General features: G+C 72.7%; 93 protein-coding genes, 3 tRNA genes and 3 pseudogenes (1 of these 99 only partly in view). 53 read left to right on the top strand and 46 right to left on the bottom strand.

What is annotated here, in order from left to right; translation table 11 throughout:
* Positions 1–76 precede the first annotated feature (76 nt).
* On the top strand, positions 77–1,075 hold the full coding sequence (locus ACZ7MF_RS25495) for a PhnD/SsuA/transferrin family substrate-binding protein (RefSeq protein ID WP_471480021.1): 999 nt from the start codon (positions 77–79) through the stop codon (positions 1,073–1,075).
* Positions 1,076–1,139: 64 nt separating this feature from the next.
* On the top strand, positions 1,140–2,009 hold the full coding sequence (locus ACZ7MF_RS25490; RefSeq protein ID WP_471480020.1) for a GNAT family N-acetyltransferase: 870 nt from the start codon (positions 1,140–1,142) through the stop codon (positions 2,007–2,009).
* A gap of 9 nt (positions 2,010–2,018) precedes the next feature.
* Here the strand turns inward: ACZ7MF_RS25490 and ACZ7MF_RS25485 are convergent, their stop codons facing one another.
* Complete coding sequence (locus tag ACZ7MF_RS25485) at positions 2,019–2,762, bottom strand: SCO2400 family protein (protein WP_471480018.1); 744 nt, start codon at positions 2,760–2,762, stop codon at positions 2,019–2,021.
* A gap of 215 nt (positions 2,763–2,977) precedes the next feature.
* Between ACZ7MF_RS25485 and ACZ7MF_RS25480 the strand changes: the two genes are divergently transcribed.
* The 8 genes from ACZ7MF_RS25480 to ACZ7MF_RS25445 all read left to right on the top strand — a co-directional run bounded on the left by ACZ7MF_RS25480 (position 2,978) and on the right by ACZ7MF_RS25445 (position 13,291).
* Positions 2,978–4,144, top strand: a complete 1,167-nt coding sequence (locus ACZ7MF_RS25480) for a mandelate racemase/muconate lactonizing enzyme family protein (protein ID WP_471480017.1) — start codon at positions 2,978–2,980, stop codon at positions 4,142–4,144.
* Positions 4,141–5,157, top strand: a complete 1,017-nt coding sequence (locus ACZ7MF_RS25475; RefSeq protein WP_471480016.1) for a zinc-dependent alcohol dehydrogenase — start codon at positions 4,141–4,143, stop codon at positions 5,155–5,157. Before ACZ7MF_RS25480 ends, ACZ7MF_RS25475 begins: the two co-directional genes overlap by 4 nt.
* A 134-nt stretch (positions 5,158–5,291) precedes the next feature.
* Positions 5,292–6,263: a hypothetical protein gene (locus ACZ7MF_RS25470; protein WP_385356282.1), complete on the top strand. Its 972-nt coding sequence runs from the start codon at positions 5,292–5,294 to the stop codon at positions 6,261–6,263.
* A gap of 95 nt (positions 6,264–6,358) precedes the next feature.
* The gene (chvE, locus tag ACZ7MF_RS25465; protein WP_471480014.1) at positions 6,359–7,468 is read left to right on the top strand and encodes a multiple monosaccharide ABC transporter substrate-binding protein; all 1,110 of its coding nucleotides are present in this window, start codon (positions 6,359–6,361) and stop codon (positions 7,466–7,468) included.
* 32 nt (positions 7,469–7,500) lie between these two features.
* Positions 7,501–9,078 carry a multiple monosaccharide ABC transporter ATP-binding protein gene (gene mmsA / locus ACZ7MF_RS25460; RefSeq protein ID WP_471480013.1) on the top strand — a complete coding sequence of 526 codons (1,578 nt, stop codon included), beginning with the start codon at positions 7,501–7,503 and terminating at the stop codon, positions 9,076–9,078.
* The gene (gene mmsB, locus ACZ7MF_RS25455) at positions 9,075–10,319 is read left to right on the top strand and encodes a multiple monosaccharide ABC transporter permease (protein ID WP_471480012.1); all 1,245 of its coding nucleotides are present in this window, start codon (positions 9,075–9,077) and stop codon (positions 10,317–10,319) included. Before mmsA ends, mmsB begins: the two co-directional genes overlap by 4 nt.
* A gap of 67 nt (positions 10,320–10,386) precedes the next feature.
* Complete coding sequence (locus ACZ7MF_RS25450; RefSeq protein WP_471480010.1) at positions 10,387–11,535, top strand: aldose epimerase family protein; 1,149 nt, start codon at positions 10,387–10,389, stop codon at positions 11,533–11,535.
* Positions 11,536–11,650: 115 nt separating this feature from the next.
* Positions 11,651–13,291: a pyridoxal phosphate-dependent aminotransferase gene (locus ACZ7MF_RS25445; protein WP_471480009.1), complete on the top strand. Its 1,641-nt coding sequence runs from the start codon at positions 11,651–11,653 to the stop codon at positions 13,289–13,291.
* 16 nt (positions 13,292–13,307) lie between these two features.
* On the opposite strand, the gene ACZ7MF_RS25440 is transcribed toward ACZ7MF_RS25445, so the two are convergent.
* From ACZ7MF_RS25440 to ACZ7MF_RS25375, 14 genes and pseudogenes are all read right to left on the bottom strand, one after another.
* Entirely contained in the window at positions 13,308–14,570 is a 1,263-nt protein-coding gene (locus tag ACZ7MF_RS25440) for a lytic transglycosylase domain-containing protein (RefSeq protein ID WP_471480008.1), read from the bottom strand.
* A gap of 88 nt (positions 14,571–14,658) precedes the next feature.
* Positions 14,659–15,426, bottom strand: a complete 768-nt coding sequence (locus ACZ7MF_RS25435; protein ID WP_471480006.1) for a hypothetical protein — start codon at positions 15,424–15,426, stop codon at positions 14,659–14,661.
* Between the two features lie 49 nt (positions 15,427–15,475).
* Complete coding sequence (locus tag ACZ7MF_RS25430; protein ID WP_471480005.1) at positions 15,476–16,030, bottom strand: nuclear transport factor 2 family protein; 555 nt, start codon at positions 16,028–16,030, stop codon at positions 15,476–15,478.
* 26 nt (positions 16,031–16,056) lie between these two features.
* A complete protein-coding gene (locus ACZ7MF_RS25425; RefSeq protein WP_471480003.1) occupies positions 16,057–16,770 on the bottom strand; it encodes a hypothetical protein in 714 nt (237 codons plus the stop codon).
* On the bottom strand, positions 16,770–17,279 hold the full coding sequence (locus tag ACZ7MF_RS25420; protein ID WP_471480001.1) for a hypothetical protein: 510 nt from the start codon (positions 17,277–17,279) through the stop codon (positions 16,770–16,772). The genes ACZ7MF_RS25425 and ACZ7MF_RS25420 overlap by 1 nt, the downstream gene beginning before the upstream one ends.
* A complete protein-coding gene (locus tag ACZ7MF_RS25415) occupies positions 17,276–18,559 on the bottom strand; it encodes an MlaD family protein (protein WP_471479999.1) in 1,284 nt (427 codons plus the stop codon). The genes ACZ7MF_RS25420 and ACZ7MF_RS25415 overlap by 4 nt, the downstream gene beginning before the upstream one ends.
* Positions 18,556–19,776: an MCE family protein gene (locus tag ACZ7MF_RS25410; protein WP_471479997.1), complete on the bottom strand. Its 1,221-nt coding sequence runs from the start codon at positions 19,774–19,776 to the stop codon at positions 18,556–18,558. The genes ACZ7MF_RS25415 and ACZ7MF_RS25410 overlap by 4 nt, the downstream gene beginning before the upstream one ends.
* Positions 19,773–20,786, bottom strand: a complete 1,014-nt coding sequence (locus tag ACZ7MF_RS25405) for an MCE family protein (RefSeq protein ID WP_471479996.1) — start codon at positions 20,784–20,786, stop codon at positions 19,773–19,775. The genes ACZ7MF_RS25410 and ACZ7MF_RS25405 overlap by 4 nt, the downstream gene beginning before the upstream one ends.
* Complete coding sequence (locus tag ACZ7MF_RS25400; protein WP_471479994.1) at positions 20,786–21,838, bottom strand: MCE family protein; 1,053 nt, start codon at positions 21,836–21,838, stop codon at positions 20,786–20,788. The genes ACZ7MF_RS25405 and ACZ7MF_RS25400 overlap by 1 nt, the downstream gene beginning before the upstream one ends.
* Complete coding sequence (locus ACZ7MF_RS25395; RefSeq protein WP_471479992.1) at positions 21,835–22,899, bottom strand: MCE family protein; 1,065 nt, start codon at positions 22,897–22,899, stop codon at positions 21,835–21,837. The genes ACZ7MF_RS25400 and ACZ7MF_RS25395 overlap by 4 nt, the downstream gene beginning before the upstream one ends.
* Complete coding sequence (locus ACZ7MF_RS25390) at positions 22,896–24,152, bottom strand: MCE family protein (RefSeq protein ID WP_471479991.1); 1,257 nt, start codon at positions 24,150–24,152, stop codon at positions 22,896–22,898. The genes ACZ7MF_RS25395 and ACZ7MF_RS25390 overlap by 4 nt, the downstream gene beginning before the upstream one ends.
* Before the next feature lies 1 nt (position 24,153).
* A complete protein-coding gene (locus ACZ7MF_RS25385; protein WP_115741938.1) occupies positions 24,154–24,960 on the bottom strand; it encodes an MlaE family ABC transporter permease in 807 nt (268 codons plus the stop codon).
* A 6-nt stretch (positions 24,961–24,966) separates the two neighbouring features.
* A pseudogene (locus tag ACZ7MF_RS25380) lies at positions 24,967–25,716 on the bottom strand (MlaE family ABC transporter permease); the annotation flags it as partial.
* Positions 25,717–25,727: 11 nt separating this feature from the next.
* Positions 25,728–26,738, bottom strand: a complete 1,011-nt coding sequence (locus ACZ7MF_RS25375; RefSeq protein ID WP_471479989.1) for an ABC transporter ATP-binding protein — start codon at positions 26,736–26,738, stop codon at positions 25,728–25,730.
* A 652-nt stretch (positions 26,739–27,390) separates the two neighbouring features.
* On the opposite strand from ACZ7MF_RS25375, the gene ACZ7MF_RS25370 reads away from it, so the two are divergent.
* From ACZ7MF_RS25370 to ACZ7MF_RS25355, 4 genes are all read left to right on the top strand, one after another.
* On the top strand, positions 27,391–28,029 hold the full coding sequence (locus ACZ7MF_RS25370) for a hypothetical protein (protein WP_471479987.1): 639 nt from the start codon (positions 27,391–27,393) through the stop codon (positions 28,027–28,029).
* 111 nt (positions 28,030–28,140) lie between these two features.
* The gene (locus ACZ7MF_RS25365; RefSeq protein WP_471479985.1) at positions 28,141–29,739 is read left to right on the top strand and encodes a DUF6801 domain-containing protein; all 1,599 of its coding nucleotides are present in this window, start codon (positions 28,141–28,143) and stop codon (positions 29,737–29,739) included.
* Positions 29,740–29,774: 35 nt separating this feature from the next.
* A complete protein-coding gene (locus ACZ7MF_RS25360; protein ID WP_471479983.1) occupies positions 29,775–30,716 on the top strand; it encodes a hypothetical protein in 942 nt (313 codons plus the stop codon).
* A 184-nt stretch (positions 30,717–30,900) separates the two neighbouring features.
* Entirely contained in the window at positions 30,901–32,112 is a 1,212-nt protein-coding gene (locus ACZ7MF_RS25355) for a PucR-like N-terminal domain-containing protein (RefSeq protein WP_471479981.1), read from the top strand.
* A 39-nt stretch (positions 32,113–32,151) separates the two neighbouring features.
* On the opposite strand, the gene ACZ7MF_RS25350 is transcribed toward ACZ7MF_RS25355, so the two are convergent.
* Positions 32,152–33,120 (bottom strand): arabinan endo-1,5-alpha-L-arabinosidase, encoded by a 969-nt coding sequence (locus ACZ7MF_RS25350; protein ID WP_471479980.1) that lies wholly within the window; start codon positions 33,118–33,120, stop codon positions 32,152–32,154.
* A gap of 263 nt (positions 33,121–33,383) precedes the next feature.
* Here ACZ7MF_RS25350 and ACZ7MF_RS25345 point away from each other — a divergent pair, with 263 nt between their 5' ends.
* On the top strand, positions 33,384–34,952 hold the full coding sequence (locus tag ACZ7MF_RS25345; RefSeq protein ID WP_471479978.1) for a substrate-binding domain-containing protein: 1,569 nt from the start codon (positions 33,384–33,386) through the stop codon (positions 34,950–34,952).
* Between the two features lie 30 nt (positions 34,953–34,982).
* Here ACZ7MF_RS25345 and ACZ7MF_RS25340 read toward each other — a convergent pair whose 3' ends face one another.
* Together ACZ7MF_RS25340 and ACZ7MF_RS25335 are read right to left on the bottom strand one after the other, a co-directional pair.
* Positions 34,983–35,639, bottom strand: a complete 657-nt coding sequence (locus ACZ7MF_RS25340) for a DUF4360 domain-containing protein (RefSeq protein ID WP_471479976.1) — start codon at positions 35,637–35,639, stop codon at positions 34,983–34,985.
* A 203-nt stretch (positions 35,640–35,842) separates the two neighbouring features.
* A complete protein-coding gene (locus ACZ7MF_RS25335) occupies positions 35,843–36,301 on the bottom strand; it encodes an RrF2 family transcriptional regulator (protein ID WP_471479974.1) in 459 nt (152 codons plus the stop codon).
* A 97-nt stretch (positions 36,302–36,398) separates the two neighbouring features.
* Between ACZ7MF_RS25335 and ACZ7MF_RS25330 the strand changes: the two genes are divergently transcribed.
* The gene (locus ACZ7MF_RS25330) at positions 36,399–39,137 is read left to right on the top strand and encodes a beta-galactosidase (protein WP_471479972.1); all 2,739 of its coding nucleotides are present in this window, start codon (positions 36,399–36,401) and stop codon (positions 39,135–39,137) included.
* 23 nt (positions 39,138–39,160) lie between these two features.
* On the opposite strand, the gene arfA is transcribed toward ACZ7MF_RS25330, so the two are convergent.
* The 4 genes from arfA to ACZ7MF_RS25310 form a co-directional block, all read right to left on the bottom strand.
* Positions 39,161–40,666: an arabinosylfuranosidase ArfA gene (gene arfA, locus ACZ7MF_RS25325; protein WP_471479971.1), complete on the bottom strand. Its 1,506-nt coding sequence runs from the start codon at positions 40,664–40,666 to the stop codon at positions 39,161–39,163.
* 80 nt (positions 40,667–40,746) lie between these two features.
* Positions 40,747–41,610, bottom strand: coding sequence for a carbohydrate ABC transporter permease (locus ACZ7MF_RS25320; protein ID WP_471479970.1), 864 nt, complete (start codon positions 41,608–41,610; stop codon positions 40,747–40,749).
* Positions 41,607–42,548: a carbohydrate ABC transporter permease gene (locus ACZ7MF_RS25315; RefSeq protein ID WP_471479968.1), complete on the bottom strand. Its 942-nt coding sequence runs from the start codon at positions 42,546–42,548 to the stop codon at positions 41,607–41,609. Before ACZ7MF_RS25315 ends, ACZ7MF_RS25320 begins: the two co-directional genes overlap by 4 nt.
* Positions 42,545–43,903 (bottom strand): extracellular solute-binding protein, encoded by a 1,359-nt coding sequence (locus ACZ7MF_RS25310; RefSeq protein ID WP_471479966.1) that lies wholly within the window; start codon positions 43,901–43,903, stop codon positions 42,545–42,547. The genes ACZ7MF_RS25315 and ACZ7MF_RS25310 overlap by 4 nt, the downstream gene beginning before the upstream one ends.
* Positions 43,904–44,172: 269 nt before the next feature.
* Here ACZ7MF_RS25310 and ACZ7MF_RS25305 point away from each other — a divergent pair, with 269 nt between their 5' ends.
* The 4 genes from ACZ7MF_RS25305 (at position 44,173) to ACZ7MF_RS25290 (ending at position 48,583) form a co-directional block, all read left to right on the top strand.
* The gene (locus ACZ7MF_RS25305) at positions 44,173–44,700 is read left to right on the top strand and encodes a toxin (protein ID WP_471479964.1); all 528 of its coding nucleotides are present in this window, start codon (positions 44,173–44,175) and stop codon (positions 44,698–44,700) included.
* Positions 44,697–45,881 (top strand): MAB_1171c family putative transporter, encoded by a 1,185-nt coding sequence (locus ACZ7MF_RS25300; RefSeq protein ID WP_471479963.1) that lies wholly within the window; start codon positions 44,697–44,699, stop codon positions 45,879–45,881. The genes ACZ7MF_RS25305 and ACZ7MF_RS25300 overlap by 4 nt, the downstream gene beginning before the upstream one ends.
* Positions 45,882–45,975: 94 nt before the next feature.
* A complete protein-coding gene (locus ACZ7MF_RS25295; protein ID WP_471479961.1) occupies positions 45,976–47,187 on the top strand; it encodes an MAB_1171c family putative transporter in 1,212 nt (403 codons plus the stop codon).
* Positions 47,177–48,583 (top strand): NAD(P)/FAD-dependent oxidoreductase, encoded by a 1,407-nt coding sequence (locus ACZ7MF_RS25290; protein ID WP_471479959.1) that lies wholly within the window; start codon positions 47,177–47,179, stop codon positions 48,581–48,583. The genes ACZ7MF_RS25295 and ACZ7MF_RS25290 overlap by 11 nt, the downstream gene beginning before the upstream one ends.
* 18 nt (positions 48,584–48,601) lie before the next feature.
* Here the strand turns inward: ACZ7MF_RS25290 and ACZ7MF_RS25285 are convergent, their stop codons facing one another.
* Together ACZ7MF_RS25285 and ACZ7MF_RS25280 are read right to left on the bottom strand one after the other, a co-directional pair.
* On the bottom strand, positions 48,602–49,462 hold the full coding sequence (locus tag ACZ7MF_RS25285) for an SMP-30/gluconolactonase/LRE family protein (RefSeq protein WP_471479957.1): 861 nt from the start codon (positions 49,460–49,462) through the stop codon (positions 48,602–48,604).
* Entirely contained in the window at positions 49,459–50,232 is a 774-nt protein-coding gene (locus ACZ7MF_RS25280) for an IclR family transcriptional regulator (protein ID WP_007449320.1), read from the bottom strand. The genes ACZ7MF_RS25285 and ACZ7MF_RS25280 overlap by 4 nt, the downstream gene beginning before the upstream one ends.
* Positions 50,233–50,331: 99 nt before the next feature.
* Here ACZ7MF_RS25280 and ACZ7MF_RS25275 point away from each other — a divergent pair, with 99 nt between their 5' ends.
* Complete coding sequence (locus ACZ7MF_RS25275; RefSeq protein ID WP_471479956.1) at positions 50,332–50,934, top strand: hypothetical protein; 603 nt, start codon at positions 50,332–50,334, stop codon at positions 50,932–50,934.
* A gap of 24 nt (positions 50,935–50,958) precedes the next feature.
* Here the strand turns inward: ACZ7MF_RS25275 and ACZ7MF_RS25270 are convergent, their stop codons facing one another.
* Positions 50,959–51,666 (bottom strand): FadR/GntR family transcriptional regulator, encoded by a 708-nt coding sequence (locus tag ACZ7MF_RS25270; protein ID WP_471479954.1) that lies wholly within the window; start codon positions 51,664–51,666, stop codon positions 50,959–50,961.
* A gap of 199 nt (positions 51,667–51,865) precedes the next feature.
* Between ACZ7MF_RS25270 and ACZ7MF_RS25265 the strand changes: the two genes are divergently transcribed.
* The 3 genes from ACZ7MF_RS25265 (at position 51,866) to ACZ7MF_RS25255 (ending at position 56,172) form a co-directional block, all read left to right on the top strand.
* Positions 51,866–53,242, top strand: coding sequence for an SLC13 family permease (locus ACZ7MF_RS25265; protein WP_471479952.1), 1,377 nt, complete (start codon positions 51,866–51,868; stop codon positions 53,240–53,242).
* A 103-nt stretch (positions 53,243–53,345) separates the two neighbouring features.
* Complete coding sequence (locus tag ACZ7MF_RS25260; RefSeq protein ID WP_471479951.1) at positions 53,346–54,803, top strand: acyl-CoA synthetase; 1,458 nt, start codon at positions 53,346–53,348, stop codon at positions 54,801–54,803.
* Positions 54,796–56,172, top strand: coding sequence for a carboxyl transferase domain-containing protein (locus tag ACZ7MF_RS25255; protein ID WP_471479949.1), 1,377 nt, complete (start codon positions 54,796–54,798; stop codon positions 56,170–56,172). Before ACZ7MF_RS25260 ends, ACZ7MF_RS25255 begins: the two co-directional genes overlap by 8 nt.
* A 281-nt stretch (positions 56,173–56,453) precedes the next feature.
* Here ACZ7MF_RS25255 and ACZ7MF_RS25250 read toward each other — a convergent pair whose 3' ends face one another.
* Positions 56,454–60,119 (bottom strand): S8 family serine peptidase, encoded by a 3,666-nt coding sequence (locus ACZ7MF_RS25250; RefSeq protein ID WP_471479948.1) that lies wholly within the window; start codon positions 60,117–60,119, stop codon positions 56,454–56,456.
* Positions 60,120–60,297: 178 nt separating this feature from the next.
* Here ACZ7MF_RS25250 and ACZ7MF_RS25245 point away from each other — a divergent pair, with 178 nt between their 5' ends.
* The 11 genes from ACZ7MF_RS25245 (at position 60,298) to ACZ7MF_RS25195 (ending at position 75,107) form a co-directional block, all read left to right on the top strand.
* On the top strand, positions 60,298–60,759 hold the full coding sequence (locus ACZ7MF_RS25245; protein WP_471479946.1) for a CU044_2847 family protein: 462 nt from the start codon (positions 60,298–60,300) through the stop codon (positions 60,757–60,759).
* On the top strand, positions 60,756–62,420 hold the full coding sequence (locus tag ACZ7MF_RS25240) for a VMAP-C domain-containing protein (protein ID WP_471479945.1): 1,665 nt from the start codon (positions 60,756–60,758) through the stop codon (positions 62,418–62,420). Before ACZ7MF_RS25245 ends, ACZ7MF_RS25240 begins: the two co-directional genes overlap by 4 nt.
* Positions 62,421–62,603: 183 nt before the next feature.
* On the top strand, positions 62,604–63,629 hold the full coding sequence (locus tag ACZ7MF_RS25235; RefSeq protein WP_471479943.1) for an AAA family ATPase: 1,026 nt from the start codon (positions 62,604–62,606) through the stop codon (positions 63,627–63,629).
* A complete protein-coding gene (locus tag ACZ7MF_RS25230; protein ID WP_471479941.1) occupies positions 63,629–67,726 on the top strand; it encodes an SAV_2336 N-terminal domain-related protein in 4,098 nt (1,365 codons plus the stop codon). The genes ACZ7MF_RS25235 and ACZ7MF_RS25230 overlap by 1 nt, the downstream gene beginning before the upstream one ends.
* A gap of 169 nt (positions 67,727–67,895) precedes the next feature.
* Positions 67,896–68,990, top strand: a complete 1,095-nt coding sequence (locus tag ACZ7MF_RS25225) for a rod shape-determining protein (protein ID WP_471479939.1) — start codon at positions 67,896–67,898, stop codon at positions 68,988–68,990.
* 43 nt (positions 68,991–69,033) lie between these two features.
* Positions 69,034–70,695, top strand: a complete 1,662-nt coding sequence (locus ACZ7MF_RS25220; RefSeq protein WP_471479938.1) for a GAF domain-containing sensor histidine kinase — start codon at positions 69,034–69,036, stop codon at positions 70,693–70,695.
* Between the two features lie 229 nt (positions 70,696–70,924).
* Positions 70,925–71,728 carry a hypothetical protein gene (locus tag ACZ7MF_RS25215; RefSeq protein WP_471479936.1) on the top strand — a complete coding sequence of 268 codons (804 nt, stop codon included), beginning with the start codon at positions 70,925–70,927 and terminating at the stop codon, positions 71,726–71,728.
* Entirely contained in the window at positions 71,725–72,768 is a 1,044-nt protein-coding gene (locus tag ACZ7MF_RS25210) for a serine/threonine protein phosphatase (protein ID WP_471479935.1), read from the top strand. The genes ACZ7MF_RS25215 and ACZ7MF_RS25210 overlap by 4 nt, the downstream gene beginning before the upstream one ends.
* Positions 72,765–73,880: a protein kinase domain-containing protein gene (locus ACZ7MF_RS25205; protein WP_471479933.1), complete on the top strand. Its 1,116-nt coding sequence runs from the start codon at positions 72,765–72,767 to the stop codon at positions 73,878–73,880. Before ACZ7MF_RS25210 ends, ACZ7MF_RS25205 begins: the two co-directional genes overlap by 4 nt.
* Before the next feature lie 64 nt (positions 73,881–73,944).
* Complete coding sequence (locus tag ACZ7MF_RS25200; RefSeq protein ID WP_356859024.1) at positions 73,945–74,655, top strand: vWA domain-containing protein; 711 nt, start codon at positions 73,945–73,947, stop codon at positions 74,653–74,655.
* Positions 74,652–75,107, top strand: coding sequence for a hypothetical protein (locus ACZ7MF_RS25195; protein ID WP_471479931.1), 456 nt, complete (start codon positions 74,652–74,654; stop codon positions 75,105–75,107). The genes ACZ7MF_RS25200 and ACZ7MF_RS25195 overlap by 4 nt, the downstream gene beginning before the upstream one ends.
* 2 nt (positions 75,108–75,109) lie before the next feature.
* Here the strand turns inward: ACZ7MF_RS25195 and ACZ7MF_RS25190 are convergent, their stop codons facing one another.
* A complete protein-coding gene (locus ACZ7MF_RS25190; protein ID WP_471479929.1) occupies positions 75,110–75,376 on the bottom strand; it encodes a hypothetical protein in 267 nt (88 codons plus the stop codon).
* Between the two features lie 259 nt (positions 75,377–75,635).
* Here ACZ7MF_RS25190 and ACZ7MF_RS25185 point away from each other — a divergent pair, with 259 nt between their 5' ends.
* Both ACZ7MF_RS25185 and ACZ7MF_RS25180 read left to right on the top strand, forming a co-directional pair.
* Complete coding sequence (locus tag ACZ7MF_RS25185) at positions 75,636–76,100, top strand: hypothetical protein (protein WP_471479927.1); 465 nt, start codon at positions 75,636–75,638, stop codon at positions 76,098–76,100.
* A 166-nt stretch (positions 76,101–76,266) separates the two neighbouring features.
* Complete coding sequence (locus ACZ7MF_RS25180; RefSeq protein WP_471479925.1) at positions 76,267–78,498, top strand: MMPL family transporter; 2,232 nt, start codon at positions 76,267–76,269, stop codon at positions 78,496–78,498.
* Positions 78,499–78,571: 73 nt separating this feature from the next.
* Here ACZ7MF_RS25180 and ACZ7MF_RS25175 read toward each other — a convergent pair whose 3' ends face one another.
* The 5 genes from ACZ7MF_RS25175 to ACZ7MF_RS25155 form a co-directional block, all read right to left on the bottom strand.
* Complete coding sequence (locus ACZ7MF_RS25175; RefSeq protein WP_471479923.1) at positions 78,572–80,167, bottom strand: polyamine aminopropyltransferase; 1,596 nt, start codon at positions 80,165–80,167, stop codon at positions 78,572–78,574.
* A gap of 49 nt (positions 80,168–80,216) precedes the next feature.
* Positions 80,217–80,657, bottom strand: coding sequence for a DUF350 domain-containing protein (locus tag ACZ7MF_RS25170; RefSeq protein ID WP_471479922.1), 441 nt, complete (start codon positions 80,655–80,657; stop codon positions 80,217–80,219).
* Positions 80,658–80,705: 48 nt separating this feature from the next.
* Positions 80,706–81,101 carry a DUF4247 domain-containing protein gene (locus ACZ7MF_RS25165; protein WP_471479920.1) on the bottom strand — a complete coding sequence of 132 codons (396 nt, stop codon included), beginning with the start codon at positions 81,099–81,101 and terminating at the stop codon, positions 80,706–80,708.
* On the bottom strand, positions 81,098–81,604 hold the full coding sequence (locus tag ACZ7MF_RS25160) for a DUF2617 family protein (protein ID WP_471479919.1): 507 nt from the start codon (positions 81,602–81,604) through the stop codon (positions 81,098–81,100). The genes ACZ7MF_RS25165 and ACZ7MF_RS25160 overlap by 4 nt, the downstream gene beginning before the upstream one ends.
* A gap of 434 nt (positions 81,605–82,038) precedes the next feature.
* Positions 82,039–82,983 (bottom strand): erythromycin esterase family protein, encoded by a 945-nt coding sequence (locus ACZ7MF_RS25155; protein ID WP_471479917.1) that lies wholly within the window; start codon positions 82,981–82,983, stop codon positions 82,039–82,041.
* A gap of 125 nt (positions 82,984–83,108) precedes the next feature.
* Between ACZ7MF_RS25155 and ACZ7MF_RS25150 the strand changes: the two genes are divergently transcribed.
* The gene (locus ACZ7MF_RS25150) at positions 83,109–83,774 is read left to right on the top strand and encodes a hypothetical protein (protein ID WP_471479915.1); all 666 of its coding nucleotides are present in this window, start codon (positions 83,109–83,111) and stop codon (positions 83,772–83,774) included.
* Positions 83,761–84,065, top strand: a pseudogene (locus ACZ7MF_RS25145) (NUDIX hydrolase); the annotation flags it as partial. The gene ACZ7MF_RS25150 and the pseudogene ACZ7MF_RS25145, both read left to right, overlap by 14 nt.
* 221 nt (positions 84,066–84,286) lie before the next feature.
* On the opposite strand, the gene ACZ7MF_RS25140 reads toward ACZ7MF_RS25145, so the two are convergent.
* The 3 genes from ACZ7MF_RS25140 to ACZ7MF_RS25130 all read right to left on the bottom strand — a co-directional run bounded on the left by ACZ7MF_RS25140 (position 84,287) and on the right by ACZ7MF_RS25130 (position 84,709).
* A tRNA-Ile gene (locus ACZ7MF_RS25140) sits at positions 84,287–84,360 on the bottom strand.
* Positions 84,361–84,558: 198 nt separating this feature from the next.
* A tRNA-Asn gene (locus tag ACZ7MF_RS25135) sits at positions 84,559–84,631 on the bottom strand.
* A gap of 5 nt (positions 84,632–84,636) precedes the next feature.
* A tRNA-Asn gene (locus ACZ7MF_RS25130) sits at positions 84,637–84,709 on the bottom strand.
* A 149-nt stretch (positions 84,710–84,858) separates the two neighbouring features.
* Here ACZ7MF_RS25130 and ACZ7MF_RS25125 point away from each other — a divergent pair.
* The 4 genes from ACZ7MF_RS25125 (at position 84,859) to ACZ7MF_RS25110 (ending at position 90,458) form a co-directional block, all read left to right on the top strand.
* Positions 84,859–85,164: a YtxH domain-containing protein gene (locus ACZ7MF_RS25125; RefSeq protein WP_356860561.1), complete on the top strand. Its 306-nt coding sequence runs from the start codon at positions 84,859–84,861 to the stop codon at positions 85,162–85,164.
* A 44-nt stretch (positions 85,165–85,208) separates the two neighbouring features.
* Positions 85,209–86,657, top strand: a complete 1,449-nt coding sequence (locus ACZ7MF_RS25120; RefSeq protein ID WP_471479914.1) for a xylulokinase — start codon at positions 85,209–85,211, stop codon at positions 86,655–86,657.
* 139 nt (positions 86,658–86,796) lie between these two features.
* The gene (locus ACZ7MF_RS25115) at positions 86,797–88,530 is read left to right on the top strand and encodes an ABC transporter ATP-binding protein (protein ID WP_471479912.1); all 1,734 of its coding nucleotides are present in this window, start codon (positions 86,797–86,799) and stop codon (positions 88,528–88,530) included.
* On the top strand, positions 88,530–90,458 hold the full coding sequence (locus ACZ7MF_RS25110; RefSeq protein WP_471479911.1) for an ABC transporter ATP-binding protein: 1,929 nt from the start codon (positions 88,530–88,532) through the stop codon (positions 90,456–90,458). The genes ACZ7MF_RS25115 and ACZ7MF_RS25110 overlap by 1 nt, the downstream gene beginning before the upstream one ends.
* 20 nt (positions 90,459–90,478) lie before the next feature.
* On the opposite strand, the pseudogene ACZ7MF_RS25105 reads toward ACZ7MF_RS25110, so the two are convergent.
* From ACZ7MF_RS25105 to ACZ7MF_RS25085, 5 genes and pseudogenes are all read right to left on the bottom strand, one after another.
* Positions 90,479–91,668 (bottom strand): annotated as a pseudogene (locus ACZ7MF_RS25105) (RNA polymerase sigma factor).
* A gap of 124 nt (positions 91,669–91,792) precedes the next feature.
* On the bottom strand, positions 91,793–93,718 hold the full coding sequence (gene dnaG / locus ACZ7MF_RS25100; protein ID WP_471479909.1) for a DNA primase: 1,926 nt from the start codon (positions 93,716–93,718) through the stop codon (positions 91,793–91,795).
* Positions 93,719–93,883: 165 nt separating this feature from the next.
* Positions 93,884–95,149, bottom strand: a complete 1,266-nt coding sequence (locus ACZ7MF_RS25095) for an NAD(P)/FAD-dependent oxidoreductase (protein ID WP_356860571.1) — start codon at positions 95,147–95,149, stop codon at positions 93,884–93,886.
* Between the two features lie 140 nt (positions 95,150–95,289).
* Positions 95,290–96,564, bottom strand: coding sequence for a deoxyguanosinetriphosphate triphosphohydrolase (locus tag ACZ7MF_RS25090; RefSeq protein ID WP_471479907.1), 1,275 nt, complete (start codon positions 96,562–96,564; stop codon positions 95,290–95,292).
* Positions 96,565–96,623: 59 nt separating this feature from the next.
* Positions 96,624–97,463, bottom strand: coding sequence for a sirohydrochlorin chelatase (locus ACZ7MF_RS25085; RefSeq protein ID WP_471479905.1), 840 nt, complete (start codon positions 97,461–97,463; stop codon positions 96,624–96,626).
* 165 nt (positions 97,464–97,628) lie between these two features.
* Between ACZ7MF_RS25085 and ACZ7MF_RS25080 the strand changes: the two genes are divergently transcribed.
* From ACZ7MF_RS25080 to ACZ7MF_RS25065, 4 genes are all read left to right on the top strand, one after another.
* Complete coding sequence (locus ACZ7MF_RS25080; RefSeq protein WP_471479903.1) at positions 97,629–98,315, top strand: SanA/YdcF family protein; 687 nt, start codon at positions 97,629–97,631, stop codon at positions 98,313–98,315.
* Between the two features lie 103 nt (positions 98,316–98,418).
* Positions 98,419–100,647: a molybdopterin oxidoreductase family protein gene (locus tag ACZ7MF_RS25075; protein ID WP_471479901.1), complete on the top strand. Its 2,229-nt coding sequence runs from the start codon at positions 98,419–98,421 to the stop codon at positions 100,645–100,647.
* A 133-nt stretch (positions 100,648–100,780) separates the two neighbouring features.
* Positions 100,781–102,424, top strand: a complete 1,644-nt coding sequence (locus ACZ7MF_RS25070; RefSeq protein WP_471479899.1) for a M4 family metallopeptidase — start codon at positions 100,781–100,783, stop codon at positions 102,422–102,424.
* A 78-nt stretch (positions 102,425–102,502) separates the two neighbouring features.
* On the top strand, positions 102,503–103,432 hold the full coding sequence (locus ACZ7MF_RS25065) for a LysR family transcriptional regulator (protein ID WP_471479897.1): 930 nt from the start codon (positions 102,503–102,505) through the stop codon (positions 103,430–103,432).
* Here ACZ7MF_RS25065 and ACZ7MF_RS25060 read toward each other — a convergent pair.
* From ACZ7MF_RS25060 to ACZ7MF_RS25050, 3 genes are all read right to left on the bottom strand, one after another.
* A complete protein-coding gene (locus ACZ7MF_RS25060) occupies positions 103,381–104,124 on the bottom strand; it encodes an SDR family oxidoreductase (protein WP_471479895.1) in 744 nt (247 codons plus the stop codon). The genes ACZ7MF_RS25065 and ACZ7MF_RS25060 overlap by 52 nt on opposite strands.
* Positions 104,125–104,201: 77 nt before the next feature.
* A complete protein-coding gene (locus ACZ7MF_RS25055; protein WP_471479893.1) occupies positions 104,202–104,969 on the bottom strand; it encodes an SDR family oxidoreductase in 768 nt (255 codons plus the stop codon).
* 133 nt (positions 104,970–105,102) lie between these two features.
* Positions 105,103–105,708: an NADPH-dependent FMN reductase gene (locus tag ACZ7MF_RS25050; RefSeq protein ID WP_471480124.1), complete on the bottom strand. Its 606-nt coding sequence runs from the start codon at positions 105,706–105,708 to the stop codon at positions 105,103–105,105.
* 173 nt (positions 105,709–105,881) lie between these two features.
* Between ACZ7MF_RS25050 and ACZ7MF_RS25045 the strand changes: the two genes are divergently transcribed.
* Entirely contained in the window at positions 105,882–106,424 is a 543-nt protein-coding gene (locus ACZ7MF_RS25045; protein ID WP_471479891.1) for a hypothetical protein, read from the top strand.
* A 118-nt stretch (positions 106,425–106,542) separates the two neighbouring features.
* A complete protein-coding gene (locus ACZ7MF_RS25040) occupies positions 106,543–107,175 on the top strand; it encodes a class F sortase (RefSeq protein ID WP_356860593.1) in 633 nt (210 codons plus the stop codon).
* On the opposite strand, the gene ACZ7MF_RS25035 is transcribed toward ACZ7MF_RS25040, so the two are convergent.
* Positions 107,113–107,502 (bottom strand): winged helix-turn-helix transcriptional regulator, encoded by a 390-nt coding sequence (locus ACZ7MF_RS25035; RefSeq protein ID WP_356860595.1) that lies wholly within the window; start codon positions 107,500–107,502, stop codon positions 107,113–107,115. The two genes, ACZ7MF_RS25040 and ACZ7MF_RS25035, sit on opposite strands and share 63 nt — an antisense overlap.
* 107 nt (positions 107,503–107,609) lie before the next feature.
* Here ACZ7MF_RS25035 and ACZ7MF_RS25030 point away from each other — a divergent pair, with 107 nt between their 5' ends.
* The gene (locus tag ACZ7MF_RS25030; RefSeq protein WP_471479888.1) at positions 107,610–108,518 is read left to right on the top strand and encodes an NAD(P)-dependent oxidoreductase; all 909 of its coding nucleotides are present in this window, start codon (positions 107,610–107,612) and stop codon (positions 108,516–108,518) included.
* On the opposite strand, the gene ACZ7MF_RS25025 is transcribed toward ACZ7MF_RS25030, so the two are convergent.
* Together ACZ7MF_RS25025 and ACZ7MF_RS25020 are read right to left on the bottom strand one after the other, a co-directional pair.
* Positions 108,519–109,301, bottom strand: a complete 783-nt coding sequence (locus ACZ7MF_RS25025) for a sulfite exporter TauE/SafE family protein (RefSeq protein ID WP_398318003.1) — start codon at positions 109,299–109,301, stop codon at positions 108,519–108,521.
* Between the two features lie 60 nt (positions 109,302–109,361).
* Positions 109,362–109,919, bottom strand: a complete 558-nt coding sequence (locus tag ACZ7MF_RS25020; protein WP_471479886.1) for a TetR/AcrR family transcriptional regulator — start codon at positions 109,917–109,919, stop codon at positions 109,362–109,364.
* Between the two features lie 133 nt (positions 109,920–110,052).
* On the opposite strand from ACZ7MF_RS25020, the gene ACZ7MF_RS25015 reads away from it, so the two are divergent.
* The 3 genes from ACZ7MF_RS25015 to nirB form a co-directional block, all read left to right on the top strand.
* Entirely contained in the window at positions 110,053–111,336 is a 1,284-nt protein-coding gene (locus ACZ7MF_RS25015) for an MFS transporter (protein ID WP_471479884.1), read from the top strand.
* A gap of 141 nt (positions 111,337–111,477) precedes the next feature.
* Entirely contained in the window at positions 111,478–112,710 is a 1,233-nt protein-coding gene (locus tag ACZ7MF_RS25010; protein WP_471479882.1) for an NAD(P)/FAD-dependent oxidoreductase, read from the top strand.
* On the top strand, positions 112,710–114,630 hold the 5' portion of the coding sequence (nirB, locus tag ACZ7MF_RS25005) for a nitrite reductase large subunit NirB (protein WP_471479880.1). It continues 692 nt past the right edge of the window; the window shows 1,921 of its 2,613 coding nt (coding positions 1–1,921); its start codon is at positions 112,710–112,712; its stop codon lies beyond the right edge, outside the window. Before ACZ7MF_RS25010 ends, nirB begins: the two co-directional genes overlap by 1 nt.

Here is a 114,630-nt window from a genome sequence, read left to right as displayed (position 1 = left end):
ATTCGCCTTGACATTGACGTGTCGCGGTTCCAGTCTAAAAGTGAAAGCTCATTCGCGTAAACAGAAGGGGCCTGCCATGGCCGATCGAAGCCTCTCCGTGGGTGTCTACCGGTACGAGCACACCGAACCCCTCCTCGACGGGAGAGTCACGATCGAGGGCGTGAGCGCGAGGTTCGAGACCTCGCCGCTCGTCTCCGACCTCTTCCAGCGCATGGCCGAGGGCGATCTGGACATCGCCGAGTTCGGGCTGACCTATTTCCTGCGCGCCTTCGACCTGGACGACTCGCCGTTCCTGGCTCTGCCGATCTTCCCGAACCGCAACTTCCGCCACTCGGCGTGGTTCGTGAACACCGACAGCGGGATCGAGCGGCCGGAGGACCTGGCGGGCCGGACGGTCGGCGAGTTCGCGCTGTACGGCCACGACCCGGGCGTCTGGAACAAGGGTGTCCTGGCCGACGACTTCGGGGTGACGCCGGACCGGATGAACTGGGTGATCGGTGGCACCGACCACCCCATCCCCTCCTTCGACTGGATCCCCCAGCCCGTCCCGGACGGGGTGCAGGTCCGCCACACCGAGGGCGAGCAGACTCTGGGCGCCATGCTCGAAAGCGGGGAGATAGACGCCCTGCTCTCCGTCGACGTGCCGCAGGGGCTGCTCGACGGTTCGACGCGGAAGGTCCGCCGGCTCTTCCCCGACTACGAGGCCGTCGAGCGCGACTACTACCGTCGTACCGGCATCTTCCCGATGATGCACGTCGTCGCGATCCGCCGCGAGCCGGCCGCCGAGCCCGGCCTGGTGGAATCGGTCTACCGCGCCTTCAACCGGGCCAAGGAGATCGTGCAGGACCGGTACCGGGCCGGCGCCGCGAAGCAGCACATGTCCGTGATCACCCCCTGGTTCAGTGAACTCTTCGCCGAGAACCGCGCGCTGCTGGGCGAGGACTGGTGGCCCTACGGCGTCGGCGCCAACCGCAAGGCCGTCGACACCTTCCTGCGCTACCACTACGAACAGGGCCTGTCCAAAAGGCTGTTGACCTCCGAGGACATCTTTGTCCCTGGCCTGCTCGACACCTGATACCCGGCCTTCGATTCGAACCGCCCCTGCGTCGCCGTCCGCGGGCGACCTGGGACCATGCGGCATGCTCCCGGACGACTGGTACCTCACTCACGACGTCGACGACTTCCTCGGCCGAGCCGGCGGTCTTCTGTCCTCGCGTCCCGCCCTGCACAACACGGCACTGACGGACATCGAGAAGCTGCGGATACGCGGGGCGGCCGAACAGGGCGCCGCAGCCGCCGTCTTCGGCCGGCTCGAGGCACGTGGCGAGGTATCTGCGGTCTTCTATCTCACTCCGCAGGGCCGTCTGGGCCTCACGCCCCTCTCCGTCGAGCAGACCGACACCCTCGCCGCCCGCCTGGCGGGCCTCGGCCACTCCCCCGCCAACGTCGTCGCGGACCGTGACAGCGCCGGCGCCTTCGCCGAGTCGTGGCGGCGGCACACGGGCGCGGCTCCGGAGCTCTTCTGGCGGACGCATCTCTACCGTCTCGGCACGCTCACCGCACCGCAGCCGTCTCCCGAAGGCCGAGGGCGCCCCACGAGCGGCAAGGACCGTGCGCAAGTCGTCTGCTGGTGCCGTGAGTTCTGCGTCGACGTCGGGGAGCAGCGCTCCATCGACCTGATCGACGCCGGCTCCTGGGACGACTCGCGTTTCGGCGACCGGCACTTCACGTGGTGGGAGACCCCGGAGGGCGCCCCCGTGGCGATGGCGGCCGCGACCTCGGTCGTCGGCGGCATGGTCCGGGTGGACCCCGTCTACACCCCGGCCCGCTTCCGCGGCCGTGGCTACGCCGGAGCCGTGACGGTCGAGGTGAGCAGGTCCGCGCTGGCCGCGGGGGCCACGGACGTCGTCCTGTTCACGGACCCGGACAATCCCACCAGCAACGCTCTCTACCGGCGCATCGGGTATCGCCGCGTCGCGGACTTCGCCGGGTACAGGTTCTCCGCGTGAGCGGAACTCCTACGTGCACCACCACAGGAAGCGGTCGCAGGTCTCCGTGGGGGTCGGGTCCGGGGACTCCGGCGGGGTGGGGGTCGTCGTCGGGGGCGGATCGTCGTCGGACTCGGGGGACGACGGGTCCGGGTTCGCGGGGCCGGTGGGGTCCGGGGACGGAGGGCGGGAGGCCGACGGGGAGTCGGGTCCGGTCGCCGTGGGGGACTTCGTGGCCTCCGGGGACGCCGACGGGGACGCCGACACCGTTGTCGACGCCGATGCGTCGGGGGACGCGGAGCCCGAGGCCGTGGTCGTCCGCGCGGTGTCGTCGACCGGGACCGCCGACGCCTCGCCCACCTCCCTCGTCGCCTCGCCGTCCGTCGTCTCGCCGCCCGCCGCGGCCGGTTTCTCCGGGGAGTGCGGGGCGTCCATGCCGAGTTCGGCCAGGCTCAGTCCTCCGGCCGCCAGGACGAAGCCCGCGACGACGAGCAGGGTCCGGCGGCGGCGCCTGCGGTGCGCGGCGGCCTTGCGGTCACGGCGGCTGGACCGGGCGCCGGGAGCGGCGTCGTCCGCACCCTCGTCGGGGGTCTCGTCCGATGTCTCGTCGCGGATCTCGTCGACCGCCGTCGCCTTGTCGGCGAGCCTCGGTGGGGATTTCTCACCCGCCGTCAGGTGGTCCTCCGGCGATCGGAGTTCGTGGCAGGGCGTGCCGCAGCCCGGGCAGGCGAGGGCGCCGTTGAGGTGCCGTCGGCACGGGTGGCAGTAGTCCATGACGCGGGAAGGTTAAGTTCCGGGACGGGCGCGTTCCTAGAGGTCACTGTGAAAGTTGTGTGGGGAAGCACGCGGGGACCGCCTCTCCCCCGCTTGCGAAACTGCCGAAACCGTTATGTGTCCGACCCATTGACACTCCGAGCACCCCGTCCTTACTGTCACGCCAGCATTTCGAACGAGTGACGAAATATCGAACACAGCGAAGGGCAGCCGCCGTGCGCATCACCGGAATCAGCACACACGTGGTCGGGACGCCGTGGCGCAACCTGACCTACGTCCAGGTGCACACCGACGAGGGCATCACCGGAGTCGGCGAGACCCGGATGCTGGGGCACACCGACGCTCTCCTCGGCTACCTGAAGGAGGCCGAGGCCAACCACATTCTCGGTTCCGACCCGTTCGCTGTCGAGGACCTGGTCCGCCGCATGAAGTACGGCGACTACGGCCGCGCGGGCGAGATCGTGATGTCCGGCATCGCGGTCGTCGAGATGGCGTGCTGGGACATCAAGGGCAAGGCTCTCGGCGTCCCGGTGTGGCAGCTGCTGGGCGGGAAGGTCACCGACAAGGTCAAGGCCTACGCCAACGGGTGGTACACCACCGAGCGGACGCCTGAGGCGTACCACAAGGCGGCGCAGGGAGTCATGGAGCGCGGGTACCGGGCGCTGAAGATCGACCCGTTCGGCACCGGGCACTTCGAGCTGGACCAGCAGCAGACCAACTACGCCGTGTCGCTGATCGAGGCCGTGCGGGACGCCATCGGGCCGGACGCCGAGCTGATGCTGGAGATGCACGGCCGGTTCTCGCCGTCCACCGCCGTCCGGCTCGCGCGGGAACTCGCGCCGTTCAAGCCGGCCTGGCTGGAGGAGCCGGTCCCGCCGGAGAACCTCAAGGCGTTGAGGAAGGTCGCCGAGAAGGTCGACATCCCGGTCGCCACGGGTGAGCGCATCCACGACCGGATCGAGTTCCGCGAGCTGTTCGAGGACCAGTCGGTGGACGTCATCCAGCCCGACGTCGGTCACATCGGCGGCATCTGGGAGACCCGGAAGCTGGCCGCGACCGCCGAGACCCACTACACGCTGGTCGCCCCGCACAACGTGGGCGGACCGGTGCTGACCGCCGCCAGCCTCCAGGTCGGCTTCACCTCGCCGAACTTCAAGATCCTGGAGCACTTCAACGACTTCGCGGACGCGGAGATCAAGAAGGTCGTGAAGGGCGCCCCGCAGGTGGACCCGGAGGACGGGTGCTTCCACCTCTCCGACGCGCCCGGTCTCGGGGTCGAGCTGGACACCGACGCGGCGGCGGAGTTCCCGCAGCAGCAGGCGCGGTTCGACCTGTGGGCCGAGGGCTGGGAGAAGCGCGCCCCCAAGGGGGCCGGGGCATGAGTGACGCGGTCCTCGTCGAGGCGCCGGGGGTGCACCGGCTCGTGCCGCACGAGCCGCGTGAACCGGGGCCCGGCGAGGCGCTGGTGCGGGTGCACGCCGCGGGGATCTGCGGCAGCGACCGCGAGGTCTACCAGGGCAACCGGCCCGAGGGGTACGTGCGTTACCCGCTCACCCCGGGGCACGAGTGGTCCGGGACCGTGGAGGGGGTCGGCGCCGGGGTGCCGGGCGCGCTCGTCGGCCGGAAGGTCGTGGGTGAGGGCTTCCGCAACTGCCAGGTGTGCGACCGCTGCCACGCGGGCGAGACGACGCTGTGCACGGCCGGGTACGAGGAGACCGGGTTCACCCGGCCGGGCGCCATGGCCCCGACGCTGACCCTGCCCGCCCGGCTGCTGCACGCCCTGCCCGACGACGCCGATCTCACCGCGGCCGCCCTGCTGGAGCCCGCGGCCTGCATCGCCGCCGCCGCGCTGAAGGCGAACGCCCGGCCCGGCGAGCGCGTCGCCGTCGTCGGCACGGGCACGCTCGGCATGTTCGCCGTGCAGTTCCTGCGCGCCGCCTCCCCGGCCGAACTGCTGGTCGTCGGCACGCGCGGGGACCGGGAGGCGCTGTCGCGGCGGTTCGGCGCGACCGACTTCCGGACCAAGGACCGGCCGCTGACGGACGACTTCGACGTCGTGATCGAGACCGCCGGGTCCGCGGACGCCGCGCGTACGGCCGCCGCGCTGCTGCGCCGGGGCGGGCGCCTGGTGCTGACCGGCATCCCGGCGCCGGGCGCCGACGGCCTCGACCCGACCGACCTGGTCGTACGGCAGCTGGAGGTGCACACCGTCTTCGGGGCGCCGCCGGACGCCTGGGCGCACACGGTGCGGGTCTTCGCGGCCGGTCTGCTCGATCCGCGGCCGCTGGTGACGCACGAGCTGCCGCTCGCGGAGTTCTCCGAGGCCATCGAGCTGGTGGGCTCCGGCGACCCGAAGGTCGGCAAGGTGCTGCTGCACCCCGACGCCCTCCCCTGAGCCGTACGCCGGTGCGGGGGCGACCTGACGGCCCCCGCACCGGCGTACACCACCGGAACGGACGTCGCGCACCGACGCCACCCACGCCTACGGCCGCGAACTTCGTCCGACATATCGAACACTAAGGAACGCTTGTGACCGACGCTTCCGCCACGGCCGCCGCACGCAGGCCCGGTGAGCAGGCCCTCACCGCCCTCGGCCTGGCCGCGCCCGCCCCCGACCCCGCCGACGCCTCGCCGCACTCCTTCCCGGGCGGCGGCCGCTGGCGCACCGAGATCCCGTCCTGCGAGGGTCCGGAGGCGCTGGGGGTGGTGCTCAAGGAGTCCTCGCGCCTTGACGTGCCGATCCACCGGATCAGCCAGGGCAGCGGCGTGTGGATGCTGACCGACGCCGAGATCACCGAGATGGTCGAGGCCACCGCCGAACGCGACATCGAGCTCTGCCTGTTCACCGGCCCCCGCGGCACCTGGGACATCGGCGGCTCCACCCGGACCGACTCGGGCGGCGCGGGCCTTCGGGCACGCGGTCACGCCGCGGTCGCCGGGTGCGTCGAGGACGCCGTGCGGGCGAGCGAGCTGGGCGTCAAGTGCCTGCTCGTCGCCGACGAGGGCGTGCTGTGGACGCTGCACCGGGCCCGCGCGGCCGGCATCCTCCCCGCCGACACCACGCTCAAGCTCTCCGCCCTCGTCGGTCCGGTCAACCCGGCCTCGTACGCGGTGTACGAGCGGCTCGGCGCCGACTCCATCAACGTCCCCAGCGACCTGACGCCGGATCACCTGACCGAAATACGGCGGGTTTCGGCCGCGCCGATGGACATGTACATCGAGGCTCCCGACGACCTCGGCGGCTACGTCCGCATGTACGAGGTCGCCGAGCTGATCCGGCGCGGCGCCCCGCTGTACCTGAAGTTCGGCCTGTCCAAGGCGCCCGGGATCTATCCGTACGGCCACCACCTGCGGGAACTCACGCTGGCCACCGCGAAGGAGCGGGTGCGCCGCGGTCGGCTCGCCCTCGATCTGCTTGCCCGGCACGGGGCGGACGGCGACATGGCGCCGCTCGGCACCCGGCTGCCGGGACCGCTCAACCGGTTCGAGATCTCGTCATAACGTTCCGGAAACTCCCTTCTCAAAAGACGACACGACCGCGCACAATCCCACACACCTGCCTCGCCGATCCAGCCCTCACCTCAAGGATGATGACCATGCGCAACCGCAGAGCCGCACTCGCCGCGATAGCCTCCGCCGCCTCGCTCGCCCTCACCCTGACCGCCTGCGGCCAGAGCAGCGAGGGTGGCAGCGAGGAGGACAAGTCGGGCAGCGACGGCGCCACCGTCGGCATCGCGATGCCGACCAAGTCCTCCGAGCGCTGGATCACCGACGGCGCCAACGTCGAGAAGGAACTGAAGTCCAAGGGGTTCAAGACCAAGCTGGTCTTCGGTGAGGACGACCCGGACCAGCAGGTCTCGCAGATCGAGAACATGATCACGCAGGGCGTGGACGCCCTGATCGTGGCCGCGATCGACAACAAGTCCCTCGGCAACGTCATGCAGCAGGCCAAGGACGCCGACATCCCGGTCATCTCCTACGACCGGCTGATCCTCGGCACGGAGAACGTCGACTACTACGCCTCCTTCGACAACCAGAAGGTCGGCGAGCTGCAGGGCGGCTACATCGTCGACAAGCTGGGTCTGAAGGCCGGCAAGAAGGGCCCCTTCAACATCGAGCTGTTCGCCGGCTCCAACGACGACAACAACACCCGGTACTTCTTCAACGGCGCGATGAGCGTCCTGAAGCCGTACATGGACAAGGGCCAGCTGGTCGTCCGTTCCAAGCAGACCGACCTCAACCAGGTCACCACGCTGCGCTGGGACGGCGGCACCGCGCAGAAGCGCATGGACGACCTGCTCACCTCCAGCTACCGCAGCGCCCGGGTCGACGCGGTGCTCTCGCCGTACGACGGCATCTCCATCGGCATCCTGTCCGCCCTGAAGTCGGACGGCTACGGCTCCGGCAGCAAGGCCATGCCGGTCGTCACCGGCCAGGACGCCGAGATCGCCTCGGTGAAGTCGATCAAGGCGGGCCAGCAGACCCAGACCGTCTTCAAGGACCTGCGCGAGCTCGCCAAGGTCGCCGCGAACATGGTCGACGCGGTCCTGAACGACAAGAAGCCCGAGGTCAACGACACCAAGTCGTACGACAACGGTGCCAAGGTCGTCCCCGCCTACCTGCTGCAGCCGGTCAGCGTCGACAAGAGCAACTGGGAGAAGATCCTCGTCGACGGCGGCTACTACTCCGCGGACAAGCTCAACTAACCGGGCCCCAACAAGGATTGGAAGGCACGACCATGGCGGGACCCGTCCTGGAAATGCGCTCGATCGTCAAGACCTTTCCCGGTGTCAAAGCGCTGTCGGACGTCACGCTCACCGTTCGCCAGGGCGAGGTCCACGCCATCTGCGGGGAGAACGGCGCCGGCAAGTCCACCCTGATGAAGGTGCTCTCCGGAGTCCATCCGCACGGCAGTTACGAGGGGGACGTCCTCTTCGAGGGCGAGACCTGCCGGTTCAAGGACATCCGGGCGAGCGAGCAGCACGGCATCGTGATCATCCACCAGGAGCTGGCCCTGGTGCCGTACCTGTCGATCGCGGAGAACATCTTCCTCGGCAACGAGCATGCCAAGCGCGGACTGATCAACTGGAACGACACCCTCAGGCACGCCACCGAACTGCTGCGCCGGGTCGGTCTCGACGAGCACCCGGAGACCCGCGTCGCCGACATCGGCGTGGGCAAGCAGCAGCTGGTGGAGATCGCCAAGGCGCTGTCGAAGAAGGTGAAGCTGCTCATCCTCGACGAGCCGACGGCGGCGCTCAACGACGAGGACAGCGGCAAACTCCTCGACCTGATCCTTCAGTTGAAGGATCAGGGCATCACCTCGATCATCATCTCGCACAAGCTGAACGAGATCCGTCGGGTCGCCGACTCGGTCACGATCATCCGCGACGGGCGCTCCATCGAGACGCTCGACGTGAAGGCGGCGGAGACCACCGAGGACCGGATCATCAGCGGGATGGTCGGCCGCGACCTGGAGAACCGCTTCCCCGACCGGACCCCGCACCAGCCCGAGGAGGGCACGGCCCCGGCCCTGGAGATCCGCAACTGGACCGTGCACCACCCCATCGACCAGCAGCGCAAGGTCGTCGACGACGTCTCGATCGAGGTGCGGCGCGGCGAGATCGTCGGCATCGCCGGGCTCATGGGCGCGGGCCGCACCGAGCTGGCGATGAGCGTCTTCGGCCGCACCTACGGCCGGCACGCGGGCGGCACGGTCCTCAGGGACGGCCACGAGATCCGTACGAAGACCGTCCCGGAGGCGGTCAAGCACGGGATCGCCTACGTCACGGAGGACCGCAAGCACTACGGCCTCAACCTCATCGACACCATCAACCGGAACATCTCGCTGACCGCGCTGGAGAAGGTCTCCAAGCGGGGCGTGGTCGACGAGCACGGTGAGCAGCAGGTCGCCGAGGACTACCGCAAGTCGATGAACATCAAGGCGCCGACCGTCTTCGAGCCGGTCGGCAAGCTGTCCGGCGGCAACCAGCAGAAGGTCGTCCTCAGCAAGTGGATCTTCGCGGGTCCCGAGGTGCTGATCCTGGACGAGCCCACGCGCGGCATCGACGTGGGCGCCAAGTACGAGATCTACACGGTCATCGACCGCCTGGCGGCCGAGGGCAAGGCGGTCGTGTTCATCTCCTCCGAACTGCCGGAGCTGCTGGGCATGTGCGACCGCATCTACACGATGGCCGCGGGACGGCTGACGGGTGAGTTCTCGCGGGCCGAGGCTTCGCAGGAAGCACTGATGCGGCAGATGACGAAGGACAAGCAGGACCAGAAGTCCCGGAAGGACGAAGAGGTAAGCCGATGAGCACGGACGTGACCGCCAAGACCCCGGCACCGGCGCCGCCCGGCAGAGAGGGCTCGGCCTCCGGCGGCGGCCTGCTGCAGCTGATGCTCGACGGCATGCGCCGCAACATGCGCCAGTACGGCATGCTGATGGCCCTCGGTCTGATCGTGGTGCTGTTCGCGGTGTGGTCGGACGGCGACCTGCTGCTGCCGCGCAACGTCTCCAACCTGGTGCTGCAGAACAGCTACATCCTGATCCTCGCGATCGGCATGATGCTCGTCATCATCGCGGGCCACATCGACCTGTCGGTGGGTTCACTGACCGCCTTCGTCGGCGCGACGGCCGCCGTCCTGATGGTCAACCACGACCTGCCCTGGCCGGTGGCGGTGATCCTCTGCCTGGCCATCGGCGCCGCCGCCGGCGCCGTGCAGGGCTTCTTCATCGCCTATCTCGGCATACCGTCGTTCATCGTGACCCTCGCGGGCATGCTGCTCTTCCGCGGTCTGACGGAGATCTTCCTCAAGGGCCAGACCCTCGGCCCGTTCCCCAAGGACCTGCAGAAGATCGCCAACGGCTTCCTGCCCGAGGTCGGCCCGAACACCAACTACCACAACCTCACCCTGCTGCTGGGCTTCGCCCTGATCGCCTTCGTGGTGTACCAGGAAGTCCGCGACCGCAAGCGGCAGCTGGAGTTCTCCCTCGACGTGCCGCCGGTCAAGCTGTTCCTGCTCAAGCTGGTCGCGCTGGTCGCCGCGGTCCTCGTGGTCACGCTGCTGCTGGCCAGCTACAAGGGCGCGCCGATCGTGCTGCTCATCCTGGGCGTGCTGGTGGTCGGCTTCGGCTATCTGATGCGCAACGCGATCATCGGCCGCCACATCTACGCCATCGGCGGCAACCTGCCCGCGGCCAAGCTGTCGGGCGTGAAGGACAAGAAGGTCACCTTCCTGGTCTTCCTGAACATGGGCATGCTCGCGGCCCTGGCGGGTCTGGTCTTCGCCGCCCGCTTCAACGCGGCCTCGCCCAAGGCGGGCCTCAACTTCGAGCTGGAGGCCATCGCCGCCTCGTTCATCGGCGGCGCGTCGATGAGCGGCGGCGTCGGCACGGTCCTCGGCGCGATCATCGGTGGTCTGGTCCTGGGCGTGCTGAACAACGGCATGAACCTCGTCGGCATCGGCACCGACTGGCAGCAGGTCATCAAGGGCGCGGTGCTGCTGGCGGCGGTCGGGTTCGACGTGTGGAACAAGCGCAGGGTGGGTTCGTAACGGATCTCGGGCCCCGCCACTCACGGCGGGGCCCGCTTCTTCTCACGGAAGTACAGGAGCCGCACGTATGGAACTGAGCAGACGAACGGTCATCGCGTCGGCGGCAGCGGCCGGAGTGGCCGCCACCGCGGTCGGCGGCACGGCGCACGCCTCGGGAGGCAGGAAACCGGTGAAGGAGCTCTTCGGCAAGCTGGCCGACGGGACGAAGGTGTACCGCTGGTCGCTGGAGAACGGCGGCACGCGCATGAAGGTGCTGTCGTACGGCGGCGTCGTGCAGTCCCTGGAGATCCCGGACCGCCGGGGCCGCTACGCGAACGTGTCGCTGGGCTTCGACAACATCGAGGACTACGTCGCCCGCAGCCCGCACTTCGGCGCCCTGATCGGGCGGTACGGCAACCGCATCGCCAAGGGCCGCTTCACCCTGGACGGCAAGGAGTACCAGCTCTCCGTCAACGACGGGGAGAACTCCCTGCACGGCGGCGCCCTGGGCTTCGACTACCGGGTGTGGGACGTCGAGCCGTTCACCGAGGGCTCCGACACCGGCCTGGTGCTGCACTACACCAGCGTCGACGGCGAGATGGGCTACCCGGGCACGCTGAAGGCGAAGGTGACGTACACCCTCACCCGGCGCGGCGACTGGCGCATCGACTACGAGGCCACCACCGACAAGGCCACCGTCGTCAACCTCACCAGCCACGTCTACTGGAACCTGGCCGGCGAGGGCAGCGGCACGATCGAGGACCACGAGCTGTCGATCGCCGCGTCCCGCTTCACACCCACCGACGCGGGTCTCATCCCCACCGGCGAACTGGCCCGGGTGTCCGGCACGCCCTTCGACTTCCGCCGGTCCAAGCCGATCGGCCGGGACATCCGGGACGCCCACCCGCAGCTGGTCACCGCCAAGGGCTTCGACCACAACTGGGTGCTGGACAAGGGCATCACCGACCGCCCCGAGCACATCGCCACCCTGCGCGACCACACCTCCGGCCGCACCCTGCGCATCGCCACCGACCAGCCCGGGCTCCAGTTCTACTCGGGCAACTTCCTCGACGGCACCCTCACCGGCACCGACGGCTCCCTCTACCGCCAGGGCGACGCCCTGTGCCTGGAGACGCAGCACTTCCCGGACTCGCCGAACCACCCGTCGTTCCCGTCGACCGTGCTGCGGCCCGGCGAGACGTACCGGACGTCCACGGTGCACTCGTTCGACGCGTAGGCGAGGGCGGGGCGCGGGCACACTTTCTTCACACCCGTTGAACGGTGCCCCGTCCGTCTCCGTATACAGGGGCGGCCCGTGTCCCCGCGCGGGCCGCCCACTTACGGAGGTCCACTTGTCCGGCAACGTCACCTCGTTGTTCCGCAGCACCGCGGCGCACAGCCCCTCGATGGCGGCGCTGGCGCGGGAGAGCGGCGAGGCGGCGGGCGCCGGTCCGGTGGACTTCTGCATCCCCTGCAACCCGTACTTCCCCACCCCGGAGATGTTCGAGGAGATGGCCGGCCGGCTGCGCGACATCGTCACGTACTACCCGAGCAGCGCCGACACCATCACCGCCGAACTGTGCAGTCTGCTCCAACTCCCGCCGCAGTGCGTGGCGATGGGCAACGGCTCCACGGAGCTGATCACCTGGATCGACCACCTGCTGGTCCGGGAGTCCCTCGCCGTCCCCGTCCCCACCTTCGGCCGCTGGACCGACCAGCCCATGGAGACCGGCAAGCGGGTCGACATGTTCCCGCTCCAGGAGGCCGGCGGCTTCGCCCTCGACCTCGCCCGGTACGGCGAGTTCGTCCGCGCCCGGGGCACCCGGGCCGTGGTGATCTGCAACCCCAACAACCCCGACGGCGGCTATCTGCACAAGCAGGCGCTGGTGCAGTTCATGGACGCGATGGCCGACCGGGACCTGGTCGTGATCGACGAGTCCTTCCTGGAGTTCGCCGACGCGGAGGCCGAACCCAGCGTGGTCCAGGAGGCGATGCTGCGCCCCAACGTCGTCGTACTGCGCAGCCTCGGCAAGAACTTCGGGCTGCACGGCATCCGCTTCGGCTACCTCGTCGCCAACCCGGCGCTCGCGGGCCGGGTGCGCGCCATGCTCCCCAAGTGGAACCTCAACTCCTTCGCCGAGCACGTGGTGTTCATGCTGCGCGACCACGGTCCCGAGTACGCGCGGAGCCTGCACCAGGTGCGCCGCGACCGCCTGGAGATGGCCGCCCAGCTGTCCGCGCTGCCCGGCCTGACCGTCTACCCCTCCCAGGGCAACTTCCTCTTCGTCCGCCTCCCCGTGGGCGCGGAGGGCACCGCCGTGCGGGACCGGATGCTCACCGAGCACCGGGTGCTGGTCCGGGAGTGCGGCAACAAGATCGGCTCGTCCAGCCGCTTCCTGCGTCTCGTGGTGCGCCCCCAGGCCGACGTGCGTCGCCTGGTGTCCGGTCTGGAACAGGTGCTCTACGGGGCCGGGAGGGGAGCCGCCGTGCCCGGGCCGGCCACCGGGACCGGCTACAGCTCGGGCACGGCGGCGGTGGACCGCCTGATGTACGAGACCAACGGCTCCGGCATGCGCGCGATCACCGCTCAGACCGCCGGTGCCGGTGCCCCGGGGCTCGCCGCCGCTCCGGCCCCCGCCGCCGGCACCGGCATCGGCACCGGCATGCCGCTCCCCGCGGCGGTGCCGGTGGCTCCGGCGGCGGCCGCCGTGCCCGGCCCCGCGCCGGCGCCCCAGCCGGTGCCGGTCCCGCAGCCGGTGCCGTATCCCGGGCCGGTGCCGGTCCCCCACCCGGCACCGGCCCCGCAGCCCCTGCCGGCCCCGGCGCCCGCGCCCGCACCGGCCGCCGCGTACCCACCGCCGTTCGGGCCCACCCCGCCCGGCGTCCCGGCCCGCGGCGGTCTCACGGCCGCCCAGGTCAGGGGCACCAACGGCCTGGAGTCGGTCCCCGCGACGGGCTGGCCGAACGCGGCCGGGATGGGCCAGACGGGCTGACCCCCGGCGGCCGCCCCTACCCGGCCGGGGTGTCCGGCGTCGGCGAGGTGTCCGACGGGCTCGGGCAGGGTGCGCCGGTCGGGGAGGCCGTGGGGTCGGGGGACGCGGTTCCCGGTTCCGCCGAGCAGTCGTCCGTAGGAGTGGGCGAAGGGCTCGGACCGGTCGGGTCCGGCGAGGGTGCCGGGCTGTCGGTGGGGGTTCCGCCGGGGGACCCGGTGGGCGTTTCGGTGGGGGTGTCGGTGGGCGGCTGGGAGGGGTCCTGGCTCGGCGACGGCACCGTCGAGGGGGACGGCCCGGGGCTGCCCGGCGTGGTACCCGGGTCCGGGCCGATGACGATGCCGCCGTCCCCGCCGCCACCGCCGTCCCCGGGGCCACCGCCGCCCTCGCCGTCGACGGGCTCGGTCGCCGGGGTGTCGCCGCCCGCCCCTGGACTCTTCGGGACGACGCCCTTGCCGTCGGGGACGGTGTGGACGCCGCGGCTGTAGAACTCCAGCCAGTACCTGACCAGGCGGAGATAGGTGCGGGAGTTGTTGTAGCTGAGGACCGCCCGGTCGAGGTCCGCCGCCCGGCCCAGGTCCCGGTCGCCGACGCACAGGTAGTGTCCGGCCGCCAGCGCCGCGTCGAAGATGTTGTTCGGGTCGGCGCGGCCGTCGCCGTTGCCGTCCGCACCCCAGCGGGCCCAGGTCGACGGCAGGAACTGCATCGGGCCCACCGCCCGGTCGTAGACCGTGTCGCCGTCGTGGGCGCCGCCGTCGGTGTCCCGGATCAGGGCGAAGCCCCGGCCGTCGAGGGGCGGCCCGGTGATGCGGCGCAGGGTCGTGCCGTTGCCGTCGACCGCGCCCCCGCGTGCCTGTCCGGACTCGACCTTGCCGATCGCCGCGAGCAGTTCCCAGGGCAGCCGGCAGCCGGGGTCCGTCCTGCCGACGGCCGTCTCGGCGGCGCGGTAGGCGCGCAGCACGGTGGCCGGGATGCCCGACTGGGCGCGGATCTCCGGCCCGAGTGCGGGCGGGACCGGTCCGCCCTTCCGCGTCCTCAGGGGCGGGAGTTCGGTGTGGTAGGAGCCGTCGCCCGGTGGCGCGAGCGCGGCGAACGGGCCGTCCGCGGTCGGCAGGCCCAGGTCGTCGGCGGCCGGTCCGGCGTGGCTGTCCTCGGCGTCCCGGGTGAGGCCGGGGGCCTGGGAGGCGGTGAGGGCCGCCATGGCCGCCACCGCGAGCGCGGTCGTGCGCAGTCCCTTGCGGGCCCGGCCGGAGTACAGGCGTCGGGCACGGCGTACGGACATGGTCGTCACTCCTGTCGGATCCGGAGGTGATGCGGGCGAGGTGACGCGGGCGAGGTGACGCGGTCGGGGGTGCGGTCGGCCGGGCGGTTCACCGGCCGAAGGTGTCGAGGGCGGAGACCAGCCAGCGTCCGTCGCGGTGCACGACGTCGACGGCGAGCATGGCCGCCGCGTACACGCCCTCGTCCCGCGCGGCGGCGTCGCCCTCTCCCGCCTTGCTCTTGTTGTCGGTCGCGGCCTTCTTGCCGGTGGTGGCGACGCTGCTCTGGTCGGCGTAGACGAGGACCCGGGCCCGGTCGCCGTCGATGCGTTCGACCGCGCTCTCGGTGACCGTCGTGGTGATCACCGCCTTCTGCTCGTCGGCACGCGTGCGGACGTCGGCGAGCAGGTCGCGGTGCTGGTCGACGGCCTTGCCCGTCAGGAGGTCCCGCGCCGCCCTGTCGAGGGCGGCGGGGTCGGCGTGGTCGTAGGAGAAGAGGCGGTCGACGGCCTTGGCCACCTGGCCCTTGATCTCGCTGGTGCGGGCGAGGTCGGTCAGTGCGGTGTTGCCGCGGGCGGGTTCGGACCTGAGCCCCTCGGCCTCCGCGTGCGCCCAGCCCGCGAAGCCGCCGAGGAGGACCGTCAGCGCGCAGAGCAGCCCGAGGACCGCGGGGCGGCGCGACCGGGCCGGGGTGGCCTTCTCGTCCCCGGCCGTGGGCGGGTCGGCGGTGACGGCGTCGGCGGGCGTCAGGACGGCCGTGGCACCGCGCCCGCCGGTCCGGACCGGCGGGCGTTCCGGGCGCCCGGCGGGGGCGGCGGGGGCGGTCTCGCGGGCCTGGCGGCGCCGCTGGCGGTTGATGTGGTGACGGGTCGTCGACATGGTGCGGTGTCCTCCTCGCTGCGGCCGGCTCTCGCGGTACGGGACCGGCTCAGCCGGTCGACGTCCCGCCGACGGGCGCCTGGCCCAGGGCGCTCAGCTTCCACCGGCCGTCGGTCCGGGTGAGTTCGCCGAGCATGCGGCTGTCCTTGTCGGTCTTCGCTCCGTCGGCCGCCTTGACGGTGACGCGCAGGGCGACCAGCACCCGGGCGCGTCCGGCGCGGTCGTCGAGTTCGGTGACGGCGCCGGACAGCACCCGGGCCGTGCTGACCGTCTTCGCCTCCTTCACCTGGGCGGCGAACTCGTCGCGCCCGGAGGCGAGTTGGTCGTGCAGTTCGCCGGTGGTCGACGACTCCCACAGGTCCAGGCCGTGGTTCAGCTCGCGGTGGTCGAGCGTGTTCAGGTTCTGCACGGCCTGCTCCCCGGCGGAGAGTGCCGCGTCCCGCTGCGCGGCGTACGCGGCCTGCTCGTCGTGGGCCGCCCGGTACCAGTCCTGACCGGCCCAGGCGGCGAAGCCGCCCGCGACGAGGGTGAGGACGAGGGCCAGGGCCAGGGTGGGCAGCGGCCGGGAGCGACCGACGCCGAGGAGGCGGACCGCGCCTTTCATGGGGTGCTCCAGTCTCCCGCGCATGGTCAGCGGGCCTTGATGTCGACGATCCGCCAACGGTCGTCGTCGAGCCGTGCGGTGACGGTGAGCTGGGCCGCCGCGGTGGTGGCCCCGGCGTCGCCCTTGCCCTTGCCCTTGCCCGTGTCTCGGTGGGCGGTCTGGTCGAGGAAGACCAGCAGGCGGGCCCGGTCGCCGTCGAGTTCGATCACTCCGGTGCGCACGGCCCGGGTGCTCAGGGTGACGCGCTGCTCGGTGAGGTCGTCGCGGACCCGGGCGAAGAGGGTCTCGTACTGGCGGGCGGCGCGGCCGTCGAGGACGGTCCTCGCGGAGCGTTCGGCGGCCGCGGTGCCGTCCGGGGTGTAGGAGAAGATCCGGGCGAGGGCGTTGCCGACCTCGCCCGCGACGCGGGAGGTGGCCTCGGTGTCGGTGAGCGCCTGGTTCCGGGCGGGTGCGGCGGACCGCAGCTGGTGGGCCGCGTAGAAGAATCCGCAGCCGCCGAGGACGAGGACCGCGGCAGTCCCGGCCAGCGCCGCCCTCCGCAGACGCCCGTTGCGCCCGCGCTTCTCGACCGTCGCGTCTCCGGCGGGCGCGTCGGCCGAGGCGGTCTCGGCGGGCGCGTCCGTCTCGGCGGGCGCGTCCGCGGGGCCGGTGTCCGTGTCCGGGGCCGGGGCCGTGTCCGGGGCCGTCTCCGTGCCGGGCTCCGGCGGAGCGGTCCTGCGCAGCAACCACGTCGGTGTCATCACTCCTCCCCCTTCTCCTGCGCCACCGGTACGGCGCTCAGTGCCCGTACCTTCCACTCCCCCTCGCCCGTGCGGGCCAGCACCGCCTCCAGGCGCTTGCGGTCGGTGGACGGCTTCTTCGCCCCGCCGGGGGTGACCTCGACGCGCACGGTGGCGATGAGCTTGGCCGTGCCCGACCGTGTGTCGAGCGCGGTGACGGCGGCCTCGGTGACGGTGCCGCGCGCCGAGGTCCCGGCCGCCGCCTCGGTGTCGCCGAGTTCCTTGCGCAACGGCCCCGTGGAGACCGCGCGCCAGTCCCCGATGCTCCGCTCCGCCCGCTGCCGGGTGGACGCGTCGAGCGTGGTGAGTACGGCGATGCCCTCGCGCCCGTCGGCGAGCGCCTCGTCCCGCTCCCGCCCGTACGCGAGCCCGTCGTCGGTGCGGGCCTGCGCGTACGTCCACGCGCCGGTGCCGCACAGGCCGAGGGCCAGCGCGAGCCCCGCTCCGGCGAGGATCCGGGGCCGCCTCATCGCGCACTCCCGGCGGCCGGGGCGAGCAGGTCCGTCAGGTCGGCCGGTGCCTCACCGCTCTGTCCCGGCAGGGCGAGCGCGCCGGGGAGCGCCGGGGGGCCGCCCCCGGCCGGGGTGGTCCGGCCGCTGCCCGAGGGCAGGGAGCCGGGTGTGGCCGGGTCGGGGACCGCGCCGCCCTTCGGGGCGTTGGCCGAGCCGCGCACGTTCTTCCCGCCCGACGCCGGGGCGGTGCAGGCGGCGTCGGTGTTGAGGGCGGGCGCGGTGCCGAGGTCGAGGCCGTTGCGGTAGCGGGTGGTGCCGTAGCCGTCGGTGCAGGGCAGGGGGCTGAAGAAGGTGACGGCCAGGCCGAGGTCCAGCTTGCCGCCGTCGACGGCGGTGGCACCGGCGGAGACGGCCGCCGGGTACTTCACGAGGAGTTCCTCGATGCCGCGCTGCCGGGTGACGGCGACCTCGGAGGTGGTCAGGAGGTTGGCGAGGACGACGCCGAGGCTCGGGTCGAGGTCCCGCAGCAGGCCGCTGACCTGGGTGGCGGCCTCGGGGGTGACGGCGAGCAGGCGGCGCAGGTCGGCGTCGGAGCCCTTGAGCGCGGCGGCCAGGTCCTTCGCGCCGACGGCGAAGTCGCGGATGGCCCGCGCCTCCTGGGCCTGGGTGCGCAGGACGGTCTCGCCGTCGTTGATGAGCAGGGTGGTGGACGGCAGGGCGCGGTCGGCGGCCTCGACGAAGTCGCTGCCGCTGTCGAGCAGCACCTGGAGGTCGTCGCCGTGTCCTTCGAAGGCCTTGCCGAACTCGTCGACGACCGTGCGCAGGTCCTCCAGCGGGACCGAGCTCACGAGGTCGTCGACGCTGGTGAGGACGTCGGTAACGGGGGCGGGCACCTCGGTGTCGGTCTGTTCGATGCGGGTGCCGTCGGCGAGGTAGGGGGAGCCGTCGCTCTCGGGCCGCAGGTCGATGTACTGCTCGCCGACGGCGGAGAGCCCGGCGACCACGGCCTTGGTGTCGGCGGGGATGCGGGGCGCGGACTTCTTGATGCGGAGTTCGGCGACGACGCCCTCGGCGGTGAGGTCGATCGGGCCGACGCGGCCCACCGAGACGCCCCGGTAGGTCACGTCGGAGTGGGTGAACAGTCCGCCGGTGCGCGGGAGTTGTACGTCCACGGTGTAGTAGTCGGCGACGCCCACATAGCGGCCCAGGTCGGCGTAGCGGATGCCGAGGAAGGAGAGGGCGAGGACGGCGATGAGGAGGAAGGCGAGGTTCTTCAGCCGTACGGCGAGGGTGATCACCCGTGTTCACCTCCGGACGCGGACACGGAGGGCAGCGGCAGCGGCGAGGCGGAGCCCGGCTTCCCCGAGGACCGCTTCCCCGAGGACCGCTGCTTCGCGGCCGCGCCCGCCCCGTCGTCCTCCATCAGGGTCGTGGACGGGGACGGGCCGGGCGTGCCCCCGTCCACCAGCGGCGGGATCACCTCGGTCCCGGGCACGGCGACCATGCTCAGATAGGTGTTGAGGTAGTCGCCCTTCACCCCGCGCAGCACCTCGTCGGTGAACGGGTACGTCAGCAGCACCTGGAGCGAGTCGGGCAGGTCCGTGCCCGCGTCGGCCAGGGCCCTCAGCGTCGGTGCGACGGCCTTGAGGTCGGCGATCATGTCGTCCTTGCTCGCGTTGATGGTGGAGACGGCGACGCCGGACAGCGTGTCGAGGGAGCGCAGCATGGTCAGCAGGGAACCGCGCTGCTTCTCCAGCGTCTTCAGCCCGGGCGAGAGGTCGGTGAGGACGGTGCCGACGTCGTCCTTGCGGGTGGCGAGGGTGGAGGAGAGCCGGTTGACGGCGTCGAGGGCGTCGGTGATGTCTCCGCGATGGTCGTCGAGGTCGCCCACCAGGGTGTTGACCCGTTTCAGCATCGAGCGGACCTCGGGTTCACGGCCGCCGAGCGCGGCGTTGAGCTCCCGGGTGATGGTCTTGAGCTGGTTGACGCCGCCGCCGTTGAGCAGCAGGGACAGCGCGCCGAACACCTCCTCGACCTCGGTGTTGCGGCTGGTGCGGGCCAGCGGGATGACGCTCCCGTCGGTCAGCCGGCCGGTTCCGGTCTCCTTGGCGGGCGCGACCAGCTGGACGTACTTCTCGCCCAGCAGGCTGGACTGTTCGAGCCGCGCGGTGGCGTCGGCGGGCAGCCGCACCTCGCCGTTGATCTCCATGGTGACGCGGGCCGACCAGTCGTCCTCGCCGAGCTCGATGCCGGTGATCCGGCCGACGGCGACGTCGTTGACCCGTACCGCGGAGTGCGGGACGAGGCTGAGCACGTCCTGGAGTTCCGCGGTGACGGTGTAGGGGTGGTCGCCGAGGTCCGCGCCGCCGGGCAGCGGCAGGTCCTCGATGCCGTCGAAGCCGCTCGGTACGACGGTGACCCCGCCGACGGTCAGGGCGAGGGCGAGTCCGACGGCGACCAGTCCGCCGGCGGTGAGTCCGGCCACCCGGCCCCTGGGCAGCGTTGCGCGCCTCATCGCCCGTCCCCCTTCTCCGTCCCGGCCACGGGCAGCGGCAGCAGCGGGCCGCCGCTGCTGATCTCGTTGAGGTTGGCGCGGCCGTCGAGGGTGCGGGTGTCGGGGTTGTAGGCGTTCACGACGTTGTCTGCGGCCAGCGGTGCCACGTCCAGCGCCTCGGCCAGCGAGGCGCGTTGCTCGACCAGGGTCCGCGTGATGGGGACGAGCCGGTCGACGTTCTTCTTCAGCTCGCCCCGGTTGTCCTCGATGAAGGTCTTGACCTGGCCGAGGGCCTTGCCGAGCTCCTCCAGGGCCCCGGTGAGGTCGTCCTTGTTGTCGGCGAAGAAGCTGACGACCTCGTCCAGGCGTTCCTGGGCGGTGCGCACGCCGGTGTCCTTGTTCTTCAGCATGGTGGTGAAGGTCTGGAGGCTGCTGAGCGTCTTGAACAGATCGCCGCTGCTGCCGTCGAGGGTCTTGGCGGCCTTGCCGAACTCCTCGACGCTGTCGCCGATGGCCTCGCCGTTGCCGTCGAGGTTGTCGGCGCCGGTCTTCAGCAGTTCGGACAGGGCGCCGTCGGAGTTGGCGCCGTCCGGGCCGAGGGCTTCGCCGAGGTCGGTGATGGAGTCGTAGATCTGGTCGATCTCGACGGGGACGTGGTTGCGGGAGGCGGGCAGTACGGCGCCGTCGGCGAGGGCGGGGCCCTTGCGGTAGGCGGGGGTGAGCTGCACGTAGCGGTCGGCGACGACGCTCGGCGCGACGACGACGGCCCGCGCGTCCCTGGGGACCTTGATCCCGTCGTCCAGGCGGAGGCCGACGCGGACCCTGGTGCCCTCGGGGTCCACCGACTCCACCTCGCCGACGCGCACCCCGAGGATGCGCAGGTCGGACCCGGCGTAGACGCCGATGGCGCGGTCGAAGTACGCGGTGACGCGGGTGCCGTCGGCTTCGAGGACCCGGGCGGCGACCAGGCCGCCGGCGGCGAGCACCACGAGGGCGAGCACCCCGGTGAGGATCTTTCGGCGTCGGGTCATCACGCACCGCTCCCCTGGGCCGCCGCGGGCTGTTTCGGCGGCAGGCATCCGGTCGAGGGCTGGGAGGTCTCGGGCAGGTAGTCGCGGGGCACGACGCCGCACAGGTAGCTGTCGAACCAGCGGCCGTTGCCCAGGGTGTTGCCGACCAGGCGGTAGTACGGGCCGACCAGCGCGAGGGTCTCGCCGAGCTGGGTGTTGTTCTTCTCCAGGACGCTGGTGACCCGGCCGAGCGCCTTGAGGGTGGGGCCGAGCTGCTTCTCGTTGTCCTTGACGAGGCCGCCGAGTTCGGTGCCGAGGTCCTGGCTGCCCTTGAGCAGGGCACTGATGGCGGTGCGCCGGTCGCGGAGTTCGCCGAGCAGCGGGCCGCCGTCCTCGATGAGGGTCTCGAAGCTGGACTTGTTGTTCTCCAGCGTCTTGGTGAACCGCGCGCTGCCCTTGAGGAGTTCGGAGAGCTTCGCGTCGCGCTTCGAGATCGACTTCGACAGGTCGGACAGGCCGGTGGCCGCCTTGCGCACGTGCGGCGGGGAGTCCTTGAAGGTGTCGGAGATGGTCGCGAAACTCTCCGCGAGCCGTCCGGTGTCGATGTCGTCGACGGTGCCGCTGAGGTCCTGGAAGGCCTGGGTCACGTCGTAGGGGGAGGTGGTGCGGGCGAGCGGGATGCGGGCGCCGGGGTCCTGGCGGCCGGAGCCGAGCGGGTCGAGCGCCAGGTACTTGTCGCCGAGGACGGTCTTGATGGCGATGGCGGCGGTCGTCCGGTCGCCGAGCCAGGCGTCCTCGACCTCGAAGGTGACCTTGACCTTGGCGCCGTCGAGCGCGACGCCGGTGACCTGGCCGACCTTGACGCCGGCGATGCGCACCTCGTCGCCCTCGTCGAGACCGGCGGACTCGGAGAAGTCGGCGCTGTAGGTGGTGCCGCCGCCGAACGGCAGCCGGTCGACGTTGTAGACGAGGAGGGCGATCAGGGTGAGGACGAGCAGTCCGGCGACGCCGACGGCGACCGGGTTGCGCTCCTTGACCGGCTTGACCAGCGGCTTCCCGCGTGAGCGCGTCATCCGCGGCACCTCGATTCGGTGATCGCGATGCCGGTCGGCGGCTTCGAGCCGTCGGAGGTGGTCACTCCGCTCACGCGCGCCTCGCAGAGGTAGAGGTTGAACCACGAGCCGTAGGAGGACAGGCGGGCCAGGGCGGACATCTTGGCGGGGCTCTTCTCCAGGAAGTCCTCGATCTGCGGGGTGTGTTCGCCGAGGCCCGCCGAGAGCCGGCCCAGTTCGCGGATGTCCTTCTTGAGGGGGGCGCGTCCGTCCTCGAGGAGTCCCGCGGTGACGGTGGTCAGGTCGCCCATGGCGGCGACGGCCTCGCCGAGGGGTTTGCGGTCCTGGTTGAAGCCGGTGACGAGCTTCTGGAGGGTGACCACGAGGTCGTCGAAGCCGTCCTCGCGGTCGTTGAGGGTGTCCAGGACGGTGGTGAGGTTCTCGACGACCTCGCCGATCACCTTGTCCTTGGCGGCGACGGTCGTGCCGAGCGAGCCGACGTGGCGGATCAGGCTGTCGACGGTGGCGCCCTCGCCCTGGAGCACCTGCACGATCGACCCGGCGAGTTCGTTGACGTCCTTCGGGGAGAGGCCCTCGAACAGCGGCTTGAAGCCGTTGAAGAGCAGGGTCAGGTCGAGCGCGGGCGTGGTGCGCTCCAGCGGGACGGTGCCGCCGTCCGGGAGGGTGCCGGTGAGGTCGCCGCTGCCGCGGCCGAGCGAGACGTAGCGCTGGCCGACCATGTTGAGGTACTTCACGGCGGCGGTGGTCGAGCGGGGCAGCGTGCGGTCGTCGCGGACGGTGAAGGTGACCTGCGCGGTGCGCCGGTCGACGACGCGTACGTCGGTCACCTCGCCGACCGTCACCCCGGAGATCCGCACGCTGTCTCCGTCGACGAGCCCGGTGACGTCGGTGAACAGGGCCTTGTAGGTGCCGGTGCCGGTGCCGGAGTCGACACTGGTGCCGGCCACGCTCAGGCCGAGCACGGTGGTGGCGAGGGCGGTGACCACCACGAAGACGAGGGACTTGACCAGCGGTCCGGTCAGCGGACGGCGCCGGGTGTGCGCGTGGTCGGCGCCGGTCATCCGAGGGTCACCTCCGTACCGCGGTAGACGGGGCCGACGAGCAGGCTGCTCCAGTCGGGCAGGTCGCCGGGGCTCTTCCCGGCGGCGGGGGCGAGGAGTTCGTTGACGAGGTCGTTCTCCTGCGGGGAGTTGGCGGGCCCGAGGTCCTGCTCGGCCGCCGGGGAGGCGGCCCGGGCGGTGGGCCGGGGCAGGGCGCCGAGATAGGGCACGGAGGGGCAGCGGGGCCCGCCGCCGGAGTCGTACACCGGGGTGTCGCGGCCGGGCCGGTAGGCGCCGCGCGAGGCGACGCTGGTGACGTCGACGTGGATGCCGGGCCGGTCGGTGCCCTTGCCGAGCGCCTTGTCCATGGCCGGCACGAACTCGGCGAGGGTGCGCAGGGTGCAGGGGAAGGCCGGGGAGTACTCGGCGAGCAGTTCCAGGGTGGGGCGGCTGGTGTCGCCGAGCCGGATGATGTTGTCCTTGTTCTTGTGCAGGAAGGCCGTCACGTCCTCGGCCGTCCGGGTGGTGGCCCCGAGGGTGGCGGCGAGTTCCGCCTCCTGCTCGGCGAGGGTGCCGCTGGTGGTGGTGAAGTCGGTGAGCGCCGTGATGATGTCGGGCGCGGCGTCCGCGTAGACATGGCTGACCTTCACGAGTTCCTTGAGGTCACGGTTGAGGGCGGGCAGGTTGGGGTTGAACTCCGCCAGGTGCTCGTCCAGCAGGGTGAGCGTGTCGCCGAGCCGCTCCCCGCGGCCTTCGAGGGCCTGCGAGACGGCGGACAGGGTCGCGGAGAGCTTCTGCGGCTGGACGGCGGTGAGCATCGGCAGGACGTCGTCGAGCACCTGCTGGAGCTCGATGGCGTTCGCGGACCGGTCCTGGGGGACGACGGCCCCGGCCGCCAGGGGCTCGGGCGAGGGGTTCGCGGGCGGTACGAGGGCGACGAACCGCTCGCCGAACAGGGTGGTGGGCAGCATCTGCGCGCGGACGTCGGACGGTACGTCGTCCAGCGCGCCGGGCTTCAGAGCGAGGGTGAGCCGGGCTCCTTCGCCGGTGGCGTCGATGGCGCGGACCTCGCCGACGACGACGCCGCGCAGCTTCACCTCGGCGCCGGGGTGCATCTGGTTGCCGGCGCTGCCGGTCTCGACGACCACCGGGTCGGAGTCGGTGAACTTCTTGTCGTAGACGGCGACGGCCAGCCAGATCAGCAGGGCGGGCACCAGCACGAACACGACCCCGGCGAGCCGGCGGCGCAGTGTGTGTCCTTCCGGTCCGCTCATCTCACCCCGCCACCTTCACGGTCGTGGTCGCGCCCCACAGGGCCAGCGACAGGAAGAAGTCGGTGACGCTGATCAGCACGATGGCGTTGCGCACCGACCGGCCGACGGCGACGCCGACACCGGCCGGGCCGCCGGAGGCGCGGTAGCCGTAGTAGCAGTGGGCGACGATCACCATCACGCTGAAGATCAGCACCTTCAGGACGGAGAGCAGCACGTCCGTCGGGGAGAGGAAGAGGTTGAAGTAGTGGTCGTAGGTCCCCCGGGACTGCCCGTTGAACAGGACGGTCACGTAGCGGGAGGCCAGGAAGGAGGAGAGCAGCCCGATCGCGTAGAGCGGGATGATGGCGACGACGCCGGCGATGATGCGGGTGGTGACGAGGTAGGGCATGGAGCGGATGCCCATGCCCTCCAGCGCGTCGACCTCCTCGTTGATGCGCATCGCGCCGAGCTGGGCGGTGAAGCCGGCCCCGACGGTCGCGGAGAGGGCGAGTCCGGCGACGAGGGGCGCGATCTCGCGGGTGTTGAAGTAGGCGGAGACGAAGCCGGTGAACGCGGCCGTGCCGATCTGGTCGAGGGCCGCGTAGCCCTGGATTCCGACGACGGTCCCGGTGAAGAGCGTCATCGCGATCATCACGCCGATGGTGCCGCCGATGACGCCGAGGCCGCCGGAGCCGAAGGCCACCTCCGCGAGGAGGCGCTGCACCTCCTTGAGGTAGCGGCGCAGGGTCCGCGGGACCCACAGCAGGGCCCGGACGTAGAAGAGCAGTTGGTCGCCGGAGCGGTCGAGCCAGACGAGCGGGGAGGCCATCGGACCTCAGCCTCCCTTCGGCGGGACGATCTGGAGGTAGACGGCCGTCATCACCATGTTGACGAAGAAGAGCAGCAGGAACGTGATGACGACGGACTGGTTGACGGCGTCGCCGACGCCCTTGGGGCCGCCGCGCGGGTTGAGGCCCCGGTAGGCGGCGACGATGCCCGCGATGAACCCGAAGATCAGCGCCTTGAGTTCGCTGATGTACAGGTCGGGCAGCTGGGCGAGGGCGGAGAAGCTGGAGAGGTACGCGCCGGGAGTGCCGCCCTGCATGATGACGTTGAAGAAGTAGCCGCCGAGGATGCCGACGACCGAGACCAGCCCGTTGAGCAGGACCGCGACGCCCATCGCGGCCAGCACCCGGGGCACGACCAGCCGCTGCACGGGGGAGACGCCCATGACCTCCATGGCGTCGAGTTCCTCGCGGATCTTGCGGGAGCCGAGGTCGGCGCAGATCGCCGAGCCACCGGCGCCCGCGATGAGCAGCGCGACGATGAGCGGGCTGGCCTGCTGGACGACGGCGAGGACGCTGGCGCCGCCGGTGAACGACTGGGCGCCGAGCTGCTCGGTCAGGGAGCCGACCTGGAGCGCGATGACGGCTCCGAAGGGGATCGAGACCAGGGCGGCGGGCAGGATGGTCACGCTGGCGACGAACCAGAACTGCTCGACGAACTCGCGGAACTGGAAGGGTCTTCGGAAGACGGCCCGGACGACTTCCGCCGCGAGCGCGAAGAGCCGCCCGGTCTGCCGCAGCGCGCCGGTGATCACGCGCCGCTCCCGGCGGCGGGCATCGGCAGGGTGGCCGCCTCGGAACTCTTCGCGTAGGTGTCCCGGATGGCGGACCGCGCGGCGGGCGGCAACGAGTCGATCATGCCCATGACACGCTTGCGCCGGCGGGCGACGGCCTGCCGCGGCGGCAGGCCCGGCGACGGCTCCAGCTGCGGCACGATCTCCCGGGGTGCGGCGGGGGCCGCGGGGGCGGCGTCCGCCTCGGCGGCGAGGGTGGCCGCGTCCTTCTCCTCGGACATCCCGATGGGGCCCTCGCGCCGGCCGCCCAGGAACTGGGATACGACCGGCTCCTCGCTGGTGAGCAGCACCTCGCGCGGGCCGAAGGTGACGAGTTCGCGCAGGAAGAGCATCCCCATGTTGTCCGGCACCGTGGCGGCGATGTCGAGGTTGTGGGTGACGATCAGCATCGTCGCGTCGAGCTGCGCGTTCAGGTCGATCAGCAGCTGGGAGATGTAGGCGGTGCGGACCGGGTCGAGGCCGGAGTCCGGTTCGTCGCACAGGATGATCTGCGGGTCGAGGACGAGCGCGCGGGCCAGTCCCGCCCGCTTGCGCATGCCTCCGCTGATCTCTCCGGGAAGCTTTCCCTCCGCGCCCAGCAGCCCGACGACCTCGATCCGCTCCATGACGATGCGGCGGATCTCGGACTCCTTCTTGCGGGTGTGCTCGCGCAGCGGGAAGGCGATGTTGTCGAAAAGGGACATGGACCCGAAGAGGGCGCCGTCCTGGAACATGAGGCCGAAGAGTTTCCGGGTCTCGTAGATGTCTCTTTCCGGACTGTTCACCATGTCCACCCCGTTGATGAGGACACGGCCCTTCTCGGGTTTGAGCAGCCCGATGAGCGACTTGAGGAAAACGGTCTTACCGGTTCCGGACGGGCCCAGCATCACGCTGACCTCTCCCGCCGGAAGAGTGAGTGACACGTCCCGCCAGATGCTCTGCTTACCGAAGGACTTGGTCAGGCCCTCGACCACTACTTCGATTCCCATATCACCTCCAGCGGACGCCAATCGGATACGCGCTGCGGGCCCGCACGTTAAGTCGCCCCGAAGCGCACTGACAACGGGTGCGGCACGGATCTCCGGCGCCCCCGCGGAACTTGTCACCGCGCTGACAACCTCCCCGCCCCGCACTTGTCTCCGGGGAGACAGGGCAGGGTCTCGCGGTTCCGGGGGGTGTGGATCCCGCGGGACCCCGCCGGCGGACACCCCGGCCCGATGGAGGGTGGGCCAAAACGCGTCCGCCATGGCTCCGGCCGACGGGGGCCACCGACCTGGAACCGAGCACCGCACCGGCACGTTACGGCCGAGTAACCTCGGCGGGCAACACCGGTTCCGGAGTTTTCCGGGATACCGACTTCGGCCATCCGGAACCTGTCAGGGAAGTCACAAGAACCCATCGGCAACTTGTCATCGGATGAGTAACGGAACCCCCTTGCGTGCGACGGTGACGGGGCGGGAGCACCGCGAGCCGAACGGTTCGACCTTGGCATCGGATGACTAAGCCGAATCGCGTTTCACTCACCCCGGAAACAGCTTGTTCCACTTTTCAAAGAATCATGGACGGCCGCATTGTTCGGCTATGTTTCCGACGAGTAACGTCACGGCCCAATCCGGTCAACCCTCAAGGAGAGTCCGAGTCATGAAGAAGAGCATGAGAAGGTCGGCCCTCGTGGTGTGTGCGGCCGCGTCGGCGCTGGGTCTTGCCGCCGCCCCGTCCTCGGCGGTGCCCTCCACGGTGTGGACCGTCAACCCGTCGCCGGCCGACTTCGAGGCCGTGAACGTCGGCAACATCGTGCTGACCGCGACCATCCCGATGACCTGCACGGTCTCGACCGCGGACGGGAGCATGGAGAGCACCACCGGCAACCCCGGGAACGTCGCCGACATCGACACGATGAACTTCGGCGCGTCCGGCGCGCCGTGCACCAGTGTCCTGGGCAACGTCACCACCACGTCGGTCACCCCCTGGGACGTCGTCGCGGTGGACTACGACGCCTCCACCGGTGTCACCACGGGCTACGTCGGCAGCGTGGTGGCCAACGTGACCGCCGGCGCCTGCAAGTTCACGGTGTCGGGCCAGGCCTCGGCCACCTACACCAACTCCACCGGTGTCCTGGCGGTCAACAGCACCGCCGGCGAACTGACGGTCAGCAACCCGGTCAACTGCGGTGCGATCGTCACCCCCACCACCAAGCCCACCTTCAAGGGCAACTACGCCGTCACCGAGACGGGCACCGGCGTCATTCCGACCATCGTCGGCTCGAACCCGCCCGCCTAGGCGTCCGACGGCTCGCCTCCGCCCGGCCGGCACCCCGGCCGGGCGTTCGCGGGCCGGACGCCGGGCCCCGGGAAGACCGGCCACCCGTCCGAGCCATCCGAGCGGAGTCGCATGAAAGCCACGTCAGCCGCCGCCCCGCGGCCGTCCCGGGCCCGTGCCCGGACCACGTCGATCGCCGCGTTCGTGGTGCTCGCCGCCCTGGTCCCCACCACCGCCTCGGCCTCGGGCACCCAGGAGGTCGAGGCGGAACTCCCCTACGTCTGCACCCTGCCCTCGGGGCAAGTGCCCGCGACGGTGCGGGTCTCGGCGGAGTTCCCCGAACGGGCCGAGGCGGGCGAGGCGTTCACGCCGTCCGACGTCACCACCACCGTCGAACTCCCGGCGGAGGCGGTCGCGGACCTCACCGCTCGCGACGCGGCTGAGGTGCGGGCGGCCACCCGGCTCGCCGTCGGCGTCGCCCAGAACGCGGCCACGGCAGCGGCGACCTGGCGGGGCAGCGCCGAGCCCGTCGCGCTGCCCGGGTCGGGACCGCTGACGCTGGTGACGCGGGGAGACGTCCCCTCGGTGGCCGGCCGGAGCGACGGCGACCTGACGTTCTCCGCCGGCGCCCTCGCGATCGACCTGGCGCTCGGGGCGGCGGACCCGGCCACCGCGGACCCCGGCTCGCTGACCGTCGACTGCACCCTCGCCGAGGACGCGCCGGAGCAGGGTCTGCTGGCGACCGTACCGGTCGGCGCGGGCGGGTCCGGGGCGAGCGGCTCGCCCTCCCCGTCCGGATCCGCGTCGTCCTCGGACCCGGCCGGGGACGGGCAGCCGGAGACCCCGGGGAGCCAGGCGAAGGAGCGCCAGTCCGAGCGGTCGCCGGAGGTGCTGGAGAACACGCCGGGCGCCGCGGCGGACCGCGACGACGTCCCACCCTGCCGCTACGACGAGCAGCATCCGCCCACGGACGTGTCACTCAACGCGTACGTCACCGGCTACGCCAACGTGAACAAGATGAAGGGAGCGGCCTACCTCCCGCCCTCCTGCGTGCTGATCGAACAGGGCATTCCCGTGCCCGGGCCCCCCGACCCGAACTACCTGATCTTCGACACCCTGTCGTACGCGAACTTCCACTACCAGGAGCGCAGGCAGACTCCACCCTTCGAAGCGACCTTCCTGTCCTTCGACTTCGCCCCGGTGAAGGCCACCATGGTGCTGGAGCAGACGGACACCATGCGGATCGACTCCCGCATGAAGATGAGCATGACCGACTTCTCCACGACCACGGACACCTATGTCCGGGCCCCACTGGTCCTGCACGTACTGGATCTGGAGGTCAACGGGACACCCCTGGACGTCGGTTCCGAGTGCCGGACCGAGACGTCCCTCATCTCCGAGGACCCGGACCCCGCGAACTTCCCCGGTGACCACCTGGTGCTGTACGGCCGGGGCGAGCTGCTCATCGGCCAGCCGGCCACCGGCTACCTGCTCCTGAGCGGCGGCGTGCTGTCCGGCGAGGCCACCATCCCCGCCTTCACCGGCTGCGGCACCGACGGCGAGGATCTCGACCGCCTGCTCACCGCCTCCGTCTCCGGTCCCGGCAACCTGATCAAGCAGGTCCAGGGCCAGACGTGCGCGATCGCCGCCCCCGTGTTCCCGAGCCCGACCAACGAAGGCCAGTGCACCGAGGACCTCCAGCCCTACGAGATCCCCGTCGCCGAGCACTGACCCGCCCCGCCCCGACTCCCCGAAAGGCCACCACCATGCGCCCGATCTCCACCCGCACCCGGCTCGCCACCGTGTCCGCGCTGACCGCGCTCGGCGCCTTCGCCTCGCTGGGCACGGCGACCGCCGCCGACCCGGCGCTGAACGGCGAGTGGGCCCCCTTCACCCGCTGCCCCGTGGACGCCCCCGCGATGCTGGCGGCCGACGGCTTCGAGAAGACCCCGCAGTGCGTGGTGTCCACCTCGGCGAGCGGCTCCATCAAACTGGGCGACACCACGGTGACGACGGGCAGAACCAACCTCCAGATGGGCATCGTCCAGAACGCGGACGGCACCAGCAGCGTGGTCGCCCCCGCCTCCGGCGCGCTGGTCGCCGAGCCCGCCACCGTGCCCGGCGGGCTGCTCGGTCTGATGTGCCCGAGCGACATATTCGTCATCACGGGCATCTGCGAGTCGCTGGAGAACTCCAGCCTCAACAAGATCACCGCGACCATGGAGTCGGCCGGCGCGCCCTACGCCTTCGACCAGACCGCGGGCGTCCTCACCGACCTGCCCATCGTCGCCCTGCCGGTCCGCATCCACCTGGAGAACCCGCTGCTCGGCGACAACTGCTACATCGGGACGGCCGCCAACCCGATCGTGCTGCGCCCGGAGAACCGCAACTACCCCGAGTTCGGCATGACCTTCTTCCAGGGTGACGGCACCGCGGACGCGGCCGGCGAGATGAGCCGGATCAACCTCACCGGCGCCACCCAGAACGACAGCACCTTCGCGGTGCCCGGCGCCACCGGCTGCGGCCTGAACGTCGGTCTGATCAACCTCGCGGTGAACGCGAAGACCGGGCTGCCCTCCGCCGCCGGGAACAACAGTGTCACCCTGAACGACACCCGGACCCACCTCACCGGGCTCAACGCCCCCGGGACCGTCGTCCCCGACGCCGGCAAGGTCCTGGCCGAGAACTGGCACTCCGCCGTCGAGTAACAGCCAAAGGCACACACAACCGGGACACGATTCCTCCCCAAGAGATGTACAACACAACAAAGTTGATTTACCTTCAGCTTTGCCAGACCGGTGAACGCCCAGTGGACCGGTCCAGGCTCCGCCCGCCGAGGGCGGGGCCCGGTCGGCCCACCCCACCGGACATGTCGACGGCAAGGGATCACTCATGCCCTCAATCGCGCGTCCTTCGGTGCTCGGTGAACCGCTCGACCCCCTCCCCAAGAAGTTCGCGGCCTTCATGCGTCCGCTGCTCCCGGGGCTGCTGAACGAGATACGCACCGAGGTCACCCGCAGCTATCCGGTGTACGGCAGGCTGCTCAACGGCCCGGACGGGGACGCGATCCGCCAGGGCGTCGAGCAGGCGCTGACCGCCTTCGTGGACCGGGTGGCCGACCCCTCCAGCAGTTCGGAGCTGCGGGACGAACTGCTGCGCAGGTTCGGCCGGGTGGAGGCCTACGAGGGCCGGGACCTGGAGGTCCTGCAGGGCGCCTACCGGCTCGGCGCCCGTATCGCGCTGCGCCGGGCCAAGACACTGGGCCGGCAGTACAGCCTCTCCCCCGCGCTGATCCTCGCCTTCGCCGACGCCCTCTTCGCCTACGTCGAGGAGCTGGAGGCGATCACCCGCGAGGGCTACGCGGAGGTCCGGGAGCGGGCCGCCTCCGAGGAGTCCGCGTTACGAAGACAGTTACTGCACTTCCTGCTCGCCGCCTCGCCGCTGCCCCGGACGGCCGTCTCCGAACTGTGCAAGGCCGCCGCCTGGGAGCTGCCCCGGTCCTGCTTCCTGGTCGCGCTGGACCCTCCGGCGCCGGAGCACATCCAGGCGGGGCTCGACCGGGACGTCCTCGCCGACCTCGACATACCGCAGCCGCACCTGCTGGTGCCCGGGGACCTCACCCCCGCCCGCCTCGACATGATCCGCACGGCCCTGGCCGGCACCCGCGCCGCGGTGGGCCTGACCGTGCCGGTCGGCCAGGCCGCCGACTCCGTCCGCTGGGCGCGCCGGGTGCTGCAGCTCGTTGACGACGATGTCATACCCGACGCCCCGCTGATCCGCTGCGAGGATCATCTGACGACCCTGTGGCTGCTGTCCGACTCCGCCCTGGTCGACCGGGTCGCGGCCCGTGAACTGGCCCCGCTCGACGAGTTGCCGGCCCGGCGGCGCGACCGGCTGGTGGAGACCCTGCGCGTGCACGTGTCCACCCGGGCGCCCGCGGAGCAGGTCGGCGAGCTGCTGGGCGTGCACGCGCAGACCGTGCGCTACCGCCTGCGGACCCTGGACGCCTACCTGGGCGACCGGCTCGCCGACCCCGACCACCGCTTCGCCATCGAGGTGGCCCTCCGCTCACTGCACCTTCGGGGCCACGACGACCCGGAGTGACGACCGGGGCCGGCGCGCGCGTGGGTACCGGCGGGCGGCTCAGTACGCCACGGGCCAGCCGCTGCTCCAGTCCAGGAGGTTGATGCCGAGCTTGGGCGTGCCGTTGTCGTTGCCGTCGTAGTAGTGGTAGACGATCAGGTCGCCGTCCACGTCGTTCATGATCGACTGACCGCCGGGACCGATGACGCTGCCGTGCGACTCCAGCACCGGTGTCCCGCCGCCCGCCGTCATCGCGACGCCGTTGCGGTCCCGGTAGGGTCCGGTGACGCTCGTCGCCCGGCCGACCTTCACCTTGTAGGTGGAGCTGGTGCCGGCGCAGCAGGTGTCGTAGGAGGCGAAGAGGTAGTAGTACCCGTTCCGCTTGACGACGTACGGGGCCTCGACGGCCTTGCTGCCGGTCGGGCGGGAGGCGAGGGAGCGGCGGGCGGTGTCGGAGGCGAGCTGCTTGCCGGTGGCCGGGTCGATCCGGATCATCTTGATGCCGGTCCACCAACTGCCGAAGGAGAGCCACCACGTGCCGTCGTCGTCGACGAAGAGGTTCGGGTCGATGGCGTTGTAGTCGCTTGCGGAGTTCGACGTGTGGACGATGCCGTAGTCGCTCCAGCTGCCCGGCGCTCCGGTGGTGGAGCCCGCGAGGCCGATGGCGGAGGTGTTGGAGCCGAAGGACGAGACGGAGTAGTACATGAGGTACTTGCCGCCGTGGTACGAGATGTCCGGCGCCCAGGCCTCCGGGACGGACGAGTACCGCGACCACCAGCCGGGCCGGGAGCCGAAGGCGTCGGCGCCCGCGGAGAAGGCGGTGCGGTCCGAGGACGCCTTGCTGCTGATGCCGCCGCCGGTGGCGTAGAGCCGGTACTGCCCGGACGAGGTGCGGATCATCGTCGGGTCGTGGGTGACGACGGAGCCGGTGACCCGGCCGGGGTTCGGGTAGGCCGACGCCGTGGAGGGGAGGAGGGCGAGCAGGGCTGCGGTGGGGAGAGCGAGGAGTGCGGCTCGTCTGCGACGCATGGGGGACTCCTGTCCGTTCGGTACTGTTCGGTATCACGAACAACATTCGCGATGTCGGACGTGGCGCAGTGACGGAACCTAGAATCGAAGCGCTTGCGCGTCAATGCCCCGGGCGGCGACGGCGGTTGATGTCCGGAAAACTGCGGGTGTCGAAGGTGACCGGCGGGTGAATTCGAACCGTGGAGTCACCGGAGCCGCGCCCCCTCGCGCCGCTCCCCCGCCACCATGGCCTCCCGTGTCACCGTCCTGAGGGGGAGCCGGACGTGAGTCTGTCCTGGGGGTCCTTGGCCGCCGTCCTGGGTCTGGCCGTGCCCGTGGCGGCCGCGCTGTGGGAGTTCGTGCTGGCGGGCCGCAAACGGCTCGGCTACCGCGTCCAGTTGGACACCACGATCCGGGACTCGGCCGCCTCGGGGCCCGACACCACGGTGCTGCAGCGCATGCAGTGGGACGGTACGAACCTGCGCGACCCCTCGGTCGTCCTGCTGCGGATCGAGAACGCCGGCTGGAGCCCCGTCGTCGCCGCCGACTACGTCGCCCCCGCCAACGACCCGGTGGGCATACGCGTCGCCTTCCCCGGCCGCCGCGTCGTGGGCATGACCGTCACCGAGCGCAGCCCCCAGGTGCCGCCCACCTTCTTCGTGCCGGGGGCCGAGGGCTTCGAGACCACCGGCCGGGTCGTCAAGCTGCCGAAGGTGATCCTCAACCGCCGGGCGCACTACAAGGTCCTGGCGGTCCTGGACCGCGAGGAGGGCTTCACCGAGCCCGAGTTCCCCGAGCCCGAGGTCACCGCCGGGATCGTCGGCGGGGTGCGCGGCGGGAACATCAGGAAGACCGCGTACTACCCCTTCGCCTCGCGCCAGGTCCGCTGGCTGCTCGCCTCGCTCATCCTGGTCAGCGCCACCCAGTCGGCGTTCACCCTGGCCGGGGGCGAGGACGCCGCCGCGCCGCTGGACTGCGCCGCCGGGACCCTGCACCTGTCGGGTTCCACGGCCTTCGCACCGGTGCTGCGGGAGGCCGCGGAGCAGTACGAGCGGACCTGCCCGGACGCCCGCATCCCGCTCACCGCCACCTCCTTCAAGGGCAGCGTCGACGGGCTCGACACCCTTGCCGCCGCCGGCGCGGGCGCCGGGCTCCCGGACGGCCGGGGCCTCGGCGACAGACTGACCTTCAGCGACGGTCCGAAGTCCGACGGGCGCCCGCGGCTGCTGCCGAGGCCCGTCGCGCTGTCCCTGTTCACCCTGGTCGTGCACAAGGAGGCAGGCGTCGAGGACCTGTCCGTGAAGCAGGTACGGGACATCTACGCCGGGCGCGTCACCGACTGGAGCCAGGTGGGCGGCAACGACGTCCCCATCCATCTGGTCAGCCGGAACCCCGGCTCGGGCACCCGGACCACGCTCGAACAGCAGGTCCTCGACGGCCGCCCCCTGCCGGCGGTCACCACGCCCGACTGCGCGGGGCTCGACCGCGACCGGCCGGGCCGCTGCGAGGTGGGCGGCACCGGGACACTGCTGGACACGGTGGCGTCGACCCCGGGGGCCCTGGGCCACAGCGAGGTCGGCGCCGCCGCCGCGCACGACGACGTCCGGCAGATCCGCATCGACGGCTACCCGGCCACCCTGGAGGGCGCCGACCAGGGGGCGTACCCGTACTGGCAGACGGAGATCGCCTACACCTACGGCGAGCCGCCGGCCGACTCCTTGGCGGCGGGCTTCCTGCGCTACCTCGCCGACGAGGTCGGCAAGGACATCGTCCGCTCCAAGGGCCACCGCCCCTGCGCCGAGCTGGACAAGCCGCTGCTGTGCCGGCCGGACGGCGCGTCCGCCGCGAGGTGACCCCCTGGGCGGGGGCCCGCGGCGGCCCGGTCAGGACTCCGGGCACTCCTTCCACGCCAGGTGGTACACCGTGCTGATGTCACCGTCCGTGGAGTCCATGGTCATGAAGCTCACCTCGTCGGGGTCGGAGGTCCCGGTGCTCACCCGCAGCTCGGTGTTGATGTTGAAGTTGCGCTGGACCCCGCACGGCGCCCAGACCAGCTGCGCCCAGTCGGTGCTGTCGGTGGCCTGCCAGTTGTCGTTGTAGGGGCCGCCGAAGGGGTGGGTGCGGTACTCCGTGTTCGGGGAGCCCTGGAAGTAGTACGAGGCCCGCTGGGTGCCCCTGGCGCCGGGCTGGAGGGCGGCGAAGCCCCGGTAGTCCGCGCTGGCGACGGCGTAGGTGAAGCCCTGCGGGACGTGGACGAGCAGGTTGAGCTGGCAGTTCTTGCGGAAGTCGGTGGGCGCGGAGTCGCCGCCCGCCTGGGCGAGGTAGTCGCTGTACGTGACGGTGAACGCCGTGTTGTCCTCGGAGACGGCGACCGCCGCCGTGCCCTGCGGACAGCCGGAGCCGTTCACGGTGGCGACCTTGATGACGATCTTGTCCGGCGGCGGGTCCTCGAACCCGCCGGAGGACTGGTGCTGCTGCGCGGGCAGCACGGAGGTGAGGAGCGCGGCGATCGTGCCGCTCAGGAGCAGGCCGGTGGCCATGGGTCTCCCATTCCGGTCGGTGGGGGGTGGATGTGGTTGAATGCGTCCGCCATCTACACATGGTGTGCACATGACATTCACGGAACGGTCGCATCGTAGGGAGCCCCGCCGGGGGCGGACAGACACTCTCCCGGCCATTCACACCGGCCGGTTCCCACCACCCGGCCGAGGGCCGGCGGGTTCTCCGCCGCCCGGGCCACGGCCTACGGGTTCTCCCACGCCGCGGGTTCCGCCGCCAGCTGCCGCACCGGGTCCGGCAGCGCGTCCGCCGCGAGGTCCGCGATCGTCACACCCTCCAGGATCCTGCGCACATTGGCACGCAGTGCCACCCACAGCGGCAGCAGGGGCCCCGCCGTGCCCGTGTACACCAGCTCCGTCGGCCGCTCCCCGCGCACCGAGACGATCGGGCCGTCCACCGCCCGGATCACGTCCGCCACCGTGATCTGCGACGCCCCGCGCGCCAGCCGGTACCCGCCGCCCCCGCCGCGCCGGCTCTCCACGACGCCGCCGCGCCTGAGGTCCCCGAGGATCCCCTCCAGAAACTTGTGCGGAATGTCCTGGACGGCTGCCACGTCCTCCGCCTTGACCGGGGAAGCGTCCTGCCGGACGGCCAGTTCCAGTACCGCCCGTACCGCGTAGTCCGCACGCGCCGAGATCCTCATGCCGACCATTGTGGCGTCCGCTGGGACAATGGCCCGGCACAGGCGGTCCCGCGCAGGCGGCGGGGCCGGAGACACGCGCGCTACAGGAGGGGCTCCCTTGGAGCTCAGCAGGCCCAGCAGGCTCGGCAGACGAGCGTTCAGCGCCCTCGCGGGCACCACCGTCCTCGGTCTCGCGCTGGGCGGCAGCACGGCGCTGCCCGCCTCCGGCGCTCCGGGCCCCGCGCCCACCGGGCCGCCGCCCGGCCCGCCCGGCGCCGACGGCGCCCGTCACCGGGTCGCGCTGGACCGGCACTCGCTGCTGGTGGACGGCAGGCGGCTGGCCCTGTGGTCCGGCGAGCTGCACCCCTTCCGGCTGCCGAGCCCGTCCCTGTGGCGGGACGTGCTCCAGAAGATGCGGGCCTACGGCCACAACGCGGTCGGCGTCCGGCTCGCCTGGAACCAGCACTCCCCCGCCCCCGGCGCGTACGACTTCACCGGCGTCCGCGACCTCGACCTGTTCCTGCGCACGGCCGCCGAGTGCGGCCTGTACGTCGTCCTGCACCCCGGCCCGTACATCGGCGCCGACGTGGACGCCGGGGGCCTGCCCGGCTGGCTGACGACCGTCGGAGGCCGGGCCGGGAGCACCGACCCGGTGTACCGGCGCCACGCCGACGAGTGGCTGGGCCGGGTCAACGCCGTCGCCGCCCGGCACCTGTTCACCCGGGGCACCGGCACGGTGCTGCTCTACCGGGCGGACTACACCGGGCGCGCCGACCTGGACCGCCTGCGCAAGCGGATGCGCGCCGACGGCATCGACGTGCCCCTGCTGCACGGTGACACGCCGCTCGCCCGTCAGGAGCCGGGGCCGGTCCGGGACGCCGCCGAGGCGCGGCGGGTCCACTTCGACCGCCTGGCACGGGGGAACACCCTGGACGACGTCCGCATGGCGTTCGGCGGCACCTCGTGGGGCTGGCTGCCCGCGCCCTCGGCGCCCTCACCGACGTACGACCCCGCCGCGGCGATCGACGAGGCGCGGCGGCCGACGGACCAGCTCGCGCCGCTCCACCAGCTCGGGCACCTGCTGCGCCACGTACCGGACTTCACCGGGATGACCGGGGCGGCGGCGGTCCGGACCACGGACGCCCGGGTCCGGGTACGGCACCTGGCCAACCCGGACACCGGGGCGCACGCCTACGTCCTGCGCAACGACTCCGCCGCCGACGTCACCTCCACCCTCCCCATGGGCGGGACCGACGTGGAGGTCACCGTGCCCGCCCGGGACGCCAAGCTCTTCGCCACCGGCCTGCGCCTGGGCTCGGGACGCAAGCTGGCGTACGCCACCGTGCAGCCCATGTTCGCCATGAGCGTCGGGAAGCTGGACATCGCCGCGTTCGTGGGGCGGGCCGGCGAGACGGCGCACCTGGTCCTGGACTGTCCGGACGAGCCGTGGCCGACCCGGCTGGACGAGGAGGCGGCCTGGGTCTTCGACCGCGGGCAGCTGCACGTGACGGTGCCCCTCCAGGAGGACCGCCTGACCCGGGTGCGGGTGCGCAGCGGCGACACCGACCGCACCCTGCTGCTGATCGTCGCCGACGACGCCGCCTCGCTGCGGCTGTGGCCGTACGAGACCCCGTCGGGCCGGGTCCTGGTGCGCGGACCGGAGCTGCTGCGCGAGGCCGCCCTGGACGGTGCGACGATCCGGCTGACCGGTGACACGGTCGCCGAGCGCGAGCTGGAGGTGTGGGCGCCCCCCGGCATCACCGACATCGCCTGGAACGGCGAGGCGGTGCAGTCGGGCCTGGGCCGCGCCCTGAGCCTGATGGCCGTGTGGCCGGTGCCGGGCATGCCCGACCTGGTGCTGCCCGCGCTGGACGGCTGGCGCCGGCGCACGGAGAACTTCGAGTCCCGGCCCGACTACGGCGACGAGGGGTGGACGGTCGCCGACCGGCGCACGACGCACAGCACGACCCCGGTCCCCGACGGCCGGCCGGTGCTCTTCGCCGACGACTACGGCTTCCACTACGGCGACGTCTGGTACCGCGCCCGCCTCACCGGCGCCACGGGTCTGGAGCGGGTGTCCCTCGCGTACAGCACGGGCGCGCACGGCCTGCTGATGGCCTGGCTGGACGGGGTGCCGCTGGGCAGCCACCAGCCCGGCGGGGCGGGCGACGGGAAGGGCACGTGGACCGGCACGGCCGAGTTCGGGCTGCCGGAGGATCTGCGCGCCGGTGCCCTCCTGTCCGTCCTGGTCCGGCGCACCCAGCACGGCCAGGACGCCTACCGGACGGCCCGCGGGCTGACGTCGGCCGCCTTCGAGGGCGACTCCCCCGACGTGCGCTGGCGGATCATGGGCGCGGCCGCCCCCGACCCGGTGCGCGGGCCGCTCAACAACGGCGGGCTGTACGGAGAGCGCCACGGCTGGCACCTGCCCGGGTACGACGACGGCCGGTGGGAGCCGGTGTCCCCGGCGGCGCTGCCCGGCGGGGACCCGCGCCAGGGCGTGACCTGGTACCGGACCACGTTCCGCCTGGACGTCCCGCCGGACATCGACGCCTCGGTGGGGCTGCGCCTCGACGGCCCCCCGGACCGCGGCACCGGTGCCCACCGCGTCCAGGTCTTCCTGAACGGCTGGAACCTGGGCGCGCACGTGGGCGACCGCACCGGCGCCCCGCACACCTTCGTCCTGCCGAACGGCATCCTGCGCACCCGTGCCGCCGCGAACACCCTGGCCCTCGCGGTCCTGTCCGGCGGCGGCGCGCCCTCGGGCCCCGGCTCGGTGCGCCTGGAACTGCTGGGCGGCGCGGCCGGAGGAGTGCCGGTGAGGCCCGTCCCCTCCCCCGGCCGGCGCGACGGCTGACCCGGGCCCGACCCGGGCCGGGGTCAGCGCAGCCGGATCACGTTCCAGGACAGCGGTTCCAGGGCGGCGGTGAGCCGGCCGTCCCTCAGGGAGGTGCCGTCCACCGGGTGCGGGACGACGCGCTCGGGCTCGGCGAGGGTGTTGCGGGCGTCGGGGTCGGCGTCCGCGAGGGCGCTGTGCTCGACGACCTCCGTCAGCTCCAGACCGCTCAGGGCGACCTCAAGGGGCAGGGCCCCGGTGCGCGAGCGGTTGACGGCGAAGACGGTCACCGAGCCGTCCTCGGCGCGCACCGCGGTGGCGTGCAGCAGGTCGGCCTCGCCGTACTTGCCCGTCTCGTAGGTGGGTGAGTCCACCCGGACGTCGAGCACCTCGCCGCGGCCGTACTTCGAGGCCTGGGAGAAGGGGAAGAACGTCGTCTGGCGCCAGGCCGGGCCGCCCGGCTCGGTCATGATCGGCGCGATGACGTTGACGAGCTGCGCCAGGCAGGCCACGGTGACGCGGTCGGCGTGCCGCAGCAGGGCGATCAGGAGCGAGCCGAAGACGACCGCGTCCATGACGCTGTAGTTGTCCTCGAGCAGGCGGGGCGCCTCGGGCCAGTCCAGTGCACTGACCTCGGCCTGCGTCTTGGTCATGTACCAGACGTTCCACTCGTCGAAGGAGAGGTCGATCTTCTTCTTCGACTTGAGGCGGGCGCCGACGTGGTCACAGGTGGCGACGACGTTCTCGATGAACGACTCCATGTCCACGGCGGAGGCGAGGAAGGAGTCGACGTCCCCGTCGTGCGGCTCGTAGTAGGCGTGCAGCGAGATGTGGTCGACCAGGTCGTAGGTCTCCTTCAGGACCGTCGCCTCCCACTCGGCGAAGGTCTCCATGGACTGCCCGGACGACCCGCACGCGACCAGTTCGACGCCCGGGTCGATCTGGCGCATGGCGCGGGCGGTCTCGGCGGCGAGGCGGCCGTACTCCTCGGCGGTCTTGTGGCCGGTCTGCCAGGGGCCGTCCATCTCGTTGCCCAGGCACCAGAGCCGGATGCCGAAGGGGTCCTTGTCGCCGTGCTCGGCGCGCAGGTCGGACAGGGCCGTGCCGGAGGGGTGGTTGGCGTACTCCTGGAGTTCGAGGGCCTCGGCGACGCCGCGGGTGCCGAGGTTGACCGCCATCATGGGCTCGGCCTGCGGGCCGATCTTCTTGAGGAAGGCGATGTACTCGGAGAGGCCGAAGCGGTTGGTCTCGGTGGAGCGCCAGGCGAGGTCGAGGCGGCGCGGGCGGTCCTCCGCCGGGCCGACCGAGTCCTCCCACTTGTAGCCGGAGACGAAGTTGCCGCCGGGGTAGCGGACGGCGGTGACGCCGAGTTCCCGGACCAGCTCCAGCACGTCCTGGCGCAGGCCCTCGGCGTCCGCGGTGGGGTGCCCGGGTTCGAAGATGCCGGTGTACACGCAGCGTCCGAGGTGTTCGACGAAGGAGCCGAAGAGACGGGGGTTGACGGCGCCGACGGTGAAGGCGGGGTCGAGGGTGAAGCGGGCGGTGCGCATCGTTTCCTTTCGGTGGTTGTACGTTGTCTGCGGGTGCGTCGTGGCTTGTCGCGCAGTTCCCCGCGCCCCTTTGGGGCGCTCTACTGACCGGCGAGTCCTGTGTGCGCTACGCCCGCCACGATCTGGCGCTGGAAGAAGACGAAGACGACGATCAGCGGCAGGCCGGCCATCAGGCCGCCGGCCATGAGCTGGGCCCACTGGATGCCGTAGGAGTTCATGACGGTCGCGATGCCGTTCGGCATGGTCATCAGGTCGGGGTTGTTGGTGACCATGTAGGGCCACAGGAAGTTGTTCCAGGAGCTGATGAAGGTGAAGATGCCGACCGCGGCGAGCGAGGGGCGCGACAGCGGCACGATGATCGTGAAGAAGACGCGCCAGCGGCCCGCGCCGTCGATGAAGGCGGCCTCCTCCAGCTCGCGCGGGATGCCCTGGAAGAACTTGTAGAGGATGTAGACCATCGCGGCGGGCGCGCACTGCGGCAGGATCATGCCCCAGTAGGTGTCGACCATCCCCATCTGCTGGACGGTGGTGAACAGCGGGACGCCGAGCACGGCCGGGGAGACCATGAGACCGGCCATCACCACGCCCATCAGGAGGCCCTTGCCCCGGAACTCGGTGCGGGCGAAGCCGTATCCGGCGAGCGCGCTCACCAGCAGCACGATCGTCGTCACGCAGACCGACACGACGAGGGAGTTGACGAACCAGTCGGTGATGTTGCCGGTCTCGAAGAGGGCCTTCCAGGCCTGCCCGGTCCAGTCGTCCGGCAGCCAGTGGGTGGGCACCTCGACCGCCTCGGTCTCCGACTTGAGCGAGGTGAACAGGGCCCACAGGAGCGGGGCGAGGAACACCGCGGAGACGGCGGTGCCGAGGAGCGTGAGCACGATCTGGCCGGGGGTCCAGCTCCGGCGGGGGCGGGTGCGGATCGGCGGTGTGGCGGTGGTCATCGGCCGCCCTCCTCACGGTTGCGCAGCAGCCACATCCGGGCGAGGGCGACGGCCGCGATGAGCACGAAGAAGATGATGGAGATCGCGGAGGCGTAGCCCACGCGGTAGCTGGTGAAGCCCTGTTCGAGCGTGTACTGCACGAAGGTGCGGGTCGAGTCCTCCGGGCCGGGTCCGAAGTCCTGTATGACGACGGCCTGGTCGAATACCTGGAGCGAGGCGAGGATCTGGAGGGCGACGACCAGGCCGGTGATGTTGCGCAGCATCGGCAGCGTGATGTGCAGGGTGCGGTGCCAGGCGTTCGCGCCGTCCAGCTTGGCGGCCTCGTAGAGGTGGGCGGGGATGCCCTGGAGCGCGGCGAGGTAGAGCAGGAAGCTGAAGCCGACGGTCCACCACAGGGTGGTGATGACGACCGCGAGCATCGCGTACGACTTGTCGGTCAGCCAGGGCGTGTCGAGGCCGAAGACGTGATTGACCATGCCGGTGCCGGGGTTGAACAGCCACTGCCAGAGGTTCGCGGCGACGGTGGAGGGCAGCAGGAACGGCAGGAAGAAGCAGAGCCGCCACAGCCACTTGCCGCGCTCGATGTGGTGGGCCAGCATCGCGAGGAGGAAGGCGAGGACGGTGATGCAGGGCACGACGAGCAGCGTGAAGTACGCGCTGTGGCCGAGCGCGTCCCACATCAGGGGGTCCTTCAGGGCCTCGCGGTAGTTGTCCAGGCCGATGAAGTTCGCGCTGTCGCCGGAGATGTTGGCGTCGGTGAAGCTGAGGTAGAGGCCGCGCAGCAGCGGCCAGACCACGAAGAGCGCGAAGAGCGCGAGGAACGGGGCGACGAACCAGCCGCCGTGCTGGAAGCCCTGCCTGCGGCGGACGCCGGCGCTGTCGGCGGCGGTCCTCGCCCGCGCCGGGCGGACGATCGTTTCGGCGCTGGTGGCGGTCATGCGGCGCTACCTCCCTGCGCGGCGGTGCGGCCGTCCATGGGGTTCTTCATGGCGAGCAGTTCGGTGAGCGTGCCCTTCATCCGGCGGGCGGCGGCCTCGGGCTTCGCGGAGCCCGTCGTCGAGGAGACGACGACCGGGCCGACCCGCTGGGCGAGGATGCCGGTGGACCCGGCGAACCACACCTTGGGCTCGGTGGCCTGGTGGTCCATGGCCGAGACGTACTCGTTCTGCGGTTGCAGCTTCTGGTAGGCGGCCGTGGACAGGGTCGGCGTGTAGGCGGGGATGTGGCCGCCGGCCGCCCACTGCCGGGCGTGCTTGACGACGTAGGCGGCGAGCCGGTGCGCGCCCTCGTTGGTGGCGCCGCCGCGGTCGGCCTGGTGCGGCAGGACGAAGGAGTGGGACTCGGCGTGGGTGGCCCGCTTGCCGAAGACGGGCGGCAGCGGGGTGGCGCCGTAGTCGACCTTCGCGGTGTCGAAGACGGGCACGGACCAGTTGCCCTCCCAGGCGAACGGGGAGCCGTTGACGAACTGTTCGGCGCCCGCGTTGCCGCCGAAGGAGGGGTTGGCGTACCCGTCGGCGACGTGCTTGCGCAGGAACTCGAGGACCTGGGTGGCCTTGTCGGTGTCGAAGGTGACCTCGGTCCTGGCGTCGTTGAACCAGGTGCCGCCGAGCTGGGTGTAGAAGGCGACGAAGAACCACCACTGGAAGTTCTGGTCGTTGTGCCACAGGCCGATGGTCTGGAGCCCCTTCGCGGTGGCCTTCCTGGCCTCCCCCAGCACGTCGAACCACTCTTCGGTGGAGTTGACCGGCACGATCCGGCCGTCCTCGCCGAGCAGGCCCGCCTTCTTCAGCACGTCCTTGCGGTAGAAGCAGAGCTGGACGTGGATGTCGAGCGGCAGCGCGTAGAGCTTGCCGTCGATGACGGCGCGCTTCCACAGCTCCGGGTTGAAGTCCTTCTCGCGCACGCCGTACTTGGCGAGCAGCGCGGGGTCCCAGGGGTCGAGGAGGCGGCCGGGCGAGAAGCCGGTGACGCGGCCGAGGTGCATGACGCCGAGGTCGGGCGCGCGGTTGCCGGCGGCGGCCATGGCGAGCTTGGTGTAGAAGGGGCTGCCCCACTGGAGGGTGGAGTCCTTCACGTCGATGCCGGGGTTGTCCCCGCGGAAGGAGTCCAGCATCGCGATCATGTTGTAGCCGTCGCCGCCGCTGAAGAGGTTCCAGTAGCGGACCCGGGTGTCCGCTCCGGAGGCGAGCGCGTCGGCGCCGGTGCCGAGCGCCGCGAAGCCGAAGCTGCCCGCGACCGTCAGGCCGCCGGCCGCGGCCAGAAAGTGCCTGCGATTCAGGCCAGGTCGTCCCATGCCCTGCCCCATCTGTCGTCATTCGAGGAATGTCGTTCGATATTTCGGATGTCGCTCGTAACTTCGAACGGGAAGGTAGGTGGGAAGCGCTTGCGCGTCAATGGTTCGGGCAGGATCGGGCCGGTCTTCACAGGGGGCGGGGGGCCTCGGGAGGGCACCGTCTCGGCCACCTGGCGACCGACTGGGCCCCGGGAACTGGCCCAGAGGCCGCCCGTCTTGGCATATTGCAGGGGTGACCGAAGGACGGCCGGGGGAACGAGGAGACAGCGGTGCGTACCAGGAAGGAGATGCGTCGTCTCGCTGACGCTCTCATCGACCCCATCGAGGTGGCCGTGCCGGCCGACCCCGAGGTGCTGTTCGAGGCACTCGTCGCCTCCGTCAGCGCGTGGCGGGGACGGGAGGTGGTCGTGCACCGGGCGGCGTTCCCGCCGCACACCGCGAGCGGGCTGTGGCTCGAACGCGAGAGCCACGACGACGTGGTGGTCGACGAACGCGCGGCCGTCTGGCACCAGATCGTGATCCTCTGCCACGAGGTGTGGCACATGAGCCGCCGCCGGGCGGAGGGTGGGGCGGAGGCCGACGACGGGCCCCGAGCGGTGGCCGCGCGCACCGACTTCTCCCTGGCGGAGGAACAGGAGGCGGACCGCTTCGGCATGCTGATGGGCAGTCGGCTGCGCACCTGGCTGGACGCCTCCACCGACTCGGTGTTCGCCGCGGAGGGCGGTGGCCCGGCCAGCCCTCAGAGCCTCGCCGGACGCATCGGGGCCGCGCTCAACTACCGCGGGACGACCGGATGAACAGCCTGATCAACTACCTGAGTTGCGCGGCGCTCTGGCTCGGCCTCGCGGTGCGCGCCCCCGACCTGCTGCGGCACCGGCACGATCCGTATCTGCGGGCCATCTGCGCGGTGCTGGGACTGGCCGGGCTCTGCTTCCTGCTCGGAGCGCCGCCGACGGTCGGCGCCGTCAACCGGCTGAGCGGCGTGCCCAACCTCGCGGCGCCGGTCACCTACGCGGCGATCACCGGATACTGCGCCGCCTCCCAGGTCCTCGTCGTCCACTGGCGCGGCGGCCCCCGGGTGCGCCGCACCGCCCGCCGGTGGACGCTCGCCTACGCCGTCGTGGTCCTCGGCATCGCGGTGACCTTCGCGCTCGGCGACGCGCCCGTGGAGCGCCGCACCGATCTGGACACCTACTACGCGACGACCCCGTACATCGCCCAGATGATCGTGCTGTACCTGGTCGCGCACCTGAGCGCGGCGACCGTCACGACGGTGTCCGCGCTGCGCTGGGCCCGCCAGGTGCACGGCGGGCTGCGGGCCGGCCTGACGCTGATCGGGGCCGGTTCGCTGTGCGGCGCCGGCTACAGCGCCACCAAGCTCGTCGCGGTGGGCGCCCGCTGGTCCGGGCACGACTGGTCGGCGCTCGGCACCACGGTCTCCCCGGCCGCCGCGGGCCTCGGCGCCCTGCTGGTGGTCGTCGGGGTACTGGTGCCGCTGGTGACGCCGCGGGTGTCCGAGTGGCGGCGGGCGGGGCGCGCGTACGCCCGGCTGGGGCCGTTGGAGGAGACGCTGGACGACCTGCTCGTCCGCCGGGCCCTGCGGCTGCCGCGCCCGCGGTTCGCCTCGCCCGCCACCCTCCTGATGTGGCGCCGGACCAGCATCCACAACGCGCTCGGTCACCTGGACGCGTACTGCGACCGGGACCTGTTCGACCGGACCCGCGCCGACACGCTGGCGGCGACGGGCGATCCCGAACTGGCCGGGGCGAGTGCCTGGGCCGCGGTGATCGTCGACGCGCTGCGGCACGAGGCCGGACCGGGGAAGGTGTCGCCGCCCGCCACGGGCACCGGTCGTCCCCTGGCCCCGTCGCCGGACCCGGCGGCCCTCGCGAGGATCTCCGACGTGCTCGCCGGCGCCGTGCGGGTACCGGCCGCGTCCACGGTGCCGACCGGCAGGACGACGGCGGGCACCGCGTGACGGCGGGCGGCGGCACCGAGGGTGGCAGGGGCGGCCGCGCGGGCACCCGGCACGGCCGGGACGCACAGGTCCCGCACGAGAGGAGTGGTCGGACGTGAGTCTCGTCGTCTACCTGGCGGCAGTGGTGTTCGGCATGACCTCGGTGCTGCTGTTCCGCCGCCCCCGGACGGCCGTCCGCAATCCGCTGACCCTGTCCACCTGCGTGGCCATCGTCCTCGGTGCCCTGGTCTTCGTGTGCGCCGCCCCGGCCACCCTCGGCACCGTCAACGAACTCACCGGCGTCCCCAACTTCGGGGCCCCGCTGACCTACGGCATGCTCTCCGCCTACAGCTGCGCGGTGCTGGTGCTGCTGATCAACTGGCGGGGCGGCCCCCGGCCGGTGGTGCGGCGCGCGGTGCTGCGCAGCATGGCGGCCTACGGTCTGCTGGTGGCCGCCATCGTCGTGCTGTTCCTGCTCGCCGACGCGGACACCGAGCGGCTGACCGACCTCGACACGTACTACGCGGGCACCCCGTTCATGCGGGAGATGATCCTGCTGTACCTGCTCGGGCACAGCGCGGCGATGCTGGTGATGTGTGCCGTCTGCGTCAAGTGGAGCCGTGAGGTGCGCGGCCTGCTGCGGGTCGGGCTGCGGCTCATCCTGCTGGGCGCACTGCTGGACCTGGTGGGGTTCCAGCTCACCAAGTACACGGCCGTGGTGGCGCGGTGGACCGGTCACAACCTCGACTTCCTGTCCACCAACGTGGCCCCGCCGATGGCGTCGCTGGCGGCGCTGGTGTGTTCCGTGGGGTTCGCCCTGCCCAGGCTGCTGCCTTCCGTACACGCCCACTGGCGGGGGCTGGACGACTACCGGCGGCTGGGTCCGCTGTGGTCGCTGGTGAAGTCGGTGTCCACGGCTCCCCGGCAGCCGTCCGTCTGGTGGCGGCTTCCCCGGGCCCGGCTCCAGTGGCGCGAGGTCTCCATCCACGACGCCCTGCTCACGCTGGCGCCGTACTTCGACCACCGGGTCCGCGAGGGGGCGCGGGACGCCGCCCTGCGCGCGGGCCGCTCCCCGCACCAGGCGCGGCTGGCGGCGGAGGCGGCGATGCTCGCCGACGCGGCGCGGCGGGCCACCGCCCACGAGGAACCGCCCGACGCCGCCGGTTCCTACCGGCTGCACGCCACCGAGGTACCGGGCGCGAGCGGGCTGGTGGAACTGTCGCAGGCACTGCACCACCCGCCCGGCCGGGCCGCCGGACCCGGCGGCACGGGCCCGTCTTCCCTGTCCGGACCCCTGACCGAACCCGAGGAGCCCCATGTCGCCTAGAGCAGTCGTCGTCGGTGCCGGACTGGCCGGGATGCTGGCCGCGGCCGTGCTGGCCGACGCGGGCGTGGCGGAGGTCGTCGTGCTGGACCGCGACGAGCTGCCCGACGGGCCCCGGCAGCGCCGGGGTCTTCCCCAGGGCCGGCACGCGCACCTGCTGATGCCCGGCGGGCTGACGGCGATGGAGGAGACGGTGCCCGGCGTGAGCCTGCGCAAGCGGCTGCTCGCCGCCGGGGCGCACGAGGTGTCCCTCAGCTCGGGCCTGCTGGCCCGCAGCCCCGAGGGCTGGCTGCGGCGGTGGCGGCGCCCGGGGCCCGTCATGCTCACCTGCACCCGGGCGCTGGTGGACTGGACGGTACGGGCCGCGGTGCTCGAACACCCGGCCGTCGAGGTGCGCCGGGCGGCCGTGCTGGGCCTGACCGGGTCCGCGGGCCGGGTGCGGGGCGTGCGGGTCTCGGGGTCCGGCGGGGAGGAGGACCTCGACGCCGACCTGGTCGTCGACGCGAGCGGACGCGGTACGCGGATCCTCACCTGGCTGGACGGGATCGGGCTGTCCGGCGTCCGGACGCGGACCGTGGACTCGGGGCTGGTCAACGCCTCGCGCGTGTACCGGGTACCGGCCGGGGCGGAGCGGTTCCCGCTGACGGTCGTGCACGCCGATCCGTACGTCTCCCGGCCGGGCCGGAGCGCCATGGTCATGCCGATCGAGGGGGACCGCTGGCTGGTCAGCTGCGGCGGCACGCGCGGCGGTGAGCCGCCGGCCGATCCCGAGGGCTTCCTGCGGTACACGCTCGACCTGCCGGACCCGATCGTGGGCCGGCTGATCTCCGGCGCCGAACCGCTCACCGACGTGCACCTGAGCCGGTCCACCAGCAATGTGCGGCACTACCTGGACAAGGTGCCCGACTGGCCGGAGGGCCTGGTGGTCCTCGGCGACGCGCTCGGCACCTTCAACCCGGCCTACGGGCAGGGCATGTCGGTGGCCGCGTTCGGCGCCCGCGTACTCGGCCGGGAGCTGGACCGGGCCGACGGGCTCGGCACACCCGGCCTGGCCCGGCGGGTGCTGCGGGGTGCGGCGCGCCCGGTGGACGCGGCCTGGGCCATGGCCGTCGGGCAGGACGTCCTCTACCCCCGAACGCGCGGCGGCGGGCGGCCGGGGATCGCCGACCGGGCGGCGACGGCGTACACGCGCCGTATGACGCGGGCGGCCACCGGTTCCTTCGCGGCGGCCTCGGCGCTCTGGGACGTCACCAGCATGCGCACACCGCCGACCCGGATGTTCCGCCCCACCGCGGTGCTGGCCGCCCTCACCGGCTCGCCCCTGCCCGCTCTGACGGGTCCCCCGCTGACGCCCTCAGAGCGCGAGGTGCTCGACGGCCTCGACCGCACGGGGGCGTGAGCGGGTCCGCCGGGCTCCTCATCCCGCGAACGCCGGCTGCGCCACCCCCCGTCCCGCGCCCGGCACCACCAGCAGGGAGCCCGCCAGGGGGTGCGGGTCGGGCAGGCCGACGCGGGCCGTGGTGAGGTACAGGTCGGTGAGGTCCGGGCCGCCGAAGGCGCAGGCCGTGACCCGGGGGACGGGGAGGGCGATCACCCGGTCCAGGTCGCCGGACGGGGTGTAGCGGCGTACCGCGCCGCCGTCCCACAGGGCGACCCACACGCAGCCGTCGGCGTCGACGCACAGGCCGTCGGGGAAGCCCGCGCCGTCCTCGATCGCGGCCAGGGGGCGGCGGCCCGCGACCCGGCCGTCCGCGGTGACGTCGAAGACGTCGATACGGCGGGTCGGGGTGTCGGCGTAGTACATGAGCGTGCCGTCGGGGCTCCAGCCGGTGCCGTTGCTCACCGTCACGTCGTCGAGGACGGTCTCGGCCGTCCCGTCGCCGGTGTACCGGGTCAGCGTGCCCCCGCCCGGCGCCTCGTCGTAGCGCATGGTGCCCGCCCACAGGCTGCCGTCGGGGGCGACGGCGGCGTCGTTGCCGCGGCGGCCGGGGACGGGCTCGCGGTGCAGCCAGCGGAAGGTGTCGTCCGCGTCGAGGAGACCGATCCCGTCCCGCAGGTTGAGGACCAGGCCGCCGCCCGCGCGGGGCTTGACGGCGCCCACGTGCTGGTCGGTGCGGCGCACGGTGCGCCGGCCGGTGGCCGGGTCGTGGGTGTGGACGCGGGAGTTCAGGATGTCGAGCCACAGGAGGCGGCCCGTCGCCGGGTCCCAGGTGGGGCCCTCGCCGAGGGACGCCTGGGCGTGGACGGCCACCTCGAAGGCCGTGCCGGTCCCCCTCATGCCGCGCTCCGGTGGCCGAGCCGCTCGGAGAGGTCGGCGGCGCCCTTGACGGCGAGCTGCTCCAGTTCGGCGCGGCGCTCCTCGCTCCAGCGGATCATGGGCACGGAGATGGACAGCGCGGCGACGACCCGGCCGGTGCGGTCGCGGACCGGGGCGGCCACGCAGGACACGTCCGGGTTGGACTCGCGGCTCTCCACCGCCGTACCGCGCTCGCGGATCGCCGCCAGGGCCTCGCGCAGCGCGGCCGGGTCGGTGATGCTGTTCGGGGTCATCGCGGTCAGCTCGGCGCCGTCGGGGAAGCGCGCGGCGACCTCCGGCTCGGGCAGGGAGGCCAGCAGCATCTTGCCGACGGACGTGCAGTGCGCGGGCAGCCGGCGTCCGGCCGCGGACACCATGCGCACCGCGTGCGTGGAGTCGACCTTGGCGATGTAGATGACGTCGGTGTCCTCCAGGATCGCCACGTGCACCGTCTCGTCGCAGGTCTCGGCGACGGTCCGGGCTACCTGCTGGCCCTCCGCGGCGAGGTCGAGGTGCTCGGCGTAGCGGGCGCCGAGCTGGTACGGGCGCACGCCGAGCCGGTAGCGTCCGGACTGCCCGGCGACCGGGACGATGTACTTGCGGGCGGCGAGCGTGGTGACCAGCTCGTGCACGGTGGTGCGCGGCAGCTGGAGCCTGCGCACGATGTCGGGGGCGGAGAGCGTGCCGTCCCCGTCGAGGAAGAGCTCCAGTATGTCGAGAGCCCGGGTCACGGCCGGCACGAGGCGTCCCATGTCCAGCCCCCTCCCTAGGTGTGTTCGAGATTTCAACAGGCGATCGGAATAACGAACACAGGCTACTCATATCGCGTTTGCCTGGGCAATGGGCGGGTGATGATGGTGGCCATGCCGACCGGAAAGCAGCCCCCAGCTCCCTTCACCCCGCGCGACTTCCAGCTGGTCCTGCTGCGCCGCATGGCCGACCACAACCCCGGACCGGTGGAGGACGCCCGCCGGGAGCTGGGCGCCTCGGTCGCGGAGATGCGCGAGGCCAACAGGCGCTGGCAGGCGATGCTCCACTCCCCCCGGTCCCGCTCGGCCGCCTCGCGGTACCGCTCCGTCCTGGGCGAGCCGGAGTCGGTGGCGCCGCGCCGGATCGGCGACCTGGAGTGCGAGGCCCGGCAGTGGGTGCTGCCCCTGTGGCCCGGCCTGCGTTTCGAGGTGCTCGTGGCGGACAAGGGCGTCGTCTGGAACGAGTGGCTGGTCCGCGCCCCCGGCGCACAGGGGCCCGAACTGCGCACCCTGGACGACCTCACGCCCTGGTCCTGCACGGTGGACGAGGCGGCCCGCGCCTTCGCCCCCGCCCGGCCGCTCCAGGGCTCGGCGCCGACCCGGTGGGGGCTGGCCTTCACCGCCCCGGACCGGGAGGGCGTACGGCACGAGGTGGTCGCGGAGTTCACCTGGGGGCTGTTGCAGCGCACGGCGGTCGGCGGCTGACGCGGGCCCGGCGGGGGCGGGCGGTCAGCGCTCGTCCTCCGGGTCCCAGTCCAGCAGGCGGACCTTGGCGACCGTACGGACGTGGCGGCGCATCGCGGCGGCGGCCTGCCGGGGCTGCCGGGCGGCCACGGCGTCCAGGATCGCGCGGTGCTGGGCCAGGGAGCGGCCGGGGCGGCCGGGCTGACGCAGGGACTCGGTGCGGCTCTCGGCGATCTGGTGGGCGATGGACCGCATGAACTCGGCGAGCAGGCTGCTGTGCGCCGCCGCCGTCACCGCCGCGTGGAAGAGCCGGTCGCCCTCGACGCCGTGCCCGTCCCGGTCGATCTCCTCGGCCATCACGGCCAGCGCGGACCGCATGGCGGCGAGGTCGTCCTCGGTGCGGCGCTCGGCGGCCAGTTCGGCGAGCTTCGTCTCCAGCGCCTCCCGGGCCTCCAGGACGTCCGGGAGGCGTCGGCGGCGTTCGACCATCTGCTCGACGGGTTCGACGTCGAGGCTGTCCCGGACCAGATAGGTCCCGCCGCCGTGCCGCGCCTCCACCAGGCCCTGCACCTCCAGGACCACGATCGCCTGCTTCACCGAGGCACGGCTGACCCCGAGGCGCTGGGCCAGGTCCCGCTCGGGCGGCAGCCGGTCGCCCGCCCGCAGGCCGCCGTCGGTGACGTACTGGCGCAGCCGCTCCAGCACCTGTTCGTACAGGCGCTGTTTGGTCATGGGACGCAGGGCGTCGGTCATGAGGTCCCCCCTCTCGACGGGAGCGTAGCACCGGCGCCGTCGGTGGCCCGGTGGCCGAGTGGCTAAGCCAATTGTTGCGCGACCCCTTGACGCCTGCTCCTGCCGGGCCCACGCTGACCAGCCAACCGCACCATTCCAAGTGGCTCAGCCACTCAGCCACTCCACATCGGCAGTCAGGTCAGCACTCGGGAGCCCCCGCATGTCCCCCGAACTCATCTCGATCCTCGTCCTCGTCGTGGTGTTCGTCATCGCCACCACCCGCTCCGTCAACATGGGCGCGCTCGCCTTCGCCGCCGCGTTCGGGGTGGGCACGCTCGTCGCCGACCTCGACGCGGACGGCATCTTCGCCGGGTTCCCCGGCGACCTGTTCGTCGTCCTCGTCGGCGTCACCTACCTGTTCGCGATCGCCCGCGCCAACGGCACCACCGACTGGCTGGTGCACGCGGCCGTCCGGCTGGTGAGGGGCCGGGTCGCGCTGATCCCCTGGGTGATGTTCGCGCTGACCGGCGCGCTCACGGCGATCGGCGCGGTCAGTCCGGCCGCGGTCGCGATCGTCGCGCCGATCGCCCTGAGCTTCGCCACCCGGTACTCGATCAGCCCGCTGCTGATGGGCACGATGGTGGTGCACGGCGCGCAGGCCGGCGGGTTCTCGCCGATCAGCATCTACGGCTCGATCGTCAACGGCATCGTGGAGCGGGAGAAGCTCCCCGGCAGCGAGATCGGCCTCTTCCTGGCCTCGCTGGTCGCCAACCTCCTCATCGCCGCCGTGCTGTTCGCGGTGCTCGGCGGGCGGAAGCTGTGGGCGCGCGGGGCGGTGACGCCGGAGGACGGCGGCGCCCCCGGCAAGGACCCCGGGCCGACCGGCACCGGAGCGGGCGGCGGCACCGACGCGGCCCCCGGCAGCGGCGGCGGCGCCCCCACCGCTGTGGCCGTCCGCCCCGACCAGGAGACCGGCGGCACCGAAGGCACCGGCATCCGCCTCACCCCGGCCCGCATCGCCACCCTGGTCGCCCTGGTCGCGCTGGTCGTGGCCGTGCTCGGCTTCGACCTGGACGCCGGTCTGACCGCGGTCACCCTCGCCGTGGTGCTGAGCACCGCCTGGCCGGACGACAGCCGCCGCGCCGTCGGCGAGATCGCCTGGTCCACGGTGCTGCTGATCTGCGGTGTCCTCACCTACGTGGGTGTGCTGGAGGAGATGGGCACCATCACCTGGGCCGGTGAGGGCGTCGGCGGCATCGGGGTCCCGCTGCTGGCCGCGCTGCTGCTCTGCTACATCGGCGCGATCGTGTCGGCCTTCGCCTCCTCCGTGGGCATCATGGGCGCGCTGATCCCGCTGGCGGTGCCGTTCCTCGCGCAGGGCGAGATCGGGGCGGTCGGCATGATCGCGGCGCTCGCGGTGTCCGCGACGGTGGTGGACGTCAGCCCGTTCTCGACCAACGGCGCGCTGGTGCTGGCCGCCGCCCCGGACGTGGACCGGGACCGCTTCTTCCGCCAGCTGATGATCTACGGCGGGATCGTGGTGGCGGCCGTGCCGGCGCTGGCCTGGCTGGTGCTGGTCGTGCCCGGTTTCGGGTAGGTCCACCTCGCGGATCCGATGCGATCCGGCAGCCTTGAACGACAGCTCTCGGGCAACACCCTTCGGGCAACAGCTCTCGGGCAACAGCTAAGGAGTACGACGCGTGTCCTCTCTCTTCCCGGCCCTCTCCCCGGCCCCGACCGGCGCTCCGGCCGACCGGCCCGCGCTGCGGTTCGGCGAGCGCTCCCTGACGTACGCGGAACTCGCCGCCGCGGCGGGCGCCACGGCCGGTCGGATCGGCGGCGCCGACCGGGTCGCGGTCTGGGCCACCCCGGCGATGGAGACCGGCGTCGCCGTGGTGGCGGCGCTGCTGGCCGGGGTCGCCGCCGTACCGCTCAACCCGAAGTCCGGCGACCGGGAACTCGCGCACATCCTCTCCGACAGCGCACCCTCGCTCGTCCTGGCGCCCCCGGGCGCCGAGCTGCCGCCCGCCCTCGGCGCCCTGGGGCGCGTCGACGTCGACGTGCGGGCCCGCGGGGCGGTCCCCGAGGACGGTGCCGACGACGGCGACCCCGCGCTCGTCGTCTACACCTCCGGCACCACGGGACCGCCGAAGGGCGCCGTCATCCCCCGGCGGGCGCTCGCGACGACCCTGGACGCGCTCGCCGACGCCTGGCAGTGGACCGGCGAGGACGTGCTCGTGCAGGGGCTGCCGCTGTTCCACGTGCACGGGCTGGTCCTCGGCATCCTCGGCCCGCTGCGCCGGGGCGGGTCCGTGCGGCACCTGGGCAGGTTCTCCACCGAGGGCGCGGCGCGGGAGCTGAACGACGGCGCGACCATGCTGTTCGGGGTGCCGACGATGTACCACAGGATCGCCGAGACGCTCCCCGCCGACCCGGAGCTGGCGAAGGCGCTCGCCGGGGCCCGGCTGCTGGTGTCGGGGTCGGCCGCGCTGCCGGTGCACGACCACGAGCGCATCGCCGCCGCCACCGGGCGGCGCGTGATCGAGCGGTACGGCATGACGGAGACGCTGATGAACACCAGCGTGCGCGCCGACGGCGAGCCGAGGGCCGGGACGGTGGGCGTACCGCTGCCCGGTGTGGAGCTGCGGCTGGTGGAGGAGGACGGCACGCCGATCGCGGCGCTCGACGGGGAGAGCGTCGGCGAGATCCAGGTGCGCGGCCCGAACCTGTTCACCGAGTACCTCAACCGCCCCGACGCCACCGCCGCCGCCTTCACCGAGGACGGCTTCTTCCGCACCGGCGACATGGCGGTGCGCGCCCCCGACGGCTACGTCCGCATCGTCGGCCGCAAGGCCACCGACCTGATCAAGAGCGGCGGGTACAAGATCGGGGCCGGGGAGATCGAGAACGCGCTGCTGGAGCACCCCGGGGTCCGGGAGGCCGCCGTCACCGGCGAGCCCGACCCCGACCTGGGGGAACGGATCGTGGCCTGGATCGTCCCGGCCGACCCCGCCGCGCCGCCCGCCCTCGGCACGCTGGCCGACCATGTCGCCGCCCGGCTCGCCCCGCACAAGCGGCCCCGCGTCGTCCGGTACCTCGACGCGCTGCCCCGCAACGACATGGGGAAGATCATGAAGCGGGCGCTGGACCGTGACTGAGCGCCTGACCGCGCGGGAGTTCCTCGCCCTGGTCACCGACGACGCCACCTTCACCGAACTCCCCCACGCGGACGGCCCGTGGCAGCCCGACGGCCCGCTCGGCTGGCCCGGCTACGACGCCTCGCGGGCCCGCGCCGCCGAGCGCACCGGCGAGGCGGAGTCCGTCGTCTGCGGCACCGGCCGCGTCGAGGGCACCCGGGCCGTGCTCGTCTCCTTCGAGTTCGGCTTCCTCGGCGGCTCGCTGGGGCACCGCACCGGCGACCGGCTGGAGGCGGCGTACGCGTACGCCCGTGAACACCGGCTGCCGGTGGTGCCGTTGGTGGCGACCGGCGGCAGCCGGATGCAGGAGGGGATGCTCGCACTGACCCAGCTCCAGCGGGTGGCCCGGCAGTCGGCGCTCACCCGCGCGGCCGGTCTTGCGCAGATCGCGGTGGTGCGGGACCCGGCGACCGGCGGCGGCTGGGCGACGCTGGGCGCGGGCGCCGACGTGGTCCTCGCCCTGCCCGGCGCCCAGGTCGGCTTCGCCGGGTCGCGGGTCCGGCCGCCGGACGCGGACCCGGCGGCGTACACGGCCGAGGCGCAGGTGGCGGCGGGCAGCGCGGACGCGGTCGTACCGCCCGGGGAGCTGCGCGCGACGCTGGGGCGGTGGCTGCGGCTGCTGACGGCGCCGTCCGACGCACCGGCGCCGGTGCCGGAGCCGCTGGGCGCGCAAGACCTGCCGGCCAGTGGCTGGGACGCGGTGCGCCGGGCCCGTGCCGCCGGACGTCCGCACGCCGGGGCGTACCTGGACGCCTACTTCACCGACCGCGTCGCCCTGTCCGGCGACCGCTCGGGCGGCCGGGACCCGGAGGGCATGCTGTGCGGCTTCGGCGCGCACGCGGGGCGGACGGTCGCGTACGCCGCCCAGACGGGCACGGCCACCCGGCCCGCCGGGTACCGCACCGCGACGCGGCTGGTCCACCTCGCGGACCGGCTCGGCATCCCGGTGCTGACCCTGGTGGACACGCCGGGCGCGGCCAACGACGCGGAGGCGGAGCGGGCGGGGGCGGGTCCGGCGATCGCGGACCTGTTCGGCGCCGTGGCCTCGGTGCGCACGCCGGTCACCACGCTGGTGATCGGCGAGGGCGGCTCGGGCGGGGCGCTGGCCCTGGCCGCGCCCGGCAGCACGTGGGCCACCCCGGACAGCTACTTCTCCGTCATCGCGCCGGAGCACGCGGCGGCGATCCTGAAGCGCCCGCCGCAGGAGGCGGAGGCGACGGCCGGTCAACTGCGGCTGCGCCCCCAGGACTTGGCGGCGCTTGGCGTGATCCGAACAAGCGAGCAGGTGTTCCCTGGAACAGGTGATCGTCGCTCTGAAGAGCGCATGTGACTGCAGGGACCAACGATACTTACGGTGCGCAAGCAACGGGCTGCAGACCGTAGTTGGCGCACATGTCCCCAGTAGTCCCCGCGGGTCCCGGTCTCAGCGGGTCCCGCACCTGAACAGCGCAAGGAGCTGCACGATCATGAACCTTCTCACCGACATCCTCGCCGGCCTCGTCCACTTCGTCGGCTGGCTGGTCTGACGGTCCGAGAAACCGACGGCGCTGCCTCCCCGTCCCAGGGAGGCGGCGCCGTCCGCGTGTCGGCACACGAAATGCGCTCGTGGGTCTACCGCACGGCCACCGCCCGCACGATCTCCTGGGTGACCGAGCCGCCCCGGTCGTCGCGCGCCGAGGCCCGCAGCGAGACGTGCTCGGCGTCGCGCGGCACGCTCAGCGTCCCGTGCCAGGAGGCCTCCCCGTCCCCGCCGCGCAGCCGGACCTGGTGCCAGGTCTTCCCGCCGTCGTAGGACGCCTCCAGCTTCCCGCCGCCGAGCGTCCCGGTGTCCGGGGCGCCCGCCACGTAGGCGGCGTCTAGGCCGACCCGCAGCTTCTTCCCGCCGCGCACCTTGCCCGCGAGGTCGGTGTCGACGTCGAAGGAGAGGTTGATCAGCGGCAGGAAGGTCCACCGGTCGTCCGGTGTGGCGGCCGACCGGAAGGTCCACTCCGCGTGGCCCTTCGTCGCCAGCGGCCAGCGTGCCGCGTCGAGCGCGGTGTCGGTGACGAGCTTGTACGTGTGCTCGTCGGCGGGCATGTCCCACGCGTAGGCGGCGGAACTCGGCCCCTGGTCGACCAGTTCGCCGTCCAGGTACACCGACGTGGTCTGCGACATGCCGCTGCCCTCGCTCCACACGTCGCCGAAACCGGTGTGGTCGGGCCCCGAGTCTCCCCAGCCGGGCGCGTTGAACTGGAGCTGGTTCCCGGAGCGCTGCTGTCCCCAGCCGAGCCCGGTGCCGAGGTAGGGGTGCCACACCGGCTTGAACCAGTTCAGCTCCGCCCGCGAGCCGCCCCGGTACTGGGAGAGTCCGCCGCGCTCCTCCAGCGCCTCACCGGCGCTGGTCACGGTCTCGTGCCACAGCTGGCCGGGTCCGGTGGACACGTACTCGGTGCGTTCGGCGGGGTAGTCGATCCGCTCCCGGAAGCCGAGGCCGATCGGGAAGGTGTCGGTGATCGAGTACCGGAACTCGCCGCCGCTCGCCGGTTCGGCGGCGTGGTACCTGGTGTGCAGCACGGCGAGGTCGCGGTGCCCGGGCTCGTAGGTGAGGTCCCGGTCGGGTACGGCGCCCTCGTGTCCCTCGGACAGGTCGTACACGTAGGGCGTGTTGCGGGTGCCGGTCATGTCGACCCGTCCGGCCTCGTGCAGCCGGCGGGCGTCGGCCGCGGAGACCGTGGCGATCTGGAGCGGCCGGTCGGCGTTGTCGTCGGTGCCCCACCACGCCATCAGCCGTCCGGGGGTGTCGTCGGTCACGAACAGCGCCTTGACGCCCGCCTCCTGCGCGGCCCGGGCGAGCGCGGTCGGTTCGGTCCCCTCGGTGAGCTCGGCGAGGACCGCCTTGCCGCGTACGCCGGCCGGGAAGGGCCCGGCACCGACGGCCCCGACGTCGACCAGGGGCAGCCGGGTGCGGCCCTCGATCAGGGTGCCGCCGGACTGGACCGTGGCCTCGCCGACCCCCTTGACCTCCAGGAGCGGCTTGCCGAGCCGCCACACGGTGCGGTACTCGAAGTCGCCCTGGGCGACCCTGCCGGTCGGCGCGGCGAAGATGCTGTCGTACGTCAGCGGCACCTGCACGGCGCCGAACAGGTCGGAGCCGTTGGCGCTGCGGTCGTACTCCATGAGGAGCTGCCGGGTCTCGGTGCGCCTGCGGACGTCGGCGCTGATCTCGCGCAGCTCGCGGCCGTCCAGGGTGATCTCGCGGTCCCGGTCGACGACGACCTCCGGTGCGGCGAGGAAGCCGAGGCCGAGGGAGTCGGCGCCGTGGCTGCCGCGCACGTCCAGGAAGGACGACAGGCTGTACGTCCCGCGCGCGAGCCGCAGCTCCAGGGTGCCGGACTCGCCGACGTGCGCGGGGAAGGGGTCGACGCCCTCGGTGAGCTGCTGGACGGTCAGGTCGGCCGGGGTCGCGGCGCCGGAGCGGTCCTTGACGTGCACGGTGAGCGTGTACCGCTCGTCCTCCTTGACCAGCCCGAACGCGGTGTGCGCGAGGGTCTTCCCGCTCGCGTCGGCCGCGACGATCTGCCCGCCGGTGGTGCCGACCGGCGCCTTGGACCCGTCGCCGGTGACGGTGGTGGCGGCGGTGCCGTGCGCGGGCACCGTGAGGGAGGTGTCGGCGAGGGTGGCGACGCCCTCGGGGGCGCCCCGCACGGACAGCTTCAGCTCCACGGCCGCGTCGGAGTCGTTGGTGTAGGTGACCGCCTTGGTGACGGGTTCGTTGGCCTCGTACGGCCAGGAGTAGAAGCCCAGGTCGGCGCTGCCGGTCGCGGTGACGTCGGCGGCGACGGCCTCCGGCACGCTGACCCGGCCCGCACCCAACTGGTAGGCGGAGGCGTCCAGTTCCTTGGACGTGGACATCAGCGCGTCCTTGAGCCGCGCGCCGGTCCAGTCGGGGTGCTCCTCGGCGAGCAGGGCGGCCACCCCGGCGATGTGCGGCGTCGCCATCGACGTACCGTCCATGGACGTGTAGTCGCCGCTGCCCTCGGCGAGGCGCGAGCGGGCGGCGAGGATGCCGACGCCCGGGGCCGACAGGTCGGGCTTGAGGGCGTTGTCGCCGTAGCGGGGTCCGGCGCTGGTGAACCAGGCGGCCTGGTCGGCGGAGTCGACGGCGCCCACGGTGAGGGCGGCGTCGGCCGCGCCGGGCGAGCCTATGGAGGAGGGGGCGCCGGTGTTCCCGGCCGCGATCACGAACAGGGCGCCGGTCTCGCGGGAGAGGGTGTTGACGGCCTCGGCCATCGGGTCGGTGCCGTCGCTGGGTTCGGTGGAGCCGAGGCTCATGGACACGATGTCGGCGTCCACGTCCCGGGCGGCCCACTCCATGCCCGCGATGATCTCCGACTCGCTGCCGAAGCCCTCGTCGTCGAGGACCTTTCCGACCGCGAGCGTGGCGCCGGGCGCCACGCCCTTCTCCTTGCCGTCGGAGGCCGCGCCGCTGCCGCCCACGGTGGAGGTGACGTGGGTGCCGTGGCCGTGCCGGTCGGCTACCTCCTCGCCGGGGATGAAGCTCTTGCTCTGCGCGATCCGCCCCGCGAGGTCGGGGTGCCCGGCGTCCACGCCGCTGTCCAGCACGGCCACGGTGACGCCCTTGCCGGTCAGCCCGGCCTCCCAGGCCTCGGGCGTGCCGATCTGCGCGTTGGACTCGGCCATGTCCGCGGTGACCCGCCCGTCCAGCCACACGCCGTCGACACCGGCGCCGCCACGGGTGAATTCGCGCCAGAATGCACGCCCCTTGTCGGCCTCGACGGCGGCCCCGCGCACGCTGGGCAGCGACCGCGTCCGCTCGGCCCCGCGCGGGGTGGCGGCCCGCGCGCCCTTGCCGTACGTCACGATCAGCGGCAGCTCGCCGGTCTCGCTGTCGGCGAGCCCCTGCTTCAGCAACTCCCCGACGTCGAAGAGCCGTTGGTCGAGGCTGCCGTCGCGCAGGTACGGCAGGGCCTCGTCCGGTACGACGGTGGTCCGGCCGCCGGAGCTGCTGGTGCGCACGGCGCCGGTGGCGCCCTCGGGCCGCTCGACCGCGACGGTCTTCCGGCCGCCGCCGAGGTCGGTGACGGTCACCCGGTCGCCGGTGACGAGGGTGACGGTGCGGGCCGCGTCGGCGGCGGGGGCCGTGCGGGCGGCCGCCGTTCTGGATCGCGCCGGGTCGGGGGGCGGATCCTGCGCCGCCGCCGTCCCGGCCGGCAGCAGCGCAATCACGAGTCCCGCCGACAGGAGGGTCGCCCCACGTCTGACTGGTCCTGTGCTCATCCACGTCTCTCTTCGTGTCGTCGTAGAGTGCGGTGAAGAGTGCTGTGAGCAGTCTCAGGGGGCCGCTGGGGCACGGGAGTTGATCGGGCGCGGCGGTTAGTCGCCCTGGCGGCTTTCCGCCAGCGGCGGGACGGGCCGGTGGCGCGGAACGGGACACGGCCGAGTACCGTCCGTCACAATGGTGCTGCGCACGGACACGTACGGCACACGGGGAGCGAGCGGCGTCATGGACGGGTTGGTCGAGTTCAGGACCGAGGACGGCGTGCGGGTGGTCGTCGAGGGCGTCGAGGACGAGGACGGGGCGCGGCTGGTCTCGCGCGGCGACGGTCCGGCCCGCGCGGCCCGCACCTTCGAGGACTCCCTGGACGGGGTGCGGGCGGCGGCCGCGTCCGCGCTGCGGGTCTTCCGGGACGGCTCGCTCAAACCCGACGCGGTCGAGCTGGAGTTCGGGGTGAAGCTGAGCGCGGAGGCCGGCGCCGTCATCGCGAAGGGCTCGGCCGAGGGTCACCTGGTGGTGAGACTGAGCTGGTCGCCCGAGCCCTCCCCGGCGGTTCCCGAGCCACGGCCCGCCGCCGCGCGTAACGGGCCGCGGCCGTCCCCGGCGGGTCCCGAGACGCCGGACGCCGCCGCACTGTCATGAGCGGTGCCGCGTGGCACGCCCGCGTCGAGTGCGGCAGGGAGGTCGGCGCCGGATTCCTCGTCTCCGCCCGCCGGTTGCTCACCTGCGCCCATGTCGTCCGGTGGGCCGACCGCGCGCCGGTGACGGTGACCTTCCCGGGCCGCCGGGAGCTGGGCGAGCTGTCCGGCACGGTCGTCGTGCACGGCGGCTGGCGGGAGGGTGCCGCCGACCTCGGCGACCTGGTGGTACTGGAGCTGGACCGGGAGGTGCCGCTCACCCCGGCCGTCTTCGCCCGGCCCGGCACGGAGCGGACCGCCCCCGTCCCCGAGCTGATCGCCTACGGCTTTCCCAAGGGGTACGACGAGGGCATGCTCGCCTCCTACCGTGCCCTGCCCGGCCCCCTCATCTCCGACGAGTGGGTCCAGTTGGAGGCCGTCACGGCGCACGGGCAGCCGCTGGCCGCCGGGTTCAGCGGCGCGGCGCTGACCCTGGCCGACGGCACGGTCGTCGGCATGGTCTCCGCCGTGGCCGGGGCCCGGGACGTACGGGTCGGCCGGATGCTGCCCGTCGAGGTCATGGCGCGCTACTGGCCGGAGCTGGGCGAGCTGGTGCCCACCCCCGGCCACCGGGCGGACGCCCGCAGGCGGCTGTACGCGCTGGTGCGCCGCGCCGAGGAGAACGGCCTGGACTGCGACCCGAACCGGCTGTACGTCTCCGCCATGGACGCCTTCGACCCGCCGCTGCCCCAGGGCGGTTTCGGCTCGCTGCGGGAGGCCGCCGCCTACGTGCAGTGGGAGGTGCCGGACCCGGCGGCCGTGGCCCGCTTCGCCGACCGGCTGACCGAGCGGCTGCACGCCCCGCCCGATCCGGCGCCACGCGCCGCGACCTGGTCGCCCATCGTCGTGGAGATCGACCGCAGCGGTGCCGGTGCCGACCAGGTCACCGTCGAGGTGTCCGCCTACCGGAACGGCCGGCGCCGCCCGGTGGGTTCGCGCCGGCTGGCCCGCGGCGCGGTGCGGTCCTTCGTCCAGGAACGCATCGACGAGGCGTTCACCCAGCTCGATCCCGGCGCCGACGAACTGCTCACCTTCGTACTCCCGCGCGAGTGGCTGAACGAACCGGTGGCGCACTGGGAGTGTGGAGTGGACGACTCCACTCCGCTGGGCTGCGCCTACCCGCTCGTGGTGACCGACCGGTACCGCCACCGCAGCGGACGCCTCCGCCACCAGCTGCACAAGAAGTGGCGCAGGCTCGGGTCCGGCACGGGCGGCACGCTGCACCGCGTGGACTGCGCCACCCGGGAGCGGCCGGCCGGGCTGCGCAAACGGCTGCGGGACGAGGCGGAGCTGGCCGGTTTCGCCACCCCGCCCTCGGCGGCGCCGGAGTACTTCGAGGTCGGCCTCAACCTGCCCGTCCCCGTGCTGTTGTGGCCGCTGCGGGAGTGCCCCGGCGAGGAGGGACCCGACGGCCGCTGCTCCGGCACGGCGTTCCTGGACGAGCTGGCGGCGTCGGTGGCGGGCGTGCCGCCGGCCGAGCTGCCCCGCCTGGTCATGGAGCTGCGCGAGACGGCGGACGCGGCGGAGGTCCCGGAGGAGCACTGGGCGCGTGACGTCCAGCTCCTGTGGGACGACCCCCGCTGTTTCGCCGAGCCGCCCGCCCTGCTCCACTCCCCGGTCGGCTGAACCGCCGCCGCGCCCATGCACCGACGCACCACGCCGAACCGCGACCGCGCCGAACCGACCCGCGCACCGACCGCCGTACGAACCACCACCGCTCCGACCACCATCGTTCCGACCACCATCGCGCCGACCGTGGTACCCACCACCGCACCGACCGCCGCACCGACCGCCCGGAGAGAAGAACCCATGCCCCTGTGGCCCGTCTACACCGGCGCGCCTGCCCCCCACGACGGCATCACCCGGCTGCCTCCGCCCCCGCCCTGGCGGGCCTTCGACGGCGGCCCCGTGCTCGATCCGCCGGACCCGGACGGCGACACGGCGGCCGCCTCCCCGGACCGCACCCACCGTGCCGCGACCTACCAGGCCACCGAGGACACGGTGCAACTGGTCAACGCGGCCCTGTACCTGCGCCGTCCGCTGCTGGTCACCGGTCCGCCCGGCACCGGGAAGTCGTCCCTCGCCTACGCGGTCGCCCGTGAACTGCGGCTCGGCCCCGTCCTCCGGTGGAACATCACCAGCCGCAGCACCCTGGGCGACGGCCTCTACACCTACGACCCGCTCTCCCGCCTCTACGCGGCGCGCCACACCACGCAGCCGCCCGACGCCCCGGCCGCCGCCACCGGCGTCGAGGACCACCTGCGGCTGGGCCCGCTGGGCACCGCGCTGCTGCCGTACGCGGGGCCGCGCGCCCTGCTCATCGACGAGATCGACAAGAGCGACCTCGACCTGCCGAACGACCTGCTGCACGTCCTGGAGGAGGGCCAGTACGAGATCCCCGAACTGGTCCGGGCCGCCCGGGACGTGCCCGACGGTCACGCCGAGGTCCTGATCGACGGCACCGACCAGCGGGTGCCGGTGGAGCGCGGCCGGGTCCGCTGCAAGGCCTTCCCCTTCGTCGTCCTCACCAGCAACGGCGAGCGCGAGTTCCCGCCCGCCTTCCTGCGCCGCTGCGTCTCGCTGCGGCTGCGGCAGCCCGACGACGACCACCTCGCCGAGATCGTCCGCGCCCACCTGGGCGAGCCCGACGGGTACGCGCGCCGGCTGATCCACCGGTTCCTGTCCCGGGTGGGCAGCGGCGAACTGGCCACGGACCAGCTGCTCAACGCCATCTACCTGGCCCGTTCCTCCGGACTCGGCGCCGACTCCCTGGACGAGCTGGCCGAGCAGCTGATGCCCTACCTCGGCCGGTCCGCGCAGCCCGACGCCTTCTGATGCCCGCCGACCGCCCGGGCACACCGGACCCGCCGCCCCTGCCCCGCCTCGCCGACCTCCTCGGCCGGGCGGCGGCCACCGGTGCCCGCCCGACGCCGCTGGAGCTGGCCGAACTCCTGTGGCTGGCCGGTCGGATGGAGCCCCCTGCCCAGGACCCGCCGCACGGCCCGGCGTCCGGGACGCGGGCGGCGAAGCCGCCACCGGCCCCGCAGGGGCACCGGGAACAGGACCACGAAGGGGAACCGCGACAGGACGGGGAGCGGGACCGGAAGCCGGAGCGGGACCGGCACGCGGACCACGAAGGAGACGGGGACCAGGACCGGGGGCCGGAGCAAGGACCTGGGGGCGAGGGGCCGGTGTGGCCCACGCCCCGCTCCGAGGCCCCCCGCACCCCCTTGCGCCTGCCGTCCCCGGCCCCCGCCCCGGGCACCTCGGCGGCGCAGCCGCACAGCGCCCTGCTCGCACCCGCACCGCCGATGCTGCGCCACACGCTGGCGTTGCAGCGCGCCCTGCGTCCGCTGAAGCGCCGTGCCGACGCGCCCGTCGGCCACGAGGTGGACGAGGCCGCGACCGCCGACCGCATCGCGCGCCTCGGCGCCGGCCCCGAGTGGTGGCTGCCCGTGCTGCGCCCCGTACGGGAACGGTGGCTGCGCCTGCACCTGGTGCACGACGCGGGCCCCACGATGCCCGTCTGGCAGCCCCTGGTGCGCGAGTTGCAGGCCGCGCTCGCCCAGTCCGGCGTCTTCCGCACCGTCACCCTGCACCGCGCGGACCCCGACGGCACGGTACGCGGCGACGGCGCCCAGATCCCCGCCGACGGCCGTACGGTGATGCTGCTGATCAGCGACTGCATGGGGCCGCAGTGGCGCGAGGGCCCGGACGGCACCCGGTGGTTCGCCACGCTGCGCCGCTGGGCGCGCCGCACCCCCCTGGCGGTTCTCCAGCCGCTGCCCGAGCAGTTGTGGCGGGACACCGCCCTGGTGCCGGTCCCGGGCCGGCTGTCGGCCCCGCACCGGGCGGCGCCCAGCGCCTCGCTCACCTTCACGCCGTACGACGGCGCCGCGCCCCGCGCCCCCGGCGGGACCGTGCACGTCCCCGTGCTGGAGCCCGGGCCCGAGTGGCTGGCGAACTGGGCCGCACTGGTCGCGAGCCCGGGCGGCACCCCGTACCCGGGCGCGGCCGCGGCGCTGCACCGCCCGCTGCCGGCCGACGCCGACGACCGCACCGACGTCGCCCGGCTGTCGCCCGGGGAACTCGTCCTGCGCTTCCGCGCCAGCGCCTCCCCGCAGGCCTACCGGCTGGCCGGCCACCTCGCGCTGGGGCGCCCCGACCTGCCCGTGATGCGGCTGGTGCAGGCCGCCGTCGAGCCGGACCCGCGGCCCCAGCACCTGGCCGAGGTCATCCTCGGCGGACTGCTGACCACGGTCGCCGGGCCGCCCGGCTCCTACGCCTTCCGCCCCGGAGTGCGCGAGCTGCTCCTGCGCGGGCTGCCCCGCACCGCCCGCAACCGCACCCACGACCTGCTGCTGCGCACCGGCGGCCTGATCGACGACCGGGCGGGACGCTCGCCGGGCGAGTTCCGCGCGCTGATCCCCTCCCGGGAGGGCACCGAGCGGGCCGGCACGAGCGAGTCGTTCGCGACGATCAGCGAGGAGAGCGCCCGGCAGCTGACCGTGCGGGAGCGGCCCGCCGCCCCCTCGCCCTTCCCGCCCGGCCTGGGCGCCCGTTACCGGCCCACGCGACGGCTCACCCCGTCCGGGAGGATCTGGCTGGCGGAGGACACCGGACCGGACCGGACGGCACCGGAGCGGACCGCGGCCGACCGGACGGCGGCCCACTCGCCGCAGGCGAACCGGACGGTGGCGATCCGGCTGCACGACCCGGACCCCGGCCCGGCCGCGCGCCAGGCGTTCCTGCGCAACGCGCACCGGCTGACGCGACTCTCCCACCCCAACCTGGTGACCGTGCTCGACGCGGGCATCGAGGGCGACGTCCCGTACGTCGTCATGGAGCACCTCGACGGCATAGCGCTGGGCGCCCTCACCCGGTCCGGGGACGGACGGCTGCCGGTGCCGCTGACGGTGTCCGTGGGGGCCCAGCTGGCACGGGCGCTCACCGCCCTGCACCGGGCGGGTCTGGCGCACGGCGGCCTGGAGGCGTCCCGGGTGGTCCTCCTGCCGGACGGCACGGTCCGGCTCAGCCTCTTCGAACCGGGTCTGGCCTCGGGCCCGGGGGCACGCTCGGCGGACCTGCGGGCCCTGGGCGAGGTCCTGCTGCGGTTGACGTCGGGGACCTCGCGCCCGACCGTCCCGATCGACTCCCGCCGCCTGGACCTGCTGCCCACCGCCCTGCGGATCCACTACGCGCACGCCTTCGACCAGCTGCTGTCCTCCTCCTCGGCGGCCCAGGCCCGGGGCCTCGAACTGCTCGGGGACCCGGCGCTGCTCACCCGCGCGGGCGAGGCGTACGCGCCCCGCCGGTACCGGGCCCTGGGCCCGCTGCGGGTCGGCCTCCCGGACGGACCGGCCGACCTGCCGCGGGACGTGCGCGCGCTGCTCGCGATGCTGCTCCTCAAGCACGGCCGCACGGTGACCCACGAGGAGCTGCGGTGGGGCCTGTGGGACCCGGGCAACGAGCCGCGCAACCCGCGGGGCGAGACGACCCGGCTGGCGAAGCGGCTAGGGGAGATCCTGGGCCCGGGCGTCCTGGCCACGGCCGCCCACGGCTACGCCCTGCACACCAGCGCCGACGAGCTGGACCTGGTGCGCTGCGACGAGCTGGTACGGCGCGCCGACGCCGCCCGGCTGGAGAACGGGCTCGCCGAGGCGCACGGCCTGGTCTCAGGGGCGCTGTCGCTGTGGGGCGACGCCGAGCCCCTCGCGGGCGTGCCCGGCCCCGCCGCCCGTACCGCCCGGTCCCGCCTGCTGCGGCTGCGGCTGGCCCTGCACACCAAGCGCGCCGAGCTGGACCTGGTCCTCGGCGAGTACGACCGGGCCGCCACCGAACTGTCCGGCCTGCTGCGCGCCCACCCGCACCGGGAGGACTTCCGCCGCCTCTACCTGATCGCCCTGCGCCGCCAGGGCCGGGGCGAGGAGGCGCTGGAGGTGTACGAGGAGTACGAGCTGTCCGGCGGCCGGAGCCCGGCCCTGACGGCACTGGGCCGGGAGCTGCGCGAGGAGTACGCCGAACCGGTGGACGACGCGCCCCCGTGGACCGAGTACGGGCAGCGCCCCGCGGAGCCGGACGCCCCCGAGTCGATGGTGTCCGCGCCGGACGAGTTGCCGGAGGGCCCCTTCCCCACGGAGGACGGCCTCTGGACGCCCCTGCTGGACGACGACGCCGAGCACGACACGGCCCGGGCCCCCGCGGACCGGGACGCGAGGGAGGAACGGGCGGAGAGCCGGGCGGCGCTGCGGGAAGCGCTGCGCAGCGAGGGCCTGGAACCGGAACCGGAGCTGGATCCGGACGAGGATCCGGGACCGGAGGAACGGGCACTGGAGGTAGGGGAACCGGCGGAACGGGAACCGGCGGAACCGGATTTCGAGGAGCCGGGGATCGACTTCGACACCGGTTTCCGCGCCTGTGCCCGGTACACGCTCGCCGACGGCCCGGTGGACCGCGACGCCCGTGCGGCACTGCACGGCGTGGTCACGGACCTGCTGGCGGCCGGCGGGACGGACGCCGCCGCCTACGAGCTGGTGGACGAACCCGGTGGCCCGTACGTACTGCTGGCGCCGCGGGCCGAGGCCGCCCCGCTGCTGAGGGCGACCGTCGAGGGTCTGCCCGGCCGGCTGTCCCGCCTGGCCGGCCTGCGGTTGCGGATCGAGTTCTGGCAGGTGGAGTTCGCGCTGGACGGGACCGGGGAGCAGTCACTGGGCCGTGCCGACGCCGATGCGGTCGGCGCGGTCCTGGACGCCTCCTCCGCGCAGGCGGTCGTCGCGGTCTCCGACTCCCTGTACTACGACGAGGTGCGCGAGGAGGGGCAGGACGGGCCGGCCTTCCCGCCGGACCTCTTCCGCCCGCTGGCCGACGACACCGGCTGGTACCACCTGGTCGAAGGCGGCGGGCGCCCCGGTCCGGCGGCGGGCCTCCGCTGACCCGGCCGGACGCGGTCCGCCCGGGCCGCGCCGGGCACGCCCCTCGTTCAGCGGCCCCCCGCCCGGCCCCCTCCAGCGGGCGCCCGCCCGCGCGGCCGCGCACGATCGGTGCCTAAGAGGCCGGCCACCGGGCGGCCCCGCACGGTCCGCGCTCTCGGGAGGATTCGCCATGACCGCCAGTACTGCCAACACCGCCAGTCTGGAGGCGCTGCGCCGCTGCCACTTCGCCGTCGACCTGGGCGCGGCGCGGACCCGCGTGTACGTGAAGGGTGCCGGGCTCGTCGTCGACCAGCCGTCCGCCGCGGCGGTCAACACCCGCACCGGCGCGCTCATCGCGGTCGGCGAGTTCGCGGAGAAGATGACCGGCCGCACCCCCGGCTACATCCGCGTCGTACGGCCCGTCTCCGGCGGCACGGTCGTCGACATCGAGATGGCCCAGCGCATGCTGCGCCACCTGCTCGGCGACCGGATCCGCCGCGCCCTGCGCCGCAAGCCCCGGCTGCGGGCCGCCGTCTGCACCCCGCACGACGCGGACCCGCTGTCCCAGCGCGCGGCGATCGAGACACTGGTCGGGCTCGGCGCGCGCCGGGTGGAACTCGTCGACACGCTCATCGCGGCGGCGGTCGGCTGCGGACTGCCCGTGGAGCAGCCCGAGGCGACCATGATCATGGTGTGCGGCGCGCACGCCACGCAGGTCGCGGTGCTCTCCCTGGGCTCGATCGTGACCGCGGTACGCATTCCGGTGGGCGGCGAGGCCGTGGACCACGCGATCGTGCAGCTGCTGCGCCACCAGCACGAGCTGGTGCTGCCCAGCCAGTCCGTGCGCCCGCTCCAGCTCGCCCTGTCCGGCAACGGGCTGACCCCGCAGGGACCGGCGTCCACCGAGATCCACGGCCGGGACGTGGCGACCGGGCTGGCCCGCACTGTGCAGGTCGACACCGCCACGGTGCGCAACGCCATCCAGACGCCGCTGACGGCGGTGCTCGACGGCATCGGCAAGGTGCTGCGGGACTGCCCGCCGGACCTGGTCGCGGACCTCGCCGACCGCGGGATCATGATGGTCGGCGGGAGCGCGCTGCTGCCGGGCTTCGACCAGATGCTGCGTCAGGCCACCGGCATGCCGGTGCACATCGCGGAGCGGCCCGACGTGTGCGCGGTCCAGGGCCTCGGCAGCATGCTGGAGGGCCGGGTGGAGCCGCTGGTCCTGCACCCGACGACCGCCGGCTCCGACGCCCGCTCCGACGCACACTCCGACTCCGACTGATCCGCCGCCCGGCGGCGACCGGGGAACCGAGGAAGCCCGACGCATGACCGCGCAGCCCGCGCCCCGACTGGCCCGTCTCCTCGATGCCCTCCTGGACGTCGGCACCGCCCTGGACCTGCGCGGCGTCCTGCAGCACATCGTGGACGGCGCCGCCGAACTGACCGGCGCCGACCGCGCGGCCCTGGTCGTCGCGGACCCGGAGGCGGGCGGCCTCGCCGAGATCCGCACCCCGGGTCCCGACCCCGTACCGGAGACGGCGCCCCTGCTGCGGGTGCCGGTCCACGTGCGGGACGAGGAGTTCGGCGAGCTGCGGCTGGCCGGGCGGGCCGGGGCCGCCCCGTTCACCGTCGAGGACGAGCAGCTGCTGCGGGTCCTGGCCACGCAGGCCGGTGTCTCGATCGGCAACGCCCGGCTGTACGAGACGGCCCGGCAGCGGGAGCGCTGGATCGAGGGCGCGGCCGCCGTCACCACCGCGCTGCTCACCGAGGAGGGCGCGGGCGACGCCCTGACCACGGTGGCCGAACGGGCCCGGCTGCTCGCCGACGCCTCCGCCGGTGTCATCCTGCATCCGACCGCCGAGGGCGGCATGGCGATCGTGACCGCCTCCACGCCCGACGACCCGGACGGCATGGTCGGCGCGACCATCGCGCCGGGCAGCCCCGTCCTGGAACAGCTCCTGGGCGGCGAACCGGTGTTCATCGAGGACTCGGCGACCGATCCGCGCATGACGACCCACGTACGGCACCGGTTCGGGCCGAGCATGATGCTGCCCCTGCAGGCGGGCGGCCGGCTCATCGGCACCCTCGCCCTGCCCCGCCGCCGCGGCGGGCGCCCGTACACGGACCTGGAGCGGCTGCTCGCGACGCAGTTCGCCTCGCAGGCGGCGCTCGCCCTCGTCCTGGCCGACGCCCGGCGCGGCAGGGAGCGGCTGGCGGTCTACGAGGACCGCGACCGCATCGCCCGCGACCTGCACGACCTGGTCGTGCAGCGGCTGTTCGCCACCGGCATGATGCTGGAGTCCACCCAGCGCCGCCCGGGTGCCGACGACGTCCGTGACATCCTCGGCCGCGCGGTGGACGAGCTGCGCTCCACGGTCCGTGAGGTCCGCACGGCGATCCTCACCCTCCAGCAGCCCCCGGCCGGTCCCCCGGCGGGCCTGCGCGGCCGGGTCCTGCGCGAGACCGCGGCCGCCGCCGCCCGGCTCGGCACCGCGCCGTCCACGCACTTCGGCGGACCGGTCGACGCACGGGTGCCCGACCGGGTCGCCGATCGCCTGCTCACCGCCCTGCGCGACGCCCTGGCCGCCGCGTCGGCGCGCCCCGGCGTCTCCCGCGTCGAGGTCACCGTCGAGACGCCCGCCCCCTCGCCGGACGGCCGGGACGGGGTGCGCCTGCGGGTCGCCGACGACGGCGCGGGCGCCGGGGGCGAGGGACGGGGGACGACGCTCACGTGGTGGGCGCCGCTCCAGGTCCTGCCGGGCGGCGGATGGTGCCGGCCGCCCGGAGGGGGTACCCGTGCCGTGACCCGCCCGGCAGGAGGAGGTACCACGATGAGCGAGCCGACCCCGTCCCAGGCCGAGGGCGAACGCGACGACGAGCCGGACACCCCCGACGTGCCGCACACCACTCCCTCCCAGGCGGAGGGCGAGCGGGACGACGAAGGCGAGAACGCGTCAGTTGTTCAGCCGCCCGAAACGGGCTGCTGAACAACCCGGGACACGCTCAAATCGACGGCGCAGGCCCTTCAGATCACTCAGCGGCTCAACGATCAGGGCGGGCGCTTCGTGGGCGGGAGGACGGGTACGGCCCCCCGCCGGAGCGGCAGCCCCGCGCCGCGTGTCCCACGGGAGGAAGACGTATGGCGGCAGGCGCCATGGCTGAGCGCCGTACGGGGGCGCACGGAAGGGCCGCGGCCAGGCACCGGAAGCCGGCCCGGTGACGCGTCCGCCGACGTACGACCCGGTGGTCGAGGGCCGTACGCTGCCGCGGGCCCGCCCGCCCGGTCCCTTGCCGACGCCGCCGCCGGGCAGGGCGCTGGTACTGGTCCCGGACGCCGGGCCGATGCGCACGGTCCGTGCGGGAGAGCCGGTGCCCGAGCTCCGGGCGGGCGTGTACCGGCGGATGTTCCTGGTCGACACGACGGAGCACCGGCTGGTTCTCGATCTGCGACTGGCCGGACGCGGGGCGTCCGCACCGTTGCACTGCCGGGTGGAGCTGATGTGCCGGGTGGCCGACCCCGGCGCCGTGGTGGCGCGGGGCATCCGCGACATGAGCGCCCTGTGGCACGGCCCTCTTCGCGAACGGCTGCGGAACGTGTCGCGCGAATACGGCGCCGACCGGTCCCGGGAAGCACTGCAGGACGCGTTGAACACCGCCCTGCGGGACTTCACCGGGGACGCGGACATCCGGCTGTACGGAGCCCGGGCCGAACTGCTCCCCCGCCGGGAACCGTCCGCCGGACCCGGGGGAAGCCGCGTGCGCGGAATACCGCACCGGCGGCCCGCGGCGGCGCCGGGGCTCGACGGACCCGGCGTACTCCCGGGCGAGGTGGTGGCACGCAAGGAGGAGCCGCTGCCACCGCCCAGGCCGTCCCGCCCGCCCGACGTGCCGCCGCCGCCCCGGCCGCCCGACGTGCCGCCACCTCCGGTGTCCGCGCCGGAGCGTCGCGTGAGCAGGGTGCGGGGCGCCGGGACGACGGACGACGGGCGGCGTGACCGCCGGGACGGTGGACGGACGTGATCATTCCGCCCAGGCCCACCCTTCCGCCGGGCCGTCCTCGCTCCCCGTCCGGCCATCTGACCTGGTCGGCCGCCGAGGGCAGCCTCCAGGCCCTCGTCGTCTGGACGGAACGCCGCCCCGGCCACGGTGAGGACGCCGAACCGCTCGCGGCGTACCACCGGCCCACCGGGAACGGCTTGCTGGCCGTCTTCGACGGCTCCGGCGGCTCCGGAGCGGCCCCTGCCTGGCGCGGGCCCGACGGCGCGACGTACACCAGTGCCTGGGCCGGTGCCCGGGTCGCCCGGCTCGCCACGGAGTGCTGGTTCCAGCGCGTCGCGGCCTCCGAGGAGGCGGACTCCCTGCCGCACCTGAAGCACTGCCTGCGGACCATGCTGCACGCGGCTCCGACGGGAGCACGGAGCAAGATCACCGGGTCCATGCGCCGCGTACTGCCCACGACCCTGGCCGCGGTCCGGTACCGGGCCGGTGACGGGGGCGTCCACTGGCAGGCCGTCTGGGCCGGCGACTCCCGGTCGTACGCCCTGCTCCCCGTCGGCGGACTGCACGCGCTCACCCGGGACGACACCCGGGAGGACGACGCCCTCGCCCAGCTCCGGCAGGACCCGCCGATGACGAACGTGATCTGCGCGGACCGCGACTTCACCCTGTCCGCCCACCGCGGCGAGTTCCGCGAGCCGTGCGTCCTGCTGGCCGCCACCGACGGCTTCTTCGGCTACGTGCACACGCCCGCGCAGTTCGAGTGCCTGCTGCTCGAAACGCTCGGCCGGGCCCGGGACATGGGCGAGTGGGCCGAGCTGTTGCGCCGGGCCATCCAGCCGGCCACCGGCGACGACGCGTCGCTCTCCCTCGCGGCCCTCGGCTTCGCGGACTTCGGCCGACTGCGGCGAGCCTTCGCCGAGCGGCACGCGGAGGTCGTCCGCAGCGGGTACCTCGACGTCCCGCCGGGCGACGGCCCGGAGGCGGTGCGCCGCTGGCAGGACCGGACCTGGCGGACCTACCGACCCTCGTACGAGAAGTTCATGCCGGAGGTGCGTGAGTGAAGCCGGGTGATGTGATCGGCGGGTACCGGGTCGTCACCGAGCCGACCAATGCCGACGGCGGCAAATGCGTGTGGGCCTTCGCCGAGAAGGACGGCAAGGAGTACTTCCTCAAGCGCTTCCTGGAACCCAAGCGTCCCCGCGAGGGCTCCGCCGGCAGCGCCGCGAGCCGGCGCATCAGGCTGGAGACGTGCCGGGAATTCGAGGAACGGCACCGGAGCATCATGAAGCTGCTGCGTCCCGACGCCAGCGGCGCGGGCAACCTGGTGCTCGCCACCGACTTCTTCCACGCGGGCAGCACCTACTACAAGGTGACCGAACGCATAGACACCGCGGGCCTGGCGGATCCGCACTCGCTCGGCACGAAGCAGAAGGCGGTCCTGCTGAGGACGCTGGCGATCAGCCTGCGGCTGCTGCACGACATCGACGTGGTGCACGGCGACCTGAAGACGGCCAACGTCCTGGTCCAGAAGCGGAAGGCCGCCGCGTTCCACACGGCCAAGCTCATCGACTTCGACGACTCGTATCTCTCCGGCCGTCCTCCGGCCCGCGAGGACATCGCGGGTGACTCGCTGTTCGGCGCACCGGAGTGGCGGCGCTATGTGCGCGGCGACGAGTCCGTACAGCCCCGGGACCTGACGACGGCCGCGGACGTGTTCGCGCTGGGCCTGATGACGCACCTCTACCTGACCGGCTCGCTGCCCGCGTACTCCGGCCGCTACGGATCCCCGGCGGACGCGGTGAACGCGGCCGAGCCGCTGGTCGCCGACGAACGGCTCGGCACCCCGGCGCAGGAGCTGATCGCGGCCATGACGGCGGCCGGCCCGAAGGACCGGCCGACCGTCGCCGCGTTCCTGGAGGCGCTGACGGACACCGAGCTGTGCACACTCCACAGCACGCCGCAGCCACGCCCGGCCGCCTCCGGTCCGGGCCGGGAGCGCGCCGGTTCCGCGACGTCCGAGGGACCTCGCAGGAGCCGGGTGCAGTTCAACCCGCCGGACCGCTCCGGACACCGGCCGCCGGCCGTGACGGACGACGGACCGAAGAAGTCCAGGGTCAGGATCAATCTCGGTCGGCACCGGGACGACCTCCCCGGCAGCCGTCCCGCCCCATGACCCGGTTCACTCCCCCCTCCTTCCCCTCCATCCCCCTTCCCCCTCCGAGACCGAGGAGCAACGCGTGAGCGCGGAGATCGAGAAGTACCACGGCAACCTGCAGTACGCCGTCGACATCGTGATGTGCATCGACGCCACGGGCAGCATGTATCCCGTACTGGACATCGTGAAGAACAACTCGCTCCGGTTCCATCAGAGGCTGAACGAGGTGATGGCCAGGAAGAGCAAGGAGATCAGCCAGCTGCGGCTGCGGCTCATCGCCTTCCGGGACTTCGGGGACGATCCCTCCGACGCGATCGAGCAGACGGAGTTCCTGCGCCTGCCCCAGCAGGTGGCGGAGTTCGAGAACTTCGTACGGAACCTCGAGGCGGGCGGCGGCGGGGACATCCCCGAGTCCGGTCTCGAAGCGCTGGCCCTGGCCATCAACTCCCCCTGGGAGACGGGGCTCGACCGGCGGCGCCACGTCATCGTCATGTTCACCGACGCTCCCGCCCACCCGCTCGGCACGGTGGGTGTCACCGCGCAGACGTATCCGCGGAACATTCCGCGCTCCATGGACGATCTCTTCGAGCAGTGGGGATACGCCCGCAGTCAGACGGCGGTGATGGAACAGTCGGCGAAGCGGCTCGTCCTCTTCGCTCCCGAGGAAGAGCCCTGGCAGGAGGCGATCGGGGAGGAGTGGGACCTCACGCTGCACTTCCCCTCCAGGGCCGGGGAGGGGCTGGAGGAGTTCGAGATGGACGAGATCATCGAGACGATCGCGAACAGCCTGTGAGTTTCCGGCTGCGGGGCGACGGCGTCCGGCTGGACTTCGACGGACGGCGGTGGCTGGTCTTCTCCTGGAGCCGCCGGGACGGCAGCGCGGGCGGTGTCGGCGGCCGGCTGTACATGGAGCCCGAGTGCTGTCTCTCGATCGCGGGCCGGCTGGACGGACACGACGGGAGCCTGCGGCTGGCGTTCCGGTTCCGGCCCGCCGGGGCGGGCGCCGGCGACCTCGTGGCGGAGATCGTCGTGGGCGCCGACCAGGCGGAGCCCGCCTGGCAGTTCGCGCGGTGGTTCGCCCACACGTACCGCGTCCAGGACGTCTCCGCCTCCTGGTGGGACGAGGCCGAGCCGTCCGCCGCCGAGCGGGAGGAGAGCCGGGACTGGCTCGGCTCGCCCGTCTCACCGGTGACACGGGACCTGTTCCGCTCGGTCATGGCCCGCTTGACCGTCGCGGACGCGTGAGTTCAGGGAGGCATGGTGGCCGGGCCGACCTGGCAGTGCTCGGACTGCGACACGTACAACGACGCCGCGGTGCGGGTGTGCGACGTCTGTGAGACGCCGCGCGCGGCGATACGCAGGGACGCTCCCGAGCCGCCTGCCGGAAAGAAGGCGGTACCGAAACCGGCCGTACCGAAGAAGGCGGCAGCGAAGAAGGCGGCAGCGAAGAAGTCCGTACCGAAGAAGGCGGCCACCACGAGAAGGCCGCCCGCCGCAAAGAAGACGCCCGTCACGAAGCCGCCTCTCACGAGCGGCCGGAGAACGCCCCCCGACCTGCGCTTCGACATGACGGGACGAAGCAGCCCCACCGTGCGGGGACTCGTCTGGGACTGCCCCCTCTGCGCACACCGTGTGGTCGACGGCCTGAGGTGCGACAGGTGCGGCACGCGGTGGTCGGTCACCGCCCCGCCCCTTGCCGAGGAGGCCCTGTTCGGAAGCACCAGCGCCGCTGCCGCACGGACACCCCCCAGGGAAGCGACCCGTGGGGAGTTGGTGGCGGGGTGCGGCTGCCTGCTGTTCCTCGCGGCGGCCATCATCACCCCGATCGTTCTGCTGATCCTCAACTGGTCGGCCGTGACCTCGTTCGTGACCGGCTCCGACTCCTCGAAGCCCTCCCCGGCGCCCTCGGCGAGCGGCCCCTGCCCGAAGCCGATGGCCGAGATGCTGCCGGAGGGTTCCGGGGCGCGACTCGTCGCCGCCTACAGCAGGGACGACCTGGAGGAGCGGTACGCCTTCTGCCGGACCGGGTCGGGAAAGGTCTTCTACTTCGCCAGGATGAAGGACGGTGAACCGTACGGCGACCCCACGCAGGCGAGGGAGTCCGAGCAGGGCTACGTGGTGGACTTCCGGCCGCAGGGGACGAGTTACCACTTCCGTGACGGTGAAGTGACGGCCTACGACGAGGACGGCAAGGAGATCTGGCAGGGCGAGCTCGTCCCCGAGGCGACCGTCGACTGAAGCGTGCGGGCATGAGAACGACTTAACGGTGTCAAGAAATTCTCGCACTGCCAAAGACACTTACGGCGTGGATAGCGTCAGGGCCGGCGACGGGGCAGCGGCTCCGCCGCCCCCACCACCAGCGCGGGCCAAGGGTTCACGCCGTGAGAACGCAAGGAGAGAGTGCGTGTTTGACCGCATAGCCGAACTGGCGATCCGCCGGTCCCGGCTGGTACTCGTCGTCGCAGCCGTGGCCGTGGTCCTCATGGGAGCTCTGGGCGCCGGCGCGTTCGGCAAACTCCTGCCCGGCGGCTTCGACGACCCGTCCTCCCAGTCCAGCAGGGCCAAGTCGGTCATCACCGACAAGTTCGGCGGGGAGTCGAACCTGGTCCTGCTGGTCCGTGCCCCCGAGGGCGGCGTCGACGCCGCGACCGCCCGGCAGCAGGGGAAGGAGCTGGCGGCCGGCCTCAAGGAGGAGGAGACGGTCGCGAACGTGATCTCGTACTGGGACACGGGCAACCCGGACCTCCGTTCCGAGGACGGCGAGCAGGCGATGGTGCTCGCCCATGTGAAGGGCGGTGACACCAAGGAGCGGGAGAACGCCAAGGAGATCATCGACGAGTACACCGGCGCGAAGGACGGCGGGCTCACCGTCGAGGCCGGCGGCACCGCGGCCGTGGGCGACGACATGAGTACGTACTCCTCCGAGGACCTCGTCCTCGCCGAGACGATCGCCCTGCCGCTGACCCTCCTGCTCCTCCTGTTCGTCTTCGGCAGTGTGGTCTCGGCCCTGCTGCCGCTGGCCATCGGGCTCGTCGCGATCGTGGGTACGTTCGCGGAACTCTTCCTCCTCGGCAGCGTCGCCAGCATCTCCATCACCGCCACCAACCTGACCACCGCCCTCGGTCTCGGCCTCGGCATCGACTACGCGCTGCTGATGGTCAGCCGGTTCCGCGAACAGCTCGCGAAGGGCGCGAGCGTGGACGACGCCGTCCGGCACACCGTGCACACCGCGGGCCGTACGGTCGCCTTCTCCGCCGCCACGGTGGCGGTCGCGCTCGCGGCGCTCCTGGTGTTCCCGCAGTACTTCCTGCGTTCGTTCGGGTACGCCGGCGTCGGTGTGGTCGCCATCGCCGCCGTCAGCACCCTGTTCGTGATGCCGGCCCTGCTCAACGTGCTGGGGCACCGGGTCAACAAGGGGCAGTTGCCGTGGGCGAGGAAGACGGAGCGGCAGGACGCCTCCCGGGTGCCCTTCTGGGGGCGGCTGGCCCGCACGGCCATGCGGCGCCCCGCCCTCACCGCGCTGCCGGTGCTCGCGGTGCTGCTGCTGGCGGCAAGTCCGCTGCTGGGCATCTCCATCGGTATCGCGGACGAGCGCTCGCTGCCCGAGGGCGCGGCGAGCCGCCAGGTCTCGGCCCAACTGGCGGAGAACTTCAACGGCAGTGACGCGGCGGCCGTCCACGTGGTCATGGACGAGTCCGTGGGCGCGGCACCGCTGGGCTCGTACGCGGGCGAGCTCTCCCAGCTCGACGGTGTCGTCCGCGTCGAGGCGTCCACCGGGACCTACACCGGCGGGCGGGCCGCGGCGCCCGGTCCGCGCAACACCGCGCTCGGCCGCCCCGAGGCGCAGCGGATCAACGTGGTGAGCGACCTGGCCCCGATGTCGGACGCGGCCCAGGATCTGGTCAAGGACGTCCGGGCGGTCGCGGCACCCGAAGGGACCGACCCCTTGGTGGGCGGCAGGGACGCGGCGCTGGTCGACTCCAAGGACTCCATCACCGGCCTGATTCCGCTCGCCGGGGGCCTGATCGCGGTCACCACCTTCATCCTGCTGTTCCTGTTCACCGGCAGCGTGGTGCAGCCGCTGCGGGCGCTGGTGCTCAACATCGTCAGCCTGGGAGCGGCCCTGGGCGTCATGACGTGGATGTTCCAGGACGGCCACTTCTCCGACCTGTTCGGCTTCACGCCGCAGCCGATGGAGGTGTCGATGACGTTGCTGATGTTCTGCATCGCCTTCGGCCTCTCGATGGACTACGAGGTGTTCGTCACCAGCCGGATCAAGGAACTGCACGACGAGGGCGCGGACAACGAGACCGCGGTCGTCAACGGCCTCGGGCACACGGGACGCATCGTCAGCGCGGCGGCCTGCCTGCTGGCGGTGAGCTTCTTCGCCTTCGGCACGGCCGGGATCAGCTACATGCAGATGTTCGGTCTGGGCAGCGGACTGGCCATCCTCATCGACGCCGTCGCCGTCCGCGGGGTGCTCGTGCCCGCCGCGATGCGCCTGCTCGGCCGTTCGGCCTGGTACGCCCCGCCGTTCCTGCGGAAGGTGCACGACCGCTTCGGCCTCAGCGAGGCCGGCCACGAGCCGGCGCCGGTGGCGGAGCGCACGTACGAGAAGGACCCGACGGGAGTCTGACCACGCGGGGCACCCCCGGGCACGGCTGCGTTGCCGAACGCGACGCGGCCGTGCCCGCCCCTGTCGTCCTGGCTCAGTAGTCGCGCCACTCGTCCTGCACGTATTCGAGCACCGCCGGATCCATCAGGGTGCTCGGCCGTACGTCGGTGCGGCGGCGGTCGACGGGGAACACGGTGGCCGCCTTCAGCACCGCCCCGTCCAGGTAGCGGAGTTTCGGCGTGTCCGGGGCGAGCCGCAGCGGCGGCGCCTCGGTGCCGGGGCGGGCGAGAACGAAGCCCCAGTTGCCGAAGCTCGGCACGTCGATCTGGAACTCCGTCGTCGCGTACCCGGCCGTCTCGATGGTCTTCGCGATCGACCAGTAGGTCTTGGGGGCGAAGAACGGCGATCCGCTCTGCACCATGACCTGGCCGTTGGGCGCCAGCACCCGGCGGAGCAGGTCGTAGAACTCCACCGAGTACAGCTTCGCCAGCGACGCCGAGTCCGGGTCCGGGAAGTCGATGATCACCGTGTCGTACTGCTGCCGGGCCTCGCGCAGCCAGGTGAAGGCGTCCGCGTTGACGACCTTGGCCCGCGGATCGTCCAGCGAACCGTGATTGAGCTTGCGCAGCGGCTCGAAGGTGCGCGCCAACCGGGTCATCGCCGGGTCCAGTTCGACCAGGGTGACGTGCCGGACGTCCTTGTGGCGCAGCACCTCGCGCAGCGCGAGCCCGTCGCCGCCGCCCAGGACCAGCACGTTGGAGTGGCGGCCGGACAGCGCGGGGTGGACCAGCGACTCGTGGTAGCGGTACTCGTCGACGGAGCTGAACTGAAGGTCGCCGTTGAGGAAGAGCCGCACGTCGGGCTCCCCGGTGAAGGCGGTGGAGCGGGTGACCACGATGTCCTGGTACTGCGTGGTCTCGGAGTGGATGATCGGGTCCGCGTACATGTGCTGCCGCGCCGTCACCTCCAGGTCGTCCGCCAGTACATACGTCGTGCCGAGCGCGGCGAGCACCACGGTGACGCCGGCCAGCAGCCCGGCCTTGACCAGCCGGCCGGTCTGGCGGCGGAAGATGAACACCACGACGATGACCCCGGCGACCGCGTTGACCACGCCGACCACCAGCGCGCCCTTCAACTGGCCGAAGGTCGGCAGCAGGAAGAGCGGGAAGCACAGGCCGCCGACGAGGGCGCCGATGTAGTCGACGGCGAACATGTCGGCGACGGCGCTGCTGGCCTCCTGGGTGCGGATGCGCTGGAGCAGCGTCATCAGCAGCGGGATCTCGGCGCCGATGAGCAGGCCCACCACCAGGGACACCACGATCATCGCGGGCATGTACAGCTGGAGCCAGGCGAAGGCCGCGTACAGCATCAGCACCGACAGGCCGCCGACCAGCGCGAGCACTCCCTCCACCACCGCGAAGGCGACGACGGGGCGGTGGCGCAGCGGTTTGGCGGCCAGCGAGCCCACACCCATGGCGAAGACCATCACGGAGATGACCACGGAGGTCTGGAGCACCGAGTTGCCGATGAGGTAGCTGCCCAGCGCGGTCAGGGCCAGTTCGTAGACGAGGCCGCAGGCGGCGCAGAGGAAGACGGCGAGCAGCAGCAGGAACCGGGCCCCCCGGGTGTGGTGGCCGGCCGGGGGGCTCGGGGGCGCCGCGACGGCGCGGTCGTCCAGGGCGGAACTCATGGGGGTGGCCTCGCGGTGGTCCTCGTAATGGTCCTGGGAGGGGGTGCTCCTAGGAGAGGGCCGCGCCGACCATGGCGGCGGTGCCCAGGTACATGCCGGCCTGGACCCAGGCGGCGGGGTGCGGGCGGCGGTCGTCGCCGTCGTCGAGGGCCACCGCGCCCATCTGGCCCGGCGTCAGCAGGCCGATGACGATGCCCACCAGCGTCATCACCAGCACCCCGGCCAGACCGTAGAGGAGCGTGCTGAACAGGCCGTATCCAAGGCCCTCTTCGGACTCGCTGGCCCGGATGGCCGACATGATGACCAGCCCGACGGCGACGGACTGGCTGCCGAGGAGCACGGCCGCGCCGCGGTTGCGGTCCCGCCACACCACGTGGAAGAGCTTGCCGGGCGTGACGAGGTCGAGGGCGACGAAGCCGACGGCCATCACGGCGAGGCCCACGACCCCGTAGAGCAGGGCCTGCCCGGCCGACTCGAAGATCTCGGTCACTGCGTTGCCTTTCTGGAGGGCGTCGTCAGGGTCGGGGGGCGCCGGGCGTCATTTGCCGGAGCCGGGGCCGCCGCCGCGGAAACTGCTCGGGTTGGGCCAGTAGGTGAGGTGCTGGTGGTGCCGGCGGTAGCCGTTGCGGTAGTCCTCGATCTCGATCGTGCTGCCGTTCCGGTACGGCGAGACGGTCACCATGTCGTCGCCGTAGCGCAGGAACTCCTTGCCGTCGCCGGATGCCCGGTCGAGGGCGTCGCGGTGGCCGTCGATCGCGTCGGCGACCTTGGCCGGCGAGCTGGTTTTGTCGAGCCACCCGCTCCCGCCGGCGGAGTACGTCTTGCCGATCCAGCTGCGCGGGACGCCGTCCTCCCCGTCGCTGGAGCAGGCGGAGAGCAGGACCGTGACCAGCACGGCCGCCACCGCCCCGGGAAGGAGTCGGGCGCTGTTCATCGAGCCTCCAGCCGGCTGTGCGTCGATACGATGTGCCCGTCCTGCGGATAGCTGTGCCAGGTACGCCAGGCCAGCCCCGGGCCGGATCCCTCGTCGCACGCCTCGACGACCACCGCCGTCACTGCTTCCGGAGACCCGGGGAAGACCCCGCACAGGCTGTGCTCCGCCTCGTCCGCGCGGCTCAGGGCGTCCGCGACCCGGGCGCTGAACTCCCGCGGGCCGAGGCATGCCGTGACGGCGCTGAAGTCGTACGTCCACCCCGCGGGCCGCCGGGTGAGCGTCGTCGGCAGTCCCCTGACCGCCTCCGGCAGGCACGCCACGGTCTCCCGCACCGGGCCCGCGAAGACCTGATGGGACGCGCCGAGCAGCCTCAGTCGCACGGCGAGCCCGCCCACGGACACCTCGCGTTCGGCAAGCGCCGGCAGTTCGGCCAGGTCCAGGGAGAAGCAGAGCTGATCCGCGGCCGTATCCAGGTAGGCAGCTTGCAGAGATACGGCATGCATGCGGCCCCCCGGTCCGATAGTGCTACGAGCGGCGCCGAGTATGACACATGCGTGCGCGATGGCCGGAAGGCGGCCCTGGAACAGTCCCGGGTTCGTGCTTACAAGAGCGATCCATCCCTATATGCGCGCCACTTCACCGGCCGCCGCGGCAACAACAGTTGGTACGACGCCGCGTACACCGATCCCTCGACCGTCGCCCCCCTTTACGACGACGAGATCAACCCCGGCGCGGCGGCATGGTTCAGACCGTCAGCCACTCGTCTCCTCGCTCGCGCGCATCTCCGGATACAGAAGTGAGAGGGGAACGCGGCCGGATCGTGGGTCAACGTCGATACCGATACGGCGCCGTGGTCGACGACTTGGGTGCGGGAGAAGGTCGAAGGTGTCGACCCTCCGGGTCCAGTCCGACGGATCAGTGCCAACCTTCGCAGCCTTCAGGGCAGGGGCCGGGACGGTGTCACCTCTTTCGTGTGGACGACGACGTCGAACCAGCTCGCGAGTGACCCGCCCGACATGTGGTGGGCCGCATCGTCCCGGGGATCGTAGAAGGGGCCGATCAGCCGCGTGCGCGTCGGAGCCTCCAGAAGGCGGCGGACCGGCTGGGGTTGCGATGTGCCCAGATTCAGGACGTATCCCGCCCTGTTCTCGGCGGCCGCATGCAGCAGGCTGTCGACGAAGTCCGGTCGTGGAGCGGGCAGTGGTTGGCCGATGGAACCATGCGCCATGGTCAGGCCCACGGACCGGTAGTCCAGTCCCAGTCGTTCACGCAGGTATCCGCCCATATTCTGGTGCGACTCCAAGGGCTCGGAGGGGGACACGGTGCGCGGGGCGCCGACGGCGGTGTGCGCCATACCGCCCCAGTAGACGACCTTGTCGCCGGTGAGCTGCTGCCACCAGTTCACACCGTCGGCCAACGTGCGTTCCAGTGCGGCCAGACCGTCGAGCCGTGTGGCGTGCCGCACCCGTTCGGCAGGGAACCGCGCGAAACGTACCGGGTCGCCTGGGTGACGCTCGTTGTAGGACCGCATCCAGTGGACGAGACCGACGATCTCGGCGGTCTGCCAGAACGGCCGTGCCTTTCCCAGCAACGCACGCGGGTCTCCCTCGCCGGTGGCGACATAGACGTCCAGGCCGAGGCGACCAGGGTCGTCGCCCTCCAGGGCAAGGGAGCGGAACCCCTCTTCTTCCACCAGAAGCCGCACGATGCGATGTGCGACGTCCGACAATTCGTGTGTCTGTCGGGCAGCTGCTCCAAGCGCCACGATCTTGGCGTCCCGTACCAGCGGGGCGAGCGGCCGCAGATCGTCCAGTGGCTCGTCAGGCTTCCTGTTCACGAGCACATGGGAGTTCTTTCTGATCCATTCGGTCACTGTCTCCATTGGCCTGCCCTTCACCCCGAGCTCCGCCTCTTGCGGACCGATTCAGGAGATCGTCCGACCTCAAGCCTGGTGGAGGTCAAGAGCCTGTGGTGTCGAGTCGGCGCTCGTCTCTGGAGCGGCCTGTAGTGACTCAGGAGCGGATCGGTCCGGAAGTTCTTCAAGGCGTTGATCGTCCTCTCGACTCCGTTTCTGCGCAGGTCGGCCGGCGTCGCGGGCATTGCGCCGGCGGCGATGCTGCTCTTCCCTGCGAGGCGAAGGACGCCGATGGCGAGGTTGCGCCAGGTCGCCATGGCTCGGGGTGCGGAGCCGGTTCGCAGCTGGGAGGCGTCCTCGGCGAACGTCACGTCTCGGACGTGGTGCAGGGCTTCGATCTTCCAGTGGCTGCGGATCGGCTGAGCAAGCTCGGCGGGTTGGGGAGGGCGACGCCGTGGCCGTATTCACATGCCGGGACGGCGCTGCGGCGCAAGGCGTCCGCCGGCTGCCGCGTCCGGTTCCTCGTCGGCGACCCGGACAGCGACCTCACTCGGGCACGGGAGCGTGAGGAAGACGTGGCGCTGAGCTTGTCGACGCGGATCCGGGTGACGCTCGGGCACGCCTACCTGAGCGTCTTCCGTTTCGACGACGACATGATCGTGACGCCGCTGCTGACGCACAGCGTGGGCCACGACGCGCCGACGCTGCACCTGCGACGCCACCAGGACGACGGCATGTTCGACCGGTTCGCCGCACACGTCGAGGAGCTGTGGACGCGCGGCACGCCAGTGTGGGAGGGCTCCGATGGGCAGGCGTGACTACGAGGACGATCCGCACGCCCCGGCGGCCATGTGGGCCTGCCGGGCGGGCGCATGGAGATCGGGGAGACGCTCCCCGGGTGCGCGGTCCGGGAGACCCGCGAGGAGACGGGCCTCGACGTCGAGGTGGTCGGGATCGTCGGCACCTACTCCAACCCGGGGCACGTCTTCGCCTACGACGACGGCGAGGTACGCCAGGAGTTCTCCGTCTGCTTCCTGGCGCGGCCGGTCGGCGGGCAGCTGGCCGTGTCCGACGATTCCACCGAGGTCCGCTGGTTCGACCCGGCCGAAAGCGGCCCCGCCCTCCCGGAGGAGAGCGGGGCCGCGGCTACTTGAGGAAGGCGAGGAGGGCGACGACGAGGGCGCCGATCCCGGTGAGGGCCGACGAGGCCCTACGGCCGCTCACGCATCGCTCACGCAGGCGCCCGGAACGAGTGAGCGCCCTACCTGGCCCAAACCAGCCAGGGCGCTCGGATCGCTGGTCGCGACGATTCTTCGAACGAGTGTCCAGGTGGGGCGGGTGGGACTCGAACCCACGGCCGACGGATTATGAGTCCGCTGCTCTAACCGGCTGAGCTACCGCCCCATAGCGGCGTGTCGCGTACACGTGTGCGCGCCGTCTGCCGCAGCATAGCCGCTCATACGATCTCCTGCCTCGGATGGTCGGCTTCCACGGCTGCCTTCATGACCTTGAAGACTCCGCAGCGTGCCGCGTGGTTCCCGGGACTTGAGAACACGTGAGGGGCACATGAAAAAGGACCCCGAAGGGTCCTCGTTCACGGTGCTCCCCCGACTGGACTCGAACCAGTAACCTGCCGGTTAACAGCCGGCTGCTCTGCCAATTGAGCTACGGAGGACCGAGCTCCCCGGACTGGACTCGAACCAGTAACCTGCCGGTTAACAGCCGGCTGCTCTGCCAATTGAGCTACCGAGGAATGTCGGTGTCGCATCGAACGCGTCTGCCTGGGTATTCGCCAGGGGGCGCGCGCTCGCTGCGACACATACATTAGCGCAAGCAGGGGGGTGCTCCGCCAATCGGTACTCGCCAGCACCCCCGGAGCCAGTGAAGGGAAGGGTGGCCGCCATGCGTTACCGGCTCACGTTCGTCGTCGGACTAGCGGTGGGTTACGTGCTCGGCACGAAGGCCGGGCGGGAGCGATACGAGCAGTTGCGGAAGTCCGCGCAGCAGGTCGCGCAGAACCCGGCCGTGCGCAACACCGCCGAGTCCGCCGCCCAGCAGGGCAGGCACTTCGCCGACAAGGCGTACCACGTGGTGAGCGACAGGGTCGGCGACCGGATGCCCGACTCGGTGGCCCACCGGGTCCGCTCGCTGCGGGAACGCGGCAGCAACGGCAGCGGTCCCGACGACTGGGGCACCAGCAACACCTGAGGTCCCGGTACGGGGACCTCGGCCGGTGCGGCAGAATTTCGGGTATGGGGATAGTCGCCGGGTTGGACAGTTCGCCCGATTTCACTCGTATCGTCGTCTGCGATTCGGACACGGGTGCCGTGCTGCGCCAGGGCTACGCACCGCACCCGCTGGAGAGCCCCGAGGGCGGGGGCCGGCCCGCGGACGTCGATCCGCAGGCCTGGCTGCTGTCCCTCGGGGAGGCGGCCGGCGGCGGGCTCCTCGAGGGCGTGCAGGCCATCGGCGTGTCGGCGCAGGCCAACTCGGTCGTACCGCTGGACACGCAGGGCAACACCGTGCGCCCGGCCATGGTCGGCGGCGACAAGCGCTCCCAGGTGGCGGCGGCCGACCTGATCGACGCGCTCGGCGGGCGTGAGGCGTGGGCGCAGGCCGTGGGTTCGGTGCCGCAGACCGGGCAGCCGGTGACGAAGCTGCGCTGGCTGGCGCGGAGCGAGCCGGAGGCCGCCGCGCGGACCGCCGTACTGCTCCAGGCGCACGACTGGCTGGTGTGGCAGCTGCTCGGGCGGCCGGTGAGGCGGACCACGGACCGGGGCGGGGCGTCGGGCACCGGGTACTGGTCGGCGGCGACCGGCGGCTACCGGCCGGATCTGGTCGAGCTGGCGCTCGGGCACCAGGCGATCCTGCCGGAGGTGATCGGCCCGGCCGACGCGGCCGGTACGACGCCGGAGGGGCTGCTGATCTCCGCCGGGACCGGTGAGACCCAGGCGGCCGCCTTCGGGCTCGGGATCGGCCTCGGTGACGCGGTGGTGTCGCTGGGCGCCTCCGGGTCCGTGATGGCCGTGCACACCGAGCCACTCGTCGACCAGTCCGGGATGATCACCGCCCTGGCGGACGCCACCGGCATGCACCTGCCGGTCGTCACCACCCTGAACGCCGTACGGGCGCTGCGCGGCACCGCCGAACTGCTCGGCGTGCCGGACCTGGAGAGCCTGTCCGAGCTGGCGATGAAGTCGACGCCCGGCGCGCACGGGCTGGTGCTGCTCCCCTATCTGGAGGGCGAGCGGACGCCGAACCTGCCGCACACCGCCGGCACGCTGGCCGGGCTCAGGCGCGAGTCGATGCGGCCGGAGCACCTGGCGCGGGCCTCGTTCGAGGGCATGCTGTGCGGTCTCGCCGACGCCCTGGACGTGCTGCGCGGCCGGGGCGTGGACGTACGGCGGGTGTTCCTGCTGGGTGCGGCGGCCGAGCTGCCGGCCGTGCAGGCGGCGGCGCCCGCGCTGTTCGGGACGCAGGTCGTCGTGCCGCAGCCCGCGGACTACGCGGCGATCGGCTCGGCCCGGCAGGCGGCCTGGGCGCTGGGCGTCTCCCAGGGCACCCTCGACCCGCGCACTCCCCCGGTCTGGCAGGGCGCGGTGGCGCAGGTGCTGGAGCCGGGCGCGGAGCTGGCGGTGGGGCAGGCGGTGCGCCAGCAGTACGTGTCGGTGCGCGAGCAGACGCACCCGGGCGCGCTCTGACGCCGGGGCTTACCGCTCGTAGGCCGGAATTTGCCGCGCTCTTGGGTTAATCGGTTGAGGTAACGCGGGTGGAGTGTCCGACGATAGGGGCCAGGGGCAACCAACCGCGGCCCCTGTCGCCGACTCCGAGAGACTCAGTGTGCTCATACGACTACTGCGGACCTATCTCAGGCCCTACAAGAAACCCATCGCCCTGCTGGTGGCGCTGCAGTTCCTGCAGACCTGTGCCTCCCTCTACCTGCCGACCCTGAACGCCGACATCATCGACGAAGGCGTCGTGAAGGGTGACTCGGGCTACATCCTGAGCTACGGCGCCCTGATGATCGGCATCTCGCTGGCCCAGGTGGTCTGCAACATCGGTGCGGTCTTCTACGGGGCGCGCACCGCGGCCGCCCTCGGCCGGGACGTGCGCGGTGCCGTCTTCGACCGGGTGCAGTCCTTCTCGGCGCGCGAGGTGGGCCACTTCGGCGCGCCCTCGCTGATCACCCGGACCACCAACGACGTGCAGCAGGTCCAGATGCTGGCCCTGATGACGTTCACGCTGATGGTGTCGGCGCCGATCATGTGCGTGGGCGGCATCGTGATGGCGCTCGGCCTGGACGTGCCGCTGTCCGGGGTGCTGCTCGGGGTCGTGCCGGTGCTGGCGGTCTGCGTCACGCTGATCGTGCGGAAGCTGCGCCCGCTGTTCCGGAAGATGCAGGTGCGCCTCGACACGGTGAACCGGGTGCTGCGCGAGCAGATCACCGGCAACCGCGTCATCCGCGCCTTCGTGCGCGACGAGTACGAGCAGCAGCGCTTCCGGAAGGCCAACACCGAGCTGACCGACGTGGCGCTCGGCACCGGCAACCTGCTGGCGCTGATGTTCCCGGTGGTCATGACGGTGGTGAACCTGTCGTCGATCGCGGTGGTGTGGTTCGGTGCCCACCGGATCGACAACGGCGGGATGCAGATCGGCGACCTGACGGCGTTCCTCGCCTACCTGATGCAGATCGTCATGTCCGTGATGATGGCCACCTTCATGTTCATGATGGTGCCGCGCGCGGAGGTGTGCGCCGAGCGCATCCAGGAGGTCCTGGAGACCGAGAGCAGCGTGGTGGCGCCGGTGGCGCCGGTCACCGAGCTGCGCCGGCACGGGCACCTGGAGATCCGGGAGGCGGGCTTCCGCTACCCCGGTGCCGAGGAGCCGGTGCTCAGGCACATCGATCTGGTGGCGAAGCCGGGCGAGACGACCGCCGTCATCGGCTCGACCGGCAGCGGCAAGTCGACCCTGCTGGGGCTGGTCCCCCGGCTCTTCGACACCACCGACGGCCAGGTGCTGGTCGACGGGGTGGACGTGCGGACCGTCGGCCCCAAGACACTGGCCAAGGTGGTGAGCCTGGTGCCGCAGAAGCCGTACCTCTTCGCCGGCACCGTCGCGAGCAATCTGCGCTACGGCAATCCGGACGCCACGGACGAGGAGCTGTGGCACGCGCTGAAGGTGGCGCAGGCCAAGGACTTCGTCTCCGAGCTGGAGGGCGGACTCGACGCGCCGATCGCGCAGGGCGGCACCAACGTGTCGGGCGGTCAGCGCCAGCGCCTCGCGATCGCCCGGACACTGGTCCAGCGCCCGGAGATCTACCTCTTCGACGACTCCTTCTCCGCCCTCGACTACGCCACCGACGCGGCGCTGCGGGCCGAGCTGGCCCAGGAGACCGCCGAGGCGACCGTGGTGATCGTGGCGCAGCGGGTGTCGACCATCCGGGACGCGGACCGGATCGTCGTGCTGGACGAGGGGCGGGTGGTCGGCGTGGGCCGGCACCACGAGCTGATGGCGGACAACGAGACCTACCGGGAGATCGTGCTCTCCCAGCTGACGGAAGCGGAGGCTGCCTGATGGCTGGGCCTGCGGGTCGCATGATGGCCGGGGGCGGCCCCGACCAGCGATCGATGGACTTCAAGGGGTCGAGCAAACGGCTCGTCTCCCAGTTCCGGCCGGAGCGGGCGACGCTGTTCACGCTGCTGGCGTGCGTGGTCGTCAGCGTCGGCCTCAACGTGGTCGGGCCGAAGATCCTCGGCCGGGCCACCGACCTGGTCTTCGCCGGCATCGTCGGGCGGGACATGCCGTCCGGGGCCACGAAGGAGCAGGTTCTGGCCAACATGCGCGAGCACGGTGACGGCAACGTCGCCGACATGCTCCGCAGCACGGACTTCACCCCGGGGCAGGGCATCGACTTCGGCGCGGTCGGCGAGGTGCTGCTCCTCGCACTGGCGACGTTCGCGGTGGCCGGTCTGCTGATGGCGGTGGCCACGCGGCTGGTGAACCGGGCGGTGAACCGGACCATGTTCCGGCTGCGCGAGGACGTCCAGACGAAGCTGTCGCGGCTGCCGCTGTCGTACTTCGACAAGCGCCAGCGCGGCGAGGTGCTCAGCCGCGCCACCAACGACATCGACAACATCGGGCAGACGCTCCAGCAGTCGATGGGCCAGCTGATCAACTCGCTGCTCACCATCATCGGCGTGCTGGCGATGATGTTCTACGTCTCCTGGATCCTGGCGCTGGTCGCCCTGGTGACCGTGCCGCTGTCCTTCGTGGTGGCCACGCGGGTGGGCAAGCGGTCGCAGCCGCAGTTCGTGCAGCAGTGGCGCTCGACGGGGCAGCTGAACGCGCACATCGAGGAGATGTACACCGGGCACGCGCTGGTGAAGGTGTTCGGGCGCCAGGAGGAGTCGGCGAAGCAGTTCGCCGAGCAGAACGACGCGCTGTACGAGGCCGGGTTCAAGGCGCAGTTCAACAGCGGGATCATGCAGCCGCTGATGATGTGCGTGTCCAACCTGAACTACGTGCTGGTCGCGGTGGTCGGCGGGCTGCGGGTGGCCTCGGGCCAGCTGTCCATCGGCGACGTGCAGGCCTTCATCCAGTACTCCCGGCAGTTCTCGATGCCGCTGACGCAGGTCGCGTCGATGGCGAACCTGGTGCAGTCGGGCGTGGCGTCGGCGGAGCGGGTCTTCGAGCTGCTGGACGCCGAGGAGCAGTCGGCGGACCCGATCCCGGGCGCCCGGCCCGAGGACCTGCGCGGCCGGGTGGAACTGGACCACGTGTCCTTCCGCTACGACTCCGAGAAGCCGCTGATCGAGGACCTGTCGCTGAAGGTGGAGCCCGGCCACACGGTCGCCATCGTCGGCCCGACGGGTGCGGGCAAGACCACACTGGTCAACCTGCTGATGCGGTTCTACGAGGTCTCCGGCGGGCGGATCGCCCTGGACGGCGTCGACATCGCGAAGATGTCCCGGGACGAGCTGCGGGCCGGGATCGGCATGGTGCTCCAGGACACCTGGCTGTTCGGCGGCACCATCGCGGAGAACATCGCGTACGGGGCCTCGCGGGAGGTCACCCGCGGGGAGATCGAGGAGGCCGCGCGGGCCGCGCACGCCGACCGGTTCGTACGGACGCTGCCCGACGGCTACGACACGGTGATCGACGACGAGGGCACGGGGGTGAGCGCGGGCGAGAAGCAGCTGATCACCATCGCGCGGGCGTTCCTGTCCGACCCGGTGATCCTGGTGCTCGACGAGGCGACGTCGTCCGTGGACACGCGGACGGAGGTGCTGATCCAGAAGGCGATGGCGAAGCTGGCGCACGGGCGGACGTCGTTCGTGATCGCGCACCGGCTGTCGACGATCCGGGACGCGGACACGATTCTGGTGATGGAGGACGGGGCGATCGTGGAGCAGGGGGCGCACACGGAGCTGCTGGCCGCGGACGGCGCGTACGCGCGGCTGTACCAGGCGCAGTTCGCGGAGGCGGTGGCCGAGGTGGGGTGAAGGCGGGGTGGGACGGGGGGTCAGTCCAGGTAGCCCCTCAGCTGGTCCGCGTAGGCGTGGTCGCGGAGTTTGTTGAGGGTTTTGGACTCGATCTGGCGGATGCGTTCGCGGGTGACGCCGAAGAGGCGGCCTATCTCCTCCAGGGTGCGGGGGCGGCCGTCGGCCAGGCCGTAGCGGAGCTGGACGACCTTGCGTTCGCGTTCGCCGAGGGTGGAGAGCACTGCCTCCAGGTGCTGGCGCAGCAGCAGGAAGGCGGCCGACTCGACGGGGCTGGCGGCGTCGCCGTCCTCGATGAGGTCACCGAGGGCGACGTCGTCCTCCTCGCCGACCGGGGCGTGCAACGACACCGGCTCCTGCGCCAGCCGCAGCACCTCGCCGACCCGCTCGGGCGCCAGGTCCAGGTGGGCGGCGACCTCCTGCGGGGTGGGCTCGTAGCCGCGCTCCTGGAGCATCCGGCGCTGGACGCGGACGACCCGGTTGATCAGCTCCACGACGTGGACGGGGACGCGGATGGTGCGGGCCTGGTCGGCCAGGGCGCGGGACATGGCCTGGCGGATCCACCAGGTGGCGTAGGTGGAGAACTTGTAGCCCCGGGCGTAGTCGAACTTCTCGACCGCCCGGATCAGGCCCAGGTTCCCCTCCTGGACCAGGTCCAGCATGGTCAGCCCGCGCCCGACGTACCGCTTGGCCACCGACACCACGAGCCGCAGGTTGGCCTCGATCAGCCGGCGCTTGGCGAGGCGGCCCATGACGACGAGCCGGTCGAGGTCGAGGGCGAGGCGGCTGTCCAGGTCGGGGGTGCGCCGCAGCTTCTCCTCGGCGAACAGCCCGGCCTCCACCCGCCGGGCGAGGTCGACCTCCTCGGCCGCGGACAACAGCGGGATCCGGCCGATCTCGCGCAGGTACTGCCGGAACAGGTCGGAGGAGGGCCCGCCGGACTCCGTGCGGGTGGGCGGCGGCGGTTCCGGGTGCTCGGGCACGTCCGCGGGGGCGCCGGGGTGGGGCAGGGCCGCTCCGGCACCGGGCTGCGCGGGCATCGCGACGAGCACACCGCGCTCCGCGTCCGGCTCCGCGCCGCCGGCACCGGTGTCGGTCTGGGTGAGGGTCTGGGTCTGCACGGGGGCGACCTCCAGGATGGACGCGGCCGGCGGGGGCCGGCGGCGGTACGTCGGGGGCGGAGCCGGCTCGCTCGCCGCTGTCCGCCTCGCACGCGTGCACTCAGGTACCGCCCCCAGTGTGGGGTACGACACATCGCCGCCACGAGGGGCGTGCGGTGACTTTTTGCGTCCGGGGCGTGACCGCACGGTTACCCGCGGGTGTTCCCGGGGCCGGTCCTAGAGCGCGGCGGCGCCGTGTTCGCGGAGGTTCTGGTCGTACTGCTGGAGGATCCACAGCTCGTTCTGCACGGCGGCCAGTTCGGCGGGGTCGCCGTGGCCGGAGAGGCGGGTGAGGCGGCCGGTGATGTCGCGGATGCGGCGTTCGACGGCGCGGCGGCGGACCGTGACCAGCTGGGCGCCCGCGTAGACCTCGTCGACGCCCTTCACGCCGCGGTGCAGCATGATCGCCTCGACCGCGAGTTCGGTGACCATGGCGCGGACGGCGTCGTCGGGGGCGGCATCGCGGACCCGGACCAGGTAGTCCTGCGGGTCCTGGACGCCGAACTCGGCGCCGCCCGCTTCCATGATCGCCTCGCGTACGGCGGCGTAGGGCGGGGCGGTGAACTCGTCGACGCCGTACGCGTCGAAGGCCGGGGAGACCAGCTCGGGGCGCTGGAGGGCGAGCTTGAGCAGCTCGCGTTCGGTGGCGAAGACCGGGTTGCGGAGGTTGAGGGCCGGGCCCCGGGGGGTGGCCGTCATGGGTCCGGCCTGCTGCTGCGGGGCGCCGCCGCGCTGCCGCTGGTCGGGGGCGGGGCCCTTGCCGCCGCGGTCGCGGGCCCAGCGGGCCAGCTGGGCGATCCGCTTGACCACGAACTGGGTGTCGAGGATGCCGAGCATGCCGGCGAGCTGCACGGCGACCTCGTGCTGGGCGCCGCTGTTCTTGATCCGGGCGACGACCGGCGCGGCCTCGTCCAGGGCGGAGGCGCGGCCGGCGGGGGTGTCCAGGTCGTAGCGGGCCACGATCTGGCGCAGCGCGAACTCGAAGAGCGGGGTGCGCGGCTCGACCAGGTCGGCGACGGCGTCGTCGCCCTTGGCCAGGCGCAGGTCGCAGGGGTCCATGCCGTCGGGGGCGATGGCGATGTAGGTCTCGGCGGCGAACTTCTGGTCGTCCTCGAAGGCGCGCAGGGCCGCCTTCTGTCCGGCCGCGTCGCCGTCGAAGGTGAAGATGACGCGGGCCGAGCCGTTGTCCATGAGGAGACGGCGCAGGATCTTGATGTGGTCGCCGCCGAAGGCGGTGCCGCAGGTGGCGATGGCGGTGGTGACCCCGGCGAGGTGGCAGGCCATGACGTCCGTGTAGCCCTCGACGACGACGGCGCGGGACGCCTTCGCGATGTCCTTCTTGGCGAGGTCGATGCCGTAGAGGACCTGGGACTTCTTGTAGATGGCCGTGTCGGGGGTGTTCAGGTACTTCGGGCCGTTGTCCGCCTCGTAGAGCTTGCGGGCGCCGAAGCCGACGACGTCGCCGCCGATGTCGCGGATCGGCCACATCAGCCGGCCGCGGAAGCGGTCGATGGGGCCGCGGCGGCCCTCCTGGGACAGGCCGGAGAGCAGCAGCTCCTTGTCGCTGAAGCCCTTGCCGCGCAGGAAGCGGGTGAGGTGGTCCCAGCCCTGGGGGCTGTAGCCGACGCCGAAGTGCTCGGCGGCGGCCTGGTCGAAACCTCGGTCGGCGAGGAAGGCGCGGCCGGTGTCCGCCTCGGGGCCGGTGGCGAGCTGTTCCGCGTACCACTGCGCGGCGATCTTGTGGGCCTCGACCAGGCGGATGCGCTCACCGCGCTGGTGGGAGGGGTTGTACCCGCCCTCCTCGTAGCGCAGCGTGATGCCGGCCTGGCCGGCCAGACGCTCGACCGCCTCCGAGAAGGTGAGGTGGTCGATCTTCATCACGAACGTGATGGTGTCGCCGCCCTCCTGGCAGCCGAAGCAGTGGAAGAACCCCTTGCTCGGACTGACCTGGAAGGACGGCGACTTCTCGTCGTGGAACGGGCACAGCCCCTTCAGGTTGCCGCCGCCCGCGCCTCGCAGCTGGAGGTACTCCGAGACGACGGCGTCGATCGGGACCGCGTCCCGTACCGCCTTCACGTCCTCGTCGTTGATCCGTCCTGCCACGCGTGAAGTCTACGGGGCGGCACCGACATGTCCGGGCCCCGGCCGGGCGGGCTCCGCCCGGAGGTGCAACCCGCCGCGCAGCGGCTGTCCGACGCGGCACTCCCGTGGTTCGGCCGGGGGCCCGGGGGTTGGCCCCGGGAATTGGGGTCGGGGGAGCACCGACAGCTACGCGACGAGGCTTTCGAGGGATACGTGCGGGTTCGCCAGGGCCTCCGTGTCCACCGGGGACTTCGAGCGGATCAGCTGCTGGATCGGCTCCGTGACGTCCCACACGTTGACGTTCATCCCGGCCAGCACCCGGCCCTCCTTCACCCAGAAGGCGATGAACTCGCGTTTCGCCGCGTCCCCGCGGATCACCACCTGGTCGTACGACCCGGCCGGCGCCCAGCCGGAGTACTCCATGCCCAGGTCGTACTGGTCGGTGAAGAAGTAGGGCACGCGGTCGTGGGCGAGGCCCTTGCCGAGCATCGCGCGGGCGGCGGCCGGACCGCCGTTCAGGGCGTTGGCCCAGTGCTCCACGCGCAGGCTGGTGTCGAAGAGGGCGTGGTGGAAGGAGGCGACGTCACCGGCCGCGTAGACGTCGGGGTCGGAGGTGCGCAGGTGGTCGTCGACGACGATGCCGCCGCCATGGGCCCGGTCGGCGATCTCCAGCCCGGCGGCCTGGGCGAGCGCGGTGCGCGGGGCGGCGCCGATCGCGGCGAGCACGTCGTGCGCGGGGTGCTCCTCGCCGTCGTCGGTGCGGGCGGCCAGCACCACACCGTCCTGGCCGACGATCTCGGTCAGCTTCACGCCGAAGCGGAAGCGGACGCCGCGCGACTCGTGCAGTTCGGCGAAGACGGCGCCCAGCTCGGGACCGAGGACACCGTGCAGCGGGGTCGGGGCGGGCTCGATGACGGTGACCTCCGCGCCGTACTCGCGGGCCGCGGCCGCGACCTCCAGGCCGATCCAGCCCGCACCGGCGATCACCAGGTGTCCGTTGTCCCGGCCGAGGGAGGCGAGGACGCCCTTCAGGCGCTCGGCGTGGGCCAGGCGGCGCAGGTGGTGGACGCCCGCGAGGCCGGTACCGGGGACGTCCAGGCGACGGGGCTCGGCGCCGGTCGCGATGAGCAGCTTGTCGTACCTGACGTGGGTGCCGTCGTCGCCGTAGTGGACGGTCTTGGCGGCGCGGTCGATCGCGACGACGGTCTGGCCGAGGTGCAGCTCGATGTCGTGCTGTGCGTACCAGGCGGGCTCGTGCACGAAGACGCTGTCGCGCTCCTCCTTGCCGAGGAGGTAGCCCTTGGACAGCGGCGGGCGCTCGTAGGGGTGGTCGCGTTCGTCGCAGACGAGGATCACCCGGCCGGTGAAGCCCTCCGTGCGGAGCGTCTCGGCCGCCTTCGCGCCCGCCAGGCCGCCTCCGACGATGACGAATGTCTGATCCGCGTCGACCACTTGTTTGCCTCCTCGTCAGGGTGCCGCCACATGCGAGCGTCCCGCACGTGGCGTGGTGCGGGAAGGGGCAGTGACCCGATCAGGCCACGGAGTGCCGCGATCCGGGCCGTGTTCGGGCCATGCCTGTCCCGCCGCCAGTCTCATGGATGCCCCGTCAGGCGGGCGTGAAGCGAGCGGGCCGAGGCGTCGGTGAGGGAGGCGATCTGGTCGACGACCACCCGTTTGCGGGCCCGGTCGTCGGCGGCCGCGTCGAACAGGGCGCGAAACTGGGGGTCCAGCCCGTCCGGCGCGCGGGCGGTGAGCGCCTCGGCCAGCTCGGCGACGACGATCCGCTGGTCGGCGCGGAGCCGCTCCTGCTCGGTGCGCTGCATGACGTAGCGGACGGCGACCGCCTTGAGGACCGCGCACTCCACGCGGGTCTCGCGGGGCACGACCAGCTCGGCGGTGTACCGGGTGAGCCGGCCGTCCCCGTACGCGGCCCGGGTGGCGGCCTCGGCGGCCAGGCAGAATCGGCCGATGAGCTGGCTGGTGGCGTCCTTCAGCCGCGCCTGGGCGACCGCCGAGCCGTCGTATCCGTGCGGCCACCAGTCCTGGGCGAGGAGGCGGTCGAGGGCGGCGGCCAGTTCGGCGTGGTCGGTGCCGGCCGGGACGTACCGTCCGACGGCGGCGTCGAACACGGCCTCGCGCTCGGGGTCGGCGAGCAGGCAGTTCGGGTCGATGTGACCGGCGTGCAGACCGTCCTCGACGTCGTGCACGGAGTACGCCACGTCGTCGGCCCAGTCCATGACCTGGGCCTCGAAGCAGGTACGGGCGCCGGGCGCGTCCTTGCGGAGCCACTCGAACACGGGCCGGTCGTCGTCGTACACCCCGAACTTGGGCGAGGCGGGGACGGCGGGGTGGGCCCCGCGGGGCCACGGGTACTTGGTGGCGGCGTCGAGCGTGGCGCGGGTGAGGTTGAGCCCGACGGAGCCGTCCTCGGTGAACCGCTTGGGCTCGATGCGGGTGAGGAGCCGGAGCGACTGGGCGTTGCCCTCGAAGCCGCCGCAGTCCTCGGCGAAGGCGTTGAGCGCCTGTTCGCCGTTGTGCCCGAAGGGCGGGTGGCCCAGGTCGTGCGCGAGGCAGGCCGCCTCGACGAGGTCCGGGTCGCACCCGAGGGCGGCGCCCAGCTCCCGGCCGACCTGGGCGCACTCCAGGGAGTGCGTGAGGCGCGTACGGGGGCTGGCGTCCCAGACGGGGCTGCCCTCCCCCGGCGCGACGACCTGCGTCTTCCCGGCCAGGCGGCGCAGCGCGGCGGAGTGCAGGATGCGGGCGCGGTCGCGCTGGAAGGCGGTGCGGCCGGGGCGTTTGTCGGGCTCGGGGGCGTAGCGGGCCACTGACGTGGGGTCGTACGGGGTGAGGGGTGCGGTGCCTTCCATGTCGTGAACAGTATGCGGAAGGTGTGACAGGTGGGGGCCTACTCGTCTGCCGGGTGCGGTTATCGGGCGAGTGCGGGTTCGGTTGTGGCTGGTCGCGCCCACGCGGCGGAGCCGCAAGTCGACTCGCCCCGCGCCCCTTGAGGTCCGATGGTCTCGCCGCCCGCTTCACGTGCCTGGTCGTAGCGGTGCAGGAGCAGGTGGGCCATCGACGGGTGGGTGCCCAGTGGAGCCGACGTGATCCATGGGGCCTGGGCCGCGCACTGGGTCGCGAAGCGGCCCGGGGCCGTGAAGCAGGAGGCGACGGCCACCCGGCGGCAGCCCCGGGCCGTCAGGGTGCGTACCGCCTCCGGGACCGTCGGGGTCGCCGCCGAGGCGTACGCCGGGACGACCGGGACGCCCAGGCGGGTGGCGAGGAGTGCCGCCGTGCGGGCGGTGTCGGCGCGGGACTCCGGGTCCCGGGAGCCCGCCGAGGCGAGGACGACGGCGTGGTCCGGGCCCGCGTGGGTGGGCCAGCCGGCCTCCGTGAGGCGGGCCTGGAGGGCGTCCGCCAGGAGGGGGTGCGGGCCGAGCGGGGCGGCCACGCGGGTGCGGGCCGGGGAGGCCGCGGCCATCTCCGGGATGTCCCGTTTGACGTGGTAGCCGCGGCTGAGCAGGAGGGGGACGAGGACCGCCGCCCCGTCGCCGAGGGCGGTGAGCGTGTCCGGCAGCAGGGGCTCGTTCAGCTCGACGTGGCCGAGGTGCACCGGCAGGGCGGGGCGCAGGGCGCGGACCCGGTCGAGCAGGGCCCGTACGGTGCTGAGCGCGCGCGGGTCGCGGCTGCCGTGGGCGACGACGACCAGGGCGGGGGTGCCGCCGGTGGCCGCTGCGGTCCTGCAGTTCGTCACTGTCGTCGCCGTCATGCACCAAGGGTGACGGCCGGAGATTGCCTCCCCGTTGCGTCGGTGTCACGGGGATTTTCCGTCGGTTCACACGGCGCGGGACCGTCCGTGTGAGCGGCCGGTGAACCGGGCGGCGCGCGCGGGCGTCCCTGACGGCAGGAACCGACCGGGGAGGGGACCGTCCCAATGCGCCGCCCGAGACTTCGCAGACCGCGCCTGCCGCGCACCCGGAAGGGGCGGCGGCGGCTGGTCCAGGCGGTGATGGCCGGGTGCGTGCTGGCGCTGCTGCCGAGCGCGTGGCTGCACCTGGCCACGGACGACCGGCTGCGCACCGCCGCCGACGTGCCGCGCACCGAGGTCGCGGTCGTCTTCGGGGCCGGGCTGTGGGACGGGGAGCCGTCGCCGTACCTGGCGCACCGGCTGGACGCGGCGGCGGAGCTGTACCGGGCGGGGCGGATCGAGGTGGTGCTCGTGACCGGGGACAACAGCCGCGAGGAGTACGACGAGCCGGACGCCATGCGCGCCTATCTGGTCCGGCACGGGGTGCCCGACGGGCGGATCGTCAGCGACTACGCGGGCTTCGACACCTGGGACTCCTGCGTCCGCGCGAAGAAGATCTTCGGTGTCGACCGGGCGGTGCTGATCAGCCAGGGCTTCCACATCCGCCGGGCGGTCGCGCTGTGCCAGGAGGCGGGGGTGGCGTCGTACGGCGTCGGGGTCGACGACGAGCACGACGCGACCTGGTACTACGGGGGCGCCCGGGAGATCCTCGCGGCGGGCAAGGCGGCGCTGGACGCGGTCTTCGAGCCGGACCCGCACTTCCTCGGGCCGAGGGAGCCGGGGGTGGCGCGGGCCCTGGCCGACGCCGGATGACGCGTCCCTCACCGCGGCCCGGCGGGGGCGGGGAGGCCGCCGTCCCCGCCGTGTAACAGGGCGCCGCCCGGTCGCGTAACACGGAAGCCGCAGGCTGGGCGGCATGCAGAGCACCGGCACGCGGAACCCCGCCACCACCCCCACGCACTGCCCGTACTGCGCGCTGCAGTGCGGGATGAACCTGACGCCCGTCGAGGGCGGGACCGTCGAGGTGTCCGAGCGGGCGGACTTCCCGGTGAACCGGGGCGCGCTGTGCGGCAAGGGGCGTACGGCGGCGGCGGTGCTGGCGCCGGGGGCGCGGCTGACCTCGCCGCTGGTGCGGTCGGGCGACGGCACGCTGGTGCCGGCCGGCTGGGACGAGGCGCTGGACCGGATCGCCGGGAACCTGGAGCGTACGCGGGCGCGGTACGGCGCCGACGCGCTCGGGGTGTTCGGCGGGGGCGGGCTGACCAACGAGAAGGCGTACGCGCTGGGCAAGTTCGCCCGGGTGGTGCTCGGGACCTCGCAGATCGACTACAACGGGCGGTTCTGCATGTCGTCGGCCGCGGCGGCCGGGACGCGGGCCTTCGGGCTCGACCGGGGGCTGCCGTTCCCGCTGGAGGACGTCCCGAAGTCCGGGTGCGTGATCCTCGTCGGGTCGAACCCGGCGGAGACGATGCCGCCGTCCCTGCGCTACTTCACCGAACTGCGGGAGAACGGCGGCACCCTGATCGTCGTCGACCCGCGCCGGACGAAGACCGCCGAACAGGCCGACCTGCACCTCGCGCCCCGGCCCGGCACCGACCTCGCCCTCGCGCTCGGCATGCTGCACCTGGTGGTCGCCGAGGGCCGGGTCGACGAGGCGTACGTCGAGGAGCGCACGTCCGGCTGGGAGGAGGCGCGGGCGGCGGCGATGGCGCACTGGCCGGAGTACGTGGAGCGGATCACGGGGGTGTCCGTTCCCGAACTGCGGGAGGCGGTACGGCTGTTCTGCGCGCCCGAGGCGGCGATGGTGCTGACCGCGCGCGGGCCCGAGCAGCAGGCCAAGGGCACGGACACGGTGGGTGCGTGGATCAACCTGTGCCTGGCGACCGGGCGGGCCGGGCGGCCGCTGTCCGGGTACGGCTGTCTGACCGGGCAGGGCAACGGACAGGGCGGGCGTGAACACGGGCAGAAGGCCGACCAGTTGCCCGGGTACCGCAAGCTGACCGACCCGGCGGCGCGGCGGCACGTGGCCGAGGTGTGGGGCGTGGACCCCGACGCGCTGCCGGGGCCGGGGCGCAGCGCGTACGAGCTGCTGGACGCGCTGGGGACGGACGTCCGGTCGCTGCTGGTCATGGGGTCCAACCCGGTCGTGTCCGCGCCCCGGGCCGCGCACGTCGAGGGGCGGCTGCGGTCGCTGGACTTCCTGACGGTGTGCGACGTGGTGCTCTCCGAGACGGCGGAACTGGCGGACGTCGTCCTGCCGGTGACCCAGTGGGCGGAGGAGACGGGGACCACGACGAACCTGGAGGGGCGGGTACTGCTGCGACGGCGCGCGATCACGCCGCCGGACGGGGTGCGCGGCGATCTGGAGGTCCTGCACGCGCTGGCGCGGCGGCTCGGCGTGGAGAAGGGGTTCCCGACCGATCCCGAGGAGGTCTTCGAGGAGCTGCGGCGGGCGAGCGCGGGCGGCCCGGCGGACTACTCCGGGATCGACTACCGGCGGCTGGCGCAGGAGAACGGCGTCTTCTGGCCGTGCCCGGCGCAACCCGCGGCCGACGGCACGCACACCGCCGACGCCGGTGCCGGCACCGGCACCGGCACCGGCACCGGCAGGGACACCCGCCCGGGCATCGGCAACAGCACCGCCACGGGCAGCGGCGGCACCGGCCTCCGCACCGCGCCGCACCCCGGCACCCCGCGCCTCTTCCTCGACCGCTTCGCCACCGACGACGGCCGGGCCCGGTTCGCGCCCGTCACGCACCGGCCGAGCGCCGAGGAGCCGGACGAGGAGTACCCCGTGCTGCTGACCACCGGCCGGGTCGTGTCGCAGTACCAGTCCGGGGCGCAGACCCGGCGGGTGGCCGAGCTGAACGCCGCCGCCCCGGGCCCGTTCGTGGAGCTGCACCCGCGGCTCGCGGCACGGCTGGGGGCGGCCGAGGGCGACCCGCTGGCGGTGGTGTCCCGGCGGGGTCGGGCGGTGGCACCGGCCCGCATCACCACGGGCATCCGGCCCGACACCGTGTTCATGCCCTTCCACTGGCCCGGCGAGGGCCGCGCCAACACCCTGACCAACCCGGCCCTGGACCCGACCTCGCGGATGCCGGAGTTCAAGGTGTGCGCGGTGCGGGTGGAAACGGTGACGTTCTAGCGGCGTCCTGGCGGCGTCATTCTCTCCTCTCATGATCTCCACGTGAGCGCTATGGACATGTCATGTCCGGGGTTCTTGAATCCGGGTCAGCAACAGCGCCGCGCCGAAAGGCGCGCCCGTACCGAGGAGATCGATGAGCCGAATACGGCACGTCAGAGGTTCCCGTCTCGTCCTGGCCGGTACCGCCGCCACCACCGCGACCCTGCTGATCGCCGCCCTCGCCCCCGGCGCCGCGGCCGCCGGCCGTCCGGCCCGCGCCACCGCCCTCGACCACGCCGCGGCCGCCCTGTCGGAGCACGCCGCCGCCCTGGGCCTGACCGGCGACCAGGACACCGAGGTCCGCGACGTCATCGTCGACGAGGACGGTACCCAGCACGTCCGCTACGACCGCACCTACCACGAACTCCCCGTCCTGGGCGGTGACTTCGTCGTCCACCTCGCCCCCGACGGCGACTTCCGCGGCGCCGACCGCGCGACGGACACCCCGCTGTCCCTGCCCTCGGTCGCCCCGAAGCTGTCGGCACCGAAGGCCGCCGACCTGGCCTCGAACGCGTTGCGCGCGGCCAATCCGGGCGAGTTGCTCAAAAAGCTCACCGCCAGGCCCGAGCTGGTCGTCGACGCCCTGCACGGCGCACCGAGGCTGGCCTGGCGGACCGACGCGGCGGCGCTGGACTCCCTCGGCAACCCGGTCGCGCGCACCGTGCTGACCGACGCGGGCACGGGCGCCCGCATCGACGCCTGGGACACCGTCGAGTCGGCGTCCGGCGACGGGAAGTCGCTGTACGGGGGCACGGTGCCGCTGGAGACGACGCCGTCCGGAGCGTCGTACCGGCTCAAGGACCCGACGCGCGGCGGCACGTACACGGGCGACGCGGAGAACGGGACCGACCTGTGCATCCTCACCATCTGCCTGTCGCGGGCGCCCGCGACGCTGTTCACCGACGCCGACAACCACTGGGGCACGGGGGCCGCGGACGACCGCGCCTCGGCCGCGGTGGACGCGCAGTACGGCACGGACGCCACCTGGGACTACTACGAGGACGTCCACGGGCGCAGCGGCATCGCGGGTGACGGCAAGGGCTCGTACAACCGCGTGCACTACGGCAACAAGTACAACAACGCCTTCTGGGACGACGGTTGCTTCTGCATGACGTACGGCGACGGTGACGGGACGACCTTCGGGCCGCTGGTCTCGCTGGACGTCGCCGGGCACGAGATGTCGCACGGGGTGACGTCGAAGACGGCGGCGCTGACGTACTCGGGCGAGTCCGGCGGCCTGAACGAGGCGACCTCGGACATCTTCGGCGCCCTGGTGGAGTGGCACGCGGACAACCCCGCCGACCCCGGGGACTACAGAATCGGCGAGAAGGTCGTCCGGGACGGCTTCGGCCGGGACGCCCTGCGCTACCTGGACCGGCCGAGCCGGGACGGCAGCTCGGCCGACTGCTGGAGCACCTCGCTGGGCGACCTGGACGTCCACTACTCCTCCGGCGTCGCCAACCACTTCGCCTACCTGCTGGCCGAGGGCAGCGGTGCGCGGACCGTGGGCGGCGTGGCGTACGACTCCCCGACCTGCGACGGCTCCACGGTCTCCGGGATCGGCCGGGACAAGCTGGGCGACATCTGGTACCGGGCGCTGACCGTCTACATGACCTCGTCGACCGACTACGCGGGCGCCCGCGCCGCCACCCTGAGCGCGGCCGGTGACCTGTACGGCACCGACAGCGCCGAGTACGCCGCGGTCGGCGCGGCGTGGAGCGCGGTGGACGTGGGCTGACCCCCGGTCGTCCGGCGCCCGTCCCCGCCGCGCTCGCTTACGCTTGCGGCGAGAGCACGAACGAGGGGACGGAAGCCGATGAGCCTGAGGCAGTTCGAGTACGCCCTGGCCGTCGCCGAGGAGGGCTCGGTGACGGCCGCGGCCGAGGCGCTGCGCGTCGCCCAGCCCTCGGTGTCCCAGCAGATCCGCGGGCTGGAGCGGGACCTCGGCGTGGAGCTGTTCTCCCGCACCCCGACCGGTCTGGTGCCCACCGTGGCCGGCCGCGCCTTCCTGCGGGACGCGGAGATCGCGGTGAACGCGGCGCGCCGGGCGCGGGCGACGGCGCGGGCCGGCTCCGAGGAGCTGGCGGGCGAGCTGGTCGTCGCGGTGCAGATGGGCCTGGGCGCCCGGCAGCTGCCGGGCGCCCTGAGCGCGCTGCGCCGCCGCTTCCCGCGCCTGGAGGTCACCGTCTTCGAGGAGCCGAACCCCACCGAGCTGGAGCGGCTGGCCCGCGGCGGCGTGCTGGACCTCGCCATCATGGCCGGACCGTGCGAGGAGGGCCTGTACGACGGCCACCACCTCGGCGACGAGGAGTTCGTCGTGGTGCTGGCGGCCGGACACCCGCAGCTCGCCGCGGACCGGGTCGCGCTGCGGGACCTGGAGCACGAGCCGTGGGTGCGCTTCGATCCCGCCAGCGCGCTCGACGGCGTCCTGGTGGAGGTGCTGCGGGAGAACGGGCTGGCCCCGACCACCGTCGCCCGCCTCTCCCAGACCGCGACGGCCGTGCGCTGGGCCGCCCACGGGCTCGGGGTGACGTTCGTCCCGGCCTCCGCGGTGCCCCCCGGTCACGAGCACCTGGTGCGCCCGGTGTCCCCGGCCGTGTCCCAGCCCGTCGTCGCCGCGGTCCGGCCCGGCGCGGGCCCGGCGGAGACGGCGCTGCTGGAGTTCCTGCGCCAGGAGACCTGGTACCGGTTCGCTCAGAGCTGGGTGGCCCCGCCGTCCACGGCCAGCTCGGCGCCGGTCGTGTAGGTCGCGTCGAAGGCGAGGAAGGCCGCTGCCCGGGCGATCTCCTCGGGGGTGCCGAAGCGCCGCATGGGGTTGTCCGCGACCCGTTCCGCCTTGAACCGCTCGGCCTCCTCGGCGGTCATCGCCGCGTCCAGGGCTCCCGTGTCGACGGGTCCCGGACTGACCGCGTTGACCCGGATGCCGCGGGGCAGCAGCTCACGGGAGAAGCTGCGGGCCATCGAGCGCAGCGCCGCCTTCCCGGCCGCGTAGACGCTGGTGTCCGCCATGCCGATGACATTGGCGACCGAGGTGGTGAGGACGACGCCGGCGCCCGTGTTCAGCAGCGGGGCGAGCCTCTGCACGGTGAACCAGGCGCCCTTGACGTTGATCGCGAACAGCTCGTCGTAGGCCTCCTCGGTCGTCGAGTCGAGCGGCGTGAGGGTCGCGATACCGGCGTTGACGAACAGGGCGTCGACCGTGCCCAGTTCGGCCTTCACGCGGTCGGTGAGGGCGTCCAGGTCCGGCAGCGCGGCCACGTCGCCCCGGACGGCCACCGCGTTCTCGCCGAGCCGCTCCCGCGCGGCGTCGAGCGTGGCCTGCGAACGGCCGGTGATCACGACGCGGGCCCCGTCGGCCACCAGCAGTTCCGCCATCGCGAGACCCATTCCACTGCCGCCACCCGTGATCACGGCATTCTTATTGCTGTACCTACCCATTTCCGGATCCCTTTTCCGCAGGCTTTCCAGCTTCACTTTTTTTCAGCTGCACTTTTCCAGCTCCACCCCTTTGGGGGTCAGCCCCTGGGATATTCCCCGCCGTCCACCGCGAGGCTGGTTCCGGTCACCCAGCCCGCGCGGTCGGACACCAGGAACAGCACCGCGTGGGCGATGTCGTCGGGCAGGCCGTCGCGCCCCAGCGGGGCGGTGCCGCTCGGGGCCGGTCCGGCGTCGAGACGCGCCCAGTGCTCCCGGGTCTCCTCTCCGCCGGGGGTGGAGGTCCGGCCGGGACTGACGGTGTTGACCCGGACGCCGGAGGGGGCCAGCGTCGCGGCCAGTCCGGCGCTGTAGTTGTCCAGCGCCGCCTTCGCCGCCTGGTAGTGCAGGAACGGGGGTGCGGGGGGAGCGACCGCGGCGGAGGAGATGTGCACGATCGCCCCCGAGCGCCGTTCCCGCATGCCCGGTACCAGCAGCGAGTTCAGCCGGACCGAGGCGAGGAGGTTGAGGTGCAGGGTGTCCAGCCACTCCTCGTCGGGGATGACCAGGCCGTCCTTGTGGGGCCGTGCCCCGCCCGCGTTGTGGACCAGGATGTCCACCCCGCCGAGCGCCTCGTGCGCGGCCCCGGCGAGCGCCTGTGCCCCGGCGAGGGTCCGCACGTCCGCCTGCACGAAGCGCGCCCCCTCCGGCGCCGGGACCGTCGCCGACCTGGCGGTCGTCACCACCTCGGCGCCGGCGTCCAGGAGCCCGCGGACGATCGCCGCTCCGATTCCGCGCGTGCCGCCGGTGACCAGGGCCCGCTTTCCTACGAGTTCCTTATTCTCCGACGCGTTTTCCTGCACGGCCATGGCATTTTCCCTTTCGCCTTCGCATGATGACTCCCACACGGTAGGTCCGGAAATCGAAGGGAGGCAAAGACGAAATTGCAGCGGCTGCCATAGGAAGCTCCTATGGCAGCCGCTGCGGTGTTTCCGTGACGTCTCACGCGCCGTCGTAGGGCCGCTTCTCCTTCGCCTCCCGCAGGGCCCGGCCCCACCACACCAGCTGGTCGAGCATCGTCTTGGCCGCCGCGTCCGGCCCTGACGGGTCCCTGAGCCTGCCCTCGTCGTCGAAGGACGCGCCCGCGTTGTGGAAGGAGACGGTGTCGCGGACGGTGACGGCGTGGAGTTCGGCGAAGACCTGGCGCAGGTGCTCGGCGGCCCGCAGGCCGCCGGCCAGACCGCCGTAGGAGACCAGGCCGACGGGCTTGGCCCGCCACTCGGTGAAGTGCCAGTCGATGACGTTCTTCAGACCCGCCGGGAACGAGTGGTTGTACTCGGGGGTCAGCACGACGAACGCGTCGGCCTCCGCCAGTTTCGGGGTGATCTCCGCCAGTGCGGCGGTCGCTTCCGGGGTCGGGGCGAAGGTCGTGGGCAGCTCGGTCCCGGCGACGTCCACCACCTCGGGGACCAGGTCGTCGTGGGCCCGGAGGTGGTCCAGGAGCCAGTCGGCGACGACGGGGCCGAAGCGGCCGTGGCGGTTGCTTCCGACGAGCAGGGTGACGCGGAGCGGTGCGGTCGTGGTGTTCACGGTGGTCGTGCTGGTCATGGTGTCCATGCGGGAGAGCCTCGTACCTCAAGTTTGCTCAAGGTCAAGCCGCCTCGCTCCCGGGCCCGTTCGGAGGCACCGTCACCCGTTCACACCCGCCCGGGGAGCGGGCCCGGGCCGGTGCCACTTTCCTCAGTAGGGCAGGGGCCACCGAAGAGCTCAAAGGAGCACCGATGCGACGTACCGCCCGCCTGCTGACCGGTACCGCGCTCGCCGCCGCGGCCGTCGGTCTGACCACCGCGGCCACCGCGGCCCCGGTGTACGCCGGGGATAGCGTCGCCACCGGCGGCCTGACGGTGTATCCGTCCTCGGTCGTGCCGGGCGACCGGGCCGTGGTGACGACCGCGGTGTGCGGAGAGGGCGGCTCGGCGGCGGGTGACGCCAGCGCGGTCGGCGCGGGCGCGTTCCCGCTGGCGCCGGGCACCGGCGAGGGCGGGGCGACGGGTCACTTCGAGGTGCCGCCGAGCGCCCAGCCGGGGACGTACGAGATCGTCGCGACCTGCGGGGACGACGAGCGGCGGGTGACGGGCGACCTGGTGGTCACGCTGACCTCGGCCGCCGAGCAGGTGTACCCCAGAGGAAGCGTGAAGACGGGGGTCGGCGGCGCTCTTGGCCCCGATCCCGTGCAGACCGCGGCCGGCGTGGCGGCTCTCGCCGTCGCCGCCGCGGGCGGTACCTGGCTCCTGCATCGCCGGGCGAGAGGCGACGGGATCTGACGGGCACCCTCCGCTGCCCGTCCGCCGGTACCGCACTTCCCCACCCCCTCCGGGTCCGACGCCCCTCGCGGCCCGGAGGGGGCCGGGGGTCCCAGGGATCCGAGGGAGAGGGGACGTCATGCGCAGGGTCAAGGACACCGCGATAGCGGCCGTCACCGCGGTCGCCCTCTGTTCGGGGGCGTGGCTGCTGCTCGGCGGCGACCGCACCGACGCCCCGCCGCAGCCGTCGGCCGCGCAGGCCCGCACCACCGGCCAGGCCGACCGGGGTGACCGGGGCGCCGCGGCACCGGCGCTGCCGCCCTCCCCGCCGGACCGCGTCCGCATCCCGGCGATCGGCGTGGACGCCCCGCTGACCGGCCTGGGCCTGACCGGCACCGGCAGCCTGGACGTGCCGCCCGCCGAGCAGAAGAACCTCGCCGGCTGGTACGAGGCGGGCACCACCCCGGGCGAGAAGGGCACCGCGATCGTCGCCGGGCACGTCGACAACGCCGAGGGGCCCGCCGTCTTCTACCGCCTCGGCGCCCTGAAGAAGGGCTCGGCGATCGAGATCGACCGGCGCGACGGCGGCGTCGCCGTCTTCACCGTGGACGCGGTGGAGGTCTACGCCGCCGACGCCTTCCCCGACGAGAAGGTCTACGGCGCCGCCGACCGCCCCGAACTGCGCGTCATCACCTGCGGCGGCCCCTACTCACGCAGTACCGGCTACCAGGGCAACGTGGTCGTCTTCGCCCACCTCACCGGGAGCCGGTGACGCGTTCAGCACGTGCGCCTTCCCCCACGCGCCGAGCGGCACCAGCGCCTCGTTGAGCGCGACGCCCCGGGCGGTCAGCGAGTACTCGACGCGGGGCGGCACCTCGCCGTACTCCTCGCGGTGCACGATGCCGTCGGCCTCCAGCTCCCGCAGCTGCGCGGCGAGCACCTTCTCGGTGACGCCCGGCAGTGCCCGGCGCAGCGCGCCGAAGCGGTACATGCCCTCGCCGAGGGCCCAGAGGATCAGTACCTTCCATTTCCCGCCGATCACGTCGATCGCCGCGTCGACCCCGCAGTGGTACGCCCCCGGCCGCCGTGCCGTCCCCATACCCGTCACCCCGTCCCTGCCCGCTGCCTGCACGCTTCCGCCGGGGTAACCACCCACTCCGAAGTACGTACTTGAGCGGTCACCGGCCCCGTCGGAACCTGATCACCATGACTGACAAGACACCCGCCGCCCGTATTCCGCTCACCGTCCTCGGCACCGGCGCCATGGGCACCGCCCTGACCCGCGCCTGGCTCGCCGCCGGCCATCCCGTGACCGTCTGGAACCGCACCCCGGCCCGCGCCGGGGCCCTCGCCGCCGAGGGGGCGACGGTCGCCGCGAGCGCCGGTGAGGCGGTGGCCGCGAGCCGCCTGGTGATCGTCTGCCTGCTCGACGACGCCTCGGTCGGCAAGGCCCTGGACGGGGCCGGGCTGACCGGGCGGGACCTGGTGAACCTCACCACCGGGACGCCCGCCGAGGGCCGCGCCCGCGCCGATTGGGCGCAGGAACGCGGAGCCCGCTTCCTGGACGGCGGGATCATGGCCGTACCGCCGATGATCGGGTCTCCCGACTCCGGCGGATACATCCTCTACAGCGGCTCCGCCGAGCTGTTCGACGAGCACCGGGACGCACTCGCCGTGCCGGCCGGTACGCGCTACGTCGGTACGGACCCGGGATTCGCGGCGCTGCACGACGTGGCGCTGCTGAGCGCGATGTACGGCATGTTCGCGGGCATGGCGCACGCCTTCGCCCTGATCGGCCCGGAGGACATCGCCCCGGAGGACTTCGCACCGCTGCTGGTGTCCTGGCTCGGCGCGATGTCCGGCTCGGCTCACCGGGCGGCCGGGCAACTGGCGAGCGGCGACTACGGCAAGGACGTCGTCTCCAACCTGGCGATGCAGGTGGCGGGGAGCGCGACCCTGCTGCGCACGGCGGAGGAGCAGGGGGTGAGCGCGGAGCTGCTGACGCCGTACCTGACCCTGATGGAGCGACGGCTCGCCGAGGGGCACGGGCAGGAGGACACGACCGGGGTGGTGGAGCTGCTGAGCCTGCGCCGGGCGGCGACGGACCGTGCCTGACTAGGCCACCCACTGCTCCCACGCCAGGTTCACCACGAGCGCGAAGACCACCGTCAGCAGGACGACGCGGACGAAGCCGCTGCCCTTCTTGAGGGCGGTGTGGGCGCCGAACATGCCGCCGGCCAGGTTGAAGGCGGCCATCAGGACGGCCAACTGCCACAGCACCGCGCCCTGCCAGGCGAAGGTGGCGAGGGCGCCCGCGTTGGTGCAGCAGTTGACGATCTTGGCGGTGGCGGAGGCGGTCACCAGGTCCAGGTGGAGCAGGGCGGTGAGGGCCAGGACCAGGAAGGTTCCGGTGCCGGGGCCGATCAGACCGTCGTAGAAGCCGATGCCGAGGCCCGCCAGACCGATCGCGGCGAGGATCTGGCGGCGGGTGGCCGGGCCGGTGGCGGGCGCGGTGCCGAAGGCGGGGCGGAAGATCACGAAGGCGGCGACCGCGAGCAGCACCACCATGATCACCGGTTTCAGGACCTCGGTGCTCATCCCGGCGGCGAAGAAGGCACCGCCCGAGGACCCGGCCAGCGCCGCGAGGCCGATGCGTACGGCGGTGCGCACGTCCACCGGCGCCTTGCGGGCGTAGGTCACCGCCGCGCCGGTGGTGCCGACGATGGCGACCGCCTTGTTGGTGCCGAGCGCGTGCGCGGCCGGGGTGCCGGAGGGCAGGCCGAGCAGGAGCGCGGGCAGGAGCAGGAGGCCGCCGCCGCCGACCACGGCGTCGATCCAGCCGGCCGCGAGTGCGGCGAGGCAGAGCAGGACGACCGTGGTCAGCGATATGTCGGGCATGATCGCGACCCTATGGACGGGATGGATGTGCCGTCCATCAAGATGAGGGACTTCTGAGGTTCACGCCCCGGCGTCGACGACGGCACGGACGACGGCGGCGACCTCCTCGCGCTCGGTGGGCCGCGGGTCGACGGAGTTGTGGATGGAGAATCCCTCGACCAGCGCGTCCAGGGCCCGTGCGGTGAGCGGGTCGAAGTGCCTGGCCAGGGAGGACCGGCTGGCCTGCATCCAGGAGCGCATGACGGCGCGCACCTCGGGATTGCGGGTGGCGAAGGCGTAGAGCTCGTAGCTGAGCAGGAGGTTGCGGTCGGTCCCCCAGACCTTGCCGCAGATGATCTCGACGACCGCCTCCTCGGCCTCCTGGCGGGTCCGCGCGGCCTCCAGAAGGGCGCCGTATCGAGTGGAGACGGTCTCCGCGAGCCGGGTGAACGCGTCGGTCAGCAGGTGCTGCATGTCGTCGAAGTAGTAGGTGAGCGACCCGAGCGGCACGCCCGCCGCCTCCGCGATCTTGCGGAAGGTCACCTTGATGGCGCCGTGCTCCGCGACGACGTCGAGCGCGGCGTCGAGGATGCGTTCGCGGCGCCGGGGGTCGTTGGGGCCACGAGTGCTGCCTGTCATCGCCGTTGTCCGCCTTGTCTGCTCGGTCTACTCGGTCTGCTCGGTCGTCTCGGTCTTCTCGGTCTTCTCGGTCGCCGATCCGGTGTGTACATTTGTGCATACTCGGTGGGTGGCGCGGGATCGTCGCCCGCCCGTGACTCATTGTCTCCAACACCGGCGGAGCCCTTCCTTGACAGACCGTGCCGTGCGCCGTCGCCGCCGGGCGCTGTACCTCTTCTTCTTCCTCAACGGCATCGCCATGTCCTCATGGATCACGCGCACCCCGGACGTCCGTGACGGTCTGGGCGTGTCCACGGGGCAGATGGGGCTGGTGCTGTTCGGTCTGTCCGTCGGCTCGATGGCCGGCATCCTCTGCTCCGGCCGTTTCGTGTCGCGGTTCGGGACCAGACCCGTGACGGCGTTCGGCACCCTGTTCGTCGTCGCGAGCGTGGTCGTGGTGGGCGCGGGCAGCGCCCTCGGCTCCGCGCCCCTGGTCACCGCGGGGCTGTGCCTGTTCGGCGTGGGGGTCGGGTCGGGCGAGGTGGCGATCAACGTGGACGGTGCCGACGTGGAGAGGATCACCGGCAGGGCGGTGCTGCCCACCCTGCACGGGTGCTTCAGCCTGGGCACCGTCATCGGCGGCCTGGCCGGCATGGCGGCCACCGCCGCGGCGTTCCCCGCCCACTGGCACCTCCTGGCGGTGGCCGCGGTGACGGCCGCGATCTTCGGGTACGCCATCGGTGCCGTCCCGGCCGGGACCGGCGTCCGTGCCGCGGCGCCCGCCTCGGACTCCGCGCGGCCCGCGGGCCCGCAGGTGTGGAAGGACCGGCGGCTCCTGATGATCGGGGTCATCGTCCTGGCCATGGCTCTGGCCGAGGGCGCCGCCAACGACTGGCTGCCGCTGCTCATGGTCGACGGCCACGGTCTCGACGCCGCCGTCGGCTCGCTCGTCTTCGTGGGGTTCGCCGCCGCGATGACCCTGGGCCGCTTCGGCGGCACGTTCTTCCTCAATCGGTACAGCCGGGCAACCGTCGTGCGGGCCAGCGCGGTCTCCGGGGCCATCGGTCTGTGCCTGGTCATCTTCTCCGACAACGCCGTCGTGGCCGCGGCGGCCGTACTGTTCTGGGGACTGGGCGCGTCCCTGGGCTTTCCGGTGGCCCTGTCGGCGGCGGGCGACTCGGGGCCCGACGAGACCGCCCGGGTCGGCCTGGTGGCGACGATCGGCTACATCGCGTTCCTGGTGGGACCGCCCACCCTCGGCTTCCTGGGCGATCACTACGGACTGCGTCCGGCGATGGTCGTGGTCCTGGCGTTCGTCGCCACGGCCGTTCTGGCGGCCCCTGCCGCCGGTACCCGCGCCTCCCGTCACCGCACGTCCGAAACCGGCGTCGGCGCCGAACTCGCCGTGGAGCGGCCGGGGCAGCGCACCGAGGGGTGACCGGGTGACCGGCGCACGTCGTCGGCGGCGGCTGCTGCCGGAGCCCCTCACACGGGCCGGCCGGCCCCGCTGAGGGCAGCGTTCCCCGTGGGAAACAGAAGGGATGCCACCGGGTAACACCCGCACCGCACGCTCGATGCCATGACCTCGAATACGCGTGTGGTGGTGATCGGCGCCGGACTCGCGGGCGTGACGCTCGCCCGGCGGCTCGGTGAGCTGGGCACGCCCGCGCTGACGGTCGGCGACGAGGAGCACCGCCCGTACAACCGGGTACTGCTCGCCGAGGTGCTGGCCGGACGGTACGGCGCCGAGGTGATCGCCCTGCCGGCGCCCGCCGGGCTGCTGCGCGGCCGGGTCACCGGCATCGACCGGGCCGGGCGGACCGTGCGCTGCGCCGACGGGTCCGTGATCGCCTACGACACGCTGGTCCTGGCCACCGGCTCCAACGCCGTGCTGCCGCCCCTGCGCGGCCTGTTCACCCCGGACCACGTGCTGCCCGAGGGCGTACACGCGTTCCGGACGATGGACGACTGTCTCGGGTTGTCGAAGGCGGTACGGCCGGGGGTGCGGGCCGTCGTGATCGGCGGCGGGCTGCTCGGCGTGTCCGCCGCCCGTGCGCTGGCCGTGCGCGGCGCCCAGGTCGTCCTCGCCCAGCAGTCCGAGCGGCTGATGGAGCGACAGCTCGACCCGGCGGCCTCCGCACTGGTCCGGCGCCACCTGGAGGGGCTCGGCGTGGAGGTGCACACCGAGTGCCGGGTACGGGACGTGCGCAGCGTCGGCGGGGCGGTGCGGTCGGTGGAGATGGGCGACGGGTACGCCCTCGGCGCCGACCTGGTGGTGCTCGCCTGCGGGGTCCGGCCGCGGGTCGGGCTGGCGCGGGAGGCGGGGCTGGCGGTCGGCAAGGGCGTCCTCGTCGACGACGAGCTGCGCACCTCCGACCCGCACATCCGCGCGATCGGCGACTGCGCCCAGCACGCGGACCGCGTGTACGGCCTGGCCGCGCCCGCCCTCGAACAGGCCGGGGTGCTGGCCGAACTGCTCGCGCAGGACGGGACCGCCGCCCGGCACTACACCGGCACCCGCGCACTGACCCGGCTCACCCTCACCGGGGCGGACAGCCCCTTCGACCCCCTCGACCTCGCCGCGTTCGGCGAGACCGACCCCCGCCCCGGCGACGACGTCGTGCAGCTCGCCGACGCCACCCGGGGCACCTACCGCAAGGTCGTCGTCCGCGACGACCGGCTGGTGGGCGGGGTCCTGGTCGGCGAACTCGGCACCGTCGGCGCGCTGGCGCGCGCCTGGGAGGGAGCAGAGCCGCTCCCCTCCGACGGCGGCCCCCTGCTCCACCTGCTCACCCAAGACGGAGGCTCCTGATGACCGCCACCCCGGGGAACCCCCCGACGATCGTGCTGGTCGGCCACGGCATGGTCGGCCAGCGCTTCCTGGAGGCCCTCGCCGAGCGCGGCCTGACCGGCACGCACCGCGTGGTCGTCCTGTGCGAGGAGCCGCGCCCCGCCTACGACCGCGTCCGGCTCACCTCGTACTTCTCGGGGAAGTCCCCCGAGGACCTGTCGATGACCGACCTCGCTTTCCTCGACGAGCACGGCATCGAGCTGCGCGTCGGGGACCCGGCACAGACGGTCGACCGGGAGGCGCGCAAGGTGACCGCCCGCTCCGGGCTGGTCGTCGAGTACGACGTCCTCGTCCTGGCCACCGGCTCCTACCCGTTCGTCCCGCCGGTGCCCGGCAAGGACGCCGAGGGCTGCTTCGTCTACCGCACGATCGAGGACCTCCTCGCCATCGAGGCGTACGCGAAGAACGCGACGACCGGTGCCGTGGTCGGCGGCGGGCTGCTCGGCCTGGAGGCCGCCGGTGCGCTCAAGGGGCTCGGACTCACCTCGCACATCGTGGAGTTCGCGCCCCGCCTGATGCCCGTGCAGGTCGACGAGGGCGGCGGCGCGGCGCTGCTGCGCACCATCGAGGAGATGGGCCTGTCCGTCCACACGGGCGTCGGCACCCAGGAGATCGTGACCGGCGAGGACGGCGCCGTCACCGGCATGAAGCTGTCCGACGGGTCCGAACTCGCCACCGATCTGGTGGTGTTCAGCGCCGGTGTCCGGCCCCGCGACCAGCTCGCCCGGGACTGCGGTCTCGCGGTCGGCGAGCGCGGCGGCATCAGCGTCGACGAGCGGTGCCGGACGGTCACCGACGAGCGCGTGTTCGCGATCGGCGAGTGCGCGCTGGCCGCCGACGGGCGGGTGTACGGGCTGGTGGCGCCCGGGTACGAGCAGGCCGAGACGGCGGCCGCCACGATCGCCGCCCAGGAGGCGTCCTTCACGGGCGCCGACCTGTCCACCAAGCTGAAGCTGCTCGGCGTGGACGTGGCCTCCTTCGGCGACGCGCACGGCACCGCCGAGGACTGCCTGGACGTCGTCTACTCCGACTCCCGCGCGGGCCTGTACAAGAAGCTGGTCGTCGCCCGCGACGGCACGCTGCTGGGCGGCATCCTGGTCGGCGACGCGGAGGCGTACGGCACCCTGCGCGCCTTCACCGGCTCGGTCCCGCCCGTCTCCCCCGAGTCGCTCGTACTGCCCGCCGGTGCCGGTGCCCCGGACCGGCTGGGCCCGGCCGCGCTGCCCGACGACGCGGTGATCTGCTCCTGCCACAACGTCACCAAGGGCACCATCCGGGGCGCCGTGACGGAGCACTCCTGCACGACCGTGCCCGAGGTGAAGAAGTGCACCAGGGCCGGTACCGGCTGCGGCTCCTGCGTCAAGGTGCTCGGCCAGCTGGTCACCGCGGAGCTGGAGGCGAGCGGCGTCGAGGTCGACAAGGGCCTGTGCGGCTGCTTCGCACAGACCCGCGAGGAGCTGTACGAGATCGTCGGCGCCCTGCGGATCACCTCCTACCGTGAGCTGCTCGACCGGCACGGCCGGGAGGGCGCGCGGGGCGGTGAGGGCTGCGAGGTGTGCAAGCCGGCGGTCGGCTCGATCATCGCCTCCCTCGCCCCGGCGATCGGCGCGAGCGGCTACGTCCTGGCGGGCGAGCAGGCCGCGCTCCAGGACACCAACGACCACTTCCTGGCCAACCTCCAGCGCAACGGCTCCTACTCCGTCGTGCCGCGCATCCCGGGCGGCGAGATCGCGCCGGAGAAGCTGATCGTCATCGGCGAGATCGCCCGGGACTTCGGGCTCTACACGAAGATCACCGGCGGTCAGCGCATCGACATGTTCGGCGCCCGCGTCGAGCAGCTGCCGCTGATCTGGGCGCGGCTGGTGGACGCCGGTTTCGAGT

It is taken from the genome of Streptomyces sp. NPDC111628 (assembly GCF_055635195.1).
This window is presented reverse-complemented; position numbering and strand designations above follow the sequence as displayed.

Excerpts from the sequence above, each read along its gene's own strand:
- ACZ7MF_RS25285 (WP_471479957.1), bottom strand. The coding sequence starts at position 49,462 with ATGAGGGGGACCGGCACGGCCTTCGAGGTGGCCGTCCACGCCCAGGCG.
- ACZ7MF_RS25245 (WP_471479946.1), top strand. The coding sequence starts at position 60,298 with ATGGTGCTGCGCACGGACACGTACGGCACACGGGGAGCGAGCGGCGTC.
- ACZ7MF_RS25420 (WP_471480001.1), bottom strand. The coding sequence starts at position 17,279 with ATGAGGCGGCCCCGGATCCTCGCCGGAGCGGGGCTCGCGCTGGCCCTC.
- ACZ7MF_RS25365 (WP_471479985.1), top strand. The coding sequence starts at position 28,141 with ATGAAAGCCACGTCAGCCGCCGCCCCGCGGCCGTCCCGGGCCCGTGCC.
- arfA (WP_471479971.1), bottom strand. The coding sequence starts at position 40,666 with ATGCGCACCGCCCGCTTCACCCTCGACCCCGCCTTCACCGTCGGCGCC.
- ACZ7MF_RS25390 (WP_471479991.1), bottom strand. The coding sequence starts at position 24,152 with ATGAGCGGACCGGAAGGACACACACTGCGCCGCCGGCTCGCCGGGGTC.
- ACZ7MF_RS25430 (WP_471480005.1), bottom strand. The coding sequence starts at position 16,030 with ATGAAAGGCGCGGTCCGCCTCCTCGGCGTCGGTCGCTCCCGGCCGCTG.
- ACZ7MF_RS25025 (WP_398318003.1), bottom strand. The coding sequence starts at position 109,301 with ATGCCCGACATATCGCTGACCACGGTCGTCCTGCTCTGCCTCGCCGCA.
- ACZ7MF_RS25300 (WP_471479963.1), top strand. The coding sequence starts at position 44,697 with ATGAACAGCCTGATCAACTACCTGAGTTGCGCGGCGCTCTGGCTCGGC.
- ACZ7MF_RS25395 (WP_471479992.1), bottom strand. The coding sequence starts at position 22,899 with ATGACCGGCGCCGACCACGCGCACACCCGGCGCCGTCCGCTGACCGGA.
- ACZ7MF_RS25045 (WP_471479891.1), top strand. The coding sequence starts at position 105,882 with ATGCGACGTACCGCCCGCCTGCTGACCGGTACCGCGCTCGCCGCCGCG.
- ACZ7MF_RS25450 (WP_471480010.1), top strand. The coding sequence starts at position 10,387 with ATGGAACTGAGCAGACGAACGGTCATCGCGTCGGCGGCAGCGGCCGGA.
- ACZ7MF_RS25490 (WP_471480020.1), top strand. The coding sequence starts at position 1,140 with ATGCTCCCGGACGACTGGTACCTCACTCACGACGTCGACGACTTCCTC.
- ACZ7MF_RS25020 (WP_471479886.1), bottom strand. The coding sequence starts at position 109,919 with ATGACAGGCAGCACTCGTGGCCCCAACGACCCCCGGCGCCGCGAACGC.
- ACZ7MF_RS25370 (WP_471479987.1), top strand. The coding sequence starts at position 27,391 with ATGAAGAAGAGCATGAGAAGGTCGGCCCTCGTGGTGTGTGCGGCCGCG.
- ACZ7MF_RS25435 (WP_471480006.1), bottom strand. The coding sequence starts at position 15,426 with ATGTCGACGACCCGTCACCACATCAACCGCCAGCGGCGCCGCCAGGCC.
- ACZ7MF_RS25410 (WP_471479997.1), bottom strand. The coding sequence starts at position 19,776 with ATGAGGCGCGCAACGCTGCCCAGGGGCCGGGTGGCCGGACTCACCGCC.
- ACZ7MF_RS25030 (WP_471479888.1), top strand. The coding sequence starts at position 107,610 with ATGACTGACAAGACACCCGCCGCCCGTATTCCGCTCACCGTCCTCGGC.
- ACZ7MF_RS25235 (WP_471479943.1), top strand. The coding sequence starts at position 62,604 with ATGCCCCTGTGGCCCGTCTACACCGGCGCGCCTGCCCCCCACGACGGC.
- ACZ7MF_RS25250 (WP_471479948.1), bottom strand. The coding sequence starts at position 60,119 with ATGAGCACAGGACCAGTCAGACGTGGGGCGACCCTCCTGTCGGCGGGA.
- ACZ7MF_RS25400 (WP_471479994.1), bottom strand. The coding sequence starts at position 21,838 with ATGACGCGCTCACGCGGGAAGCCGCTGGTCAAGCCGGTCAAGGAGCGC.
- ACZ7MF_RS25225 (WP_471479939.1), top strand. The coding sequence starts at position 67,896 with ATGACCGCCAGTACTGCCAACACCGCCAGTCTGGAGGCGCTGCGCCGC.
- ACZ7MF_RS25070 (WP_471479899.1), top strand. The coding sequence starts at position 100,781 with ATGAGCCGAATACGGCACGTCAGAGGTTCCCGTCTCGTCCTGGCCGGT.
- ACZ7MF_RS25320 (WP_471479970.1), bottom strand. The coding sequence starts at position 41,610 with ATGACCACCGCCACACCGCCGATCCGCACCCGCCCCCGCCGGAGCTGG.
- ACZ7MF_RS25440 (WP_471480008.1), bottom strand. The coding sequence starts at position 14,570 with ATGTCCGTACGCCGTGCCCGACGCCTGTACTCCGGCCGGGCCCGCAAG.
- ACZ7MF_RS25125 (WP_356860561.1), top strand. The coding sequence starts at position 84,859 with ATGCGTTACCGGCTCACGTTCGTCGTCGGACTAGCGGTGGGTTACGTG.
- mmsB (WP_471480012.1), top strand. The coding sequence starts at position 9,075 with ATGAGCACGGACGTGACCGCCAAGACCCCGGCACCGGCGCCGCCCGGC.
- ACZ7MF_RS25050 (WP_471480124.1), bottom strand. The coding sequence starts at position 105,708 with ATGACCAGCACGACCACCGTGAACACCACGACCGCACCGCTCCGCGTC.
- ACZ7MF_RS25425 (WP_471480003.1), bottom strand. The coding sequence starts at position 16,770 with ATGACACCGACGTGGTTGCTGCGCAGGACCGCTCCGCCGGAGCCCGGC.
- ACZ7MF_RS25495 (WP_471480021.1), top strand. The coding sequence starts at position 77 with ATGGCCGATCGAAGCCTCTCCGTGGGTGTCTACCGGTACGAGCACACC.
- ACZ7MF_RS25485 (WP_471480018.1), bottom strand. The coding sequence starts at position 2,762 with ATGGACTACTGCCACCCGTGCCGACGGCACCTCAACGGCGCCCTCGCC.
- ACZ7MF_RS25270 (WP_471479954.1), bottom strand. The coding sequence starts at position 51,666 with ATGACCGACGCCCTGCGTCCCATGACCAAACAGCGCCTGTACGAACAG.
- ACZ7MF_RS25315 (WP_471479968.1), bottom strand. The coding sequence starts at position 42,548 with ATGACCGCCACCAGCGCCGAAACGATCGTCCGCCCGGCGCGGGCGAGG.
- ACZ7MF_RS25475 (WP_471480016.1), top strand. The coding sequence starts at position 4,141 with ATGAGTGACGCGGTCCTCGTCGAGGCGCCGGGGGTGCACCGGCTCGTG.
- ACZ7MF_RS25065 (WP_471479897.1), top strand. The coding sequence starts at position 102,503 with ATGAGCCTGAGGCAGTTCGAGTACGCCCTGGCCGTCGCCGAGGAGGGC.
- ACZ7MF_RS25060 (WP_471479895.1), bottom strand. The coding sequence starts at position 104,124 with ATGGGTAGGTACAGCAATAAGAATGCCGTGATCACGGGTGGCGGCAGT.
- ACZ7MF_RS25155 (WP_471479917.1), bottom strand. The coding sequence starts at position 82,983 with ATGGAGACAGTGACCGAATGGATCAGAAAGAACTCCCATGTGCTCGTG.
- ACZ7MF_RS25165 (WP_471479920.1), bottom strand. The coding sequence starts at position 81,101 with ATGAACAGCGCCCGACTCCTTCCCGGGGCGGTGGCGGCCGTGCTGGTC.
- ACZ7MF_RS25385 (WP_115741938.1), bottom strand. The coding sequence starts at position 24,960 with ATGGCCTCCCCGCTCGTCTGGCTCGACCGCTCCGGCGACCAACTGCTC.
- ACZ7MF_RS25275 (WP_471479956.1), top strand. The coding sequence starts at position 50,332 with ATGATGGTGGCCATGCCGACCGGAAAGCAGCCCCCAGCTCCCTTCACC.
- ACZ7MF_RS25265 (WP_471479952.1), top strand. The coding sequence starts at position 51,866 with ATGTCCCCCGAACTCATCTCGATCCTCGTCCTCGTCGTGGTGTTCGTC.
- ACZ7MF_RS25090 (WP_471479907.1), bottom strand. The coding sequence starts at position 96,564 with ATGGAAGGCACCGCACCCCTCACCCCGTACGACCCCACGTCAGTGGCC.
- ACZ7MF_RS25220 (WP_471479938.1), top strand. The coding sequence starts at position 69,034 with ATGACCGCGCAGCCCGCGCCCCGACTGGCCCGTCTCCTCGATGCCCTC.
- ACZ7MF_RS25350 (WP_471479980.1), bottom strand. The coding sequence starts at position 33,120 with ATGCGTCGCAGACGAGCCGCACTCCTCGCTCTCCCCACCGCAGCCCTG.
- ACZ7MF_RS25375 (WP_471479989.1), bottom strand. The coding sequence starts at position 26,738 with ATGGGAATCGAAGTAGTGGTCGAGGGCCTGACCAAGTCCTTCGGTAAG.
- ACZ7MF_RS25110 (WP_471479911.1), top strand. The coding sequence starts at position 88,530 with ATGGCTGGGCCTGCGGGTCGCATGATGGCCGGGGGCGGCCCCGACCAG.
- ACZ7MF_RS25335 (WP_471479974.1), bottom strand. The coding sequence starts at position 36,301 with ATGAGGATCTCGGCGCGTGCGGACTACGCGGTACGGGCGGTACTGGAA.
- ACZ7MF_RS25040 (WP_356860593.1), top strand. The coding sequence starts at position 106,543 with ATGCGCAGGGTCAAGGACACCGCGATAGCGGCCGTCACCGCGGTCGCC.
- ACZ7MF_RS25035 (WP_356860595.1), bottom strand. The coding sequence starts at position 107,502 with ATGGGGACGGCACGGCGGCCGGGGGCGTACCACTGCGGGGTCGACGCG.
- ACZ7MF_RS25160 (WP_471479919.1), bottom strand. The coding sequence starts at position 81,604 with ATGCATGCCGTATCTCTGCAAGCTGCCTACCTGGATACGGCCGCGGAT.
- ACZ7MF_RS25280 (WP_007449320.1), bottom strand. The coding sequence starts at position 50,232 with ATGGGACGCCTCGTGCCGGCCGTGACCCGGGCTCTCGACATACTGGAG.
- ACZ7MF_RS25340 (WP_471479976.1), bottom strand. The coding sequence starts at position 35,639 with ATGGCCACCGGCCTGCTCCTGAGCGGCACGATCGCCGCGCTCCTCACC.
- ACZ7MF_RS25120 (WP_471479914.1), top strand. The coding sequence starts at position 85,209 with ATGGGGATAGTCGCCGGGTTGGACAGTTCGCCCGATTTCACTCGTATC.
- ACZ7MF_RS25075 (WP_471479901.1), top strand. The coding sequence starts at position 98,419 with ATGCAGAGCACCGGCACGCGGAACCCCGCCACCACCCCCACGCACTGC.
- ACZ7MF_RS25290 (WP_471479959.1), top strand. The coding sequence starts at position 47,177 with ATGTCGCCTAGAGCAGTCGTCGTCGGTGCCGGACTGGCCGGGATGCTG.
- ACZ7MF_RS25355 (WP_471479981.1), top strand. The coding sequence starts at position 30,901 with ATGCCCTCAATCGCGCGTCCTTCGGTGCTCGGTGAACCGCTCGACCCC.
- ACZ7MF_RS25175 (WP_471479923.1), bottom strand. The coding sequence starts at position 80,167 with ATGAGTTCCGCCCTGGACGACCGCGCCGTCGCGGCGCCCCCGAGCCCC.
- ACZ7MF_RS25230 (WP_471479941.1), top strand. The coding sequence starts at position 63,629 with ATGCCCGCCGACCGCCCGGGCACACCGGACCCGCCGCCCCTGCCCCGC.
- mmsA (WP_471480013.1), top strand. The coding sequence starts at position 7,501 with ATGGCGGGACCCGTCCTGGAAATGCGCTCGATCGTCAAGACCTTTCCC.
- ACZ7MF_RS25055 (WP_471479893.1), bottom strand. The coding sequence starts at position 104,969 with ATGGCCGTGCAGGAAAACGCGTCGGAGAATAAGGAACTCGTAGGAAAG.
- ACZ7MF_RS25085 (WP_471479905.1), bottom strand. The coding sequence starts at position 97,463 with ATGACGGCGACGACAGTGACGAACTGCAGGACCGCAGCGGCCACCGGC.
- ACZ7MF_RS25010 (WP_471479882.1), top strand. The coding sequence starts at position 111,478 with ATGACCTCGAATACGCGTGTGGTGGTGATCGGCGCCGGACTCGCGGGC.
- ACZ7MF_RS25080 (WP_471479903.1), top strand. The coding sequence starts at position 97,629 with ATGCGCCGCCCGAGACTTCGCAGACCGCGCCTGCCGCGCACCCGGAAG.
- ACZ7MF_RS25240 (WP_471479945.1), top strand. The coding sequence starts at position 60,756 with ATGAGCGGTGCCGCGTGGCACGCCCGCGTCGAGTGCGGCAGGGAGGTC.
- ACZ7MF_RS25405 (WP_471479996.1), bottom strand. The coding sequence starts at position 20,786 with ATGACCCGACGCCGAAAGATCCTCACCGGGGTGCTCGCCCTCGTGGTG.
- chvE (WP_471480014.1), top strand. The coding sequence starts at position 6,359 with ATGCGCAACCGCAGAGCCGCACTCGCCGCGATAGCCTCCGCCGCCTCG.
- ACZ7MF_RS25360 (WP_471479983.1), top strand. The coding sequence starts at position 29,775 with ATGCGCCCGATCTCCACCCGCACCCGGCTCGCCACCGTGTCCGCGCTG.
- ACZ7MF_RS25310 (WP_471479966.1), bottom strand. The coding sequence starts at position 43,903 with ATGGGACGACCTGGCCTGAATCGCAGGCACTTTCTGGCCGCGGCCGGC.